This is a genomic window from Streptomyces tardus, assembly GCF_018101125.2.
Taxonomy (GTDB): domain Bacteria; phylum Actinomycetota; class Actinomycetes; order Streptomycetales; family Streptomycetaceae; genus Streptomyces; species Streptomyces tardus.
This window is the reverse complement of sequence record NZ_JAELVF020000001.1, coordinates 2,546,147-2,653,096: the sequence shown is the minus strand read 5'-3', so window position 1 is coordinate 2,653,096 and position 106,950 is coordinate 2,546,147. Positions and strand designations below refer to the sequence as shown.

Below are 106,950 nucleotides of genomic sequence, written 5' to 3'. Positions count from 1 at the left end.
CCTCCGGAACCGTCCCGGTCCGGACCCCCGTCCCCGGAATTCCCCCCCACCTCTCAGGGAGACCTCCATGAGCTCAGGCTTCAACCGCAGAGCCCTGATCCGCGGCGGCATCGGCGCCACCGCCGCCGCCGGTGTCGGCCTCGGCATCCCGCACCTCGCCTCGGCAGGCCAGTCCGACAAGGCGCCGACGCCGGCGAGGAAGGCGGCGGGCGCCAAGGCGGCACCCGAGCCGCGCATCCACAGCACCGCCGAGTGGGGCGCACGGCCGCCGAACGGCCAGATCGACATCCTGGACCGGACGCCGCTCCAGATCGTCGTCCACCACACCGCGGAGCCCGGCAACAGCGAGGACTACTCGCTGGAGCACGCGAAGAAGATCTGCCGCGACATCCAGAACTTCCACATGGACGGCAGAGGTTGGGGCGACAGCGGCCAGCAGTTCACCAACAGCCGCGGCGGCCACATCCTGGAAGGCCGCCACCACAGCCTCGATTCGGTGCGGGCCGGCAACAAGCACGTGGTGGGCGCCAACGTCGGCGGCCACAACAGCGATGTGATCGGCATCGAGAACGAGGGCATCTACGTCGACGTCGACGTGCCGCAGGCGCTCTGGGACTCGCTGGTCGACCTGGTCGCCTGGATCGCCGTGCGCTACAGCCGCCCGGTCAGCGACATCATGGGCCACCGCGACTTCAACTCCACCGAGTGCCCGGGCACCGTCCTCTACGGCAGGCTCCAGGAGCTGCGCGACGCCGTCGCGGGTGCGATCGGCGTGGCACGGGTGACCGCCCCCGACGTCTGGCCGCTGCTGCGCCCGGACGCCGTCAACGCCCAGGTGCGCGCGGCCCAGCACCTGCTGCGTGCCAAGGGGTTCAACGACGTCGGGACCACCGGTGTCTTCGACGCGGCGACCAAGCGGGCGGTCGTACGGCTGACCGAGACGCACAGCATTGAGCAGCACACCTGCTCCGCGGCGTACCACTCCACGACCGACGAGACGGGTTACCTCGGCTCGGACATCTGGCCGTTGATCACTCCGAAGGTCGCGCCCGGCGACAACAAGGACGTGGCCGCGGCGGTGGACACGATGCGCCGTGCCGGTTCGAAGCACACGCTCAGCGGCCGGGAGGCGCTCGGCAGCACGGACTGGAAGCGGCTGCTGGCCTGAGGCGAGCGGACGCCGGGGCCGGTGAACCGGCTTCTGTGAACGGCTGATCGGGGCCTGTGGTCAAGAACTGACCACAGGCCCCGACGCCTGTGCGGCAAGCGCCCGAACCGTCCACACGCTGTGGTCAACCCTTGACCACACGCGCCCGACTTCCCGCCGCTGAGCGGTCGTTGTCCACAGACGGGCGGTCCGCCCTCCGCAGCCGCCGCCCGCCGCCCACCGAGTCGCCGTCCGCCGTCCGGTCCACAGCTCCCGGCCGCTCGAAGAGGGGCCCGACAGCGGCAACACCCCGAACGGAAATCCGTTTCCGGACGTCAGCCTGCGTCCTCTCCCGGCCCTTCGTACGAGGGGTTCCGGTCGGACACTCACTGTGATGGGGTGGCGTCATCGGGCTTGCTCACGACGATGTGAGGGTGTGTCCATGACTGTCAGCAGCAGTGTCAACAGCGGTGTGACGGCGGAGTTCCGCGAGGCGCGGGACTTCCTGCTCCGGCATCGTGAGGACAGCGCGAGGGCCGCCGAGGAGTTCGCCTGGCCCCGCCCCGCGCACTTCAACTGGGCACTGGACTGGTTCGACCGGATCGCCGAGGGAAACGCGCGCACGGCGCTGCACCTCGTCGAGGAGGACGGCGCCGAGACCCGGATCAGCTTCGCAGCGATGTCCGCCCGCTCCGACCAGGTCGCGAACTGGCTGCGCGGGCGGGGAGTGGGACCGGGCGACCGCGTGCTCGTCATGCTGGGCAACCAGCTGGAGCTCTGGGAGACGATGCTCGCCGCGATCAAGCTGCGAGCCGTGCTGATCCCCTGTACTCCGCTGCTCGGCGCCCCCGACCTCACCGACCGGGTGCAGCGCGGCGAGGTGCGGCACGTGGTGGTGCGCGCCGCGGACACCGTCAAGTTCGACGAGGTACAGGGCAGTTACCAGCGCATCGTGGTCGGCGGCGCCCGGCCCGGCTGGGTCAACTACGCCAACTCCTACGCGGCGCCCACCGACTTCGCCCCGGAAGGCCCGACCCTGGCCGACGACACCCTGCTGCTCTACTTCACCTCCGGCACCACCGCACGCCCCAAGCTCGTCGAGCACACCCACGTCTCGTACCCGATCGGGCATCTGAGCACGATGTACGGGCTCGGCCTCCAGCCGGGCGACACCCACCTGAACATCTCCTCGCCGGGCTGGGCGAAGCACGCGTGGTCGAGCTTCTTCGCCCCGTGGAACGCCGAGGCGACGATCTTCGTGTACAACTACCACCGCTTCGTACCCGCCGCCCTGATGGCGCAGATGGACCGCTGCGGTGTCACCACCTTCTGCGCGCCGCCGACGGTCTGGCGCATGCTGATCCAGTCCGACCTCGGCCGGCTGCGCAAACCGCCGCGCGAGGCGATCGCGGCGGGCGAGCCGCTGAACCCGGAGGTCATCGAGACCGTCCGGGACGCCTGGGGAGTGACCGTCCGGGACGGGTTCGGCCAGACCGAGACGACGCTCCAGGTCGCCAACTGCCCCGCGCAGCCGCTCAAGAGCGGATCGATGGGGCGGCCGGTGCCGGGATACGCCGTCGAGCTCGTCGACCCGGTCAGCGGCAAGGCCGGGGTGGAGGAGGGCGAGATCTGCCTCGATCTCGCCCAGCGCCCGCTCGGCCTGATGACCGGCTACCACGGCGAACCGGCCCGCACCGAGGAGTCGATGCACGACGGCTACTACCACACCGGCGACATCGCCTCCCGCGACGCCGAGGGCTATCTGACCTACGTCGGAAGAGCCGACGACGTCTTCAAGTCCTCCGACTACAAGATCTCACCGTTCGAGCTGGAGAGCGCCCTGCTGGAGCACGAGGCGGTGGCCGAGGCGGCGGTCGTGCCCGCGCCCGACCCGCTGCGGCTGTCGGTGCCCAAGGCGTACGTCGTGCTCGCCGACGGCTGGCAGCCGGGGCCCGAGGCGGCGAGAGCGATCTTCGCGCACTCCCGGGAGCGGCTCGCGCCCTACAAGCGGGTACGGCGGCTGGAGTTCGCGCCGCTGCCGAAGACGGTCAGCGGCAAGATTCGCCGGGTGGAGCTGCGCGAGGCGACCGCGAACGGCGCGGCGGCGGAGTACGCGGAAGCCGACTTCCGCTGACCGCGCGAGTCCGGCACAGGCACGGGCACGGCGCTCAACGCCGCGGCACGGGCACGGGCACTCGCAGTGCAGACCCGACGGATCCCGGCCGCCTCTGCCCGCAAGCCGGACAGTGCCGTCACCTCCGCGCGGGACGACCCGCCCTGTCGTCTCTGCGCGGGACGATCGGCGCTCCGATCCGGTCGTCTCTGTGCGGGACGGTCGGGGGACGACCGGCAGTTCCGCGGGCCCTGCGTCGCCCAGCCGGTCCTCACGGGCCCGGATCACGCGGACCCAGGCGTCGCGCAAGCCGCTCGTCCCGCGGCGCCGGCGTCACGCGGGCCGGGCGTCACGGCGCCGGCGTCACGCGGGCCGGGCGGCACGCGGGCCGGGCGGCAAGTCGCCCCTGGGCCGCACGAGCCCGGCGGGCAGGTCAGCTCTCCGGCTGCGTCAGGTGGGAGAAGGCGTCCAGGTTGCGGGTGGACTCGCCGCGCGAGATCCGCCACTCGTACTCCTTGCGGATCGCCGATGCGAAGCCGAGCTCGAGGAGTGTGTTGAAGGGGGCGTCCGCGTTCTCCAGCACCGTGCCCAGGATGCGGTCGATCTCCTCGGCGGTGACCGCCGGGAGCGGCAGCCGCCCGACGAGGTAGATGTCGCCGAGCTTGTCGATGGCGTAACTCACGCCGTACAGCCGGGTGTTGTGCTCCAGGAGCCAGCGGTGGACAGCCGCGTGGTTCTCGTCGGGGCGCCGGATCACGAAGGCGTTCACCGACAGGGAGTGCCGGCCCACGATCAGGGAGCAGGTGGTGGAGAGCTTGCGGGTGCCGGGCAGCTTCGCGACGTAGTTCCCGGGCGACGGGGTCTCCCAGTCCAGCTCGGAGTCGTTCAGCGTCTCCTCGATGACAGCGGACGCCTTGGCAAGTGGGGTCTGCTCGGATACCTCAGACATGTACCGATCGTAGGTGACCGCCCCGCTCGGCGATGACGTCGGCGTACACGTCGAGGGTGCGGCGTGCCGCGGCGTCCCAGCCGAAGCCGCGGGCGTGCAGCGCGGCGGCGACGCCCATCCGTGCTGCCAGCTCGGGGTGGTCGTCGAAGCGCCGGAGCGCCCGCGCGTAGTCGGCCGGGTCGTGGCCGGATATCAGGAAGCCGCTCTCGCCCTGCCGCACCGCGACGGGCAGCCCGCCGACCTCCGCGGCGATCACCGGAGTGCCGGCCGCCTGCGCCTCTATCGCGACCAGGCCGAACGACTCGCTGTAGGAGGGCATCACCAACACGCTCGCCGCGCGGTACCAGTCGGCCAACTCCTCCTGGCCCACCGGCGGCCGGAAGCGCACCACATCGCAGATGCCGAGCCGGGCGGCGAGCTTGTGCAGCTCCTCGGGCTTCGCCAGCCCCGAACCGGAGGGGCCGCCGACCACGGGCACCACCAGACGCTCACGGAGCGCGGGCCGCTCGTCGAGCAGGATGCGCACCGCGTGCAGCAGCACGTCGGGGGCCTTCAACGGCTGGATACGACCGGCGAACAGCGGGATCAGGGCGTCCTGCGGAAGTCCCAGGCGGGCGCGGGCGGCGGCGGTGCCGTCGGCGGGACGGAAGCGGTCGAGGTTCACGCCCGGGTGGACGACGGCGGTGAGCGCCGGGTCGGCGTCGTAGTGGTGGACCAACTGGGCCGCTTCCTCGGCCGTGTTGGCGATCAGCCGGTCGGCGGCGTCGACGATCTGCGTCTCGCCGATGACCCGTGCCGCGGGCTCCGGGCGGTCACCGGCGGCGAGCGCGGCGTTCTTCACCTTCGCCATCGTGTGCATGGCGTGCACCAGCGGCACGCCCCAGCGCTGCGCGGCCAGCCAGCCGACGTGGCCGGAAAGCCAGTAGTGGGAGTGCACCAGGTCGTAGTGGCCGGGGCGGTGGCCGGCCCACGCCTGCATCACTCCGTGGGTGAAGGCGCAGAGCTGGGCGGGCAGCTCCTCCTTGGCCAGCCCTTCGTACGGGCCGGCGTCCACATGGCGCACGAGCACTCCGGGCGCGAGCTCCACGGTGGGCGGGAGCGCGCCGGTGGTCGCCCGGGTGAAGATCTCCACCTCGGTGCCCACGGCGGCCAGCTGCCGCGCCAGCTCGACGATGTAGACGTTCATACCGCCGGCATCGCCGGTGCCCGGCTGGTGCAGCGGCGAGGTGTGGACACTGAGCATCGCTATCCGGCGCACCCTGCTGGGCAGACCGAAGTGACGGCCGATCCGCGCTGCATACGAGCTCAAGCCCGGCACCTCCCCTTTCTCCGACCCGACCAACACGCCACACGCCGGCAATCTTCCCGATACAGCCATCGCGTTATCGAATCGTGACCATCACCCGGTCGGGCAGAGCGGCCCCACCGGAGTCCGGGCCGGGCGCGTACCGCCCGTCCGACCGCGGCCAGCGGTACACCCGGGCCGACGGGCGCGCCGTACGCTGGCCGGGTGACGGTACGGCGGGACGGGCGGGCGGGACGTCCCGAGGGGACGGCGACCCGGGGCACCACCAACCCCAACCGGCTGCGGCGGATGGACCGCTGGATCGCCGCCGTGCACGGCCCGGCCCTGCTGCGCGCCGCCGCGCCGCCGGTGGCCGTCGACCTCGGGTACGGCGCCGCCCCCTGGACCGCTGTCGAGCTGCGCGACCGGCTCCGGCGGGTGCGCGCGGACGTGCGGGTGGTCGGTGTGGAGATCGATCCGGCGCGCGTCGCCGCCGCGCAGCCGTACGCGGGCCGGGGGCTGGACTTCGTGCGCGGAGGCTTCGAGGTGCCGGTCGCCGGCGCACCCGCCCTCATCAGAGCGGCGAACGTGTTGCGGCAGTACGACGAGGAACAGGTCGGGCCGGTGTGGCGGCGGCTGTGCGACCGCCTCGCACCCGGCGGTCTGCTGGTCGAGGGCACCTGCGACGAGATCGGCCGCCGGCACGTGTGGGTCGCGCTTGACCGGTCCGGGCCGCGCACCGTGACCTTCGCCGCGCGCCTCGCCGAACTGGACCGCCCCTCCGACCTGGCCGAACGCCTCCCCAAGGCGCTCATCCACCGCAACGTGCCCGGCGAACCGGTGCACGCCTTCCTGCGGGACTTCGACCGCGCCTGGCTGGCCGCCGCCCCGTACGGCGCGCTCGGCGCCCGCCAGCGGTGGCTGCGCGCGGTCGGCGAGCTGGCCCGGACCTGGCCGATCACCGACCGTCCGAACAGATGGCGCCAGGGCGAGGCCACCGTCCGCTGGGACGCACTGTCCCCCCGCACCCCCGGCGACTGACCGCCGGGTGCTCGGGGGTGGCCGGCCCGACCGCCCGGCGGTCAGTCGCCGGGGGTGCGGGGGGACAGTGCGTCCCAGCGGACGGTGGCCTCGCCCTGGCGCCATCTGTTCGGACGGTCGGTGATCGGCCAGGTCCGGGCCAGCTCGCCGACCGCGCGCAGCCACCGCTGGCGGGCGCCGAGCGCGCCGCCGGGCTCGTACGTGCCGCCGGCTGTGTGCTGTGGCGTCGCACCGCGGGCGGGTTGGGTGTCGCGGACGGGCAGAGGGCCGGGTCGCGGACAGCCAGCCTCGCGAGCGGGTGGAGGGTTGGAGTCGCGGGGCCGCGAACGGTCGGGGCGAGGGCGGTCGGTCGGTTCGGCCTCGCGGGCGGCGTCCGGCGCGAGCCAACTCACCGCGTCCACCTCGTCGTTGGGTTCGAAGTGGCCTGACCTGAGGGATTGTCGTGAGGGCCTCGGCGAGCACGTCCGCGTCGCGGGCGCGGGTGAGCAGTGCGCGGGCGGCGTCCGGCGCGAGCCAACTCACCGCGTCCACCTCGTCGTTGGGTTCGAAGTGGCCTGACCGGGCCTCGGCCGCCCAGTAGTCGACCTGCTTGCGCCCACCGCCCGACGGGTAGCGGACGGTGGTGAGGGCGGCGCCCGGAACGCAGACCATGCCGGTCTCCTCGCGCACCTCGCGGATCGCCGCGTCCCGCGGTCGCTCGCCGCGTTCGAGCTTGCCCTTCGGGTGCGACCAGTCGTCCCACCTGGACCGGTGGACGAGGGCGATCTCCACTCCCCCGCCCGCGGTGCGACGCCACAGCACACAGCCGGCGGCACGTACGAGCCCGGCGGCGCGCTCGACCGCTGGTGCCGCGGAAGACGCCGTTTCAGCGGAAGACGACGGCCCGGCGGCAGGCATCGAACTCGCGGAAGGCGTCGGTGAGATCTCGGCCCGTTCCGGCATGGGCTGCACCTCCCTCTCTCACGTCGGCGGCCCGCCCGCGGAGCGGCCCGACCGCGCCCCGGCAGCCGCACCACACGCCCCTCGGGCCCGTACGGCTGCCGCCGGCACCGGCCCGCGAACCGCCGGACGCCTCCGACGGTTCACCGGTCGCCGGCGGGCGGCCAGGTGCGGCAGAAGGCCAGTCTGGCCGCTTCCACCTCGTGCCGCTGGTCGGCGTGGAGCACACCGAGCGCGTACGCGGTCGCCGGGGCGATCCGCGGGGTGCGCCCGGCCGCCGAGGCGGCGGCGGCGGCCTCGGCGGCGTCCCGGTGCCGGGTGAGGTGCCGGCCGACGAGTACGAGCGCGGCGTGCAGCGGAGTCGTGGAACCGGTGTCCGCGCCCGGTCCGGGGGCCGTCGGCCGGGGGCCCTCCAGCACTTCCAGCGCGTAACGGGTCTGGCGCGCGAGGTGCCGTACGTGGTGCCAGCCGGCGTCGTGACGGCCCTCGGTTCCGGTGAGGGTGTGCGCGAGGGCTTCCGGGCCGTGCGGCAGGGCGTCCACGGCCTCCGCGAAACGGCGGTGGGTGAGTTCGGCGAGCGGTCGCAGGGTCAGCGCGGCCGGCCGGTCGGCGGACTGCTCGTCCAGCGGGGCCTCCGAGGCGAGTACGGCGATCTCGTCGGCGACCGCGTGGAAGCGGCCCGAGCCGAGGGCCCGCAGCGCGGCGGAGTGGGCGCGGGTACGGGCGAGGGTGAGTTGGCGCTCCAGCAGCGCGCCGGCCTTCGCGGCGCCGACGCCCGGGCGGCCCGTACGCGCCTCGACGGAACCCGCGCTCTCGCCGTCCGGTCCGGCGGCCGGCGCGGAGAGCCGGTGGAGGGCCGTGAGCAACCGGTCCAGCCGGGCGGCGTACTCGTGCTCCTTGGCCAACACCTCCGCGAGCCAGCGCAGTTCGGCGCCGACGCGGTCGGACCAACCGGTGTCCAGCAGCGGCCGGAAGGTCTGGAGGGTGCCGCAGATCCTGCGGGCGGAGCGGCGCAGCAGCCGTACCGCCTCGGCGGCCTCCGCCGCGGTCTCGGCGCTGCCCGCCGCCTCGTCGTGCGCGCGCAGCCCGCGCAGCAACTCGCCCGCCCGCTCGTGCAGGTACCCGGCGAGCACCTCCCGGGTCGGCTGGGCCTCCCGGGTCGGCCGGACATCCGCGGCGGGATCGGCGCCCGCCCGTTGGAGCGGTGGGGCCGCCGGTGGACCTGTCGGGCGCTGTCCGGTGGCGGCGGGGGCGCGCGCCGCCCGCCGCTGGTCCGTCAGGTCATGTCGTGGGACCACGTCGGCGCCTCCGGGCGTCGATGAGCATTTCCTGGACGTTCTGAAGCGGCCGGCCCTCGGCGTCGTGGGCGTGCCTGGTCCAGTCGCCGTCCGGGCCCAGGTGCCAGGAGGCGGTGGAGTCGGCGACGCCGGTTTCCAGCAGCCGGTCGATTGCGGCGCGGTGCCCGGGGTCGGTGACCCGGACCAGCGCTTCGATCCTGCGGTCGAGATTGCGGTGCATCAGATCGGCGCTGCCGATCCAGATCTCCGGGTCGCCGCCCCCGCCGAAGGCGAATATCCGGGAGTGCTCCAGGAAGCGGCCGAGGATGCTGCGCACCCTGATGTTCTCGCTCAGGCCCGGGAGTTGGGGCCGTACCGCGCAGATGCCGCGCACCCAGATGTCGATCGGGACGCCTGCCTGCGAGGCGCGGTAGAGCGCGTCCACCACGGTCTCGTCGACGATCGAGTTGACCTTGAGGCGGATGTACGCCGGGTGGCCGGCCTGGTGGTGGGTGATCTCCTTGTGGATACGGGTCACCAGCCCGTCGCGCAGCGAGGTCGGGGCGACGAGCAGCCTGCGGTAGGTCTCGCGGCGGCTGTAGCCGGAGAGCCGGTTGAACAGGTCGGAGAGGTCGGCGCCGACCTGCTGGTCGGCGGTGAGCAGCCCCAGGTCCTCGTAGAGCCGGGCGGTCTTGGGGTGGTAGTTGCCGGTACCGACGTGGGCGTAACGGCGCAGCCCCTCGCCCTCCTGGCGGACCACCAGGGAGAGCTTGCAGTGCGTCTTCAGCCCCACGATTCCGTACACCACGTGGCAGCCGGACTCCTCCAGCTTGCGGGCCCACTTGATGTTGGCCTGCTCGTCGAAACGCGCCTTGATCTCCACCAGTACGAGGACCTGTTTGCCGGACTCGGCGGCGTCTATGAGGGCGTCGACGATCGGGGAGTCGCCGGAGGTGCGGTAGAGGGTCTGCTTGATGGCGAGCACGTCGGGATCGGCCGCCGCCTGCTCCAGGAAGGTCTGCACGGAGGTGGAGAAGGAGTCGTAGGGGTGGTGGAGGAGCACGTCGCGCTCCCGCAGCGCCGCGAAGATGTCGGGCGCCGAGGCCGACTCGACCTCGGCCAGATCGCGGTGGGTGCCGGCGATGAACCGCGGGTACCTGAGCTCCGGCAGCTCGATGGCTCGGACGATGCCCGAGAGGCCGGTGAGGTCCAGCGGCCCGGGCAGCGGATAGACCTCCGCCTCGGAGATCTTCAACTCCCGCACCAGCAGGTCGAGTACGTACGGGTCGATGGTCTCCTCGACCTCCAGGCGCACCGGCGGCCCGAAGCGGCGGCGCATCAGCTCCTTCTCCAGTGCCTGGAGCAGGTTCTCCGCGTCGTCCTCCTCGACTTCGAGGTCCTCGTTGCGGGTGACCCGGAACATGTGGTGCGCCAGCATCTCCATGCCGGGGAAGAGCTCTTCCAGATGCGCCGCGATCACGTCCTCCAGCGGCACGTACCGCTGCGGGGAGGCCTCCAGGAAGCGGGAGAGCAGCGGCGGCACCTTGACCCGGGCGAAGTGCTGGTGGCCGCTGAGCGGATTGCGGACGACGACGGCGAGGTTCAGCGAGAGCCCGGAGATGTAGGGGAAGGGGTGCGCCGGGTCGACCGCCAGCGGGGTGAGCACCGGGTAGATGCGCTGGCGGAAGAGGGTGAACAGGCGGGCCTGCTCCTTCTCCGTGAGGTCGTCCCAGCGGATCAGGTGGATGCCCTCCTCGCCGAGCGCGGGGGCGACGTCCTGCTGGTAGCAGGCGGCGTGCCGGGCCATCAGTTCGCGGGAGCGGGTCCAGATCAGCTCCAGCACCTCGCGCGGCTGGAGCCCGGAGGCGGACCGGGTGGCGACACCGGTGGCGATCCTGCGCTTGAGTCCGGCGACGCGGACCATGAAGAACTCGTCGAGGTTGCTGGCGAAGATGGCCAGGAAGTTCGCTCGTTCGAGCAGCGGTGTGGCGGGGTCCTCGGCCAGCTCCAGAACCCGCTCGTTGAAGGCGAGCCAGCTGCGTTCGCGGTCCAGGAAGCGGCCCGCCGGAAGCTGGTCGTCGCCCTCGCCGGTGTAGCTGTCGGGGTCGGAGTCCAGTCCCGCGTCCAGGTCGGCGACCAGCTCGGGTTCGGCGGCCACCGTCCTCGGTCGGGCCGCGGCGATCGAACCGACCGAGGGCTGACCCCTGCGATCACCTCCGGGCACCTCGACGGGCCGGACGCCGTCCGTATCAGCGGGCGAGGGCGTGCCCGTCCGGCTCCGACCGCTCTCGGCCTGCTTCTCGGACGGGTCCGGCGCTGAGGGCTGTGCGGGCTGCTGGCTCATACCGCCATTCTTCCGCGCGCGCCGCGAACCGGCCTCCCCCGCGGGAACGGGGGAGAGCTCGGCGCGGGAGGCGTCGGACGGCTGCATTCCGTGATGGTCGCAACCGAGTCTGAATCGGTGGTTACGTCGACATGGCCGTCAGGGGATGCGCGCGGGGCCGCTCGGGCGGCCGGGGTACGCGGTGCGGGCGGGCGGCCGGCGGCGCGCACCGCGGGCCCGCGTGTGCGTACGAGCGGGCCCGCGTGTGCGTACGAGCGGCGGTGCGTACGAGCGGCGGTGCGCCGGGGCGGGGTCAGCTCTCGGTGCGGTACATCAGGTCCACCTCGTGGGTGCGGAACCCGAGCCGCTCGTACACTCTCACCGCCGCGGCGTTGTCCGCGTCGACGTAGAGCATGGCGGTCGGCAGTCCGCGCGCGGCGAGGTGCCGCAGTCCGCTCAGGGTCAGCGCCCGGCCGAGGCCGCCGCCCTGTGCGCCCGGCACCACGCCGACCACGTAGACCTCGCCGAGCCCCTCGGCCGCGTGTTCCTTGGTCCAGTGGAAGCCGACGATCTCCCCCCGGCGCTCGGCGAGGAAGAAACCGGCCGGATCGAACCAGGGCTCCTCCTTGCGGGCGTCCAGATCGCGCCGGCCCAGCGAGCCCTGCTCGGGGTGGTGGGCGAAGGCGGCGGCGTTGGCGGCGAGCCATGCGGCGTCGTCCTTGCCGGGCACGAAGGTGCGGACGGTGACGTCCTCGGGGTACGACGGTTCGGCGAGCGAAGCGGAGTCCAACGGCATCCGCAGCTGCCGCAGTTCACGGAAGAGAGTGAGGCCGAGCGTCTGCGTCAGATGCCGGGCGGCGGCGTGGCCGCCGTGCGCCCAGATGCGCAGCCGGCGTCCGGAACTCTCCAGCAGCGCCTTGCCGAGCGCTCTGCCGAAGCCCTGTCCGCGGTGCTCGGGATGGACGACGAACTCGCCCACGGGTGCCTCCACCGGGTCCGCGTCCTCGAGCTGGCCGTACCCCACGAGTCGTCCGCCCGAGCGCAGCAGATGGTGCGAGACGCCCTCCCTCGGCCCGCCCCGCAGCTGGAGCCTGCCCTGCTCGGAGACGGCGGGCTGGCCGTCGACTCGCGCGGCCCCGTCGATGAGGGCCAGTGCCTCGTCGACGATGCTCTCGGACACCTGGTCCACCACCACAACGTCACTCATGGAGACGAGCCTACGGCGCACCGTCCCGATACCCAGTGGTTACCGCGAGCCCCCTGACGCGCTACGCGCGTTGACCGTAGGCTCGGTCCGCCCGACCACGGTCCGGGCTGCCCAACTCCCACTCCCACAAGGGGTAAAGACGACATGCCCACTCCTACCGACCGTCGGCGGAGAGTCAGGATCGGCGTCGCGGCGACCGGCATCGTGACGGTGGCCGCGCTGGGCGCCGCCGCCCTGCCCGCGTACGCCGGCTCCGACGAGGCCTCCGGCGGCAAGCCGGGCCACGGCCGCACCGTCGACCTCCAGATGCTCGCCATCAACGATTTCCACGGCGCGCTCGAACCGCCGGAGGGCTCCGGCGGGCAGGTGACGCACGAGCACGAGGACGGCACCACCGAGCAGATCGACGCCGGCGGGGTGGAGTACCTGGCGACCGCGCTGCGCAAGGCCCGCAAGGGGCAGGACCGTTCGGTGACGGTGGCGGCGGGTGACATGGTCGGCGCCAGCCCCATGCTGTCGGGCATCTTCCACGACGAGCCGACCATCGAGGCGCTCAACAAGCTCAAGCTGGACGTCGCGGGAGTGGGCAACCACGAGTTCGACGAGGGCGCCGAGGAGCTCAAGCGCAAGCAGAACGGCGGCTGCCACGAGGAGGACGGCTGCTACAACGACGGCAGCGAGTTCGGCGGTGCCGACTTCCCCTTCCTCGCCGCCAACGTGGTCGACGAGAAGACCAAGAAGCCGCTGCTGCGCCCGTACACCGTCCGCAAGATGAAGGGCGCCAAGGTCGGCTTCATCGGGGTGACGCTCAAGGGCACCGCGGGCATCGTCGCGCCGGACGGCATCAAGGGACTGGAGTTCCTCGACGAGGCGGAGACCCTCAGCAAGTACACCGAGGAGCTGCGCCGCAAGGGCGTCAAGGCGGTCGTCGCGCTGGTGCACGAGGGCGGATTCCCCTCCTCCCCCGCGTACAACCACGACTGCGACTCCGGCGGCGACGGGCTCAGCGGGCCGATCGTCGACATCGCGAAGAAGACCGACGCCGGCGTGGACGCGCTGGTCACCGGCCACACCCACGAGGCGTACGTCTGCTCGGTGCCCGACCCGGAGGGCAACGACCGGATGGTCACCTCCGCGGCCTCCAACGGCCGGCTCTTCACCGAGCTGAACATGGAGTACGACCGCAAGACCCGCGACATCGTGCGCACTTCGGTCGAGGGCGTGAACAAGGTCGTCGACCGCGAGCAGAGCAGGGCCGAGGACCTGAGCCGGCTCATCAAGAGCTGGGACAAGCTGGCCGCGCCCATCGCCAACCGTCCGATCGGGCACATCTCCGAGGACATCACCCAGGACCGCACCGCGCCCGAGTCGCCGCTGGGCGACCTGATCGCCGACTCGCAGCTGGCGTACGCCAAGACCGAGGACGACAGCGCGGAGCTGGCCCTGATGAACCCGGGCGGTATCCGCACCGACCTGGTGCACAAGGCGTCCGGCGACGAGGGCGACGGAGTGGTGACGTACGGCGAGGCCTTCGAGGTGCAGCCGTTCGCCAACACCGTGGACCTGGTGGACCTCACCGGTGAGCAGCTGCTGAAGGTGCTGCGCGAGCAGGTCGGCGGGGACAACGCGGAGGTGCCGAAGATCCTTCAGGTCTCGGACGGCGTGACGTACACCCTGGACCTCACCAGGTCCGGCGAGGACCGGATCGTCGCCGACACCGTGAAGATCAACGGCGAGGCGCTGGAGGCGGACCGCACCTACCGGGTCGCCGTCAACTCGTTCCTGGCCTCCGGCGGTGACGGCTTCCCGACCCTCGCCGAGGGCGGCAACCACCACGTCGGATCCGTCGACCGGGACACCCTGGAGACGTATCTGACGGAGAACTCCTCCGAGGCGGAGCCGCTGGCCGCGCCCGCCGCGGACCGCATCACCGTGGTGGAGTAGCCGCCCGTCGCCGACGGCCGATCGGTACGCCGACGGCCGATCGGTACCTGCGCCGAGGTCCGGCTCTCCCCCGCGGAGAGCCGGACCTCGGCGCGTCCGGGCGGGTGTGCGCGGGGCGCCGCGCACGGGGCCGGCGTGCGCGCCCGCGGGGTACGGGCCGCGTGCGGGCCGGCGTGCGCGGGCTGCGGCGTACCAGCCGGGCCGGGTCCGGCGGGGCGTCAGGCCGGGTAGGGGCGGGAGGCGCGGGCGTCGCGCAGCGCCGAGCCCCACCAGTCGAGTTGCGCCAGCAGCCCCTTGGCGGCAGCGGCACTGCCCTCGGAGTCCACGGGTTCGCCGTCCTCGCCGAAGACCTCCCAGACGTTGTGGAAACTGACGGCGTCCCGGACCGTGGTCGCGTGCATCTCCGGGAAGATCTGGCGCAGTTGCTCGGCGGCGCGGATGCCGCCGCTCTGACCGCCGTAGGAGACCAGCCCGACGGGCTTGGCCCGCCACTCCTCCCGGAACCAGTCGACGGTGTTCTTCAGCGCGGCCGGGAAGCTGTGGTTGTACTCGGGCGTGACGACCACGAACGCGTCGGCGGCGCCGAGGTGTTCGGCGAGCGCCCTGCGGTTCCGGCCGGACTGCGGGTCGACGGCGCCGCCCGGGCCGGGCATGACCAGCGGCAGCGCGTTCTCGGCGAGGTCGACCGTCTCCACCTCGAAGCGTCCGTGCCGCTCGGCCTCGCGTGCGAACCAGCGCGAGACGGTCGCCCCGAAACGCCCCTCCCGCACGCTGCCGATGATCACTGCGAGGCGCAGTCTGTCGTCCTTCATGGCTGTCTCCCGAGGTCGTCGTTTGCCGGCGAGGATGTGCCGGAGCGGGCGTGCCCGGCACCGATGTGCCGACGACAACGAGGCTCGTACTTCAAGTTAAGTTGAAGTCAAGTTATGCTGGGAGGCATGACCCCCGTCTCCTGGAAAACCCGCGAACTCACGGTCGGCCAGGTCGCCGAACGCAGTGGGGTCGCCACCTCCGCGCTGCGCTTCTACGAGAAGAACGGCCTGATCCACAGCACCCGCACCTCCGGCAACCAGCGCCGCTACCACCGCGACACCCTGCGCCGGGTCGCCTTCATCCGGGCCTCCCAGCGGGTGGGCATCACGCTGGAGAAGATCCGCGGCGCGCTGGAGCTGCTGCCGGAGAACCGCACCCCCACCCCGTCGGACTGGCAACGCCTCTCCGAGTGCTGGCGCGAGGACCTGAACGCCCGCATCAGGGAGCTGGAGGAGCTGCGGGACGATCTGACGGACTGCATCGGCTGCGGTTGTCTCTCGCTCTCCGCCTGCGCGCTCGCCAACCCGCACGACGTGGCGGCCGAGCAGGGCCCCGGGCCCGCCCGCCACCTCACCGGCGACGGCTGCTGCCCCTGAGCCGAACACGCGCACCGCACGCCGCACCGCCCTACGCCGCCCTACGCCGCCGTACGCCGCCGTACGCCGCCGGGCGGCCGGTTCAGCTCCCCGGTGCGCCGTCCGGCGCCTCCTCGGGCGGCGGGGCGGGGGCGCCGGGCAGGCTGAGCAGCGCCCTGGTGCCGCCGCTGTCGGCGCCGCGAAGCTCCACCGTGCCGCCCGCCCGCCGTGCCGCCCGCGCCACGATCGACAGCCCGAGCCCCGAGCCGGGCAGACCGCGCGCGGACGGCGAACGCCAGAACCGGTCGAAGACGTACGGCAGTTCCTCGGCCGGGACGCCCGGCCCGTGGTCGCGCACCTCCAGCGTGCCACCGGCCAGCGACACCGCGACCGCACCGCCGGCCGGGCTGAACTTCACCGCGTTGTCCAGCAGGTTGACCACCGCACGCTCCAGCGTGGCCGGTTCGGCGCGTACGTACCAGGGGGCCAGCTCGCTGGTCAGGGTGATGCCGGTGCCGCGCAACCGGGCGCGCTCCACGGCGCGTTCGGCCGCCTCGTGCAGGGCGATGACTTCCAGCGCGCCCTGCGCGGGCATCGCCTCGGGACGGCTCAGTTCCTGCAAGTCCTTGATGAGCAACGAGAGTTCGGCCATCTGCGCCTTCACGGAGCCGAGCAGCTCCGCGCGTTCGCCGTCCGGCAGACGCCGCCCGGACTCCTCGCTGCGGACCAGCAGATCGATGTTCATCCGCATCGAGGTCAGCGGGGTGCGCAGCTCGTGGCCCGCGTCGGCGATCAGCTGCTGCTGAAGCTCCCGGGACGAAGCCAGCGCCGCGGTCAGTGAGTTGAACGAGCGGGAGAGCCGGGCGATCTCGTCGTCGCCCTCGACCGGGATGCGCACCGCCAGGTCCTCGGTGCGCGCCACGTGTTCGACGGTCTGCGCCAGCCGGTCCACCGGACGCAACCCGGCGGCGGCGAGCGCCACTCCGCAGGCGGCGGCGCCCAACACCCCGGCTGCGGCGACCAGTCCGAGCACCAGCGCGAGCCGGTCCAGCGACTCCTCGACCTCGGTGAGCGGGCGGGCCACCGTCATGGCCGCGTCCGTGCCCTCCAGCGGGAGGGTGAGCACCCGGTGCTCGATCCCGTTCTTCCCCCTCGCATTGTGCAGCGACTCGGCCAACTCGCCGCGGGCGACCGCGACATCGTCCTCGGAGACCGCCACCTGGTCCCGGCCGAAGACGATGCAGTCGGTGCCGTTGCGGTCGACGATCTGCACGGTGGAGTCGAAGGGGTTCGGCACCGCGGCGCGCTCCTCGGACGGCACCGCCGTACAACCGCCCGCCTTGACCTGCTCGACCACCAGTGCGGGCGGCACCCGGTTGTCGCGGAGCGCGTCGTCCAGCGAGCCGTAGAGCTGGCCGCGCACCAGCAGCCAGGCCGAGAGCGCACAGGCCGCCACCGCGCAGGCCACCACCACCGCCGTGAGCAGCGCCAGCCGCGAACGCAGCGGCATCGCGGCGAGCCGGCCCCTCACCGCGCCCGTCCCGGCGGCTCACGCAGTACGTAGCCGACGCCGCGCACGGTGTGCACCAGCCGCGGCTCGCCGGCCGCTTCGGTCTTGCGGCGCAGGTACATCACGTACACATCCAGGGAGTTGGAGCTGGGCTCGTAGTCGAAGCCCCACACGTCGTGCAGGATCTGCTCACGGGTGAGCACCTGCCGGGGGTGGCCGAGGAGCAGTTCGAGCAGGGTGTGCTCGGTGCGGGTCAGCTGCACCGGCCGGTCGCCCCGGTGGACTTCCCGGGTGGCCAGGTTCATGCGCAGATCGTCGAAGGCGAGCACCGGTTCCGGCGGCGCGGCCGGGCCCTGTCCGCGCTCGGGCTCACCGCCCGGGTACGCCCCCCGCCGCAGCAGGGCGCGCACCCGGGCGAGCAGCTCGTCCAGCTCGAAGGGCTTGACGAGGTAGTCGTCGGCGCCCGCGTCCAGGCCGCTGACCCGGTCCCCGACGGTGTCGCGCGCGGTGAGCATCAGGATCGGTACGCGTTCGCCGCGCGCCCGCAGCCGGCGGGCGACGGTGAGTCCGTCCATCCGGGGCATCTGCACGTCCAGCACGATCAGTTCGGGCGGCTCGGAGGCGCTGTCGAGGACGTCCAGGGCGTCGAGCCCGTCGACGGCCGTCTGCGTCCGGTACCCCTCGAAGCCGAGGCTGCGGCGCAGCGCGTCCCGTACGGCGGGCTCGTCGTCGACGATCAGGACTGTCATGGTCGTCGAGTCTGCCATCGCGACCGCGGGGGAGCGGCGCGGTGACGGTTCACAGCCCGATGCGGTCGAAGCGGTCGAGGCCGCTGCCGTCCTGGCCGCCGCTGTCGCTGCCCTTGTCCTCGGCGCCCTTGCCCGCGCGCAGCTCGGGGAGGATCTTCTTGATGTCGTTGATCGGGATGGCGAAGCCCAGGCCGACGCTGCCGGGCTTGCCGGAGGCCGAACTGTTGTCGTAGATCGCCGTGTTGATGCCGATCACCGCGCCGCCGAGATCGGCGAGCGCACCGCCGGAGTTGCCCGGGTTGATCGAGGCGTCGGTCTGGATGGCCTTGTACGTGGTGGTGTCCCCGTCGCCCTGACCGCCCTGGCCTCGCTGCCCCTGGCCTCCTTGGCCCTGACCGTCCCGGCCCGGACCGCCCTCCCCCGGGCCGAGGCCGAACGGCCAGTCCGGGCCGCCCTGTTCCTGCTCCTGCTCCTGCTCCTGCTGCCGGCGCTGCTCGCCGCCGCTCTTCGGAGTGGTCACCTCGCGTTCGAGGGCCGAGACGATGCCGCTGGTCACCGAGCCGGTGAGGCCGTTGGGCGAACCGATCGCCACCACCTGGTCGCCGACGCCCACCGCGTCGGAGTCGCCGAGCTGCGCGGGCTTCAGCCCGCTGACGCCCTCGACCTTCAGCAGTGCGGTGTCCAGATCGGCGTCCGTGCCCACCACTTCGGCGGTCGCCTTCTCGCCGTCGCTGAAACGCACCCGGATCTCGTCGGCCCCGTCGACGACGTGGTTGTTGGTCAGGATCTCGCCGTCCTTGGAGATCACCACACCGGAACCGGTCGAGCTGCCCGCCTTGATCTCCACCGCGCTGGGCGCGAGTAGTTTGGCCGCGCTCGCCACGGTGCCCTCGGAGGAAGCGTTGCGTGCGTGGGCCGCGCCGGCGGCGGAGTCGCCCCGCTCGCCGCCCCACTGCTGGCCCACCAGCGCGCCCGCGCCGCCACCGACGACCGCCGCGACCAGCGCCGCGGCGGCGACCAGCGCCACCGGCCTACGTACGCGCCGCCGGTCCCCCGCCCCCGTCGTCCGCTGCGCGCCCGGCTCCGCAGACGCGCCCGCCTCGGGGTACGCGCCCGCCTCGGGGTACGCAACCGCCTCCGGCTGCCCGGCCGTGTCGGCGAACGGCGGACCGGCGGGACGCGGCGGTACACCCGGACGGTTGTGGCTCTGCCCCTGCTGCTCACCCTGGAATTCGCTCATGAACCAGACTGTCCCCGGCCCGGATGAGAATCTCCTGAGACGGTCCTTAAGCCTCCACTGCAATTCCGGGAGCCGTCCAACTCCCGTTGCTCTCAAGCGGGTTGACGGGGCGTTCGGCAGCACACGGGTGAAGGCGCGCTGTTCTCGCGCCTCCGCCCGGGGACCGGCTCGACTCCCGGCCGAACGGGCCTACTTGAAGAAGGCGATGCCGTCGTCCGGCAGGTCCGCGATGTCCTTGGCCCAGGTCGACGGGTCAACCGTCTTCTTCAGGTGCGCGGACATGTACGGGCGCATCGGCACCTCGGGGGTGGCCTTCTCGCCGACCCACATCAGGTCGCTCTTCACATAGCCGTAGAGCCGCTTGCCGCCGCTGTACTCGCCGGCGGAGGCGAGCCGTGCGACGGCGTCCGTGGCGAGGTCGATCTGCGGCTTGCCCTCGGCGAGCTGCCCGTACCAGACCTCGACGACGCCCCGGTCGCGGACCATCACGATCTCGATCTGACGGTTCTCGCGCACGTGCCAGAAGCCGGACTCCGACTCCAGCGGGCGGACCTTCTCGCCCTTCTCGTCAAGCACCCAGCTGTGCGAGACGTACTCCAGGAAGGGGCGGCCGTCGTGACTGAAGGTGACCTCCTGCCCGAAGTTGCACTTCTCCTCACCGGGGAAGTCGGCAACGCCCGCACCCGTCCAGTCACCGAGCAGGAAGACGAGGGGTACGAGGTCGGGGTGCAGGTCGGACGGAATCTCGATCATGGAGAATCAGGCGCTCTGTCTGTGCGGGGACGGCGGTCTGTACGGGTGCTGCGGTCGCTGGTGCTGCCGGGTGCCGGGAGGGCTCCCGGTCAGCGCTGGCCCTGGTAGAGCTTCTTGACGGTCAGGGCGGTGAAGGCGAGGGTGCCGACGGCTACCAGGACCATCAGGAAAATGAAGAATGCCTCTAGCACGGCTGCGCTCCTTGCGAGGTTGGCACGCCCCGGGCGATCGGGACGCCACGGGACGGACGGGCACGTCGATTCTAGTCGGCGCGCCCCGCGGCGGCGCTGAGAGGTCCGGCACGGTGCCCCGCACCGGCGTACGACCGCGCACTACGGTGGTTGCCCATGACAGACAGCGCGCAGAATCAGAGACTCGTGATCAAGGTGACGGCCGGAACGGACGCGCCCGAACGCTGCTCGCAGGCGTTCACCGTGGCGGCGGTGGCCGCGGCGAGCGGAGTGGAGGTCTCGCTCTGGCTGACCGGCGAGTCGGCCTGGTTCGCCCTGCCCGGCGGGGCGGCGGAGTTCGAGCTCCCGCACGCCGCACCGCTGGCCGACCTGATCGACGCGGTCCTCGCCGGCGGGCGGATCACCCTGTGCACCCAGTGTGCGGCCCGCCGGGACATCGAGGAGAAGGACCTGCTGGAGGGCGTGCGGATCGCCGGCGCCCAGGTGCTCGTCAGCGAGATCATGGAGCCGGGCACCCAGGCCCTCGTCTACTGAGCAGCACGCCCCCGCGTACGCGTGCAGCACCGCGGGGCGCGCACACGGGTGCGCGAGATTCGTGCACGGGCGTGCGAGAAGGGCCGCACCCCCTGGCGTCCAACCCGGGGATGCGGCCCTTCTCCGTGCAGCCTCACCGCGCGTGCGTCACACGGCGATGGCGACCTCCGTCAGCCCACCGGTCTCGGCGACGACCTCGCGGTCGGCCGTACCGCCGGGGACCAGGGCACGCAGTGTCCAGGTGCCCTCGGCCGCGTAGAAGCGGAACTGGCCGGTCGCGGAGGTCGGGACCTCGGCGGTGAACTCGCCGGTCGAGTCCAGGAGGCGTACGTAACCGGTGACGGGCTCGCCGCCCTTGGTCACGCTGCCCTGGATCGTGGTCTCGCCGGGCTTGATGGTGGAGGCGTCGGGGCCGCCTGCCTGTGCTCCGCACATGGGGATGTTTCCTTTCGAACCGTCAGGTCTCGACTACCCTGGGGCCAGGGCTGGTTGACGCACTCAATCGTTGGCGCCGAGCTCGATCGGCACCCCGATGAGGGAGCCGTACTCGGTCCAGGAACCGTCGTAGTTCTTGACGTTCTCCTGGCCCAGCAGCTCGTGCAGGACGAACCAGGAGTGGGCCGAGCGCTCGCCGATGCGGCAGTACGCGATGGTGTCCTTGCCCAGGTCGACGCCCTCGGCCTCGTACAGCTCCTTGAGCTGCTCGTCGGTCTTGAAGGTGCCGTCGTCGTTGGCCGACTTCGACCACGGGATGTTGCGCGCGGTCGGCACGTGGCCGGGGCGCTGCGACTGCTCCTGCGGCAGGTGGGCCGGGGCGAGCAGCTTGCCGCTGAACTCGTCGGGCGACCGCACGTCGACCAGGTTCTGCTCGCCGATCGCCTTGACGACGTCGTCGCGGAAGGCGCGGATGGCGAGGTTCTGCGGCTTGGCGCTGTACTGGGTGGCCGCACGCTCCGGCACCTCGGTCACCAGGTCGCGGGAGTCCAGCTCCCACTTCTTGCGACCGCCGTCGAGGAGCTTGACGTCCTCGTGGCCGTAGAGCTTGAAGTACCAGTAGGCGTACGAGGCGAACCAGTTGTTGTTGCCGCCGTACAGGACGACCGTGTGGTCGTTCCCGATGCCTTTGGCGGAGAGCAGCTTCTCGAAGCCCTCCTGGTCCACGAAGTCGCGCCGGACCGGGTCCTGGAGGTCATCGCGCCAGTCGATGCGAACGGCGTTCCTGATGTGGTTCTTCTCGTAGGCCGAGGTGTCCTCGTCGACCTCGACGAGCACCACCTTCGGGTCGTCGATGCGGGCCTCGACCCAGTCGGCGTCCACCAGGACGTCACTGCGGCTCATGGGATCTCCTCCGGAGCGGGGTGCGGTGGATGGTGTGCGTACGTCGGATCACCGCTCGTGTTCGGCGGCGCCCACGGAACGCACGGCGCTGTGCGGCGCGGAAGTCGATGGGTTTCGGGGCGGCACACCGGTGCCCGGTGCGCGCGGAGCGTCCGGCAGCCGAACTCCCCCGCTGACGGCCGGCGGGGCCGTCAGACGGTGGGGCGACAGAGCATGGCGGCGATACGGCACAGATCAACTGCCCGTCGCTTCGTGAGGTCCGCCTGTCGCTTCATGCCCTCGATCGTAAGGATGGCTGCGCCATGTGTCACCGACGTTCCGCATGTCGAGACGCGATTGCCTGGAATATGGGACAGGGACCCGTTTCCGGAGTCCCCCGCGCGGGCCCCGACCGGGCGTTCGGAGGCGTACGCCCGGCCCGTGATCGGGGGATTCCAGATTCTGGACACCGTCTCACAGACAGAGCGGCGGGCAGAGGCCCGACGGGCAAGGGCACCGATGACAAGGACCGGGTCGGCTGCACCGAGAAGGGCAAGCAGGGCAACCTCGCCGGGACCTGCAAGGTGCGCTCGCACAAGTGGCTCACCAAGTGCTGTCCGGCTGAGCGCGAGGGCCCCGGCACGACCGGCCGGGGCCCGCACGCGTTTCCGGGCGGCTGACCGCGACGGCCGTCCGGTGGCGGCGGCCCGGACCGGGGCGGGGCGCCAACTGCCGTGCTACTCCGTGACGTTGACCTTCTCGCCGGAGAAGGTGATCTCCACGCCCTGCTTGGTGGCCCGTACGCCGTTCAACTCGACCCCGGCAGGGAGGCCGTTGATCTTCCTCGTGTAGTCGATCTTCTTGCGCACGATGTCCTCGATGCCGGGCAGGTCGGAGCCCGGAATGGCGTCCGCGTGCAGGCGTACGGTGTCGCCGTTCTCCACGCTGACGGTGCTGGTCGTGGACCGCTCCACCTCCCGCCCCACCAGCGGCAGTTCGATGCTGCCGGTCACCTTGACCTTGGCCTCGCCCTCCTCGGCCGCGCCGCCCCAGCTCACGGTGACGCCCTCCTCGGCGGCGGCCGAGAGGTCCTCGTACGTCAGGTACGCGGTGCCCTCCGCGGTGCGGGCGACGCCACTGGAGAAGTTCCCGCCCACCTCGATGTTCCGGGCCCGAAGCTCGAACTCGCTGACCCGCAGGGCCTTCTCGCCGTCGCTGGTGGTCACCCCGGTGAGCTTGGCCTCCACATCGTCCAGCTCCTTGGTGGCGACCTGTGTGAGGAACGGGAAGCCGTTGATGCTCACCTGCGCCTCCGACGCCCCCTGCGAGGCCTTCAGCTTCTCCGCGAGCCGGTCCTCGACGAGGCCGACGGAGATCCGGTCCGCGCCGACGAACAGCCCGCCGAACACCAGCAGCACGATCAGTGTGATCCGCAGCGCTCGCATTGCCGTCTTCCCATCCCCCAGCCACAGCGGGCCGTGATCATCGACATCGGCCGGCGTTCGCCGACCTCGTTCCTCCCCCGGGGTGTCAGCCGACGACCCGCCCGAGCAGGTAGACGACCGGACCCGCCAGCGCCAGCGGCAGAGCGACTCCCGCAGTCAGGTGCACGAACCGCGACGGCCAGTCGTAACTCGCCGCCCGCAGGCCGATCAGCGCCCCGCCGCCGGCCCCGAGGCCCAGCAGCGCGCCCGCGCCGGCGCCCAGGTCCGTCCACGTGCCCGCGGCAGCCCCCGCACCGGCGGCAACGGCCGGCGCCGCCGCCAGAGTCAGCAACCCCGGCAACGGCAGCGCACGTACGCACACCGCGACGGCCACCGCGACACCGCCGACGACCACCGCGTCCGCGCTGACCGCCTGGGCGGCCAGATGCGCGGCAGCGAGAACGGTCAGCACCGTGGCTCCGACCGCGACCGTCAGCCCGTAGAGACGCTCGTCCGGTGCTCCGTGGTTGCGCAGCTGAAACAGGAGCACCAGCAGAACCCAGATGCCCAGCACGCCCGCCACCGCCGTCGCGGCGTTGCGGTCGCTGGAGAGGAACAGCGCGGCGACCGCGCTCAGTCCGGCGAGGAAGCCGAGCGCGATGCCCTGGCGGGCCGGCCACATACCGTTCAGCCGGTACCAGCCGGCCGCCGTGACCGCCTGGAGGAGCACCACCACGACCGCCACCGCGGGCCGGCCGATGGCCGCGGCCGCGGCGAGGGCGAGGGCGAGGGCGGCGGTGAGCGCGGCGCTCTGACCGCCCGGCGGGATGATCGGGTCACCGGTGCGGTGCTCCGGATGGCCCGGCACCCCTCGGTTCGGCGGGCCGCCCTTCTTGCGGCGCCTGCCCCCACGGCCGCCCGGCTGTGCGGCGGCACCGGCCGTACCCGGCGCTTCCCCCGGAGTCCCATCCGTACGCGGTGCGTTGCCCGTGCTCGGCACGTCGTCCCCTCCCGTGCCGGGCACACGGCCCGGTCCTCTGCCCGATGCGCGACCCGTGGCCGTGCCCGATGCGTCGTCCCTGCTTGCGGCGGCGCTGCTTCCCGGCCGGTTCATCGTGCGCCTCCGGCGAAGGGCGGGAGGACCTCGACCGTGCCGCCGTCACTCAGCCGTACGGTCTCCGGGTCCCGGGCGCCGGCCGGCCGTTCGTCGACGAGGTAGGAGCAGCGCACCAACACCCGGGCGAAGTCCGGACGTTCGGCGTGCCGCTCCCTGGCGTCGGCCAGCGCCTCGGCGAGCGTCGCGGCCTCATAGGTCTCCTCCGCCACACCGGCCGCGGCTCGCGCCGCCGCCCAGTAGCGGATGGTCCCCTTCACGGGCATCTGTTTCTCCCCAGCGGTGTGATGTACCGCTCCCATCATCGCCTGTCCGTATGGCGGACCGCGCACCCGTGCGCCCGCTCTCCGCGATGACAGGGAAACCTCCTGGTCACACTGTGTTCGGCGGATTATGCGCAAACAATCGTGAGGTTTCTCGCTCGTGTCGAAAACGCCTTGTTGAGCTATCGTGCTGCGCAGAAGGACTCGGGCGACGACGCCTCCGAGTCCTTTCGCGCTTTCACGGCACGGTCGCAACGACGCGTCACGCCGAAGCACACGCCACGCCTCCCCGGGAGGCGTCACGTCCTCGAAAGGGACTGAGGAAGGAACTCACGATGAGCTCGCTACTCCTCCTGACCAACGCGCTCCAACCCTCCACCGAGGTGCTGCCCTCCCTCGGACTGCTGCTCCACAACGTCCGGGTCGCCCCCGCCGAGGGCTCCGCGCTCGTGAACACCCCGGGCGCCGACGTGGTTCTCATCGACGGCCGCCGCGATCTGCCGCAGGCGAGGGCGCTGTGCCGGCTGCTGCGTTCGACCGGCCCCGGCAGTCCGCTGGTACTGGTCGTCACCGAGGGCGGGATGGCCGCGGTGACCGCCGACTGGGGCGTGGACGACGTCGTCCTGGACACCGCGGGACCGGCCGAGTTGGAGGGCCGGCTGCGGCTGGCCACCGGGCGCCGGCAGGTAGTCAACGACGACGCCCCCACCGAGATCCGCAACGGCGACCTCTGCATCGACGAGGCAACGTACAGCGCCAGGCTCAAGGGCCGCGTGCTCGACCTGACCTTCAAGGAGTTCGAGCTGATCAAGTTCCTGGCGCAGCACCCGGGCCGGGTCTTCACCCGCGCCCAGCTGCTCCAGGAGGTCTGGGGCTACGACTACTTCGGCGGCACCCGCACCGTGGACGTGCACGTACGGCGACTGCGCGCCAAGCTCGGCCCCGAGCACGAGTCGCTGATCGGCACCGTGCGCAACGTGGGCTACCGCTTCGTCTCGCCGGAGAAGCCGGAGAAGACGGCGGAGCAGCGCAGGGCCGAGGCCGAGGCCAAGGCGGTGACCGAGGCCGCCGAGCAGCTGGCGCAGGAGGCCGTGGAGGGCACGTCCCGCTCGCACAGCACCCGCTCCTGACCGACCCGGCCGCGACTGACCGCGACGGCCACGCGCCCGCGCCCGACCGGACCGCCGTGCCCGCTCGGCGCCGGGCCGACCGGGAGCGCCCGCAGCCGCACCCGCGCGGGCCGCCCTCGGCCGCCGCCCGTGCGCCGGGACGCAGGTCCGCGGGTGCGTCGAGCCCCGCACCCGCGTGTACGGCACACGGGCCGCCGCGCGGGCCTCGCGCGAACGCTGTCCGAGTGCCGCGTCCGGCCTGCCCGAATCCGGTCCGAGGCGCCTCTCGGCGGGCGTTCCCGGGCCCGACGCGGGGCAGCCGTGAAAGGTCACCCCGCGTAGACTGCCCGGCGTGGCGAAGGTGACGCGAGACGACGTGGCAAGGCTGGCGGGTACCTCCACCGCGGTGGTGAGCTATGTGATCAACGACGGGCCCCGCCCGGTCGCCCCGGCGACCAAGGAGCGCGTGCTCGCCGCGATCAACGAGCTCGGCTACCGGCCGGACCGCGTGGCCCAGGCGATGGCCTCCCGGCGCACGGACCTGATCGGCATGATCCTCCCCGACGCCCGCCAGCCCTTCTTCGGCGAGATGGCGCACGCCGTCGAACAGGCCGCCGCCGAGCGCGGAAAGATGGTCCTGGTCGGCAACTCCGACTACCTCGACGAGCGCGAGGTGCACTACCTCCGGGCCTTCCTCGGCATGCGGGTCGCCGGGCTCATCCTGGTCAGCCAGGGACTGAGCGAGCGGGCCGCCGTCGAGATCGACGCCTGGGACGCCCGGGTGGTGCTGCTGCACCGCAGGCCGGACGCGATCGACGACGTCGCCGTCGTCACCGACGACGTGGTGGGCGCCCAGCGCGCCACCGAGCACCTGCTGGACCACGGCGCCGCGTACGTCGCCTGCCTCGGCGGCGTCGAGTCCACCCCCGCCATCGGCGACCCGGTCACCGACCACGTCGAGGGCTGGCGGCTCGCGATGAGCGCCTACGGCCGCGAGACCGAGGGCCGGCTCTTCCAGGCCCCGTACAACCGCTACGACGCCTACCGGGTCGCGCTCGATCTGTTGGGCGGCGATGGCCGGCCGCCGGCCATCGTGTGCGCCACCGACGACCAGGCCATCGGCGTGCTGCGCGCCGCCCGCGAGCTGCGGATCGACGTGCCCGGGGAGCTGCTGGTCGCGGGCTTCGACGACGTGAAGGAGGCGGCGCTCACCGACCCGCCGCTCACGACCGTCGCCTCCGACCGCCCGGCCATGGCGCGCGCAGCCGTCGACCTGCTGCTCGACGACGGGGTGCGCACCAGTGGCAGCGGCCGGGACCGGCTGCGGCAGCTGCCGTCCACCCTGGTCCGGCGGCGCTCCTGCGGCTGCGGCTGAGGGCCGGGCCGGCCCTCGACAGGCACAGCTCCGGCGGCTGAACGACGACCCCGTACCCGCCCGCCGATTCGACGGCGGGTATGGGTACAGGTACGGGGCGCAACCGACCGCCCGCGCCCGTCCTCGGCCGCTCCAGGAGGATCGGCCTCGGCTCAGCCGAGCTTGCTGACGTCGCGGACCGCGCCCTTGTCCGCGGACAGGGCCATGGCGGCGTACGCCCGCAGCGCCTGCGAGACCTTGCGCTCGCGTGCGACCGGCGCGTACCGGCTGCCCAACTCCTCGCGGCGGGCAGCGAGTTCGGCGTCCGAGACCTTGAGCTCGATGGTGCGGTTCGGGATGTCGATGGCGATCGGGTCGCCGTCCCGGACCAGCGCGATGACACCACCGGCCGCCGCCTCCGGGGAGACGTGGCCGATCGAGAGTCCGGAGGTGCCGCCGGAGAAGCGCCCGTCGGTGATCAGGGCGCACTTCGCGCCCAGCCCGCGGCCCTTGAGGAACGCGGTGGGGTAGAGCATCTCCTGCATCCCCGGGCCGCCCTTGGGGCCCTCGTAGCGGACGACCACGACGTCGCCCTCCTTGACGCGCTTCTTGAGGATCGCGTCGACCGCGTCCTCCTGGGACTCCACGACCACGGCCGGGCCCTCGAAGGTCCAGATCGACTCGTCGACACCGGCGGTCTTCACCACACAGCCGTCGACTGCCAGGTTGCCGCTGAGCACGGCGAGGCCGCCGTCGGCGGAGTAGGCGTGTTCGGCGTCCCGGATGCAGCCGTTCTCGGCGTCGGTGTCCAGGGTGTCCCAGCGCTCGCTCTGCGAGAAGGCGGTGGCCGAACGCACACAACCGGGCGCCGCGTAGAACATCTCCAGCGCCTCCGGCGCGGGCGAACCGCCGCGGATGTCCCACTGCTTGAGCCAGTCCGGGAGCGAGGACGCGTGCACGGCGTGGACGTCCTCGTGCAGATAGCCGCCGCGGTGCAGCTCGCCCAGGATCGCCGGGATTCCGCCCGCGCGGTGGACGTCCTCCATGTGGTAGGCCCCGTTGGGCGCGACCTTGCAGACACAGGGCACCCGGCGCGAGACCTCGTCGATGTCGTCCATCTCGAAGTCGAGCTCCGCCTCCTGCGCGGCGGCCAGCAGGTGGAGCACGGTGTTGGTGGAGCCGCCCATCGCGACGTCCAGCGCCATGGCGTTCTCGAACGCGGCGCGGGTGGCGATGCTGCGCGGGAGGACGGAGTGGTCGTCCTGCTCGTAGTGGCGCAGCGCGATGTCGACGACGGTGCGGCCCGCGGCCTCGTACAGCTCCTTGCGGGCGGTGTGGGTGGCGAGCACCGAGCCGTTGCCGGGCAGTCCAAGGCCTAGCACCTCGACGAGGCAGTTCATGGAGTTGGCGGTGAACATGCCCGAACAGGAGCCGCAGGTCGGGCAGGCGGCCTCCTCGATGCGCTGCAGGTCCTCGTCGGAGGTGGCGTCGCTGACCGCCTCGGACATGGCGTGCACCAGGTCCAGGTTGGAGCGGACGGTGCCGTCGACCAGCGTGGTCTTGCCGGCCTCCATCGGGCCGCCGGAGACGAAGACGGTCGGGATGTTGAGCCGCAGCGCGGCGTTCAGCATGCCGGGGGTGATCTTGTCGCAGTTGGAGATGCAGATCAGCGCGTCCGCGCAGTGCGCCTCGGTCATGTACTCGACGGAGTCCGCGATCAGGTCGCGGGAGGGCAGCGAGTAGAGCATCCCGCCGTGGCCCATCGCGATGCCGTCGTCGACCGCGATCGTGTTGAACTCCCGCGGGATGGCGCCGGCTTCCTTGATCGCCTCGGAGACGATCCGGCCGACCGGCTGGAGGTGGGTGTGGCCCGGCACGAACTCCGTGAAGCTGTTGGCCACGGCGATGATCGGCTTGCCGAAGTCCTCCCGCGCTACGCCGGCGGCGCGGAGCAGGGCTCGGGCGCCCGCCATGTTGCGGCCGCGGGTGACGGTGTTGGACCTCAGCTCGGGCATGGTGCTCCACTCCCTGGACGACGTTGTGCGCGTGCTTGGGGCTGTCCGACGCGCCTGTCGGCCCGGGCGTCGCCGCGACGGCAGTCGCGCCGGAGACCTACGAGCGTACGCCCGAAGATCCATGATCCGGACACGGCACCCACATCATGAGACACCCGGTCGGGGCCCGGTCGGCAACCGGTCGTCGAGCGACCGGAGCTGGGCCGGCGGTCGGTCGTCGGGGGTCAGAACCGATCGGTTCCTGCTCCGGGACTGTCAGCGGCGTCGGACAGCCCGGACGTGCCGGCTCCGGGCCCGTCGTCCGGCACGGACGTGCCGGACGCGCCGGACGCGCCGGGGGTACGGGCGGCGGGGCTCGCTGCGTCCTCCTCCGGTCCCAGCAGGTGGTGCTGGACCACCGGCGCCAGCCGCCGCACCAGCTCCCGCGGGTCCGCGTCCGCCAGCGGCTCGATCCGTATGACGTACCGCAGCAGCGCCGTACCGACCAGTTGCGCAACCGCCAGCTCGACCCGCAGCTCGCGCTCGGCCCGGTCGACCGCCCCGGCGATCCTCGGCAGCAGCAGCCTGGAGACCACTCCGCGGAAAATCCGCGCCGCGGTGTCGTTGTTCACCGCGGAACGCACCAGTGCGATCAGCGGCTCGCGGGTGTCCGGGTTCTCCCACACCCCCAGAAAGAAGCCGGTGACCTGCTCGCCCAGCTCCTCCGGCGGTACGGCACGCAGCCGGCCGAGCCGTTGGCGCAGCGGCGCCAACGCGGTCTCCACGGCGGCCTCGAAGACCCGCTCCTTGGTGCCGAAGTAGTGGTGCACCAGGGCCGGATCGACCTCCGCCCCGCGGGCGATCGCCCGTACCGAGGCCTTGTCGTAGCCGCGGTCGGCGAACTCGGTGCGCGCCGACCGCAGAATGGCCGACCTCCGGTCCGCCCCCACCGAGTCCTCGGCGCGCGGCCGTCCCCGGCGGCGCGGGCCCTCCGCGCCCGTCCGGTCGCTCACGAGTCCAGCCCGGGCGAGGAGAGGTGGAGCCGGGTGAAGGCCAGCGCCTCGGCGAGGTCGGCCTCGCGCTCGGCGGAGGTCATCGCCCTGCGGGTGTTGACCTCGACCACGACGTGGCCGTCGAAGCCGCCGGCGGCCAGCCGGGCGAGCACCTCGGCGCAGGGCTGCTTTCCCCGGCCCGGCACCAGGTGCTCGTCCTTTGCCGAGCCGTTGCCGTCGGCGATGTGGAGGTGGCCGAGACGGTCGCCCATGGTCTCCACCATCGCGAGGGTGTCGCTGCGCGAGGTGGCGGTGTGCGACAGGTCCAGGGTGAAGTGGCGGTAGTCGTCGGTGGTCGGGTCCCAGTCGGGCGCGTACGCCTGGAGCTCGCGGTCCCGGTAGCGCCACGGGTACATGTTCTCCACCGCGAACCTGACGTCCGTCTCCCCCGCCATGCGCCAGATCCCGGCCACGAACTCCCGCGCGTAGGAACGCTGCCAGCGGAACGGCGGGTGGACCACCACGGTCGAGGCGCCGAGGGTCTCCGCCGCGCTGCGGGCGCGCTTGAGCTTCGTCCACGGGTCGGTCGACCAGACCCGCTGAGTGATCAGGAGGCAGGGCGCGTGCACCGCGAGCACGGGCACGCCGTGCTGGTCGGAGAGCCGTCGGAGCGCGTCGACGTCCTGGCTGACCGGATCGGTCCACACCATGACCTCGACCCCGTCGTACCCCAGACGCGCGGCGATCTCGAAGGCCGCCGAGGTCGACTCGGGGTACACCGACGCCGTGGACAGGGCGACCTTCGGCTCCGGGGCCCGTGCCGCACCTGTGAAGTCCTCTGCCACCCGCTCAGCCTACGGCGAAGCGGGCCGCGGCCCGTACCTGGGTCGCGCGCCGGGGCGCCCCGCACCCGGCTCTGCCCGGGCACCCGGCTCTGCCCGGGCACCCGGCGCTGCCCGGCCCCGGGCGGCCGACCGCCCGGGACGCCCGACCATCTGGCCGCCCGCAGCGTGGAGGGCGGACGCAGCACCGCCGGAGGCGCGCGCCGCCGGGCTCACACGCCCTCGACGGCCCGGCGCGCACAGCCGGGGTCCGGGGCGGGGTCCGGGGCGGTCAGCCGTTGCGCAGCCGGTCCAGTCGGCGCAGGATCACGCCCTCTCGCAGCGCCCACGGGCACACCTCCAGCATCTCGATGCCGAACAGGTCCATCGCGCCCTCGGCGACCAGCGCGCCGGCCAGCAGCTGACGCGCCCGGCCCTCGGAGACGCCCGGAAGCTCGGCACGTTCGGCGGCCGTCATCCCGGCCAGCCTCGGCACCCACTCCTCCAGCGTCTTGCGGTCCAGGTCCCGCTGGACGTACAGGCCCTCGGCGGAGCGCGCCGCGCCGCCGAGCCGGGCGAGCTGCTTGAACGTCTTGGACGTCGCCACCACGTGGTCCGGCGCCCCCAGCCGGCTGAACTCGCCGACCACCCGCGCGATCTCGGCCCGCACATGCCGCCGCAGGGCGCGTACGTCGTCCTGGTCGGGCGGGTCTCCCGGCAGCCAGCCGCCGGTCAGCCGCCCCGCGCCCAGCGGCAGCGACACGGCCGCGTCCGGCTCCTCGTCCAGTCCGTACGCGATCTCCAGCGAACCGCCGCCGATGTCCAGCACCAGCAGCCGACCGGCCGACCAGCCGAACCACCGGCGCGCCGCCAGGAACGTCAGCCGCGCCTCGTCCGGTCCGGAGAGCACCCGCAGCCGCACCCCGGTGTCGGCGGTGACCCGCTCCAGCACGTGGTCGGCGTTGCTGGCCTCTCGGACGGCGGAGGTGGCGAACGGCAGTACGTCCTCGACCCCCTTGTCCTCGGCGACCTCCAGCGCTTCCTTGACCGTGTTCGCGAGCCGGTCGACGCCTTCGGGGCTGATCGCACCTCGCTCGTCGAGGAGTTCGGCCAGGCGCAGTTCCGCCTTGTGGGAGTAGGCGGGCAGGGGGCGTGCGCCGGGGTGCGCGTCCACCACCAGAAGGTGAACGGTGTTGGAACCCACGTCGAGGACACCAAGTCTCATGGGACAGCACGCTAACGCGGTCGGCGCGTCGCAGGGGCAGTCACCCGTACTCTGGGGCACGTGGGCAAGACGAAGCACTCGAAGCCGGGAGAAATCCGCAACCTCGGTGGTAAGAAGCAGCGGCGCCGCGGCGAGGAAGTGGACCTCGACCACGCACGGGCGTGGGTGGAGTTCCCCGATCCCGCCGACGACGAGCAGGTCTTCCGCTGCGATCTCACGTGGCTGACGTCGCGCTGGTCGTGCATCTTCGGCCAGGGCTGCCAGGGCATCCAGGCCGGCCGTGCCGCGGACGGCTGCTGCACGCTCGGCGCGCACTTCTCCGACGAGGACGACGAACGCCGGGTGGCCGCGCACGCCGCGCGTCTCACCCCCGAGCAGTGGCAGTTCCACCGCGAGGGCAACGAGACCGGCTGGGTCGAGACCGATGACGAGGGCGAGCGCAAGACCCGACGATGGGAGGGCGCCTGCATCTTCAACAACCGCGCCGGCTTCCCCGGCGGCGCGGGCTGCGCCCTGCACCTCCAGGCGCTCCAGGCCGGGCGCGAGCCGCTGGAGACGAAACCGGACGTCTGCTGGCAGCTCCCTGTTCGGCGCACCTTCGAATGGGTCGAACTCCCGGACGGAGAGCAGAAGTTGTACGTCTCCATCGGAGAGTACGACCGCCGCGGCTGGGGCTCGGGCGGGCACGACCTGCACTGGTGGTGCACCGGCGCGACCAGCGCGCACGGCGCCGGCGACCCGGTCTACGTCTCCTACCGCCCGGAGCTGATCGAGCTGATGGGCAAGGACGGCTACGACAGGCTCACCGAGCTCTGCGAGCAGCGGCTGGCCGCGGCCCTCCCGCTGGTGGCCCCGCACCCCGCCGACCCGGCACCGAACCGAACCGACTGACCACCACCGGACACGCCGCCCCGGCCCGCGCCAGCTGACGCCGGCCGGGCCGGTCCGTCCGCCCGAGCCCGGACCGCCGCGCCGGGAAGCCCGCCTTCACGCCGCGCCGAACACCCCCTGCGAACGAGGCCCGGCCCGCGTCCACGACGGGCAATCCCCGCACGGGCGGCCCGGTTCACGTTCGCCGTCACAGCGCCCGTACGGCCAGATCCCGGTTCGCGCGCGACGGCGAACTCTCGTACGTCGGCGCGCGGTTCGCGAGTACGCAGGCCAACTCCCGCGTGCACACGTCCGGTTCGCGCACACGACGCAACTCCCGTACTCAGCCCGGCGGTTCGCGCCGCGAACGCCGCACACACGGCGGTACGCGGCGGTACGACGGCTCAGGCGGAGGGGACCGGTTCGGAGGGTTCGGGGTCCGGCGCGGGCTCGGAGGGCTCCGGCTCGGAGGGTTCCGGGGCGGGCTCCCGGCCCTGGCCCTGGATGGTGATGACGGTGCCCGAGGGGGCGAAGTGCACCCGTGCCGTCCACGGGCCCTCCGGCTCCCAGCGGCGTACGTCGACCCGCACCGTGTACGACTCCCCCGGGGACAGCTGACCCGAGAGCCGGCTGACCCGCAGCCATCTGGCGTCGGTGGCCGCCGACCAGTCGAGCTTGGTCCCGCCGGTGTTGGTCAGCGTGATCAGCGTGACGTCGCCCGCGGGCCTGGCCTGGACGGAGAGCCGGCCCGGCGAGGCGCTGGGGCTCTCGTCGGGGCTCTCGGCCCCCTCGTCCGGGGAACTGTCGGGGTCGTCCGAGCCGCCGGGGAGCTTCGTGCTCCCGCCCGGCTTCCCGTCGTCCTTCTCGCCGTCCCGGTCGTCCCCGGTGCGGCCGTTGGGGCTCTTGCGATCGCCGTCGGCACGGTCGGCGTTGCCCGCGTTCTCGTACGGGTAGCTCTCCTCCGCCGCCGGGTCGTCGGCATCGCTGGTCGCCACCGAGCTGCCGTCCCGGCCCTCGCCGACCAGCGGCGCACCCCGGTACGCCGCCCACAGCGCCAGCACGGGCGCCGCCACCACCGCGGCGGCCACCGTCGTCGTCACCGCCCGGGCGCGCAACCTGCCCATCCGCGCGGCGCGTTCCTTCGCCTCTGCCGGAAAGCCGTGCCGGTCGAAGCGCGGCGCGGGCTGCGCGCGGGCCCGGAGCGCGGCCACCAGCGCCGCGTGCACCACCGGCCGGGACGCCTTCAGCACCGCCAGCTGTCGGGAGCGACCCGGCGCCGTACCGGGCCACGGCTCGCCCGCCATGTGCTTCTCGGCGGAGAGCCGGCACTCGCCGCACTCGTCGACGTGCCGCACCAGTTCACGGCGGAGCGCAGCGCTGAGCACCACCTCGGTGTCGCCACCCAGCCTGCTCACCGTTCCGCAGCCACCGCTGTTCACGACGGACAGCGCCGCCCGCGTCCGCTCCACCTCGCAGGCCGCGCCGGACAGCAGCATCCGGGTGGCGGCGGACTCCATGGAGAGCACCAACGCGACCTCGTCGACCGGGAGTTGGTGGCGCACTGCGAGCTCCAGGGCCTCGCGCTGCTCCGGCGTCGTACCCGCCGCCTCGGGCCAGCCGAGAGTGGCGAGCTCCTGCCTGCGGCGGGTGGCGAGCGGACCGTCGAGCTTGACGGGCTCACGGGGGCGGGCGGCCTCGCGCAGGGTGGCCAGACGCCGCAGGCAGGCCCAGCGGGCGAGGGCGTACAGCCAGGGACGCCGGTGCGCGGGGTCCTGCGGCGCACGGTCGCGCTCCCGCTGCCGTTCGGCGACGGAGAGCGCGAGGCCGAGCGCGGAGACGGCCTCGTCGTGCTCGCACATGATCGACAGGCAGTAGGTGAACAGTCCGTCGAGGTACGGGTCGTCGCCCGCGCCGTGGACGTCCTGGACGGCGGCAGCGGCGCCGGAGAGGGCCGCGAGGGCCGGCCCGTTCTCGGTACGCCGCGCGCCACGGCGTACTTGGCGTACGCCGGTGGAGTTCGTGGGGTGCTCGCGCCTGCTGCTCATCACCCCGTGACGCTAGGCGGCGCGAGGGGGCGGACCGGGACCGGTGACGAAGGTTTAACCCTAATGAGTGACGATCTCACTCGAAAGGGGACAGCTCCGACCAGCCGGAACGTCCCGCCCCGGCACCACGCCCGGCGCGCGCCGCGCTCGTGCGTCCGCCCTTCGCCCACCGGAGGAGTCCGCACTGTCGGTGGGCACGGATACGGTGATCGACATGGCTGCCCGCAAGTCGTCCGCCAAGGACCGTCCCTCGTACCGCTGCACCGAATGTGGCTGGAGCACGGCCAAATGGCTGGGCCGCTGCCCGGAGTGCCAGGCCTGGGGCACCGTCGAGGAGGTCGGAGCCGCCCCGGGAGTGCGCACCACCGCCGCCGGCCGGGTCTCCACGCCCGCGCTGCCCATCGGCCAGGTCGACGCCCGGCAGGCCCAGGCCCGCAGCACCGGGGTGGACGAGCTCGACCGGGTGCTGGGCGGCGGCCTGGTCCCCGGCGCGGTGGTGCTGCTGGCCGGCGAGCCGGGTGTGGGCAAGTCGACGCTGCTGCTGGACGTCGCGGCCAAGGCGGCGGCGCCTGCGCACCGCACGCTGTACGTCACCGGCGAGGAGTCGGCGAGTCAGGTGCGGATGCGCGCGGATCGGATCGGCGCGCTGGACGACGACCTCTTTCTCGCCGCCGAGACGGACCTGTCGGCCGTGCTCGGCCATCTCGACGCCGTACAGCCCTCCCTGCTGGTGATGGACTCGGTGCAGACCGTCGCCTCTCCCGAGATTGACGGCGCGCCCGGTGGTGTCTCCCAGGTCCGGGAGGTGGCCGGTGCGCTCATCCGGGCCTCCAAGGAGCGCGGGATGGCGACGCTGCTCGTCGGCCACGTCACCAAGGACGGCACGATCGCCGGGCCCCGGCTGCTGGAGCACCTGGTCGACGTGGTCCTGCACTTCGAGGGCGACCGGCACGCCCGGCTCCGGCTCGTCCGCGGCGTGAAGAACAGATACGGCACCACCGACGAGGTCGGCTGCTTCGAGCTGCACGACGAGGGCATCGTCGGGCTGGCCGACCCCTCCGGGCTCTTCCTGACCCGCAGGGACGAGCCCGTCCCCGGCACCTGTCTGACCGTGACCCTGGAGGGGCGCCGCCCGCTGGTGGCCGAGGTGCAGGCGCTCACCGTCGACTCCCAGATCCCCTCGCCCCGCCGTACGACCTCCGGTCTGGAGACCTCCCGGGTGTCGATGATGCTGGCCGTGCTGGAGCAGCGGGGCCGGATCAGCGCGCTGGGCAAGCGGGACATCTACAGCGCCACGGTGGGCGGGGTCAAGCTCACCGAGCCGGCCGCGGACCTCGCGGTGGCGCTGGCGCTGGCGAGCGCCGCGAGCGACACCCCGCTGCCGCAGAACCTGGTCGCGATAGGCGAGGTCGGTCTCGCCGGCGAGGTCCGGCGGGTCACCGGGGTGCAGCGGCGGCTCGCGGAAGCGGCGCGGCTCGGCTTCACCCACGCGCTGGTGCCCACCGACCCCGGGCGGGTGCCGGCCGGGATGCGGGTCAAGGAGGTCGCCGACGTGGGCGAGGCGCTGCGCACCCTGCCGCGACTCTCCGGCGGCGGCCGGCGGAGCGACGGCGGGCGCGAGGAGCGGCCCGGGCGCGCCGAGCGGGAGGAGCCGGTGCGGGGCGGTCGCTGAGGCGGGCGGGCGGGGTGTCGGAGCGCGCCGTCGCAGGTGAGTCGCGGGTGAAGGGAAGGCGTATTCGGGCCGTCGGGCGGGTGAGTCGCCCCCGTCGGCGCGGAGCGGACCGTCGGGCGCGTACGGACGCCGGTAGACTTTGGCGCGGTCACGCCCGTCCACCAGTACGCCGAACGTACGTCGAGGGGCACCCGCACTCACGACCGAAGGAGCGCCGTGGCAGCCAATGAACGGGCAGGAACCGCGGACGGCCTGCTGCGGGCTTCACTCAGCGCCGTCGCACCCGGTACCGCACTGCGGGACGGGCTGGAGCGGGTCCTGCGTGGCAACACCGGCGGCCTCATCGTGCTCGGCTTCGACAAGACGGTGGAAGCGCTCTGCTCGGGCGGCTTCGTGCTGGACGTCGAGTTCAGCGCGACGCGGCTGCGGGAGCTGTGCAAGCTCGACGGCTCGCTGATCATCGACCGGGACGTCACCAAGATCGTGCGGGCGGGCGTGCAGCTCGTGCCGGACGCCTCCATCCCCACCGAGGAGACCGGCACCCGGCACCGCACCGCGCAGCGGGTGTCGATCCAGACCGGTTTCCCGGTCGTCTCGGTCAGCCAGTCGATGCATCTGATCGCGCTCTACGTCGAGGGTCAGCGGCGCGTGCTGGAGGACTCGGCGGCCATCCTCTCCCGTGCCAACCAGGCGCTCGCCACTCTGGAGCGCTACAAGCTCCGGCTGGACGAGGTGGCGGGCACGCTCTCCGCGCTGGAGATCGAGGACCTGGTCACGGTCCGGGACGTGGCGGCCGTCTCGCAGCGCCTGGAGATGGTGCGCCGCATCGCCACCGAGATCGCCGAGTACGTGGTCGAGCTCGGCACGGACGGACGGCTGCTGGCCCTCCAGCTGGACGAGCTGATCGCCGGTGTCGAGCCGGAGCGCCAGCTCGTCGCCCGCGACTACGTGCCGGAGCCGAGCGGCAAGCGGACCAGGACGGTCGGCGGCGCGCTCGGCGAGCTGGACCGGCTGAGCCACACCGAGCTGCTCGAGCTCCCCACCGTGGCACGGTCCCTGGGCTACAGCGGCGCGCCGGAGACGCTGGACTCCGCGGTGTCGCCGCGCGGTTTCCGGCTGCTGGCGAAGGTGCCGCGACTGCCGAACACCGTGATCGAGCGGCTGGTCGACCACTTCGGCGGGCTCCAGAAGCTGCTCGCGGCGAGCGTGGACGACCTCCAGGCCGTCGACGGCGTCGGCGAGACCCGGGCCCGTTCGGTCCGCGAGGGGCTGTCGAGGCTCGCCGAGTCTTCGATCCTGGAGCGCTACGTCTGACCCCTCCGGGCGGCGGAAGCCCGTGCAGGCGGCGCAAGCAGCGGAAAGGCCGTGACCCCGGGTGGGTTCACGGCCTCTCCGCTGCCGCCGTCCGTGCATCGACGGCCTGTGGGCGGCACCTCGCGGGCGAACGGGCCGGTGCGGCACCCGCGTGCGACGGGCCCCCGGTACGGCGCCCGCGGGCCCGCTCAGTCCTTGGCGAGGACGAAGGAGGTCTGGGCGGTGCCGAGGCCGGGGATCGCGACCTCGACCAGGTAGGTCCCGGCCTTCGGCGCTCCGGCCGACGGTGTGGCGCAGGAGGCCGCGCTGCGGTCGCGCTTCCAGGTGAGCGTGTGGGTCGTCTTCTCCCGCGCGGCGACGCGCAGTTCGTCGCTGCCGTCCGCCGCGCAGTGCTCGCTGGACCAGATCGTCTTGTCGTCGGTGTCGAAGATGGTGAAGACCGCGCGGTCGCCGTTGACGTCCACCTTGCAGGGCGTTCCGCTGGTGTTCTCCACCGTCAGGCGCAGCTTCGGCCGCTCGCCGGGCGCGTACTCGTTCCTCGCCGCGACCAGGCTGACCTTCGCCTGGCCGGAGCGGCAGGCGTCGAGTCCGTCGACGTCCCCGCCGCCGCCCGAGCCGGCGTCGGAGCCCGACTCCTCCGACTCCCCCGACTCGTCCGAACCCCCGGAGCCGGAGCCGCCGGAGCCACCCGTGCCCTCGTCCTCGTCGTCGTCGGCACCGCCGGAGCCCTCTTCGTCCTCGTCCCGTCCGCCGGGGCGGTTGTCGGGTACGGACTCGGAGCTGGTGGGTCCGGGCGTGATGGAGCTCGCCGCGCCCTCACCACGATCGTCCTGACCCGATTTGCCCGCCTGATTGCCGCCGCCACCGCCCATGCTGAGCGCCCATACGACGAGCACGACCAGCACCGCGACAAGCGCGAGAGCCACCGCCCTCCGACGCCAGTAGATGGAGGAGGGAAGAGGCCCGACCGGATTGCGCATAGATCCCACGCGGAAACCTTACGAGACATCAGCCCTCGGACAGGGCCGTACCCGCCGCCGAAGCGGGCAAGTTGTGAACCTTTTCGAACTTTCGCCTTGTCTCGTTGTCCTACGAAGCTCTGCGGGCGTCCGGTTCGTCCCATTGCGGCACCCGGGGAGCGGGCGTTGTCCGGCTGCGGCGCGGAGTTTTCACCACCGCTGCGCTCCGTGCCAGGATCGGAAGGCCATGACTGCTACCTCTGAATGCCACGCGACCGACGACCACCGCGCCGCCCTGCGGCTGCACGCTCCCGTCAACGAATGGTTCACCGAACATGCCAGGGAGCTGCCCTGGCGACGCCCCGAGGCCGGAGCCTGGGGCGTGATGGTCAGCGAGTTCATGCTTCAACAGACGCCCGTGTCACGGGTGTTGCCCGTCTACGAACAGTGGCTGGCCCGCTGGCCGCGCCCCGCGGACCTCGCCGCCGAGGAACCCGGAGAGGCCGTACGCGCCTGGGGTCGGCTGGGCTACCCGCGCCGCGCCCTGCGGCTGCACGGAGCCGCCGCGGCCATAGCGGAACGCCACGGCGGCGATGTGCCCACCGGGCACGCGCAGTTGCTGGCGCTGCCCGGCGTCGGTGAGTACACGGCGTCGGCGGTGGCGTCCTTCGCGTACGGCCAGCGCCACCCGGTGCTGGACACCAATGTGCGCAGGGTCTTCACCCGGCTCTTCCGCGGCCGTGAGTTCCCGCCGAACGCCACCACCGCCGCCGAGCGCAAGCTCGCCCGCGCGGTCCTGCCCGAGGAGGAGGCGACCGCGGCCCGCTGGGCGGCGGCCACGATGGAGCTGGGCGCGCTGGTCTGCACGGCCCGCAAACCCGACTGCCGCGCCTGCCCCGTCGCCACCGAGTGCGCCTGGAAGATCGCCGGTTCGCCGCCGCACGAAGGGCCGCCGCGGCGCACCCAGACGTATGCCGGCACCGATCGCCAGGTGCGCGGACGGCTGCTCGCGGTGCTCCGGGAGACCTCGGCGCCGGTGCCGAAGGAGCGCCTGGACGAGGTGTGGCACGAACCGGTCCAGCGCGCGCGGGCGTTGGACGGGCTGGTCGCGGACGGGCTGGTGGAGCCGCTCGCGGGCGGCGTCTACCGACTGCCGCGGAGCCGGCCGCACAGCACCGCCCGCTGAGGCACCGGCACACCGCGCCCGCCCGGGCAGGCGAGCCGGCCGAGCGTGGGCTCCGGGGAATCGACCGAGCAGGAACGACCGAGAAAAGGGTGTGGAGCGGGACGTAACACCGGTTTCCGTCCCGCTGTTACACAACCGATGGGTGCCCGTGCGGCGGCCGTGCGCTGTCGAGCGAAACCCCGCAACACCGCCTCCCTACTGTCCTGTCCGTACCGCCCGTACCGGGCAGGGGGACGTGACAGGGGAGGCGAAGATGACGGCGACGGCACAGGTGCTCGACTTCGAGGAGTACGTACGAACGCGGCAGGCCGCACTGCTGCGCAGCGCGCGCCGTCTGGTCTCCGACCCCCTGGACGCGCAGGACCTGCTCCAGACCGCCCTCGCCCGCACCTGCGACAAGTGGGACAGGATCGCGGACAAGTCGCTGGCCGACGCCTATCTGCGCCGCGTGATGATCAACACGCGTACGGAGTGGTGGCGTTCGAGGAGACTGGAGGAAGTGCCGACGGACGTGCTGCCCGAGGTGATCGGCGTCGAGGACGGCATCGAGCAGTGCGCCGATCGCGAGCTGCTGCTGGAGCTCCTCTGGGCGCTGCCGCCCAAGCAGCGCAGCGTGGTCGTCCTTCGTCACTGGGAGCAGTTGAGCACCGAGGAGACCGCTTCCGCTCTCGGAATGTCCGTGGGTACGGTGAAGAGCACGCTGCACCGGGCACTCGCCCGGCTGCGCTCGGAGCTGTTGAGCAGGGAGCAGCAGTGGCAGCAGGACACACACGAGGAGCCGATGAGTCGGCCGACCGGTCTCGCCTGCCTGCCGTCCGCGTGCGCGCGGCCCGTCGCACCACCGACCGTGTGCGCCGCCTGAGGCCTCTGCGCGCGGGCGTCCTCGGCGGCGCCTCCGCAGGTTTCGCCGCGCTGCTGGTCGTCGCGGTGGCCGGCTGCGGCGCGACGGGCGAGGGCGTACGGGTCGAGCAGCCCGCCGCCGCCGACGCGGGCCCCGAGGGCCGGGCCTCGCCGCTGCCGGCCGCCACCGTCACGCCGAGCGAGACGCAGCCGTCCCCGTCGGGCTCGAAGAGCCCCGGAGGCAAGCCGGACAAGTCCGAGAGCCCCAGCGCGGTGCAGCCGAGCACCAGCTTCTCGGCGCCCGAGGTCTCGCCGCCCGGCGCACAACGGCAGCTGGACGTGATCACGCTCGTACGGCAGGACCCCCGGGTCGGCGCGGAGGTCAAGGAGAGCCTCGCGCCCTGCTCGGGGCAGTGGCCGGTCGACGTGGCCTACGGTCGGCTCACCGGCGCGGGCGCCTCCGACGTGATCGTGAACGTCACCAGCTGCGCCGACGGCAAGGGGCTCGGCAGTTACGTGTACCGCGAGACCCGGGACGGGCGCTATGTGAACGTCTTCGCCGAGGAGGAGGTCGCGGTCTACGCCCAGGTCGACAACAGCGCCCTCCGCGTCGACCAGCAGATCTATCTGGACGGCGACGCCATGTGCTGCCCCACGGGCCAGGATGTGGTGACGTACATGTGGCGCGGTGGCAAGTTCGCCGAGATGGACCGCGTCTACAAGGACTATCCGAAGCCGACCGACGAGGGCCGGGACGACGGGGAGGGCTGAGCGCGCGGTGGCCGACACACATGTGCTGTTCGTGGAGGACGACGACGTCATCCGGGAGGCGCTGCAACTGACGCTGGAGCGCGACGGGTTCCGTGTCACGGCGGTCCCGGACGGGCTCGCCGGCCTCGACGCGTTCCGCGCCGACCGTCCCGACGTGGCGCTGCTGGACGTGATGGTCCCCGGGCTGGACGGTGTGAGCCTGTGCCGGCGGATCAGGGACGACTCGACGGTGCCGGTCATCATGCTCTCCGCGCGGGCCGACTCCATCGACGTGGTCCTCGGCCTGGAGGCGGGCGCCGACGACTACGTCACCAAGCCGTTCGACGGCGCCGTGCTCGTCGCCCGCATCCGCGCGGTGCTGCGCCGCTTTCAGCACTCCCGGCAGGACCCGGACCCCGATCGGGGCGCCGCGGAGGACGCGGGAAGCGGCGAGAGCGTACTCAGCTTCGGGGACCTCGAGGTCGACACGGAGGGCATGGAGGTGCGCCGGGACGGCGCCCCCGTACCGCTCACCCCGACCGAGATGCGACTGCTGCTGGAGTTCTCCACCGCGCCCGGCACCGTGCTCTCCCGCGACCAACTCCTCGAACGCGTCTGGGACTACGGCTGGGGCGGCGACACCCGCGTCGTGGACGTCCACGTACAGCGGCTGCGCGCCAAGATCGGCCAGCAGCGCATCGAGACCGTCCGTGGCTTCGGCTACAAACTGAAGGGCTGAACCGGTGCGGGTGAGACTGCGGCCCTCCCGCACCGCGCTGCGGGTGGGGCTGCGCTGGAAGGTCAGTACGGCGATCGCGGCGGTGAGCGCGCTCGTCGCACTGCTGCTGAGCCTGATCATCTACAACGCCACCCAGGTCTCCATGCTCAGCAGCAGCCGGGACGTGCAGGACGAGCGGCTCCAGTCCGCGCTGCGCATCTACGAGTCCACCGAACGCGTCGCGCTCGGCTCCGCCCTCAACGACCCCGACCTGCCCGGCCCGCTGCGCCGCGCGGTCCTGCGGGGCGAACGCGCCACCTACGTCAGCAACGGCAACTCCGAGGTGCCCGACGTCTGGGCCGCCACCCCGCTGCCCGACGGCGGCATACTCTCGCTGCACTCCCGCTTCACCGACCGCTACTCCGTCCTGGACGACCTGACCAGAACGCTGATCCTCGGCTCGCTCTCCGTCGTCGCGGGCTCCACCGCGCTCGGCGTGCTCATCGGCAGCCGCCTCTCCCGCCGCCTGCGCCGGGCGGCCACCGCCGCCGTACGCGTCGCCGAGGGCGACTCCGACGCCCGCGTACGGGAGTACATCGGCGAACGGCCGCGCGACGAGATCGCCGAACTGGCCCGCGCCGTCGACGAGATGGCCGACGCACTCCAGGCACGGCTGGAGGCGGAACGGCGGGTGACCGCCGATATCGCGCACGAGCTGCGCACCCCCGTCACCGGGCTGCTCACCGCAGCACAGCTGCTGCCCGCGGGCCGCCCCGCCGAGCTGGTGCGCGACCGTGCGGAGGTGCTGCGGACCCTGGTGGAGGACGTGCTGGAGGTGGCGCGGCTCGACGGCGCCGCGGAGCGCGCGGAGCTCCAGGAGATCGCGCTCGGCGAGTTCGTGACGCGGCGGGTACGGGCGCTGGCACCCGACGCCGAGGTGCGCGTCGAGCAGGACGCGCACGTCACCACCGACCCGCGTCGGCTGGAGCGCATCCTGGGCAATCTGATCGCCAACGCCGTCCGGCACGGTTTCCCGCCGCTGCGGATCGAGGTGGCCGAACGCGTACTGCGGGTGCGCGACCACGGGCCGGGCTTCCCCGAGGAGCTGCTGGCAGAAGGACCGAGCCGGTTCCGCACCGGCACCAGCGACCGGGCGGGGCAGGGGCACGGCCTCGGCCTGACCATCGCCGCGGGTCAGGCCCGGGTGCTCGGCGCCCGCCTCGTCTTCCGCAACCTCACACCGGGCGCACTCGCCACCCTCCGGCTCCCCGCCACCCCGCACGGCAGCGCCCCGCACGGCAGCGCCGCCCTGCCGGACGTCCAGGCTCCCCCGCAGCATCCGTGAACGGCCTCGCACGGGCCGTACGCGCACCCCGTACGCGCACCTCGTACGCGCACCCCGTACGCGCACCCCGTACGCGCACCTCGTACGCGCACACCTCGTACGCGCACACCTCGTACGCGCACACCTCGTACGCACGGCCGGGGCGACGGGCTCGCGCGTGCCGGAGCTCGCCCAAGTCCGGCTCTCCGTCGGAGGTCGCCCGAGTCGGCGGGTATCGCTGTCGTCGACAGAGATCGCCTCGGCGCCGTACGGGCGCTTCCGCGGCTCCTGACGGAACTCCGCCCCGGCCGCCTTCAGCCGCGCGCTCCGGCCTACTGCTCGGGCTCGTCCGGAAGTTGATGAAGCTCCACAGGCGTGTTGTACGGCTCTCCGCCCGGCCCGGGGCAGGCCGAGACACAGGCGGCCAGCTCCACCGCCCGCTCCCGGCTCGCCAGATCGACGATCCAGTAGCCGGAAAGGATCATGCCGGTGGACTTCTGCGGCCCCTCCGCCACCCGGGGCGCGCCACCGGGCGTCGCGGAGACGCTGAGCACGGCGCTCGGGCCGCCCAGCCCCCGGGCCTCCACCCATTCGCCGTTGGCCTTCAACTCGTCGTTGACCGATTCCATGTGGGCGAACATCCGCCCCATGTCGTCACCGCTGAGCCGGGACATCTCCGCTTCCCAGGTCTCGGTGTCGTCGAGCAGCTGGATCATGTACAGCATGGCCGCCTCCTGAAGTCTCGCGGGCGCCTGCGGGGCGTCCACACAGGCAGACCCCGCACCCGCCGGAAACTCATCGCCCGACCCCCGCCCCGCTCGCCACCGCACGCTCCCGGCCCCGAAGGCACCGGCCCCGCGCCACCGGTGACGCCTCGGTCCGCGCCGCTCGCGCTCGCTCACCCGTGGCGGGACGCCGCCCGCGCCGCTCGCGCGCACGACGAAGGCCGGCCCGGACACGCGGTGCGCGTCCGGGCCGGCCTGTCGGCTGTGCGTCGGCTCAGCTGTCCTTGGTCAGGTTGGGACCGCCACCGGCCGCCTCGATGGGCGGTACGTCCGGCAGGGCCGCCTTCTCCTCACCGCGGAAGGTGAACTTGGCCTGCTCGCCCTCGCCCTCGACCTCCACGACCACGATGTGGCCGGGACGCAGCTCGCCGAAGAGGATCTTCTCCGAGAGCGTGTCCTCGATCTCGCGCTGGATCGTGCGGCGCAGCGGACGGGCGCCCATGACCGGGTCGTACCCGCGCTTGGCGAGCAGCTGCTTGGCCTCACCGCTGAGCTCCAGGCCCATGTCCCGGTCCTTCAGCCGCTCGTCCACCTGCGCGATCATCAGGTCGACGATCTGGATGATGTCGGCCTGCGTCAGCTGGTGGAAGACGACGGTGTCGTCGACACGGTTGAGGAACTCCGGCCGGAAGTGCTGCTTCAGCTCCTCGTTGACCTTGGCCTTCATCCGGTCGTAGCCGGCCTTGACGTCGCTCTGTGCGGCGAAGCCGAGGTTGAAGCCCTTGGAGATGTCCCGGGTGCCGAGGTTCGTCGTCATGATGATGACGGTGTTCTTGAAGTCCACGACCCGGCCCTGGGAGTCGGTCAGCCGACCGTCCTCCAGGATCTGCAGCAGCGAGTTGAAGATGTCCGGGTGGGCCTTCTCGACCTCGTCGAAGAGCACGACGGAGAACGGCTTGCGGCGGACCTTCTCGGTCAGCTGGCCGCCCTCCTCGTATCCGACGTAGCCGGGAGGCGAACCGAACAGCCGCGAGACGGTGTGCTTCTCGCTGAACTCGGACATGTCGAGCGAGATCAGCGCGTCCTCGTCGCCGAAGAGGAACTCGGCGAGCGTCTTGGACAGCTCCGTCTTACCCACACCGGACGGGCCGGCGAAGATGAACGAACCGCCGGGCCGCTTCGGGTCCTTGAGACCGGCACGCGTACGCCGAATCGCCTGCGAGAGCGCCTTGATGGCGTCCTGCTGGCCGATGACGCGCTTGTGCAGCTCGTCCTCCATGCGCAGCAGCCGGGAGGACTCCTCCTCGGTCAGCTTGAAGACCGGGATGCCGGTGGAGGCGGCGAGGACCTCGGCGATCAGCTCCTCGTCCACCTCGGCGACGACGTCCATGTCGCCGGCCTTCCACTCCTTCTCCCGGGTGGCCTTCTGGCCGAGGAGCTGCTTCTCGGTGTCGCGCAGGGACGCGGCCTTCTCGAAGTCCTGCGCATCGATCGCGGACTCCTTCTCCCGACGCACGTTCGCGATCTTCTCGTCGAACTCGCGCAGGTCCGGCGGCGCGGTCATCCGGCGGATGCGCATCCGGGAGCCGGCCTCGTCGATCAGGTCGATCGCCTTGTCCGGCAGGAAGCGGTCCGAGATGTACCGGTCGGCCAGCGTCGCGGCGCCGACGAGGGCGGAGTCGGTGATGGAGACCCGGTGGTGGGCCTCGTACCGGTCGCGCAGGCCCTTGAGGATCTCGATGGTGTGCGAGAGCGAGGGCTCGGCGACCTGGATGGGCTGGAAACGACGCTCCAGCGCCGCGTCCTTCTCGAGGTACTTGCGGTACTCGTCGAGCGTGGTGGCACCGATGGTCTGGAGCTCACCGCGGGCCAGCATCGGCTTGAGGATGCTGGCGGCGTCGATCGCGCCCTCGGCGGCACCCGCACCGACCAGCGTGTGCAGCTCGTCGATGAACAGGATGATGTCGCCGCGGGTGCGGATCTCCTTGAGCACCTTCTTCAGGCGCTCCTCGAAGTCACCGCGGTAGCGGGAACCGGCCACCAGCGCACCGAGGTCGAGGGTGTAGAGGTGCTTGTCCTTGAGGGTCTCGGGCACCTCGCCCTTGACGATGGACTGGGCCAGGCCCTCGACGACCGCCGTCTTGCCGACGCCGGGCTCGCCGATGAGCACCGGGTTGTTCTTCGTGCGGCGCGACAGCACCTGCATGACCCGCTCGATTTCCTTCTCGCGCCCGATGACCGGGTCGAGCTTGGATTCGCGGGCGGCCTGGGTGAGGTTGCGGCCGAACTGGTCGAGCACGAGGGAGGTGGAGGGCGTGCCCTCCGCGGGACCACCGGCGGCGGCTGTCTCCTTGCCGCCCGAGTACCCGGAGAGCAGCTGGATGACCTGCTGCCGCACCCTGTTCAGATCGGCGCCCAGCTTCACCAGGACCTGGGCCGCGACGCCCTCGCCCTCGCGAATCAGGCCGAGCAGGATGTGCTCGGTGCCGATGTAGTTGTGGCCGAGCTGAAGGGCCTCGCGGAGCGAGAGCTCCAGGACCTTCTTGGCACGGGGGGTGAAGGGGATGTGGCCGGACGGGGCCTGCTGGCCCTGGCCGATGATCTCCTCCACCTGCTGGCGGACAGCCTCAAGCGAGATCCCGAGGCTCTCCAGGGCCTTAGCGGCGACACCCTCACCCTCGTGGATCAGGCCCAGGAGGATGTGCTCGGTGCCGATGTAGTTGTGGTTGAGCATCCGGGCTTCTTCCTGAGCCAGGACGACAACCCGCCGCGCGCGGTCGGTGAACCTCTCGAACATCGTTAATCGCTCCTCAGAGCGGTCAGTCAGCTAGGGGACGCTCCCCTCTCTGTCCTTCCGCAGCTTAGTCCCGCAAGCGGGGACCGCTCATTCCAACTGCCGACACCCGTCCGGATACCGCCGTCTCCGCCGGAGGGCTTGCGAACCCTTCCTCGCACGAGCCGACGTCCACCGGTTCTGAACCGCTGTCCCGAACGGACGACAACAGTTCCAACCCGATGGTGCGAGACGATGTTCCCGCAGGCCAGGCGGATCAGACTCCTTTGAGTACGCCGAGCGCGAACGTCGGCCTCCGCACCGGTCGTTCGCGCCGCGGCACCACTGCCCCCGGCACCGCCCTCACGAGCAGCTTTCCCCCCGGCGCGCGGGATGTGCACACAGGACCGGACCCGAGGGCCTCCGCTCCTGGCGAACAAGGCCTGCACCGACCCGGGAGATTCAGCATCACGCTCAGTCACAAAAGCAGGGAGAGCAGAAACCCTGGGTGAACGACCGGGAATGCGGCCCGGGAACCCCGAGAAGCCGCCAATATTCACATATCGGACATCAAGTGCTTCGAGTCCGCCGACGTCGCGCCGGGCGGCACCCGACTGCGTCCCTCACCGGGCGGCGCGAGAGAAATCCGGCCCCCGGGAAGCCGGCCGATTCGCCCCGTCCACTGCGAACAGTGCCGAATCGGCTTCCCGGAGTCGGATAAGCGGGAGCCCCACCCTCACGGAGGTGGCGGATTTTCCTGCGAGAAGACCGGTAGTGCTTCGGTAGCACAATGCCACCGCAGCCGGTCCCGAGGCGTACCGAAGTCAGCCGTTGGCCTTCCGGTAGGCCTCCTGGATGTTCGTGGGAATACGGCCGCGCTCATTGACGTCGTAGCCGTTCTCCTTGGCCCATGCGCGAATCTTCGGGGTATCGCCGCCCGCGGAAGCGGCAGCGGTACGACCGGACTTACCGCGGCCCCCGGACGAGCGGCCGGTACGACGACCCGCCTTCACGAAGTCTTCGAGCGCATCCCGCAGCTTGCTCGCGTTGTCGGCGTTGAGGTCGATCTCATAGGACTTGCCGTCCAGTGCGAACGTGACCGTCTCATCGGCTTCGCCACCGTCGATGTCGTCAACGAGAAGAACCTGAACCTTCTGTGCCACCGGCTTACTCCCATTCGCTGCGTCGCCGCCCCGTTCTGGATGACAGGCCGACATAACCGATTACCGATATTGACGACGACAGCAAACCCCTTTTCTCGTGGAAATTCAAACCCTCGGGAGGGCTTGACCCGATCCGGGGCTGGGCAGCGAGTGGACCTTTCGGACATAGTCCACGGCGATCCGGGGAGTGGCAATGCCCGTATCAAAGGTGCAGAAGCATCCTGCTGTTGCCCAGGGTGTTGGGCTTCACCCGCTCCAGGCCGAGGAACTCGGCGACCCCTTCGTCGTACGATCGCAGCAGCTCGCTGTACACGTCGACGTCCACCGGAGCGTCACCGATCTCGGTGAAACCGTGCTTCGCGAAGAAGGGGACCTCGAACGTCAGACAGAAAATTCGGCTGACTCCGAGCCCCCGTGCGGTCTCGACCAGCTTCCCCAGAAGCCGGTGACCCACTCCTGTTCCTTTGAGTGCCGGATCCACGGCCAGGGTGCGCACCTCGGCGAGGTCTTCCCACATCACATGGAGTGCGCCGCAACCGACCACTTCACCGTCGCTGTCCCGCTCCGCGACCCAGAACTCCTGGATGTCCTCGTAAAGCGTCACCGTCGCTTTGTCCATCAGGATGCGATCACCGGCGTAGACATCGATGAGGCGGCGTACGGCGCGCACGTCGGTCGTACGGGCCCTGCGGACATGGAGCGCGGTTATGGCTTCTGGCATGGGGGAACGCTATCGCTCACCCGGTTCGGTCAGACGTTCGCCATTGAGTTGCACGACGCGCAGGGCATCTCGCAGGGCTTCGGTCTGTCGCGGCGACATCATGCCGAAGAAGGCGACCAGTGCGGCGGCCGGGTTGTCGCTCTCCGACCATGCCTCGTTCATCAGCGCGGCCGCATAAGCGGCGCGGGTGGAGACGGCCTCATATCGATAGGCGCGCCCCTCCTGCTCCCGTCTGAGCCATCCCTTCTGGTGAAGGTTGTCCATGACGGTCATCACGGTCGTGTAGGCGATCTGCCGCCCCTGCTGGAGATCCTCCAGGACTTCTCGGACGGTGACCGGGCGGTTCCACTCCCACACCCGCGTCATCACGGTGTCTTCGAGGTCACCCAGTGGTCGCGGCACAGCAGAAGGATATGGCCGCGGGCAACACGCGGCACGGCCGCGGACGCCGTACGTGCGGCAACCGGCGAGGGGACGGCTCAGGCCGCGGGGCCGCCACCGGCCGCGCTCTCGCGGCGGTTCGCCTCGGCGCGCGCGAAGGCGGCGTCGACGGCGGCGTCCTCCTTGGACTTGTTCGGCCCGCCCTGCGTCTTGACGATCGTCACGATCAGCGCGATGAAGGCGATGGCCATCACCACGGAGGGGGTCAGTGCGGCGATGTAGTCCATTGCTCCGGCCTCCTGCTGCGGTACCTGCTGTCTGCGGACCTGCCGCGCACAACGCACCGGGGGTCCGGGCTCCAGAGTAGGCCAGCACCGGAACGCCGCCGCGCGGGCCCCTGACGAGCGGGCCCGCGCGGCGGCGCGTACGGCTTGCGAGTGTGCGGTCGGGCCGATCCTCGGCCGCGGTGCGGGGCGCTCAGGCGGACAGGGCGTCCGCCCGGGCCCGCTCCTCGGGCGGGAGCGCCCGGTCGCCGGGCGGGGGCTTGGGCCGGCGGCGGGGCGGGAAGACCTCGCCCGGCGTCGGTACCGGCCTCGTCGGCCGCGGGCCGGAGGGCCCGGGGGACTTGGGGCCCGGGCCGGGCGCGGGGCGCGGGGTGCGCTCGCGGTCGTCGCTTTCCTTGGCAGCCATGTGTTCCCCACCGTCCTTGTCTGTGTCGTCGCGGAGATCGGCGATGTGGTCGGTTTCGGCTTCGCGGGCGGCGCGGCCGGGGCCCGGGGTGCGGTCGGACGCGGGGCTGCCCGCAGGACCGGGACGGGGCCCGTCGAGGGCCGCCGGACGGGAACCGGGTACGGCCCTCCCCCTGCCGTAGAGGCAGGGGGAGGGCACGCCCCCGGCGAGGCCGCTCGGGACGACGAGGAGGTGGCGGGCGCTCCCCTCGCGGCGTCCGGGCACGGCTGCGCGCCCGGTGGAGAGCCGCCCGAGCAGGCGACGGGCCTGTTCCCGGCCTCCGGTGCGACCTGCCGCACCGGAGGCGATGCGACGCAGGCTCGCGATGTCGTCGGGGGCGGGCGTGCAACCGGCGCTCAGCGCCTCGTCGAGGCGTTCCAGATAGCCGCGGGCGGAGCCGGGGAGGGCGGCACGGTAGCGGCCCAGATCAGCGACGAGGAAAGCACGTTCGCGGGCGGCCTCGGCGGCCGCCCGGTCCACCGCCCGGGCGAGGCGGTGGCAGGCGCGGACCTCGCGATCCGGTACGAGCGCGGGCCGCACCACTGCTTCCAGGGCACGCCGCAGTACGCGCAGCTCGTCCGCGCTGAAGGCCATACCGCCTCGGGAGCCATGTGGAATGGGCATAGGCCGACGATAGGCGCTAATCGGACGAAATGGCTCGAACCACGCGCTCGCTGTCCACTCCGCACAGCCCGGCCGGGCGCCCTGGACGGCCGGGGAGCCGGGGCGTCCCCGGGCGGCGGCCCGGCCGTACGGGTGTCCGCGGGCCGGGCCGGGCCTGCCGGGCGCGCGCGACGGGCGGCAGCCGCCAGCGCCCTCGGCCTCGGCCTCGGCCGACAACAGCGGGCGGGCCGGAGCAGCGGGCGGGGCAAGGGCCGGGCAGCGGGCGGGCCGGGGCCGGGCAGCCAGGGCAGCTTCGGGCGGGACGGTCAGCGGCGGCCGAGGTTGCGTTCGTAGACCAGGCGGAGCCCGATCAGGGTGAGCCACGGCTCGTGCTCGTCGATCAGCTCCGCCTCCCCCAGCACCATCGGGCTGAGCCCGCCGGTGGCGATCACGGTGACGTCGTCGACGTCGCCGTCCGGACCGACCAGCTCCGCCGCCATCCGGCGGACGACGCCGTCCACCTGTCCGGCGAAGCCGTAGAGGATGCCGGACTGCATGGCCTCCACGGTGTTCTTGCCGATGACCCCGCGGGGCTTGGCAAGTTCGATCTTGCGCAGCTGTGCGCCGCGCACCCCGAGGGCCTCGACGGAGATCTCAATGCCGGGCGCGATCACACCTCCGGTGTACTCGCCGCGGGCGGAGATCGCGTCGAAGGTGGTGGCGGTGCCGAAGTCGACCACGATGCTCGGCCCGCCGTACAGCTCGGTGGCCGCCACCGCGTTGACGATGCGGTCGGCGCCGACCTCCTTGGGGTTGTCCATCAGGATCGGTACACCGGTCTTGACCCCGGGCTCGACCAGCACGGCCGGGATGTCGCCGTAGTAGCGGCGGGTGACCTCGCGCAGCTCGTGCAGCACCGAGGGGACGGTGGAGCAGATCGCGATTCCCCCGATGCCCGCTCCGAGCTCCACACCGAGCAGCGGGTGCATGCCCATCAAGCCCTGGAGGAGTACGGCGAGTTCGTCGGCGGTGCGGCGCGGATCGGTGGAGATGCGCCAGTGCTCGACGATCTCCTCGCCGTCGAAGAGGCCGAGGACCGTGTGGGTGTTACCGACGTCGATGGTCAGCAACATGGTCAGTTCCCCCCGTCGGCGGACTCGCGCAGGTCCAGGCCGATGTCCAGGATCGGCGCGGAGTGGGTCAGCGCCCCGACCGCGATGTGGTCGACACCGGTGCGGCCGTACTCCTGGGCGTTGGCCAGCGTGAGACCGCCCGAGGACTCCAGCCGCGCCCGTCCGGCGACCAGCGCGACGGCCTCGGCGGTGCGGGCGGGGGTGAAGTTGTCCAGCAGGATCAGGTCGGCGCCCTCGGCGAGCACCGGCTCGATCTGGTCCAGCCGGTCCACCTCCACCTCGACGGGCAGGTCGGGGTAGGCGGTCCGTACGGCCTTGAAGGCTGCGGTCACCCCGCCGGCCGCGACGACGTGGTTGTCCTTGATCAGCGCGGCGTCGGAGAGCGACATCCGGTGGTTCTCGCCACCTCCGCAGCGGACCGCGAACTTCTCCAGGGCTCGCAGCCCGGGGGTGGTCTTGCGGGTGTCCCGCACGGTCGCCCCGGTGCCCTCCAGCGCGTCGACCCAGGCGCGGGTGGCGGTGGCGACGCCGGAGAGGCGGCACAGCAGGTTGAGCGCGGGACGCTCACCGACGAGCAGATCGCGGGTACGGGTGCGTACGGTCAGCAGCCGCTGCCCCGCCTCCACCCGGTCCCCGTCGGCCACGTGCCGTTCGACCTCCAGATCCGCGGTCGCGGCGACAGACAGCACCGCCTCGGCGATGTGCAGACCGGCTACCGTGCCGGCCTGACGGGCCGTGAAATCGCCGACGGACACCGCGTCCTCGGCGATGGTGGCGAGCGTGGTGACGTCGCCGGTGCCGTGCTCGTCCTGGTCCTCCGCGAGGGCGACCAGCGCGATGTCCTCCACCAGCAGCGGGTCGAGTCCGTCGGCGTACAGCACCTCCACGAGCGCCGGGTCGAGGCCGCTCTCCTCGTCCACCTCGCCGTCCGCGCAGCCGCAGCCCTCGCCGCAGCCGGGCTGCCGGTCCGACTCCGCGTCGAGCAGGGGCAGTCGGTCCGGGGACGGGTCGCCGGCGTCGGCGGGGGCGGGCTGGTCGTTGGGGGTCACTGCTACTCCTGGGCGGCTGCGTGGTCGGCGGCTCGGGCGTCGGTGGAACGGCCCGGGGCGGAACGGGTGTCGGTGGCGCTGTGCTGCTCGGTGCCGAGCGGTTCGGTGCCGAGCGGTTCGGTGCCGGTCTGCTCGGTGGCGGGCTGCTCGGTGGCGGCCGGGTGCGTGGTGCGCACCGGCGGGAAGGCGGTCGACCCGGTGGTTCGCAGCACCGGGCGCGCGGAGCCGGTTCGATCCGCACTGTGATCGAGGGTAGCGACGAGATGGCGGCGCCACTGCCCGTCGTCCCGATCCGGGAAATCCTCCCGCCAGTGGCAGCCGCGGGTCTCCTCGCGCTCGGTGGCCGCCCGTACGAGAACCTCGGCGACGAGCAGCAGGTTCGCGGTCTCCCAAGTCTGCGTTCCCGGCTCGGCGGGCCCGCACCCGGCGCCGTCGGCACTTCGGGGCCCGGCCGGCACAACGGGCACGGCCGACCCGGCCGACCCGGCCGGCGGGCGGAGGGCGGCGAGGCGGCGGGCGGCGGCGGCGAGGCTGGCGGCGGAGCGCAGTACGCCGGCGCCCTCGGTCATGGTGCGCTGGATCGCGGTGCGCAGCTCAGCCGCAGGCAGCTGCACCACCGCCCGGTCGGTGACCGGCGCACCCGCTCGCAGCCGTCCGGCACGGAAATCGGCGGTGAGGTCGGCGGCGATGCGTTCGGCGAAGACCAGGCCCTCCAGCAGCGAGTTGGAGGCCAGCCGGTTGGCGCCGTGCACGCCGGTGCAGGCGACCTCGCCACAGGCGTACAGGCCCGGCACGGTGGTGCGGCCGTCGAGGTCGGTACGGACGCCGCCGGAGGCGTAGTGCGCGGCGGGTGCGACCGGGATCGGCTCGGTCACCGGATCGAATCCGTGGGTGCGGCAGGCGGCCAGGATGGTGGGGAAGCGCTCCTGCCACATCCGGGCGCCGAAGTGCCTGCCGTCGAGGTACATGTGCTCGGCGCCCTGCTCCTGGCAGCGGCGCATGATGCCCTTGGCGACGATGTCGCGCGGGGCCAGTTCGGCCAGCTCGTGCCGGCCGACCATGAAGCGTTCGCCGTCTGCGTCGACCAGCTTCGCGCCCTCGCCGCGCACCGCCTCGGAGATCAGCGGCTGCTGGCCCTCGGCGTCCGGCCCGAGATAGAGCACCGTCGGGTGGAACTGGACGAACTCCAGATCGCTGATCTGCGCGCCGGCCCGCAGCGCGAGGGCGACGCCGTCCCCGGTGGAGACGGCCGGGTTGGTGGTGGCGGAGAAGATCTGCCCCATGCCGCCGGTGGCGAGGACGACCGCGGGTGCGTGCACCGCGCCGACCCCGTCGTGCCTGCCCTCGCCCATGACGTGCAGCGAGACCCCGGCGGTGTTGCCCCCGGCGTCCTTCAACAGGTCGAGCACCAGGGCGTGTTCGATCGTCTCGATGGTGCCGCCGGCGGCGGTGCCCTCGCGCTGCACGGTCCGTACGGCCTCGACCAGGGCCCGGGAGATCTCGGCTCCGGTCGCGTCGCCCCCGGCGTGCGCGATGCGGCGGCGGTGGTGTCCGCCCTCGCGGGTCAGCGCGATCCCGTCGCCGTCCTCGTCCGGGTCGAAGACGGCGCCGGAGGCGATCAACCGGCGTACCGCGTCCGGCCCTTCCGTCACCAGGGTGTGGACGGCGTTCTCGTCGCAGAGGCCGGCGCCGGCGACCAGGGTGTCGTCCCGGTGCTGCTCCGGGGTGTCGCCCTCGCCGAGCGCGGCGGCGATCCCGCCCTGCGCCCAGCGGGTGGACCCGTCGTCCAGCAGCGCTTTGGTGACGATGACGGTGCGCAGCCCGGCCGCGGCGCAGCGCAGGGCGGCGGTGAGGCCGGCGACGCCGGAGCCGACGAGTGCGACCTCGGCGTCGATCGCCCAGCTGGGCTCGGGCGCGTCGAGCCGTACGGCGGAGCCGGGGCGTACCGCCGGGTCGGGGCGTACGGCGGAGTCGGTTCCGGGGGGTATGTCGCCGCTGGTCATGCCGGACCGCCGAAGGTGAGCCGGACGTTGTCGATCAGGCGCGTGGCGCCCACCCGGGCGGCGACCGCGAGCACGGCCTCGCCCCGGTGGTCGGCAGCGGCATCGGCGAAGGTGGCGGGATCGACGAGCGCGACGTAGTCGATTTCCAGCCCCGATGCCCCGGCCAACTCCCGCTGGGCACGGGCCAGTACGGCGTCGGGCTCCGACTCGCCACGAGCGGCGAACAGTGCGCGGGAAAGCGCCGCGGCGTGCCGGCGCTCCTCCTCGGAGAGGTAGCGGTTGCGGCTGGAGAGCGCGAGGCCGTCCGGCTCCCGCACGGTCGGTACGCCCAGCACCTCCACCGGGAAGTCGAGGTCGCGCACCATCCGCGCGATCAGCGCCAGCTGCTGGGCGTCCTTCTCGCCGTACAGCGCGACATCGGGGGCGGTCAGGTGCAGCAGCTTGGCCACGACAGTGAGCACGCCGTCGAAGTGGCCCGGTCGCGAAGCGCCTTCCAGCCGGTCGCCCATCGGCCCGGCGCTGACCCGCACCTGCGGTTCGCCGCCCGGGTAGACCTCCTCGGCGGCCGGTGCCACCACCAGGTCCGCGCCGGCAGCCGCGGCGAGGGCGAGGTCGGCGTCCAGGGTGCGCGGGTAGCGGTCCAGATCCTCGCCCGCCCCGAACTGGAGCGGGTTGACGAAGACGGTGACCACGACCCGGCCCCGGGCTCCGACGTGTTCGCGGGCGGCGCGGATCAGCGCGGCGTGGCCCTCGTGCAACGCGCCCATCGTCATCACCGCGGCGAGGCGGCCGGCGGGCCGGGGCTGCTCGCGGAGCTCGGCGAACCCCTTCAGCAGCACGGCCCCGGCGGCGGGTCCGTGGCCCGAAGCCCCGGCGGACGCGACGACAGCGGACGCGTCGACGTCAGGTGCCTCGGCGGCGGGTGCTCCGGCGGCGGGATCGGTCATCGTGCGGACTCCTCGTCTGCGAGGACATCCAGCAGGTCCTCGGCCAGCTCCGGCTTCAACAGCCCCTGTGCAAGGGCCCGGTCGGCGGTCGTACGGGCCATCGCGAGATAGCCGGCCACCATGCCGGGCGCGTGCTGCCGCAGCTCGGCGACGTGCGCCGCGACCGTACCGGCGTCGCCGCGGGCGACCGGGCCGGTGAGCGCGGCGTCGCCGGAACGCAGCGAGTTGTCCAGCGCGGCACCGAGCAGCGGGGCCAGCATCAGATCAGGCGACTGGACGCCGGCGGCGGTCAGCAGCTCCTTGGCCTGGGCGACCAGGGTGACCAGATAGTTCGCGCCGAGTGACAGTGCCGCGTGGTAGAGCGGTCGCACCTCCTCGGGCACCCACTCGGGCTCGCCGCCCATCTCGATGACCAGCGCCTGCGCGGCCAGCCGCAGTTCCTCCGGAGCGGTGACGCCGAAGGCGCAGCCGCCCAACCGCTGCACGTCGACGGAGGTGCCGGTGAACGTCATCACCGGGTGCAGCGCCAGAGGCAGCCCGCCGGCCCGCAGTACGGGATCGAGGACGCCGACGCCGTACCGTCCGGAGGTGTGCGCGACCAGCTGCCCGGGACGCACCGCGCCGGTCTCCGCGAGGCCGCGGACCAGGTCGGGGAGCGCGTCGTCGGGCACGGTCAGCAGTACGAGCTCGGCGCGGGCGAGCACCTCGGCGGGCTCCACCAGCGGTACGTCCGGCAGGAGTTCGGCGGCGCGGGCGCGGGACGCCTCCGAGACGCCGGAGGCGGCGACCGGACGGTGCCCGGCACGGGCGAGCGCCGCGGCCAGCGCCGCACCCACCCGGCCGACGCCGACGACTCCGACGCGGAGCCTGGCGGGGCGGTCCTGCGGATGTGCTGCTTCGTTCACGATGCGCTGCGCCTTCCGTTCCAGTCCGCGCTGATGGGTCGGTACCGGACGTTCGCAGCCATGCTACGTCGTGGGAGTCGGGCCCGTTTCCGGGGTCGTGGGCCGCTCCCGGAAGGGCCCGCACACGCCGCACGCACCGCCTCCCGCACCGCCGCACGCACCGCCTCCCGAGCCGCCAGCCGCACCGCCGCCGCTCCGGCTGCCGTACCGCCCCCTGCGCGCACCGGAGTCCGTCGCGCCCCTGCGGAACCGGGGCCAGCCGCACCCGGCTCGCGCCCCGGCGGACGCACCGCTCAGCCGCCGCCGCCGGCGCGCACCAGACCGCTCTCGTACGCCAGCACCACGGCCTGCACGCGGTCGCGCACCTCCAGCTTGGTGAGGATCCGCCCGACGTGGGTCTTGACGGTCGCCTCCGAGAGCACCAGCTTCGCGGCGATCTCGCCGTTCGACAGGCCCTGGGAGATCAGCACCAGCACCTCGCGCTCCCGCCCGGTCAGCCGCTGGATCTCCTTGGACGTCGGCTCGGGGCCGGAGGACGGAAGCATCGGCGAGAACTGGTCGATCAACCGCTTCGTCGTCGAGGGCGCCACCACTGCGTCGCCGCTGTGCACCGAGCGGATCGCGGCGAGCAGTTCGCCGGGCGGTACGTCCTTGAGCAGGAAGCCGCTGGCGCCGGCCTTGAGCGCGGCGAAGGCGTACTCGTCGAGGTCGAAGGTGGTCAGGATCAGGACCTTGGGATCGCCCGGGCCACCCTGCCCCTCCTCGCAGATGCGGCGGGTGGCCTCGACCCCGTCGACGTTCGGCATCCGGATGTCCATCAGCACCACGTCGACGGTGGTGGTGCGCAACCGCTCCAGCGCCTCGGCTCCGTCTGCCGCCTCCGCCACCACGTCCATGTCCTGCTGGGCGGCGAGCACCATGCGGAAGCCGGTGCGCAGCAGGACCTGATCGTCGACGAGCATGATGCGGACGGTCATGTGGCGTTCTCCCGGGTCTGCGGTCGGTCGGGTCTGCGGTCGGTCGGCCGCCGCCGGCGGTGACCGTCTCTCTTCGTTCGTCAACGTGCGCCGCGCGTCCTGCGGTTCCGGTCCGCGCCGATCCCGGCCGAGCGACGGCCTGCGCCGGCGCGTTCCGCGGGTGCGGGTCAGGCCGCGCCCCGGAACGGCAGCTCGGCACAGACCCGGAAGCCGCCGCCCGCACGCGGGCCCGCCTCCAGTCTGCCGCCGACCATGCCGATCCTCTCGCGCATACCGATCAGGCCGTGCCCCATCCCGTCGGCCCCGCCGCCCTCGTACAGCTCCTCCGGCGAACCGCGGCCGTCGTCCTCGGCCAGCAGCGTCAGCGCGCCCTCGCCGTAGGTCAGCCTCACGGTCGCGCCGACGTGCGGCCCGCCGTGCTTGCGGGTGTTGGTGAGCGCCTCCTGGACGATCCGGTACGCGGTCAGCTCGACCCCGCTGGGCAGCGGCCTCGGGGTGCCCTCGACGGTGAAGTCGACCATCATCCCCGTCCCGCGCACCTGCTCCACCAGATCGCTGAGCTGCTCGACGCTCGGCTGCGGCACGTACTCGCTCGCCGGCGCGTCCTCGCTGCGCAGCACCCCGAGCAGTCTGCGCATCTCGGTGAGCGCCTGTCGGCCTGTGGTGGAGATGGTCTCCAGCGCCTGCCGGGACTGGTCCGGCGCGGTGTCCAGCACGTACGCGGCGCCGTCGGCCTGGACGACCATGACCGAGACGTTGTGCGCCACCACGTCGTGGAGTTCGCGGGCGATGCGGGCGCGCTCGGCGGCTATCGTCGCCTGCGACTGGGCGGCCCGCTCGCGCTCCAACCGGGACGCGCGCGCCTCCAGTTCCGCGTAGTAGGCGCGGCGGGTGCGCAACGAGTCCCCGAGCAGCCAGGCGAATCCGAAGCAGACGGTGTAGAACGCCGCCTCCGCGAAGGTGCTGAGGAGACTGCTCCCGTCCGAGGGCCAGCGGATCACCGCCAGCAGCGGGGCGAGCAGCGCGCAGACCAGCGCGTATCGCGAGGCCCACACGACGGTGCGGGCGGCGACGGTGTAGACGATCACCAGCAGAGCGAAGTCGGCGGGCAGCACAAAGGCGTCGGTGGCCAGCTGCGCGAGCCCGGCGACCGTCGCCAGCAGCAGCATTCGCTCCGGGTGGCGACGGCGCAGGGCCACCACCAGCGCGAGCGCACCGGCGATCACGGCGCCGGCGACCCGCTGCCAGGTGGCGGGGCCGATGACGCCGGCCGGCGGGTTCGCGATCCAGGGCACGCAGATCACGAGGATGGCCAGAGCCCACGAGCCGTCCACCCATGTGGGGTGCCTGCGCAGCAACTCATAGACCCGGTTCACGTCACCCAGCGTAGGCGTCCCTTCCGGGCTCCCGGGTCCGTCGAGGGGTCGATCCGTGGTGGCTCCGCCTACTCCCCAGGGTGGATGCGGCACAAGACCGTGAACGGACAACCCCGCGACTCGTTCCCGGTCCGGCCCCTCCACCCGCGTCCCGAGCCCGTCCGGGGGGGGGCCCGGGGCGCGGGGCGGCGTGCTCCTAGGGTCGGCCCGTGACCGACGACAACAGCGTGCCCCGCCTCCTCGGCTGGCGCGAAGCCACCGAGCGGGCGCTGTACGGACCGGACGGCTTCTTCGTACGGGAGGCGCCGTCGTCCCACTTCCGCACCTCCGTTCACGCCTCGCCGCGGTACGCGCAGGCGGTCGCGGAGCTGCTGCGCCGAGTGGACGCGGCGCTCTGCGAACCGCCCGAACTGGACATGGTCGACGTCGGAGCCGGTCGCGGCGAGCTGCTGACCGGCGTGTTGGCGGCGGTACCGGAGGCACTGCGCCGCCGGCTGCGCCCCCTCGCGGTGGAGCGCGCTCCACCGCGAGGGGGCGCAGCCGGCGGCGCAGTGCCTCCGGTACCGCCGCCAACACGCCGGTCAGCAGCTCGCCGCGACCGGCTCCGACGTCGACCATGTCCAGTTCGGGCGGTTCGCAGAGCGCCGCGTCCACTCGGCGCAGCAGCTCCGCGACCGCCTGCGCGTACCGCGGCGAGGCGTGAACGGAGGTGCGGAAGTGGGACGACGGCGCCTCCCGTACGAAGAAGCCGTCCGGTCCGTACAGCGCCCGCTCGGTGGCTTCGCGCCAGCCGAGGAGGCGGGGCACGCTGTTGTCGTCGGTCCCGGGCCGAGGCGCAGGGCTGAGTACACCTAGGGTCGGCCCGTGACCGACGACAACAGCGTGCCCCGCCTCCTCGGCTGGCGCGAAGCCACCGAGCGGGCGCTGTACGGACCGGACGGCTTCTTCGTACGGGAGGCGCCGTCGTCCCACTTCCGCACCTCCGTTCACGCCTCGCCGCGGTACGCGCAGGCGGTCGCGGAGCTGCTGCGCCGAGTGGACGCGGCGCTCTGCGAACCGCCCGAACTGGACATGGTCGACGTCGGAGCCGGTCGCGGCGAGCTGCTGACCGGCGTGTTGGCGGCGGTACCGGAGGCACTGCGCCGCCGGCTGCGCCCCCTCGCGGTGGAGCGCGCTCCCCGACCGCCGGGACTCGACCCCCGCATCGTCTGGTCCTCGCTCCCGCCGAGCGGGACGACCGGGCTGCTGTTCGCCAACGAGTGGCTGGACAACGTGGCGTGCGAGGTCGTCGAGACCGACGGGGAGGGCGTGTGGCGCCGGGTGGGCGTCGATCCCGCCGACGGTCGCGAGGAGCTGGGCGCCCCGGTCAACGGCGACGACGCCCGGTGGCTGAGGCGCTGGTGGCCGACCGGCGAACCGCCCGAACCCGGGCTGCGCGCCGAGATCGGCCGCCCCCGCGACGAAGCGTGGCGTACGGCCGTCGGCAGTCTGGCGGCAGGCCTCGCCGTGGCCGTCGACTACGGGCACACCCGGGACGACCGCCCGCTCTTCGGCACGCTCACCGGCTACCGGGACGGCCGCGAGGTGCGCCCCGTACCCGACGGAAGCTGCGATCTGACCGCTCATGTCGCCATGGACGCCTGCGCCTCGGCGCCGGAGGCGAGCCCCGCCGAGGAGGCGCGGGGCAGTCGCGCGGACGAGACGCGAGGCATCTCCGCGGCTCGCGCGCACGCGGTACGGGCGGCGGACGGGCCAGGCGGGGCGGACAGGGCAGGCAGGGCGGACAGGGCGGCAGGCAGTGGCCGCGGGACCGGTGGCAGCGGACGGTTGCTGCCGCAGCGGGAGGCGCTGCGTGCGCTCGGCCTGGACGGTCGACGTCCGCCGATGGACCTGGCACGCACCGATCCGGCCGGATACCTGCGGGCGCTGAGCGCCTCCGGCGAGGCCGCCGAACTTCTCGACCCGGCAGGCCTGGGCGGACACCTGTGGCTCGCCCACCCCGTCGGCATCGACAGCCCCCTGAGTCACCGAGCCCCCGCAGCGTCGACGCGCTGACGCGCTGAGCCCGGTGCTCCGGCCCGGGCGGTCAGGTCAGCCAGCGCTCCGGGCCAGCGGTGCGGCGGCCGGTGCGGGAGCGTTCCGCCTGTGCGGAGACCACGGCGTGCGCCTCCGCGACGTCCCGCAGTCCGGCCTTCGTCGAGCCGTTCGCCCCGTGGTCGGCGTACACGTCGGCCAGCCGCAGCCGGCGGGCCCACGGCCCCTGCTTCAGCCGTACGCTCTGCACCTTCGCGTGCGGCACCAGGATCCACTCGCGACGCAGCAGCCCGCGGCGGGTCACCAGCACCGCGCCCGTCACGCCGAGCCCGTAACCGCGCCACCACAGCGGAACGGCCCAGCGCGCACGACCGGGCACCGGCTGCACCCCGGCCACAGCCTCCGACAGCCGTACGCCGGGCAGCACCCTGGCCAGCACCTCCTCGGCCGTGGCCCGGTCGGCGACCGGCAGCAGGACCGACTTGCCGTCCGAACCGGCCACGCTCAACTCCATCCGCAGCCAGTCGCGCGACCGCCACAGCCGCGGTTGCAGGACCCGTACGGCCTGGACCCGGCCCGGCGGCACCGTGGCGTGCTCCCGGTCCAGCAGTCCGTGGTCGATCCGCAGCCCGTCCGGGGACTCGGCGACCTTCCAGTCGTACTCGGTGAGATAGCGGCCCAGGGTCGAGACCCAGGCGCCGCCGAGCATCGGCACCCCGGTCGCGATCGCGGCACCCGGGCTGCCGGTGAACCACCACATGCCCCACGGCACCAGCAGCGTCGCGGCGACGAAGCTCCATCCGGTGCCGACGAGCAGCAGCGCCACCGTCAGCATCCGGGTCGGCACCCGCGCCAGCAGCCGCTCCGGCGCCTCGCCCGCACTCGGTGCGACCTCGGGAGCGATACCGGCGGCACGGGCGAGCAGTTCGGCGCGGAGCGCGACGGCGTCGGCCTCGCCGAGGAATGCCAGCTCGTCCTTGGCCTCGGTGCCGACGACATCGAGCTTGAGCTTGGCTACACCGGCGACTCTGGCCAGGAGCGGTCTGGTCACGTCGACCGCCTGGATGCGGTCCAGCCTGATGTGCGCCACCCGCCGGAAGAACAGCCCGCTGCGGATGCGCAGTTCGGTGTCGGTGACCTGGTAGCTCGTCACCCACCAGGACAGGAAGCCGTACGCGGCGGCGAACGGCAGCAGCACCACCATCGCCAGCAGCACCCAGCCCAGGGTGAGTTGGGTGATCCACTCCCGGGCGCGGTTGAGGTCCTGCACGGCGAAGACGGCGAGCGCCGCGATCGGCGCCCAGGTGCGCCGCCAGGGCGTGATGGGGTGCAGCCGGGTGCCCTCGGGCCGGTTCGGCAGCCACCGGAACGGACCCGGCTCCCGCCGGTCCTCGCCGCACTGCCCGTGGGCGTCGGGCCGTTCGCCGGGTTCGGGGGGTTCGGGGGGTTCGCGTTCGCCGGGCTGCTCGTGTTCACCGGGCTGCTCGTGTTCGCCGCTCATCGGGACCGTCACCGCTTCACAGCCCGGCCGAACGGGCTTCGCCGAGTTCGGTCAACCGGTCCCGCAGCCGTTCCGCCTCCGCCGGTACGAGCCCGGGGATCTGCGCGTCGGTCGCGGCGGCGGCGGTGTGCAGCTGGAGGCGGGCCAGCCCGTACCTGCGCTCCAGCGGGCCGGAGGTGACCTCGACCAACTGCATCCGGCCGTACGGCACCACGGTCAGCTCCCGCCACATCACCCCACGACTGATCAGCAGGTCGTCGGCGCGTTCCGCGTACCGCCACGAACGCCAGTTGCGGGCGAGCGCGTACCAGCCGAAGGCCGCCGGAGCCAGCGGCAGCAGCACCAGCAGCGCCCAGTACGGTCCGGCAAGCCAGCCCAGCAGCACCGCCGCCGGCAGGAGCACCGTCGGCAGGATCATCAGCAGCACCGCACGTCGCATCCGCAGCAGTGCCCGCTCCACCCCGCGCCAGGCGTAGTCGCTCCCGTCCGGGGTGCGGTCCGCGACGTGCTCCCCCGCGTCAGTACGGGCCGGTCCCGGATCGGCGGGATCCGTGCGGTCGTGGTGGGGGGCGTCCTGGAGCCGCGGTGTCCCGGAGGGGCCCTCGGGGGCGGCGGGCACCGGATCGTGCTCGGGCCCTCGTACCGCTCGCGGCGACGACGGACCGACATCTGCGCTGTGTCCGGGCTCCATGGCCCAAGAGTAGGCGCAGCTTCCGACCGCGCGTGCCCACCGGGCGAACGGGTGAGGCCCGAGGGTGCCGGGCTCCGGAGGGCGGCCCGGGACGAGCTGACAGACTGGCCCCATGACGGAGACGACTGTCGGCATCGGAGGCGCGGCCGAGAGCACCGACATGGTGCTCAACATCGGCCCGCAGCATCCCTCCACACACGGTGTACTGCGGCTGCGGCTCGTGGTGGACGGCGAGCGCATCAGCTCCGCCGAACCGGTCGTCGGCTATATGCACCGCGGCGCCGAGAAGCTCTTCGAGGCGCGCGACTACCGGCAGATCATCGTGCTCGCCAACCGGCACGACTGGCTCTCCGCCTTCTCCAACGAGCTCGGGGTCGTCCTCGCCGTCGAGCGGATGCTCGGTATGGAGGTGCCCGAGCGCGCGGTGTGGACACGCACGCTCCTCGCCGAGCTCAACCGGGTCCTCAACCACCTGATGTTCCTCGGCTCCTATCCGTTGGAACTGGGCGGCATCACGCCGATGTTCTACGCGTTCCGGGAGCGCGAGGACCTCCAGCACGTGATGGAGGAGCTCTCCGGCGGCCGGATGCACTACATGTTCAACCGCGTCGGCGGGCTGAAGGAGGACCTTCCGGCCGGCTGGACGCAGCGCGCCAGGTCGACGGTCGCGGCGCTGCGTTCCCGCATGGACGTCTTCGACGATCTGGTGCTCGGCAACGAGATCTTCCGCGCCCGCACCGAGCACGTCGGCGTGCTCTCCCCCGAGACCGTGCACGCGTACGGGGTCAGCGGCCCCATCGCGCGCGCCTCCGGGGTCGATTTCGACCTGCGCCGGGACGAGCCGTATCTGGCCTACGGCGAGCTGGCCGACACCCTGAAGGTGCACACCCGTCAGGCCGGCGACTGCTGCGCCCGCTTCGAAGTGCTGCTCGCCCAGACCCACAACGCCCTCGACCTCGCCGACGCCTGCCTGGACAGGCTCGCAGAGCTGCCCCCCGGGCCCATCAATCAGCGGCTGCCCAAGGTGCTGAAGGCGCCCGAGGGCGAGACGTACGCCTGGACGGAGAACCCGCTCGGGCTCAACGGCTACTACCTGGTCTCCAAGGGCGAGAAGACCCCGTACCGCCTGAAATTGCGGTCGGCCTCGTACAACAACATCCAGGCGCTGACCGGACTGCTGCCGGGGACACTGGTGGCCGACATGGTGGCGATTCTGGGGTCGTTCTTCTTCGTGGTCGGCGACATCGACAAGTAGCGGGCCCCGGCGGGGAGTTCCGGCACGCTGCCGCCTGCCGAGCCGGTGGCGGTTTCCTTGCGTCGGAGCGGACCGGCGGTTCGGTCCGCGTCGGCGGGGCCACGAGCCGCTCCTCCGGCCTCGGCAGGGCTGCGTCTCAGTCGGCGACGTCGATGACCTTGCCGGCGACCTGCTGCCACAAATCGCGCGACTCGGACTCGGGGGGCGCGGTCTGCCCGCTCCCCGGCCCGCCCTTCCGCCGCGCGGAACTCTGGTTCGACTGCACCGACGACGGCCCGGACGACGGCCCAACCGGCGGCCCGGACGACGGCGGTGCGGAGGCCGAAGTCGGCGGCTGCGTACGGGAGTCGGGGGCCGGGTGCGCCTCGTCGGTCGGGGACGCGTCCTGCCCGCTGCCGAAGAAGTCGAAGCCGCCGACGGGGCGTCCCGGCGCGGCGCCGCCGATCTGCCGACGACCCTCCCGGCCCGGCTCCCGCACCGGCAACCGATGCCGCCTCGCGTCGTACTTCTGCCCGCGCTGCCCGTTCTGCGCGCGCTGCTCCTGCTGCTCGCGCTGATCGATCTGCCCTGCGTCCCACCGGGCCGGCGGCTCGGCGCGGTGGCCGGATGCGGGCGCCGCGTCCCGCTCGGAGGGCCGAGGCCGGGTGGTGCCGGCCGCCGACCCGTCCGCCGAAGCCTGTCGCGGTGCGGCCGGACGTACGGCTTCGCCGCGGCCGGCTTCCGCCGTCTGCTGCTGCCGCGCTCCCGACCTGCGCAGGTTCGCCAGCGCCTGGTCCGCCTGAAGATAGGTCAGCCGGCTCGGGGCGCCGGAGGCAGCGCGGTGGTCGGCGGCTCCCGTCGTCAGCGCCTTCACCGGCTCCGACGCCGCGATGGCCAGCTGCCTGCGGCCTTCCAGTGCGCTGGCACGCTGGGTCTCCGCGTTCGCGTACCGCCTCAGCAGGGCGGCGTGTTCGGTGCGCAGGGCGGCCAGTTGGGCGCGCTTGGCACGCAGGCGCTTCTCCAACTTGGTGCGCAGCTCCCGCGCCCTGCGCAGTTCGGCAGCCGACTCGGCCGCCCGCTCGTCGGCGAGCAGCGCGGTGTTGGCCCGCTCCGCGTGCGCCTCGGCGGCCCGGCGGCCGGCGGCGCTGTCCCAGCTCCGCAGCAGCACCGCACCGACGACCGCGGCGACGGCGGCTGCCGCGGTGAGCACCCGCAGCACGGCGTCGTCGCCGACGAACAGTGCGCCGACCGCGCACAGCAGGGCGAACGCCGCGACGCCCGCAGGGACGAGCAGCCGGTGCAGCGGCAGCTCTTGGCGGTGACGTCCTCGGGGCATGGCCCGAAACTTACCGTGCGTGGCGATGCGTTGGGAGAGCGCCAGGAAAACTGTTTTCCGGTGGTTACGGTGCACGCGCACGTCGTATGCACCGCACACGCACCGCGTCCGCCCAACGCCTCCACCACCGCGGCGCTCGCGGCACGCTCAGCGGCACCCGCGCGCGAGGGCAGCACCGCGCCCACCGACCGACTGCTGCACGACGGTGGTTGGCTGTGCGCACCGGCGAACACGGCGCGGCAGACGCCCGAATCACCAGCACGGGCGCCGAACTACCCGACCAGACCCTTGGACTTGAGGTACTCCTCGGCCACATCGTCGGGCTTCTGCCGCTCGGAGTCGACCTTGCGGTTCAGCTCGATCAGGTCCTCGGTCGTCAGCACCCGGGTCAGCTTGTCCAGCGTGTCGGTGATCCGGCGGTCGCCGGCGTCCTTGGTGTTGACCACCGGCAGTACGTTGTCGGCGTTCTGCAGGTCCTTGTCGTCCTCCAGCAGCACCAGGTCGAACTCCTCCATGGAGGCGTCCGTGGTCGTCGTCAGCACCATGTTGTTGTTGCCGTTCTGCACCGACTGCTTGGCCTGCACGCTGCCCACGCCCTTGGGATCGAGCCGCGTCACGTCGATGTCGTAGCGGCTCTCCAACCCCGGCTGGCAGAAGGGCCGTTCCGCGCACTCGTCGCCCGCGGCCAGTTTGATCTTCAGGCCCTTCTCGCCGACGTCGGTGAGCGTCTTCAGGCCGTGCTTCTTCGCGAAGTCCTCGGTGACCGCGAACGCGTTCTGGTTCACCGCGTCGCCGGCGGCGAGCACGCTGATGCCGCGCGGCTCGGCCAGCTTGGCCAGCGCCTTGACCGTGGCGTCCGGATCGGCGGAGGCGACCGGCTTCTTCTCGGCCGCCTCGGCGCCGTTCACCTTGGCGTTGAGGAACTCGGCGAGGGTCGCCGCGTACTCCGGCACGACATCGATCTCGCCCTTCTCCAGGGCGGGCTCGTACAACTCCCGGTTGGCCAGGCGCTGTACGCGGGTGCTGTAGCCGGCGTCCGAGAGCAGCTGGGCGTAGAGCTGCGCCATGATCTCCGACTCGGAGAAGCCGGCGGAGCCGACCACCAGGCTGCCCTCGCCGCCACCGCCCGACTCCTCCAGGCTCTGGCCCGCACACCCGCCGAGCACCACGACGAGGGCGACGACCGCGGCCGGCGCGGCTCGGCGCCCGCCACCGCGCGTGAACTGCTCGAACACTGCTGCTCCTTGGGGACGAACCGCACGGGGCGGTGGGGCTCCGAGCGCACCGGCAGCTCCGGTGCGCGATCGTAGACGGCGAGTACGGGGGCGGACGGTGCCGCGGGGCTCCGGCTGCGAACGGCGGCCGGCCTGTCGGACTGATCTCCGCGGACAGGTCTGCCGCCGCGGGCCGCCGCGAGGGGCTTCGCCCGAGGCGGGGAGTCGCGCACAGCGGGAGGGTCAGGAAGTGGCGGACACCGGCACTCCCCTGCCCGCCGCCGCGTCCGCGTCGGCAGCGCCGCTCGCGGGACCGCCGGCCGTACGCCGCCGCATCGGGTCGAGCCACCGGCTGAGCAGCACCAGAGCGCCCTCGACCAGCAGCGCCAGCACCGCGACCAGCACCGCGCCGGCCACCACCTGCGGTGTCCGGTAGGTGTTGAAGCCCTCGGTGATGATCCGACCCAGCCCGCCGCCGCCCGCGATCGCCGCCAGGGTGGCGGTGGCGACGACCTGCACGGTCGCCGTCCGCACACCGGTCATGATCAGCGGGTACGCCAGCGGCAGCTCGACCCGGGCCAGCAACTGGCCGCCGGACATGCCCATTCCGCGCGCAGCCTCCACGACGTCGCGGTCCGCCTCGCGCATCCCGACGTAGGCGTTGGTCAGCAGCGGCGGAATCGCGAAGAGGACGAGAGCGATCACCGTGGGCCACAGCTCGGATCGGCCGAGCGGGCTGATCGTCAGCAGCACCAGCACGGCGAGGGTGGGCACCGCGCGGCCCACGTTGGAGATGTTGATCGCCAGCGCCCCGCCGCGCCCGATGTGCCCCAGCCACAGCGCGATCGGCAGCGCGACGGCGCAGGCGATCACCATGCAGACGAGGGTGAGGAAGAGGTGCTCGCCGAGCCGGTCCCACACCCCGCCCGTACCGCTCCAGTTCTCGCCGGTGGTGAGCCAGCTCCAGGTGTCGGCGACGACTCCCACGGTCAGACCGCCTTTCCGGCGAGCGGGGTGGCACCGGCCGGTGCCTCGGCCTCGGCCGAATCACTCGGCGCGTCATCGGCCCGGGCCCGGACCGGCTTGCGGGAACGCGATCTCGCCCACGGAGTGAGAAGCCACTGGAGCCCCAGCAGCAACAGGTCGGCGACGATCGCGAGCACCACGCAGATCACCGAGGCGGTCAGCACCTGGGCCTTGAAGACACTGTCGAGGCCGGAGAAGAGCAGATTCCCCAGACCGCCGAAGTCGATGATGCCGCCCACGGTCGTCATCGCCACGGTGGAGACCGTCGCGATCCGCACTCCGGCCATCAACGCCGGCAGCGACAGCGGGAGTTCGACCGTCAGCAGCATCCGCAGCGGCCCGTACCCCATGCCCCGCGCGGACTCGCGCACCTCCTCCGGCACGGATTCGAGGCCGGCGAGGATATTCCGAAGGAGGATAGTGAGCGAGTACAGCACCAGCGCCGTGACCACCACCGAGACCGAGATGCCCAGCATCGGCACCAGCAGCGCCAGCATCGCGAGCGAGGGCACGGTGTAGAGGATCGTGGTCAGCGCGAGCAGCGGGGAGGCGGCGACCCGGTACCGCCGGGCGAGAAACGCCAGCGGCAGGGCGATGAGCAGCCCGATCCCCACGGAGGCGACGGTGATCCCGATGTGCTGAAGCGTCGCGTCCGTCAGCTCCTCCTGGCGGGAGCGGACGTACTCGCCACAGATCCATTCGTTGGCGGCGAGACAACCTTTTGACATCACGTTCGCGACCCTAACCGCTGACGCTGACAGAATCGGGAGCATGTCGCAGCCCACAGAGCACCGCAACGAGAACTTCATCAAGTTCGACCAGGTGACCAAGCGTTACGCCGATGGCACGGTCGCCGTGGACAACCTCACCTTCGACGTCGCCGAAGGTGAACTGGTCACTCTTGTCGGTCCGTCGGGCTGTGGCAAGACCACCACCATGAAGATGGTCAACCGCCTGATCGAGCCGACCGAGGGCAGGATTCTGCTGGACGGCGAGGACATCGCGACCGTCGACCCCGTCGTGCTGCGCCGCCGCATCGGCTACGTGATCCAGCAGGTCGGACTCTTCCCGCACAAGACGATCCTGGAGAACACCGCCACCGTCCCCCGGCTGCTCGGCTGGCAGAAGGCCAAGGGCCGGTCGCGCGCGGCCGAGTTGCTGGAGCTGGTCGGACTCGATCCGTCGGTGCACGGCGACCGCTACCCCGACCAGCTCTCCGGCGGGCAGCGCCAACGCGTCGGCGTGGCACGGGCGTTGGCCGCCGACCCGCCCGTGCTGCTGATGGACGAGCCGTTCGGCGCGGTCGACCCGGTGGTGCGCGAGCACCTCCAGAACGAGTTCCTCCGGCTCCAGGCCGAGGTGCGCAAGACCGTCCTCTTCGTCACGCACGACATAGAGGAGGCGGTGCGTCTCGGCGACCGCATCGCGGTCTACGGCTCCGGCCGCATCGAGCAGTTCGACCCGCCGGCCAAGGTGCTCGGCGCGCCTGCCACTCCGTACGTCGCGGACTTCGTCGGCGCGGACCGCGGACTCAAGCGGCTCTCGGTCACGCCCATCGAGCTCGACGATCTGGAGCAGCCGCCGCTGGTGCGCCTGGACGACACGCTCGCCCGCGCCGCCGAAAAGATGGCCGCCGACGAGGCCCGCTGGGCCGTGGTGCTCGACGACCGCGGCGCACTGCACGGCTGGGTCTCCGCCGACTCCGTGAACACGGCGGGCGACGGCACGGTGCGCGACCGGGCCCGCAGAATGGACGCCTGGCTGCCGCTCGGCGCCCCGCTGAAGCAGGCCTTCAGCACCATGCTCCAGTACGACGCCGGCTGGGTGGCGGTCGAGGAGGGCGAGCGATTCCTCGGCGTGCTCACCCCGGCCAAACTCCACGAGGCGCTGCGGCGCTCCATCGACGCGGAGGAGCGCGCGATCCCCCGTTCCGCCGTCGAGTTGGAGACGGTCACCGACATCTGAGCGCGCCCGCCGCCGGAGGCCGACAGCCCCGAGGCCGACAGCCCCGAGGCCGACAGCTCCGAGGCCGACGCGATCCGGGGCCGACGCGAGATCCGGGGACGGCGTACTCCGAGACCCGGCCCCGAGGCCGCCGGTGTCCGAGGCCGGAGGCTCCGGGGCCGCGGGTGTCCTGCACCGAGGGCCCCGCGCGGGCGCGGCCCCGCACGGGCGCCGGCGCGCACGGGGGTGCGTCCTCCTCGGTGTCGCATTTCCGCCAGCGCAGCCCTGCGTGAGCGCCATACTCGACGTATGAGCACCACAGCCGCACCCGCCTCGACCGCCGCCGCAACCGCCGGCACCGCACGTCGTACGCACACCGTCGTGGAGAGCCCGATCGGGCCACTGACCCTGGTCGCCACGGACGGTGTGCTCTGCGGCGTCTACATGGAGGACCAGCGCCACCTCCCCGCCCGGGAGACCTTCGGCGCACCGGATCCGGACGGCTTCGGCCCGGCGGCGCAGCAGCTCGCCGAGTACTTCGCGGGCGAACGCACCGGCTTCACCGTGCCGTTGGCGATGGAGGGCACCGAGTTCCAGCGCACCGTCTGGAGCGCGCTGCAGGACATCCCGTACGGCCGCACCGAGTCCTACGGCGAACTGGCGGCCCGGATCGGCCGCCCCTCGGCCTCCCGCGCGGTCGGCATGGCCAACGGCAGGAACCCGATCAGCATCATCGTCCCCTGCCACCGCGTCATCGCCGGCAACGGCAACCTCACCGGCTACGGCGGCGGGCTCCCCCGCAAGCGCCATCTGCTCGCCCTGGAGTCCGACCGGACCGCCGCCCGCTGAACAGGCCCCGGGCTGCGGCCCGGACAGCCCCGGCCAGACCCGACCAGCCCCGGCCAGACCCGGAGTTGCGGCCCTGACAACCCGGCCGGCTCCGGCAGGGCGTCCGTACGCGCCCCACGGTTGAGCTCCCCCGACGGCACCGCGCCGTACGCGCCACCGGGCGGTGCCGCCCGTACGCGCCTTCGGGCGGTGTTACGCCGCCGCGCCCTCCGGGCCGGACTCCTCGTCCTCCGGAAGCCGGCAGATCCGCTCCAGCCACACCGCCACCGCCATCAGCGCGACCGCGGCGACCACCGACAGCGCGGCGTACAGCGCCTGTTCGCGCCGGGCCGGCACATCCGCCAGATGCGAAGTGACCACGAAGAGCCCCGCTCCGCCGTACACGCCGCCGATCAGCGCCGCCACCAGCGCACTCGCCTGCCCGAACACCACCGCTCGCGCCGCCATCATCGGCTCCACCGGCTTGCCCACCGGGCGGCGCTCGCGCTGCGCCCGCAGCCGCGACCGCAGCGAGACGGCCGTCGCCAGCAGCACCGCGGCGATCAGCGTCAGCACCACCGGCGCCAGCAGCGGAACCGCGGGCAGGGTGCCCAGCTGGTCCCACAGCCGGGATCCGGACCAGCACAGCACGCCGCTGACGGCGAAGATGCCCGCAAGTGTCCCGATACGCAGCTGCTTCACGATGCCCTCAGTGTCCTGTGCCCTGCCGGCGCTCACCGGGCCGCGCGACACCTGCCGCGCGCACCCTCTCGGCAGACCGCCCTTTCGTCCTGCCCAGCCATGCCATGCCCCACTGCCAACGACTAGTCGGGCAGCACGAGTTCCAGGTCCTCGCGCACCACGACCTCGCCCTGGTTGTCCTCGTCGATCTCGGCGAGCAGCTCGACGATCGAGCCGCGCCCCGGCACCGTCCCGGACGGGTCCACATCGTGCCACGGGATCAGTACGAAGGCCCGCTCGTGCGCGCGCGGGTGCGGAAGCTCCAGACCCGGGTCGGACTGGACGACGTCCTGGTACGAGACGATGTCCACATCGATCGTGCGCGGGCCCCAGCGCTCGTCCCGCACCCGCTCGAACGCCTCTTCGATGGCATGCCCCCGCTCCAGCAGCGAGGCGGGCGGCAGAGTGGTTTTGATCAGCACCACCGCGTTGAAGTACGAGGGCTGGGTGTCCGGTTCGACGCCCCACGGCTCGGTCTCGTAGACCGGCGAGACCGCCTTCACCCGCAGACCCGGCGTGTCCTCCAGCGCGTCGACCGCGCCCTGCAGGGTCTCCAGGCGGTTGCCGAGATTGCTGCCGATGGAGATCACGGCGTACTTGGGGTTGTGCAGGGTGCTGTCGGCGGCATCGACCTGGTGGACCACCGAAGCGGGCACCGGCTGCACGGTCGGGTCACTGTTCGGTGTCATCATCGGCTCCGCTTGATCGTGAGGGTCACATCGTCGAAAGGCACGGTGATCGGGGCGTGGGGCTTGTGCACGACGACCTCGACCTCCTGTACCGCCCGATGCGTCAGGCACTGGTCGGCGATCCGCTGCGCCAGGGTCTCGATGAGGTCGACGGGCTCGCCCGTCACCACGGCGACGACCTCCTCGGCCACCTCCCCGTAGTGGACGGTGAGCGCCAGATCGTCGTCGGCCGCCGCGGCCCGGGTGTCCACACCCAGCTCCACGTCCACGACGAACACCTGGCCCTCCTCGCGCTCGTGGGCGAAGACACCGTGATGCCCCGTGGCTCTCAGGCCGCGCACCGCGACTCGGTCCATCGCGCATCACTCCCTGTCGTCAGTTGTGGATCCGTGCGGGCGCCGGCGCGCGCGAGCCGCGCGCCCGAATCTACCCACGCACGCTGAACGCGCTCGCTCTCGGGGGTGGCCACCGCCCGTACGTCCGGTACGGCGGCACCGACTCCATCAGCGAAACCCGCTTACCCAGCAGCAGTTGGGGACACTCATCCATTCCCCGCCACACACTCCGACGAGTGACCACATCGCGTCAAGACTGACGGGGAGTGCCGAATTCCACGCTTGCCCGGCCCGACAACGGCGCCCGGTCAGGACGGGCCGAACGCCGTGCCGCCCGCGGTGTCTTCGCCGTCCTCCGGCTCCTCGTCCACCTCGTCCGAGTCGTCCTGGTCGACGAGCACCGGAGAGCCGTGGTGTGCCCACAGCTTCCAAGTGCCGTCCCCGGCACGCCTGAAGACGTTCGTCGCCACCACCAGCCCGCCGACGAGCGGGCCCACCGAACCGTCCTCCTCGGCCGGCCCGCCACTGAGAATGTTCTCCGTGCAGGTGACCAGCGCGGTGTCGCCGAGGACCGAGATCTCGACATCCGTGAGGAAGAACTGGATGTACTCGGTGCTCGCCATGATCAACGCGTACGACCGGAGGACCTCGCCCCGGCCCGTCAGCACCGGCCACCCCGGGTGCACCACGCTGACGTCGGCGTCCGCGGTGTGCTCGCCCCCCTGCGCCTCGTCCAGCGCCGGGTCCAGCCAGCGCTCCTCCAGCGCCTCCAGATCCCCGCGCTCCAACGCTTCGTAGAGTCCGGTGTTGGCGGCCTCGACCGCCTCGATGTCCGTACCCGGCCCGCTGCTCACTGGGCTCCCTCTGCTGTCGCCCGGCGGACCTCGTGGGCCACCCGTACCGCGTCCGCGCTGGCCCGCACCTCGTGCACCCGTACCGCCCAGGCCCCGTCGCCGGCCGCCAGCGCGGTCACCGCCGCGGTGGCGGCGTCGCGCTCCCTGGCGGGGGGCGGGGCCGTGTCCGGGCGGCCGGCCAGCACCCGTCCCAGGAAACGTTTCCGGGAGGCGGCGACCAGCATCGGCAGATCGAGCTCGCGCCCCAACCGGCCGAGCGCGCCGACAAGTGCGAGATCGTGCGCGGCCTCCTTCGCGAAGCCGAGGCCGGGGTCGACAACCACTCGATCGAGCGCGATTCCGCCCTCGGCCGCGCGGTCCAGCGCGACCCGCAGCTCCTGGATCACCTCGGAGACCACATCGCCGTACACCGCACGGGAGTTCATCCCGGCGGACTGCCCGCGCCAGTGCATCACCACGTACGGCACACCGGCGTTGGCCACCACCGGGATCATGCGCTCGTCCGCCCAGCCGCCGCTGACGTCGTTGACCAGCCGGGCACCGGCCGCCACCGCCCGCTCCGCGACGACGGCGCGCATGGTGTCCACGCTGACGACGACGCCCTCCCCGACCAGCCCCCTGACCACCGGGAGCACCCGCCGCAGCTCCTCGTCCTCGTCCACCCTGCTCGCGCCGGGACGGGTCGACTCGCCGCCGACATCCACCAGATCCGCGCCCCGGCCGACCAGGTCCATTCCGTGCTTGACCGCCGCCGCGGTGTCGAAGAAACGGCCACCGTCCGAGAAGGAGTCGGGCGTCACGTTGACGACACCCATCACCGCGCACCGGCCCCACGAGGGCAGGCCGCTCACTTCACGCCGTGGTCGCCGTTCAACGCTCATACGCCCACCCTAGGCGGCCGGACGACCGCCCCCTTGCACGGAGCTGCCGCAATTTCCCGACGCTCAGCGGGCCATGATGAGGCTCATCGCCTCCGAGCGCGTCGCCGCGTCCCTCAACTGCCCGCGGACCGCGGAGGTCAGCGTCTTCGCCCCGGGCTTGCGCACCCCGCGCATCGTCATGCACATGTGCTCGCACTCGATGACGACGATCACTCCGCGCGGCTCCAGGATCCGCATCAGCGAGTCGGCGATCTGCGTGGTCAGCCGCTCCTGCACCTGCGGGCGCCGCGCGAAGACGTCCACCAGCCGGGCCAGCTTGGACAGGCCGGTGATCTTGCCGCTGGCGGACGGAATGTACCCGACGTGGGCCGTGCCGACGAAGGGCACCAGGTGGTGCTCGCAGGAGCTCATCACCTCGATGTCCTTGACCAGCACCATCTCGTCGTGGCCGAGGTCGAAGGTGGTGGTCAGCACGTCCTCGGGCCGCTGCCGCAGCCCGGCAAATATCTCCTGGTACGCGCGGGCCACCCGGGCGGGCGTCTCGCGCAGCCCCTCGCGGTCCGGGTCCTCCCCCACCGCGATCAGCAGCTCGCGGATCGCGTCGGCGGCACGCTTCTCGTCGAACTCGCCGATCGTCGATTCACCGTCGAGCGTCACCGGGTCGGTCATGGGGGCCTCGTTCCTCGTACCTGGCGTGATCATGGCTTGCTCGCCACGCAAAAGCCGCGCCCCTCAGCGTAGACCTGAGGGACGCGGCGATGCTCTGCCGGACCGTTGTGACCTGCGACTCGTCCGCTGCTGTCGACCGCGGCGCGACCGGCCCGCCCGAAAGGGAGGCCGGTCAGCCGCACACGGTCGGACTCAGCGCTCCTCGCGCGGCTCGTCGTACGGGCGCGGGGTGGAGAAGTCACTCTCCGGCGGCCGGACCTCGCCGCCCGCGGGCGTCGAACCGGTGGCGCCGCCGCCGTGCGCACCCTGGTCGGCGGGCGCCTTCGTCAGCGAGGGCGTGCCGTTGGCCAGCGAGATCTCCTTCGGTGAGGAGACCGGCGGCCTGGTCGAGGGCGTACGGCGGGCGGAGCCGGTCCACGCGGGGCGGGCCGGACGCTTCACGATGGAGCGGAAGACCACTTCCAGCTCCTCCTTGTTGAGCGTCTCCCTCTCCAGGAGCTCCAACACGAGGTTGTCCAGGACGTCGCGGTTCTCGACCAGGATCTCCCAGGCCTCGTTGTGCGCGGTCTCGATCAGCTTCTTGACCTCTTCGTCCACCAGCCCCGCGACCTCTTCCGAGTAGTCGCGCTGGTGGGACATCTCCTTGCCCAGGAAGGGCTCGGACTGGTCGGTGCCGAACTTGATCGCGCCCAGGCGCTCGGTCATTCCGTACTGCGTGACCATCGCGCGGGCGGTCGAGGTCGCCTTGTCGATGTCGTCCGCCGCGCCCGTGGTCGGGTCGTGGAAGACGAGCTCCTCGGCGGCGCGGCCACCGAGCATGTACGCCAGGCGGTCGAGCATCTCGTTCCGCGTGGTGGAGTACTTGTCCTCCTCGGGCAGCACCATGGTGTAGCCCAGGGCCCTGCCGCGGGACAGGATGGTGATCTTGTGCACCGGGTCGGAGTTGGGAGAGGCCGCCGCGACCAGGGCGTGTCCGCCCTCGTGGTACGCGGTGATCTTCTTCTCCTTCTCGCTCATGATCCGGGTCCGCTTCTGCGGTCCGGCCACGACCCGGTCGATCGCCTCGTCCAGGAACTTGTTGTCGATGAGCTTGGCGTTCCCGCGGGCGGCCAGCAGCGCCGCCTCGTTCAGCACGTTGTTGAGGTCCGCGCCGGTGAAGCCGGGGGTACGCCGCGCGACGGCGCCGAGGTCGACGTCCTGCGTGACCGGCTTGCCCTTCTGGTGAACCTTCAGGATCTCCAGACGGCCCTGCATGTCCGGGCGGTCGACCGCGATCTGACGGTCGAAGCGACCGGGACGCAGCAGCGCCGGGTCCAGGATGTCGGGCCGGTTGGTCGCGGCGATCAGAATGACGCCGCCCTTGACGTCGAAGCCGTCCATCTCGACGAGCAGCTGGTTCAGCGTCTGCTCGCGCTCGTCGTGGCCGCCGCCCATACCGGCACCGCGGTGCCGGCCGACGGCGTCGATCTCGTCGACGAAGACGATGGCCGGGGCGTTCGCCTTGGCCTGCTCGAAGAGGTCGCGGACCCGGCTGGCGCCGACACCCACGAACATCTCGACGAAGTCCGAGCCGGAGATGGAGTAGAACGGCACGCCCGCCTCGCCGGCGACGGCCCTGGCCAGCAGCGTCTTGCCGGTGCCGGGCGGGCCGTAGAGCAGCACGCCCTTGGGGATCTTGGCGCCGACGGCCTGGAACTTCGCGGGCTCCTGGAGGAACTCCTTGATCTCGTGGAGCTCCTCGACCGCCTCGTCCGAACCCGCCACGTCGGCGAAGGTCGTCTTGGGGGTGTCCTTGGTGATGAGCTTCGCCTTGGACTTGCCGAAGTTCATCACCCGGGAACCGCCGCCCTGCATCTGGTTCATCAGAAACAGGAAGACGATGATGATCAGCAGGAACGGAAGCAGCGAGAGCAGCATCCCGACGAACGGGTTCTGCTTCTTCGGGGAGACCGTGTAGCCGTCCGCGAGCTGCTTGTCCTGGTACTTGGTCTGCAGGGTCTGGGCGAGCTCGACGCCCTGCTGGTCGATGTAGCTCGCCTTGATCTGCTCGCTGTCCTCGACCTTGGTGCCGTCCTTGAGCTGCACCTCGATGATCTGCTCGTCACCGGTGGTGAGCTTGGCGGACTTCACCTTGTTCTCGTTGATCGCCTGAACGACCTGACCCGTGTCGACCGTCTTGGCACCCTCGGAAGAGCTGACGACCTGCATCAACACGACCACGGCAAGGACGGCCAGCACGATCCACATGACTGGCCCACGGAAGTATCGCTTCACGTCCATCCACACGAGGCGTGTACGCCCCGTCCCTCCTGCCATAGTGAGTTGAAAAACCGACCCTCGGACGGTACCCCAGCATTGTCACCCGGCGTCGCCGGGCACGGTGAACCGGCCTCCCCCTGCTCCAACGGCGGGGATCGGCCCGGTGTTCCCGGGCCGCGGACGGTGCGCGGCAGGGGCGGCCGGTGTCCGAATGCCGGTCAGCCCCCGTAGACGTGCGGCGCGAGAGTGCCGACGAAGGGCAGGTTGCGGTACTTCTCGGCGTAGTCGAGGCCGTACCCGACGACGAACTCGTTCGGGATGTCGAAGCCGACCCACGTGACCTCGAGTTCGACCTTCGCGGCGTCCGGCTTGCGCAGCAGGGTGCAGACGTTCAGCGACGCCGGCTCCCTCGAACCGAGGTTGGACAGCAGCCAGGACAGGGTCAGGCCCGAGTCGATGATGTCCTCGACGATCAGGACGTCCCGGCCCTGGATGTCGGTGTCCAGGTCCTTGAGGATCCGCACCACACCGGAGGACTGGGTCCCGGCGCCGTAGGAGGACACCGCCATCCAGTCCATGGTGACGTTGCCGGACAGGGCCCTGGCGAGGTCGGCCATCACCATCACCGCGCCCTTGAGGACACCGACGATCAGCAGGTCCCGGCCCGCGTACTCCGCGTCGATCTTCGCGGCCAGCTCGGCCAGCTTCGCGTCGATCTCTTCCTTGGTGATCAGGACCGACTTGAGGTCGGTGCCCATGTCCTTCTCATTCACGCTCTGCAGCTGCTCTCGCTCGATCGCCGGTGCGCGCTCACACGTCGCTCTGCCGAAGGAACAGTGTGCCACCCGTACGCCCGGCCTCGACGCGCCCGGGCAGGTTGATGGCCCGCTGCCCGCGCCAGGCGGTGATCAGCCGGTCGGCCTCCTCGAGGTGCCGGGCGAACAACGACCCGGCGGGAGCGCCCGCTTCGACGGCGGCGCGGCGCAGCACCCTGCGGCGCACCGCGGGCGGCAGCACCGCGAGACGGCCGACGTCCAGACCGATCCGGGGCCGTGCGCCGGCCGGAAGGCCGCCCTGCTCCGGCACCCGCACGGAGCGCTCCGCCTCGGCGGCCCAGGCGTCCAGGGCGTCGGCGTCGTCGCGGGCGAGCTGCGCGGTACGGGCGAGCGCCTCGACGACACCCTTGCCGAGCGCCTTCTCCAGCACCGGCAGCGCCTCGTGCCGGACCCGTGAACGGGTGTACGCGGGATCGGAGTTGTGCGGGTCGTCCCAGACCGGCAGGGCCTGCTCCATGCAGGACGTGCGCGTCGTCTGGCGGTCGATGCCGAGGAAGGGCCTGCGGTAGCGGCTCAGCACCTCGGCCGGATCGGCGGGGGCGGCGGCCGGGCCGGAGAGGGTGCCGGGCCCCGGCACCGCGACGATCGAACCGGTACAGGCCGCCATCCCGGACAGCGAGCGGGTGCCGGAGCCGCGGGCGAGCCCGAGGAGCACGGTCTCCGCCTGGTCGTCGCGGGTGTGGCCGAGCAGTACGGCGCTGGCGCCGAGTCTGCCGGCCACCTCGTCGAGCGCGGTGTAGCGGGCGGTGCGGGCGGCTGCCTCGGGCCCGCCGTCGCCCCCGACGCGCACCCGTACGCACTCCACCGGGTCGAGCCCCAACTCCCGCAGCCGGGCGCTCACTTCCTCGGCACGGCCGGCGGAGCCCTCCTGGAGGCCGTGGTCGACGGTCACCCCGCCCGCGCGCACTCCGCTGCGGGACGCCTCGAAGGCGAGCGCGGAGGCGAGCGCCATCGAGTCCGCGCCGCCGGAGCAGGCGGCGAGCACGAGGGGCGGCCGGTCGTGGGCCGAGCGCCGCGGGCCCGGGCGGCGGGTGCCGGGCTCGTTCAGGGCGGCGTTGCCGGCGTGCCCGGTGCTCGGGCTGACGGTGCCCGGCTCGGTGCCGGCGTCGGCGAGGACGTCACGCAGTGCGCGGCGGACCGCCAGACGTATCGCGGCGACCGCGGGGTGAGGACCCATGTCCGTTCCACTTCCTCAGAGTTGCTGGGTCGAGAGGCCCGGCCGGCTGCTCGGCTGAGCAACGGCGCTCCCGCGGCGGCTGCCAGGGCTGCCCGCCGGGCTCTCTGCTGTGTGCGATGTCGGCTCGGCGCGACGCGGACGTCGCGGCAGAACCCGACAACTCCGTCACACTGAGTGCGATGATGGTGACAGAGGTCGAAGGCTGCTCAGAGCATCGCATGCGCCCTGCACGGACCACGGTCCCTCGGAAGAGTGATTCCCGGGGCGTACCGGCTCAGGAATCAGCCGTACGGTGCACTCTGGCGACCCACTCGCGCGGATCGGCGATCTCCGTCTGGGTCGGCAGGGTGTTGGGCGAGGTCCACACTTTGTTGAAACCGTCCATGCCGACCTCCCCGACCACGGCGCTGACGAACCGCTCGCCCTCCTTGTACTGCCGCAACTTGGCGTCCAGGCCCAGGAGTTTGCGCAACGCCTGGTCGAGTCGGCCCGCGCCCGCCTGGCGCCGCTTCTGGAACTTCTCCCTGATCTCCGCCACCGAGGGCACCACCTCGGGCCCGACGCCGTCCATCACGTAGTCCGCGTGCCCCTCCAGGAGCGACATCACCGCGGTGAGGCGGTCGAGGATCTCGCGCTGGGCGGGTGTCTGCAGCAGCTCGGCGATGCCCCGGCCGCTGTCGCCACCCGTGGTGTTCCCGCCGTTCTCCCCGCGCTCGGAGTCGGGCCGCGCGCCGGTGACGCTCTGGGCGACCTCCCGCAGCCGCTCCAGCAGCATCGAGGGGTCGACGTCCGTCTCGCCGAGGAACGACTGGATCTCGCCCTCCAGATGGTCCTTCAGCCACGGCACGGCGGTGAACTGGGTGCGGTGCGTCTCCTCGTGCAGGCTCACCCAGAGCCTGAAGTCGTGCGGATCCACGTCGAGTTCGCGCTCCACATGGACGATGTTGGGTGCGACGAGCAGCAGCCGGCCGCCGCGCGAACCCGGCAGGTCGCCCGAGGAGGGGGCGAAGGTCTCGTACTGGCCGAGCACCCGGGAGGCCATGAAGGAGAGCAGCATGCCCACCTCCACGCCGGTGATCTTCCCGCCGAGCGAGCCGATGAGCGCCCCGCCCGGCACCGCGGTGCGCTTGGCCCGCATCTTCTCCAGCATCGGGGTCAGCAGCTCGCGGAAGCTGGCCACGTTGGCCTTGATCCAGCCGGCCCGGTCGACCACCAGCACCGGGGTGTCCCCGGCGGTGCCGACCGGTACGAGCCCGGTGAAGCCGCGCACGTGGGCCTCGGAGGACTTGGCGTGCCGACGGAGCTCGGCGACGACGGCACGCGCCTCGGTCCGGTCGACCTCGGGGCCGGACTTCACCAGACGCGTCGCGGTCGCGACCGCGAGGTCCCAGTCGACGAGGTCCGCACCCTTCCCCGCGCCCTTCCCCCGGGAGGAACTGCTCTCGAAGTCGCCACGGTCCGTACCGTCTGAACGCCCCATGCTCGTCATGGCTTCACGGTACGGCTTCCGCTGCGTACGGCACAGCGGTGCGAGCGGCGCGGGGGAGGCCCCGGGCGCGGGGCTGCGCACGTGCGCGGATACGGACCGGTCGCGGATACGGACCGGACCGGCGCGCGGCGGGGCGGGTCAGCGGCAGCCGCAGTCCGCGAGCCTGCCGGCCAGCGCGTCGAGGGCGTTCTGGGCTGCCCGGGAGTCCTTGGCGCCAGTGGTGACGAGCGCGAACGTCAGCAGCCGGCCGTCGGCGTCGACGACCGTGCCCGCAAGGGAGTTGACCCCGGTCAGGGTGCCGGTCTTGGCGCGTACCAGACCTGCGCCGCGTTGGGTGTCGGGGGTGCCGTAGCGCCCGCCCAGCGTGCCGTTGAAACCGGCCACCGGCAGACCGGTCAGCAGCGGCCGGAGCGCGGCACGGTCGGGCTCGGCGGCGCGGGCGAGCAGCTCGGTGAGGAAGGAGGCGGAGACCCGGTCGGCGCGGCTGAGGCCGCTGCCGTCGGCGAAGCGGGTGCCCTTCATCGGCAGGTCGAGCTTCTTCAACTGACTCCGCACAGCCTGCTCCGCGCCGCCGAAGTCGGCGGTGCGGCCGGTGGCCAGCGCGGTCTGGCGGGCGAGCGCCTCGGCGATGTCGTTGTCGCTGTTCACCAGCATCCGCTCGACCAGCGAGGACATCGGCGCGGAGCGGTGGACGCCCAGTTCGGTGCCCGGCCTGCCGTCATCGCCGCCGCCACCGTCGTTTCCGCCGCTCCCGGGGAGGTCCTTCTCCCGGCCGTCGATCGACTGGGTCCAGCCCTTGGCAGCCTTCGCCGCGACCGTGCGGTCGGTGTCCACACCACGGTCGCGCAGCAGCCCGGCGAAGCGCTCGGCCGCGTCGGCGGACGGGTCCAGCGCACGGGGCGCGGGGCCTTTGGAGGAGTCGTCGGTGCGGCCGGAGTTGACCATCAGGGGAGTCAGCGGGGCGATGTTGTCGTTGATCCCGATGGGGTGGCGGTCCGGCCCGGAGTAGCGGGAGGTGTCGTAGCCGAGCGCGGTCGGTTTCAGGCCACGCTTCTTCAGGCTGCGGGCAGTGGCGGTCGCGAGGGAGGCGAACTGCTTCTCGGTGACCGTGGGGTCCCCGCCGCCGACGAGGACGACGCGCTTCTTCTTCGCGTCCCACACCGTCCGGGTGGGGATGCGGTGTTCGGGGCCGAGCGCGGTCAGTACGGCGGCCCCGGTGGCGATCTTGATCGTCGAAGCGGGCACCACCGCGTCGCCGCCGCCGCTGGCGTACAGCTCCTCGCCGGTGAGCGCGTCCCCGACCGAGAGCGTCGTGCGGTTGCCCAGCGCAGGGTCCTTCAACAGCTTCTTGAACGCCTTGCCGAGGCCCTTGCCACTGGGCGGGCTGCTCTCGCTGCCGAGCGCGCCGAGCACGGGCGGGGCGCCCGGCCGGGGCGCGGTGCCGTCGTCGGGGCGACCGTCGTCGGTGTGGCCCTGGCCACTGTCGGGCTCCCGGTCGGCTGCCCAGCCGCGTTCGGCCGTACGCTGACCCGAGTCCCAGGGGCCGGTGGTGGCCACCGCGGTCACCGCGACGGTCAGGCCGACAACAGCGGAACCGGCCACCGCCTGCCAGTCACGACGCCGCGGAAGCGGGGTCGCGTACCAGCGTCGGCGGACGGCACGCACCCCCGTGTCCACCGCGTCCAGTGAACGGACCCACCGGTTCATGGGCGTACCCCGCACCTAGGACCAGCCCCTTTCGCGAGCAGACACCAGCGTGAGGGACACTTAATCACCAGACATGTGTGTTGATCACGGAGGAGCCTCCCAGTGGAGTTCGACGTCACCATCGAGATCCCGAAGGGGTCGCGGAACAAGTACGAGGTGGACCACGAGACCGGTCGCATTCGACTGGACCGCCACCTCTTCACTTCGACCGTGTACCCGGCCGACTACGGTTTCGTGGACGGCACCCTCGGCGAGGACGGCGACCCGTTGGACGCCCTTGTGCTGCTGGACGAGCCGACCTTCCCCGGCTGCATCATCAAGTGCCGGGCGATCGGCATGTTCCGGATGACCGACGAGGCGGGCGGCGACGACAAGCTGCTCTGCGTACCGGCATCCGACCCGCGCATGGAGCACCTGCGGGACATCCACCACGTTTCGGAGTTCGACCGGCTGGAGATCCAGCACTTCTTCGAGGTGTACAAGGACCTGGAGCCCGGCAAGTCCGTCGAGGGCGCCAACTGGGTGGGCCGCACCGAGGCCGAGGCCGAGGTAGAGGCGAGCGTGAAGCGCCTGGAGGCCAACGGCGGCCACTGAGCCCCGAAAGGCAGCAGACGAGTAGGGCGCGTCCCCGCGGGGACGCGCCCTACTCGTCTGCGCGGACGCAGCGCCGCCGTCGGGGTTGGACCGCCCCGCGTGTGCGGGGAGCAGAGTTGCTGACGTGGGGTTTTAGGTGGCGGGGAGGGCGGATTGAGCAGCCATTGGAGATTCGGGTATTTCCCCTCCTCGTTACGGCCGTTGGCGTCTCGGTACGCGCAGCGCCCAGGCTTCGGGGGCGGACTGCTGACGTGCGGTTGATCGCCGCCGAGGACGCGAACACGTACCCGGACAACGAGCACGGGGACGCGAGACGCGCGCCGGGGCCGGGCGTCGCGTGTCGGGCGGCGGGCGAGTCCGGGCGGGGTCAGAAGCCGCGGGTGCGCTTGGCGGCGCGGCGGCCGGGCAGCGGAGTCTCCAGGCCGGGCGTCTTGATGAACAGCCGGGCCAGCTCGCCGCCCAGATTGACGCCGATGGCGATGGCGAGCGCCAGCGCCGCCGCCGTGGCGAGGTACTGGAAGCCCTTGTCCGTGTTGCCCTGAGCGATGCCGAGCAGCCCGAAGTAGGTGGCGCTACCGGGCAGCAGCGGGCCGATCGCCGCGGTGATGTACGGCATCGCGGAGGCGAACTGGTACCGGGAGAGCAGCTGCCCGAAGAGTCCGACCAGTCCGGCGGCGGCGACCGTCGCCGGCACCGGGTCGATCTCCACCGTGTGCGCGAGGGTCGCGAAAATCAGCCAGGCGACACCGCCGTTCAGGGTGGCCCACAGCACCGTGCGCAGCTCCTGCTGGAGCAGTACGCAGAAGGCGAACGCGAGCAGCATCGCGGCGAACAGCTGGGTGACGGGGCGCTCGATCGAGTAGACGGTGTCGGGGTCGAACCCGGGTCCGAACTGCTCACCGAGGTAGAGCACCAGCAGCACGCCGCAGACGATGCCGACGATCAGGTACATGACCTCCAGAAGTCGGGCGGAGGCGGTGATGTAGTAACCCGTCAGGCCGTCGTGCACGGCCGCGACCAGCGCCCTTCCCGGGATCAGGGCGAAGAGCCCACCGGTGATCACCGCGGAGGCGCGCACGCCGTCGAAGACCTCGTGGAGGCCCATGGTCACCGTGACGCCGATGGCGGCGGGCGGCATCGCCGCGGCCACGAACTGGTAGAACTCGGGCAGTCCGCGGCTTGAGCACAGCCAGGCGAGGCGGTCGCCGGCCATGGCGCCGAGCGCGGCCAGTACGAACACCAGCGGGCCGCCGCCGACCAGGGTGGCCGCGGCACCGGCGAGCAGGCCGGTGGCCATGGTCAGCTCGTTCTTGCTGAACGGGTGCCGGTTGCGTCGGATCTCCGCCAGCGTCCGGTACGCCTCCTCCAGCGTGACCTCGGTGGAGGTGATGTCGTCCACCAGCCGGAACACGGCGGCCAGCCGGGTGTAGTCGGTGCCGCGGCGGCGCACCGTACGGCTGAGGCTCACCGGATCGTCGACCAGCGAGGGCTGGTAGGTGACCGAGAGCAGCGTGAAGGTGACGGTGGGTTCGCAGCGGTCGAGTCCGTAGGCGTGCGCCACGGCGAACATGGAGGTCTCCACGTCCTCCGCGCCCTCACCGCCCGCCAGCAACAGCTCGCCGATACGGAGCGTGAGGTCGAGCACGCGCGGCGCGGCCGGGCCGCTCTCGTCCTCGCCGCGGGGCGAGGGTTCGGGTGCGGGCCGTTCGGCCAGCGGCATCCGGACCATCGTGCGCATCCGGTCCTGCCAGGGCGCCGCCCGCCTCGCCATCGGTCCACGGCCCGCGGTCGTCGGCACGCCGCCGGCGGGGGTGAACTGGAAGGTGCTGCCCGGCTGTTCGCGCTCCGGCAACCGGAAGCCCTCAGGTACGGCGAACTCCGACGTCGGGTGTTCGTCCACCGGTTCCGGCTCCCGCGCCAGCAGGCCCTTGGGGACGGCGAACTCGGAGGTGGGGTGCTCGTCCTGCGGCAGCGGCGGCATCGGCACCCCGAAGGGCGGGGTGAAGGTGCTGTGGCCGTCGTCGTAGTCGTCGTAGTCGTAGAGGGAGTCGGCGTCGTCGACGGGGCTGTCCGGCCACTCCTCGTCGAAGTCCGCGGCCAACGCCCGCGGGGGGACGCCGACAGGCAGCTCGACGTCGTCGTCCGGCTCGTCGTCACCCGGTCCGTGTGCGTCCGGTCCGGCGGCGTCCGGCTCGTGTGCGTCCGGTCCGGCGGTGACAGGCGCAGCACCGTCGGCGGCGGAAGGCCCGGTGGCGGAAGTCCGATGGGCTGCGTCGTCGGCGGTGTCCGGGCCGTCGGCGGCGGCGACCTCGGCCGCGATGGCCTCCTCGACCGCGGCCTCCTCGGCCTCCGCAGCTCTCTCCGCGCTCTCGGCGTCCTCCACCGACGGGACGTCGGGCGACGTGTCCGTTCCACGCCCGTGCTCCCGCTCGGCCTCCGGACGCCCGGCGGCGTCCGGTCCGGCGGCCGGCCTGCGGCTCGTCGCGGGGGTCGCGCCCCTGGACCCCGGACGCTTCCCGCGTTTGTCCCCGACCACGTCCTGCCACTCCTCCGTCACGCGAGACCCGTCGGCTTCGGACTTTCCCAACCGTCCCTGTTTCACCAGGTGGCGAGAGGTGCCTCTCCCCTGCTGGGTGCCCACGAGGCGCAGCATAGGATGTAGCCCGTTCAACCGCCTGTGGAGCCCGTACGAAAACAGGAGATCATGGCGCCGAGCAACAGCAACTCCCTCGGGACACGCGCGTTCAATGTGTTCAGGGGCGGCCTGATCGGCGTTGTCGAGGTCGTACCGGGGGTGAGCGGCGGAACAGTGGCGCTGATCATCGGTGCCTACGAGACGCTCATCAACACCGCCGGGCACATCACCAGCGCCGCGCGGCTCGCGATCTCCGACCTGCCGCGCGGCAGGGGCGGCGCACGGGCCAAGGAGGAGCTGCGCCGGGCGGACTGGCCGATGATGCTGCCGATGATGATCGGCATGGTGTGCGCACTGGCGCTCGGCGCGAAACTGGTCGCCCCGTTGGTGGAGGACCACCAGCAGTACGCGTTCGCGCTCTTCTTCGGGCTGGTCCTGGCGTCGCTGTACATCCCGTACTCGCACTCCGGACAGCACTGGAAGCCGCTGAACTACCTGGTGGCGGCGGCGATGGGGCTGGGCGCCTTCTTCCTGACGGGGCTGGCCCCGGCAGAGGTGACGGCGAACCCGCTGACCGTCTTCCTCGGCGGCTCCATCGCGATCTGCGCCCTCGTCCTGCCCGGTCTCTCCGGCTCCTTCCTGCTGCTGACCATGGGCCTCTACCAGCCGGTCATCGACGCCGCCAACAACCGTGATCTGGCACTGCTCGGCTCCTTCGGGCTCGGCTGCGTGCTCGGGCTCGGGCTCTTCGTGAAGGTGCTGAAGTGGTTGCTGGAGCACCACCACCACCTCACGATCGTCGTCATGACCGGTCTGATGGCCGGTTCGCTGCGCGCGCTGTGGCCCTGGCAGGACGACGACCGGAACATGTACGCGCCGGGTGACGGCACCCCCGCGACCTTTACCCTGATGGCTTTCGGCTTCGCGCTGGTCGTCACCGTGATCGTCGCCGAGCACCGTATCCAGCGGTCCAAGAAGCGCCGGGCGACCCTGCCCGAGCGCGGCCGCCGCAAGCACGCCAGGGTCTGATCCCGCCCGTCCGGGACCGTACGCCCCCGGGCGATGACGGCCGGTCGCGCACGGCCCGCTCGGGCAGCACCGGGACAGCGCGTCGCAGTGCCGCCGACGCCCCGGACGCACACCCGCGTACGGACCCGGCCGGTACGGGCGGCCAGGAGCGTCGCCGGCGCACCGGCAGCGCGGTCAGGAGCGGCGGTTGGCGTTGGCGTGCACCGCTTCCCGCAGATACGCCGCGAGGCCCGGCCCGAAGGCGTCGTACGTCGCGGTGAACCGCTCGTCGGCGACGTACATGTCGGCCAGCCCGCGGTGCATCTCGTAGCCGCACTCGTAGTGGTGGCCGATCCAGGCCCGGTGCTCCTCCGCCAGGTCCGTCGCCCGTACCGAGCCGGCGGGTTCGCCGGACTCCCGCAGCGCGGCGAGGCGGCGGCACAGGCCGTCGTGCTCGGCCATGATCCGCTGCCAGTCCTCCTTGGTGTACGAAGCGGCCCGGCGCCGCGACTGCCGGTACGCCTCGGCGCCGCCCCAGCGTTCCTCGGCCTCGGCCTCGTGGAGGTCCGGGTCGTGGTCGCCGAAGACCTCGAACTTCTCCTCAGGGGTCAGATTGACGCCCATCGTCTGTGCCTCCAGGGTGCGTTGAACGGCGGCGGCCATCTTCCGCAGCTGCTCGATCCGCCCGGTGAGCGCGCGGTGCTGACGCCGCAGATGTTCGAGCGGGTCGGTCCTCGGATCGTCGAGGAGCAGTGCGACCTCTTCGAGCGGGAAGCCGAGCTCCCGGTAGAAGAGGATGCGCTGCAACCGGTCGAGATCCGCGTCGCTGTACCGGCGGTGTCCCGCACGGGTGCGTTCGCCGGGTGTGAGCAGGCCGAGTTCGTCGTAGTGGTGCAGCGTGCGCACGGTGACCCCGGCGAGGCTCGCGACCCTGCCGACGGAGTGACCCATGTCCGCCTCCTTGGTGAGTGGAACGGGACCACTGTCCGTCCTCACGTCGCGTGAGGTGCAAGCCCTCAGCCCGCAGCCCGCCTCCCGCCCGCCCCGCCCGCCTGTCCGGATGGCAAAACGTCGTTTTGGTCCTTACCCGGCGCGTGCCAGGCTACGACCCATGCTGGGTATCACCGACCTTCCCACCTACCTCGTGGGTCTCGCCCTCATCGTGCTGCTCCCCGGGCCGAACTCGCTCTACGTCGTCTCGGTCGCGGCCCGCCGTGGGGTGCGTCCGGGGTACCAGGCGGCGTGCGGGGTCTTCTGCGGGGACGCGGTGCTGATGACGCTCTCGGCGGGCGGTGTGGCCTCGCTGCTGCAGGCGAGCCCGTTGGCGTTCTCGGTGGTGAAGTACCTCGGCGCGGGCTATCTGAGCTGGCTGGCGGTCGGGCTGCTGCGGGGCACGTGGCAGCTGTGGCGGCGCCGCACGGAGCCGCCGGAGCCCGGCGCGGACACCGGGCCGGACACCGGGCGCACCGAACCGGCCGCGGCAGGTACGAGGGCCCGCGGCCCGGCGCGTGAACTCCCGTTCCGCCGGGCGCTGTTGGCCAGTCTGCTGAATCCGAAGGCGATCCTCTTCTTCGTCTCCTTCTTCGTCCAGTTCGTCGACCCGGCCTACCCGTACCCGGCGCTCACGTTCGTGGTGCTCGGGCTGTGGGCGCAGCTGTTCAGCTTCGCCTATCTGTCGCTGCTGATCTTCGGCGGTACGCGGCTGGCGGCGGCCTTCCGCAGCCGGCGGCGTCTCCAGGCGGGCGCCTCGGCGGCGGCCGGTACGGCGTTCCTCGGCTTCGCGGCGAAGCTCTCGCTCACCAGCGGCTAGCAGGGTCGGCCGGAGCCCATACGCTGGGAGCATGGCCCGACCCCGGAAGTTCGACGAAGACCGCGTACTGCTCGCCGTCCGCGACGAGTTCTGGGACAAGGGCTATGCGGCGACGTCGCTGGAGGACCTGCTGCGCGTCAGCGGGCTCGGCAGGGGCAGCCTCTACGGCGCCTTCGGGGACAAGCAGCATCTGTTCCTGCGGGTGCTGCGCGAGTACGACGACGCAAACCTGGTGAGCCTGCGCGAGCGGCTGGAGTCCGCGACGCGGGAGATCGACGCGGTGCACGAGTTCGTACTCGGCCCGGCCGCCGATCCGACCGGGGCGGCTGCGCGCCGTGGGTGCCTGCTCGCCAACAGCAACGCCGAACTCGCCGCCGCCAGCCCGGAAGTGGCCGCCGAGGCCCGCCGCAGCTACCGGGCGATCACCGCCCTCCTCACCGAAGCGCTGGAGCGCGCCCAGCGCGAAGGCGACCTCGCCCCGGAGGCGGACCCCGCCGAGACCGCCCGCACCGTGCTCGTGGCCCAGCTCGGCCTCCTCGCCCTGGGCCGCACCGGCACGGACGTCGACACCCTGACCTCGGCGGCCCGGTCGACTCTGGCGCGCATCCTGCCCGCCCCCACTCGGTAGCGCGACCACTCCCCGCGCACCTCCGGGGCAGCCGGCCCGTACGCCACCAGCCCGTTGACCCCGAGCCCGGTCGCTCCGAGCCCGGTCGCTCCGAGGCCGATCGCTCCGAGGCCGGTCGCCGCGGGAGCGCGGCTCGCGCACGGCCCTCGTCCGGCGCCCCGCCCGCCCGGGGCCGGCAGCCTGCTCGACTCCGACCGCGGGAGCCGCCCACCCTCATTCTTGACCGATCGGTCCATATCGAGGAGAGTTATTGACGCAACGGTCCACAACTCTTGAGGAGGACGGCATGGCCGTCTTGGCAGACAAGGTCGCGGTGATCACCGGAGGCAGTACCGGCATCGGTTTCGCCACCGCACGCGCGTTTCGCGACGAGGGCGCGCAGGTGTTCATCACCGGCCGCCGCAAGGAGGCGCTGGAGGCCGCGGTCGCCGAACTCGGCGACAGGGTCACCGGGTTGGTGTGCGACGCCTCGGTGCCCTCGGAGCTCGACGCGCTCTACCGGGCCGTGCGCGAGCGGGCCGGCCGTATCGACGTACTGGTCGCCAACGCCGGCATCGGCACCGTGGCACCGCTCGGCGAGGTGACGGAGGAGGTGGTCGACTCCCTGTTCGCCACCAACGTCAAGGGCACGATCTTCACGTTCCAGCAGGCGCTGCCGCATCTGAACGCCGGTGCGTCGGTGGTCCTCACCGGCTCGACCGCCCCGACCCGGCCCGATGCGGGGCTGGAGGTCTACGCCGCGTCCAAGGCCGCGGTGCGCACCCTCGCCCGCGGCTGGGCCCTGAGTTCGCGTGCGTACGACTTCCGCGTCAACGTGGTGTCGCCGGGCGCCACGCACACCCCGGGCCTGCTGGAACTGCTCCCGGCCGAAGCGCTGAAACAGGCCGAGGGCGACATCCCCCTGGGCCGGCTCGCCGAGCCTGCGGAGATCGCCGCGGTGACCGTGTTCCTCGCCTCGGATGCGGCGAGCTACGTCAACGGTGCCGAGTTCTTCGCCGACGGCGGCTACGCGCAGGTGTGAGCGCCGCACACCGTACGGCCGGCGCTCCCGCCGCGCTCCGACCCCGACGGGGCCCGGAACCGTGGCGACCGCGAGCCCCGAAGTGCCGTACGGGACGGCTTAGTTCGGGGACGCTCAGTACGGGACGGCTCAGCTCGGGAGGGCTGAGTTCGGGCACGCCCAGTACGGGACGGCTCAGCACGGGACGGCTCAGTTCGGGAGGATCTCGATCCGTACGTCGTCGCTCTCACAGAAGCAGAGGTGGTCGCGGACCGCGGCCACCAGCGGTTTGGGGCTCGGGTAGCTCCAGGCGATCTCGTGGTCCGGCGTCCCTCGCGGCGCCCAGTAGCGGGCGTCGCCCTTGAACGGGCAGTGGGTGCGCCGCTCGCTCTCCACCAGCTCCGCGGTGCGGACGTCCTCGGGCGGCAGGTAGTAGCGGTCCGGGTAACCGGTCTCGGTGAGCAGCAACGGCCGCGCGCTGTCGGCGATCTCGGTCCCGCGCAGGGTCACCCGCACCCTGCGGACCCCGGCCGGTTCGGCGATCACCTCGATGCGGTGGCTGTGCCCGTCGGCGTACGGATTCGCCGTGCCCTCGGGCAGGACGTCCGCCTCGCGCTCTCCCTCACCGGCCATCACGTATCTGCCTTCCTCGAGTCGGGTGATGAGCCCTTCGGTCCATGCGGCGGCGCTGTCGGAGGTGTGCACCCACAGGTCCATGATCTCGCCGATGTGCCCCAGCTCCGGAGCCGTCGGCCCGCCGGGACTCCAGTGTGCGTCGACCTCCGCGCGCCAGGCACGCAGCGCGGCCACTCGGGCGCGCAGCAGCGCGATCGCCTCGGCGCGCGGCAGGTCGACGATGAAGCCGACGGCCGAGGTGAGCACGTCCGGCTTCTCGTCGATCGCGGTGAGCGCGTGCCGCAGCAGCCGCAGGAACTCCTCCTCGCCGGTCCCGGTCAGCTCGTACTCGGTGCGGGGCGGGCCGCCGTCGGGGCTCGGAGAGGTGGTGTGCGCGGTCAACAGCTCCTGCTTGGCCAGCTGTTTGAGCGCGTGGTAGATCGAACCGGGTTTGGCGTTCGACCACTCGTGGGCGCCCCAGAACTCCAGGTCGTTGCGGACCATGTAGCCGTGTGCCCGGCCGTGTTGGCGCACGGCGCCGAGCACCAGCAGACGGATCGCGGACATCCCCGGGGCACTCCCTGCGCTCGGACGGCTCGCCGCGAGGCACAACCGCGACAGGCACACACCCTAGTCGGGACGATCACGGGGGGGGCCGGGACGCCCGCCGCACCCGTCGGTGCGGCAGGGGCGCGCCGGGGCACGTCCGAGCGGTCGCTCAGCGCCACTCCTCGGGGAGGGTGAAGTCACCGTTGGCGATCATGAGGTCCACGGCGGTCCGGCCGTCCAGGGTCTCCCGTACGAGGTCGGCGTGGCCGCTGTGCCGTGCGACCTCCTCGATCAGGTGCAGCAGCGCCCAGCGCCAGCTGCGGGTGCCGCCCGCGTCCCAGGGCGCCGGCGGCACCTCGAACGTCTCGTCCAGGGACGGAAGTTGGCGGACCGTGCGCTCCGTCTCGGCCGCGATCGCCTCGTACGCGGCGAGGAGTGCCTCCAGGCTCTCCGCCTCGCCTTCGGCGGTGAAGGACTTCTCCTGCTGGGCGAGGACCTCCGGGTCGCTGTAGTCGACGGTGTCCGTGCCGCTCATCAGCCGCACCCAGTCCGCCTCGCCCTGGCTGACGTGCTTGAGGATGCCGGCGAGCGAGAGGGTGCTCGCGCTCGGCGTGCTGCGGGCCTGTTCGTCGGTGAGCCCGTGCACGGAGCGTCGGACCGACTGCCGCTGTGCGTCGAGGTAGCCGAGCAGCGCGCCGGCCTCGTCTCCGCGGGCCTCGGGCTTGGTGGGGATGGCGCTCATGGGATCGACCTTTCGCGTGGGCGTCGTGGCGACGTGGGCGTCGGGGGCCGGTCCGGCCCTCACCACTGACCAGCACGCTACGGACCCTTGCGGTCGACTTCTGTCCGCAAGGGTCCGGGGTCGGGAACCTGCTCCGCTGCCGCGAGCGGAGCGCCGCACCCGCCGCGGCCGGAGCGCCGAGCGGGTGCCGCGGGAACGCGGCGTCAGAACGGGAAGCCGCTGCGGCCGTGCTGGATCGCGATCCACTTGGTCGTGGTGAACGCCTCCACGAACTGGTCGCCGTTGAGGCGGCCGAGGCCGGAGTGCTTCTCCCCGCCGAACGGGACGATCGGCTCGTCCGCCACGGTCGAGTCGTTGACGTGCATCATTCCGCTGCGCACCCGGCGGGCGAACGCGACGCCGCGCTCGACGCTCGCGGTGTGGACGGCGCCGCCGAGTCCGTAGGGCGTGTCGTTGGTCACCCGCAGGGCGTCCTCCTCGCCGTCGACCGCGATGATCAGCGCCACCGGCCCGAATATCTCCTCGCGGCGCAGCGCGGAGTCCTCGGGGATGTCGGTGAGGACGCTCGGCCAGACGAGGTTGCCGTCGGACTCCCCGCGCAGCAGCGCGGTGGCGCCTTCGTCGACGCCCTGCTGCACGGCCGCGGCGACCCGCTCGGCCTGGCCGGAGTTGATCAGCGGACCGATCAGGGTGTCCGGGTCGCCGGGGTCGCCGACCTTGAGGCCGCGCACCTTGGCGACGAACTTCTCGGTGAACTCCTCGGCCAGCGAACGGTCCACGACGATGCGGTTCGCGGCCATGCAGACCTGGCCCTGGTGGACGTACCGGCTGAAGACCGCGGCGTCGACCGCGTAGTCGACGTCCGCGTCGTCCAGCACGACCAGGGCACTGTTGCCGCCGAGTTCGAGCACCGTCTGCTTGAAGTGGCTCGCGGCGACCGTCGCGACGTGCCGGCCGACCCGGTCGGAGCCGGTGAAGGAGATGACCTTGGGCACCGGGTGCGCGATGAACGCGTCCCCGACCTCGGCGATGTCGGTCACGACCACGTTCAGCAGGCCGCCCGGCAGTCCGGCCTCCTCCAGGACCTTGGCGACCAGCGTGCCGCCGCAGATCGGTGTGTTCTGGTGCGGCTTGAGGACCACGGCATTGCCCAGGGCGAGCGCGGGGGCAACGGTCTTGAGGGAGAGCAGAAAGGGGAAGTTGAAGGGCGAGATGACGCCGATGACGCCGACGGGCTCGCGGTAGACGCGGTTCTCCTTGCCGTCCACCGGCGAGGGCATGATGCGACCCTCGGGGCTCAGTGCCAGGTGCACCGCCTGCCGCAGGAACTCCTTGGCGAGTTGCAGCTCGAAGGCCGCCTTCAGCCTGGTCCCGCCGAGCTCGGCGATGATCGCGTCGGTGATCTCCTGCTCACGGTCCTCGATGACGCGCAGCGCCTTCTCGAAGACGAGCCTGCGCGTGTACGGACTGGTCTCGGCCCAGACGACCTGCCGGCGTTCGGCCGCCCGGTACGCCTCGTCGATCTCCTCGACGGTGGCGACGGTGATCGAGCAGAGCTTGTCCCCGTTGTACGGGTTGAAGTCGATGATGTCCCAGGAGCCGCTCCCCTGACGCCATTCGCCGTCTATGTACTGCGAGGCCAGATCCGTGAAGTAGGGCATGCCGGTCCTTCGAAGAGTCACGTGGTCAGCAGTCAATGGTGCGTCATCGTAGCCACGGGTCAGGCGAGTTGACGCAGCTTGTGGAGGTAGACGCGGGTCTCCTCGGGCGAGAGGCAGTTGTCGGTGAGGCGGCGCATGACTCCCGCGTACTGACCGACCTCGTCGGGCTTGTCGAGATAGAGCGAGCCGGTGAGCTGCTCCAGGTAGACGACGTCGGGGATCTCCGGCTCGGGGAAGCTCAGAACGGTGAACGCACCGCTCTCCGCGGGGTGTCCGCCGAGATCGAAGGAGGTGATCTGGAGCGTGATGTTGGGAAGCTCGGACAGCTCCGCGAGGTGGGCGAGCTGAGCCTCCAGAATGGCGTGGCTGCCGAACGGTCTGCGCAGGGTGGCCTCGTCCAGCACGCAGCGCAGCTGGGCCGGGTTCTCCTGGTGGAGGAGCTTCTGGCGGGCCATCCGCAGCGCCACCCGGCGCTCGACCTCGCTCTGCGGCACCTGCTCGCGGTGGCCGCTGGAGACGACGGCGTGGGCGTAGTCCTCGGTCTGCAACAGGCCGTGCACGAACTGGACTTCATAGGTGTCGATGGCGCAGGCGGCGCCCTCCAGGCCCACGTACGTCTGGAACCAGGAGGGCAGTACGTCGCTGTAGCTGTGCCACCAGCCGGCGATGCTGGACTCGCGCGCGAGGTTGAGCAACGGCTCGCGCTCCACGTCCTCCACCACGCCGTAGAGCGTGAGCAGGTCCGCCACGTCCCGCGCCTTGAAACTCACCCGTCCCAGCTCCATCCGGCTGATCTTGGATTCGGAGGCGCGGATCGCGTAGCCCGCCGCCTCCCGGGTCACCCCCCGCGTCTCCCTGAGACGGCGCAACTGGGAGCCGAGCAGGATGCGGCGGACCATCGAACCGCCTGTCCCGCTCGGGGCGTTCACTCCACTTGCCCCAGTTGATCCGATCACTCCACCTGTCACCGGATTTGCTCCTATACAGATAAGACGCCCGCCCAGATTCAGCTTGCAGTCTGCCATCTTTGCGCTTCGTTGAGTGCCCGGACGATTACACACGATCGAAAGTTACGCGTGCACGTGCATCTGCCCTTGCATCCGCCGACTGCATTGGCAACCATGGAGTCAGCCCAAGTGCACCTTGTGCGCGACCAATTGGGCTCCCGAGCGATCGGGAGTGCGCCGTCATCGGATCCGCAGAGGATCTGCGCCGCCGTCCAGCCAGGGGGACCAACGTCATGGCGACCAAAGGACAGACCGTGCTCGAGCCCTTATGGCGAGGGCATTCGTCATCCAGCCACGACCCGCTCTCCGGTTCCGCCACCTGCATCCTCTCCTCACACTACGAAGCGGTCGGCACCGCGCGGGAGTTCACCCACACCACACTGTCGAGCTGGCAGCTCCCGCGGTACTGCGACGACGTCACCCTCGTCGCCTCCGAGCTGGTGACCAACGCGCTGCGGCACGCGGTTCCCGGTCGGTGCCGCACCCGGTCCGCCCCGTCCGACGAGCCCTTGGTGCGGCTGCATCTCATGCGCTGGGCCTCGCGGTTGGTGTGCGCGGTCCGCGACCCGAGCCTGCACGCACCCATCACCGAGGACGGCAGCGCGTACGGGACCGAGCGGCTCGCCGACTACGCGGACGACGACGCGGAGTCGGGCCGCGGCCTCTTCCTCGTCGAGGCGTTCAGCGACAGCTGGGGCTGGGAGACCGTCGAGGGAAACCCCTCGGGCAAGGTCGTGTGGGCACTCTTCCGACTGCCCGGAGCGGGAAACGCCGGGATGTCCGCCTGAGGGCGGACCGCACAGCAGGTGTGGCGCACGGAAGGGGGCTGTGCCACGGGGGCCGGCGCCACACCTCACACCCCGCGCGCCCTGCGCCCGGTGCGCTCCGCGCGCAGGCCGGCTTGCGCACGCGTGACGAGCAGGACGTACGCGCCGCGCGGGCGCGATGCGTACGTGACGAGCACGACGCGCCTGCCCGACCGGGCCTGCGGGGCGCGGGCGTTGAGCCGGGCGCGCCCACCGCGGACCGTCGACGCGCACCGCGACGGCGATCCGCGCGCACCGCCGGGCGAGGGCCAACCCCCGTCCGTACGAGCTCAATCGGCGATCAGATGGTCGAACTCCCCGTCCTTGACGCCCAGCAGCAGCGCCTCGACCTCGGCCGGCGTGTAGACGAGCGCGGGACCGTCGGGGAAGCGGGAGTTGCGCATGGCGACGTCCCCTCCGGGCAACTTGGCGAACTCCACACAGGTTCCCTGGGAGTTGCTGTGCCGACTCTTCTGCCACACGACCCCGTGGAGATCCTTGGACGCCATGCCGTTGTGTGCGTGGTGCATCGGACACTCCCAGGTAGTTCAGGACCCAACTTCCGGGGATGATAGCTGCGTTCACGTGCCAATGCATTTGCCAATGCACGTGCACGACAGCCTGTCGTGACGCCATCACCCCCGGTCAGAGGCATGGAAGCCGAACCAACCCCTGTGTCGTCCGATGACGAACTCCGGGTAACCATCAGCACCCCGCCCACTACTGACACTTGCTTAGACGCGCGAGGCGGCCAACAGGTTCACCCCGCGGCGCCGCGCACTGCGGACGGGTCTCCGTCCGGACGAGGCGCCGCGGGGCGGCAGGTGCGCAAACCCCGCGCGAGCAGGGCAGGTTCAGCGGGACACGTACGGCAGCAGCGCCATCTCGCGGGCGTTCTTGATCGCCCGTGCCAGCTGTCGCTGCTGGCGCCGCGTCACCCCGGTCACACGGCGGGCACGGATCTTCCCCCGATCGGACACGAACCTCCGCAGCAGATCGGTGTCCTTGTAGTCGATGTATGTGATGCCGGCCGCGTACTCGGCTTCGGTGAGCAGACAGGACTCCAGCAGCGCCGCGAGGTTCTCCCGGTCCAGGTCCGGCGAGACGAAGACCAGATGCTGTACGCGGTCGCCGTGTTCGGGGTCCCAGTCCAGGGCCGCGGCGGCGCGGCGCACGGCCGGGGCCAGGTCCCAGGCGGCGTCCGGAAGCGAGGCGAGCCAGGGGCCGACGCTCTCGACACACAGCGCGCCGCCAGCGCAGTCCCAGTGCAGCAGGGTGTCGGGGCGGTCGGCGAGCCAGAATCGGCCACGGCTGCGGGCAGCGGCGCAGCACAGCTCCTCCAGCGCCGCGTACAACCGCCCCGGATGGAAGGGGCGGCGACTGCGCCAGACCAGGGTGCCGACGCCGTCGGCGGATCCGTCCTGGGGCAGCAACGCGCAGGCAGGGTGCTGCCGTTCGGCGGCTTCGGCGACACCGAAGCCCGCGGTGGCGGCGGAGGGGAAGTCGGGATGCGCCACCGGCAGTCGGCGCGCGGTGGGGTGAAGTTGGGCGAGCAGCGCCCGGTCGGTCTCGTCCGGCACCTCCTCGCCCTCGACGAGCGCCAGCACGTTCGGGTACTCCAGCTGCCTGGCGAAGGTGTCGGCGACGGTGCGCTGGTCGGAGGGTGCGGCGGCGAGCCCGGCCTCGGCGAGATCGTCGCCGTTGGCGAGAGCGGGGAGCACCAGGGCCGGGTCCACGGCCACGACGACTCCGGCCAGGCGCAGTTCGTCTCCGGCGTGCGCGGCGATGATCTCCGCCATCGCCTTGGGCTCGACCGAGTCCCACAGCTCGACGACCGCCAGCCGACAGGCCCCGACCCCGGCGAGCCGCAGCAGCTCGGGCACCAGATCCTCGCGGAGCGCGCAGCAGGCACAGTCGTTGGAGAGCGGGACGTGCCCGGTGTCCAGCAGCCCGCCCCGCTCGCGGACGGTACGGCGCACCGAACCCGCGGTGGCGTCCGAGAGGTCGTGGTGCAGCGCCACACTGCCGGGCACCGCGGTGAGCAGCCGCTCCACGGCGGCGTTACGGGCGTCCCGGTGCAGCCCGCCGACCACGACGACCGGCAGCGCCCCGCCGCGATCGGACGGGCCGGGCCGCCGGCCGTGTGCGGTCGGGTCCGGCGGCGTCATCGGCCGGCCTCGCCGCGGGCGTAACGGCGCTGGAAGCGCTCGACGCGTCCGGCGGTGTCCATGACCTTGGCCCGGCCGGTGTAGAAGGGGTGGCTCGCCGAGGAGACCTCCACGTCGATGACGGGGTAGGTGCGGCCGTCCTCCCACTCGACGGTGCGCTCACTGGTGGCCGTCGAACGCGTGAGGATCGCGAAGTCGGCGGACCGGTCCCGGAAGACGACGTGCCGGTACGGCGGGTGGATGTCGGGTTTCACAAGCGGACTCATTCCTGGTCTCGGCCCCCGGGTGCGGGCCTGCGGGGTCGGTACGGCTGCGATGCGACTGCGATGCGGTGGTGCGGGTCGGCGGGAGCCGGGTGCCCGGTCGCCCGCCGCCGCCCGCCTCAGCGCTGCTCGCGGAAGAGGACGTGGCGGCGGGCCACCGGGTCGTACTTGCGCAGCTCCAGCCGATCGGGGCTGGTGCGGCGGTTCTTGCGGGTCACGTACGTGTAGCCGGTTCCTGCGGTGGACCGCAGGCGGATGACCGGACGGAGGTCGTTGCGTGGCATGGGGGTACTATACACAAACGACAATCGTTTTCATTAAGGAAGAGAGGTGGCCCGATGTCCGCCCACTGCCAACTCACCGGCCGCGCACCGACGTTCGGCAAACAGATCTCGCACTCGCACCGGCGCAGCTCACGCCGCTTCGACCCCAACATCCAGCGCAAGCGCTACTGGCTGCCCTCCGAGGGTCGGCACGTGCGGCTGACGCTCAGCACCAAGGGCATCAGGACGGTCGACACCATCGGCATCGAGCGGGCGGTCGCCCGTATCCGCGCACGCGGCGGGAGGGTCTGATGGCCAAGCGCAGCAAGATCGCGAAGAACGAGCAGCGCAGGGCCGTCGTCGAGCGGTACGCCGCCCGCAGGTCCGAGCTGAAGCGGATCATCCGCGACCCGGCGTCCGAGGAGGGCGCACGGGCCGCTGCCCAACGGGAGTTGCGGCGCCAGCCGCGGGACGCCTGCGCGGCCCGGGTGCGCAACCGGGACAGCGTGGACGGCCGTCCGCGCGGGCATCTGCGGGCGTTCGGGCTCTCGCGCATCACGATGCGCGAGCTTGCGCACGCCGGGAAGCTGCCCGGCGTGCGCAAGTCGAGCTGGTAGCCGCCGCCCTGTCGCCGACGGCGCGGAGCCCGGAACCGACGGGACCCACGGGACCGACGGCGGTGGCCGGATCCGGTCGGCCACGTTTACGGACGGGGCAGGGCGCCGTCGTACGTTCCCTGCCCCGCCCGGTGCGGTCGGCGGCCGATCGCGGTCAGCGGCGGTCGGGGTGTACCATCATCGCCGAGCCGCCCCCGCCGCGCGTCTTCTCCGCCGCCGCCAGCCACTTGCCGCCGGGCAGCCGCTGGATACCGGTGGCCCGGCCGATCGAGGCGCTGCGGCTGAACTCGTGCCCCAGCGCCTCCAGTTCGACGCGTACCGGGCTGTCCCACAGTTCCGGTTCGAGGTCGGTGCGGGGGGTGTCGCGCTGGCTCGCCCGCGGGGCGTTGATCGCCTCGGGGAGCGACTGCCCGCGGTCGAGCACGCCGGTCAGCAGCTGGAGCACGGTGGTGATGATGGTCGCGCCGCCCGGGCTGCCGACGGCGAGCACCGGACTGCCGCGCTCCAGCACGATCGTCGGCGCCATCGAGGACCGCGGACGTTTGCCGGGGCCGGGGAGGTTGGGGTCGTGCACCTCGGGGTTGACCGGTTCGAAGTTGAAGTCCGTCAGCTCGTTGTTGAGCAGGAAGCCGCGGCCCGGGACGGTCATCGCGCTGCCGCCGGTGGACTCGATGGTCAGGGTGTAGGCGACCACATTGCCCCAGCGGTCCGAAGTCGTCAGATGCGTCGTGCTGACGCCCTCCGGGCCGGAGGGCACCGGCGTGCCCGTACCGCGGTCGCAGTCCTGGGGGTCGTACGGGTTGCCGGGCGCCAGCGGACTGGTCAGCGCGGCGTCGTCGTCGAGGAGACAGGCGCGGGAGTCCGCGAAACGCTGGGAGAGCAACTGCCGGGTGGGCACCCGCTCGTGAGCCGGGTCGCCGACCCATCGGCCGCGGTCGGCGAAGGCGATCCGGGATGCCTCGATCGAGCGGTGGCGGTAGGCCGTCTCGTCGGAGGACGACAGCTCGCCGGTCGACTCCAGAATGTTGAGCGCCTCCCCGACCGTCGTACCGCCGGAGGAGGAGGGCGCCATCGAGTGGATGTCCAGACCGCGGTAGCGGGTGTGGCTGGGGCGCTGCTGCTTGGTCGCGTACCGCCGCAGGTCGCGCAGCGACAGCTCGCCCGGCCGTACGGTCCGGTCGGCGTCGGGGTCCACGCGCGGCGCGTTCACGGTGCGCACGATGTCCCGGGCCACCGGGCCGCGGTAGAAGTCCCGTACGCCCTTGTCGGCCATGCGCCGGTAGGTGTCGGCGAGGTCGGGGTTCTTCAGGGTGCTGCCGACGACGGGAAGTTCGCCGTCGGGCAGGAAGAGTTCCGCGGTGTCGGGGAAGTCGGCGAACCGCTCCTCGTTGGAGGCGGTCTGGTCCCGGAAGTTGTCGTCGACGGTGAAGCCCTCGCGGGCGAGCTTCTCGGCGGGCTCGAGCAGATCGGCCAGTGGCCTGCTGCCCCAGGCGCGCAACGCCGCGTCCCAGGTGGCGGGCGTACCGGGAGTGCCGACGCTCAGGCCGCTGTTGACGGCCTCGTCGAACGACAGCGGTTCACCGTCCTCCAGGAACAGGTCGCGGTCGGCGGCCAGCGGCGCGGTCTCCCGCCCGTCGACCGTCCGCACCTGACCGGACCGGGCGTCGTAGTGGACGAAGTAGCCACCGCCGCCGATTCCGGAGGAGTACGGCTCGGTGACCCCGAGTGCGGCTGCGGTGGCGACGGCGGCGTCGGCCGCGTTGCCGCCCCTGCGCAGCACTTCGAGCCCGGCGGCGGAGGCGTCCCGGTCGACACTGGCGACGGCGCCGCCGTGACCGGTCGCGACGGACTCCTTGGGCGGTACGGGCGGTACGGCCTGCCCCGGCGGTCCGGGGGACGCCCCGTGCGGAGGGGGCGCGGCGGCGGCGACCGTGGCGACCACGGCCGCCACCGCGACCAACGAACAGCTTCGGGCGAACGAACGACGCATCCGTACCTCCGTTGTGACGACCCGTGGGCGCATACCGGCCGAGCGCGGGGACCAATGTTCCTCCCTTTCGCAGCGGACATGCCATACATGGGAAGGAATTGGGCCGGGTGGACGCGTTGACGACACGAACCTCCCCAATCGGCCCACCCGCCCGATCGGCCGACTCGTTGTCGCTGGTCAGTGCAGCTACCGACCAACCGGTGCGATGGTCTTGACGATTGCCGCGAACCGCTGTGGGGTGTCCCTCTGCCGCCCGCATCCCCACACCGGAAGGCTTGCCATGTCGCGCACCACTCCCCCCACCTCCGCAGAGCCCCGCCGGACCGGCGGCCGAGTCTCCCGCAGGCGGCTGGTCCTGGCACTGGCCGCCACCGGCACGCTGCTCGCCGGCACCGCCGCCACGTCCTACGCCGGCGAGGACACCGCCACCCCCGCCGAGCAGACCTCCCCGTTCACCGGCCTGCCGGCCGAGCCCGCGCCCGTGCTCGCCGTGAAGATCGACAACGCCTCGGGCGCCCGCCCGCACACCAACGTCGAGGACGCGGACATGGTGTACGTGGAGAAGGTCGAAGGCGGAATGAGCCGGCTGATCGGCATCTACTCCAGCCAACTCCCCGACACCATCGGGCCGGTGCGCAGCGCCCGCGAGTACAACGCGGAGCAGCTCCAGACCTTCGACCGCCCGGCGCTCGCCTACTCCGGCGCGCAGAAGGGCGTCGACGAGATCCTCGACAAGTCGCCGATCTTCAACCTCTCCAACGACAACTTCCCCAGCGCCTTCCGCCGTGCCGACGACCGCCCGGCGCCGCACAACCTCTACGTCGACCCGCAGGCCATCCTGGACGAGGCCGGCGAGGCGAGCCTGAGCGCGGACATCGGACTGCGCTTCGGCGACAGGCCCGAGGGGGGCGAACCGACCGAGGAGCGCACGGTCAACTACGGGACCGCCGAGATCGGCGTCAAGTGGTCGGCGGAGGAGGAGCGCTGGCTCGCCTCCTTCGACGGCGAGCCGGCCATGAGCACCGACGGCGAGCAGCTCGGCGGCAAGACGGTCGTGGTCCAGAAGGTGGACATGCCGCCGTCCGACTTCCAGGACCCGACCAACACGACACCGTTCATCGAGACCGTCGGCGAGGGCGAGGCCACGGTGCTGCGCGACGGCGAGGCGTTCGAGACGACCTGGAAGCGCGACAACGAGAAGGACGGCACCACGTACACCCTGCCGAACGGCGAGCCGATGCCCTTCGACCCGGGCCAGACCTGGGTGGTCTACGAGGAGCGCTGACCCCGCCCCGGTGCCCCGTGCGCAGCCGCCCCGCCCGGTGGCTGCGCACGGGACGCCGCGACGGTCGGGCCCGGTCGGCGCGCGACCGTGCGCACGCCGTGCACCGTTCCGCGGCGTGCACCGTTCCGCGGCGTGCACCGGCCTCTGGCGGGCCGTGCACCGGCCTGCGGGCCGGGCGGTCAACTGCGAGCGCGAATCCAGGAGTTGGCGGCGGGACGGAACATCAGCGGGACGGCCGCCAGCACCGCGAGCAGATGCAGTGTGCGGCTCGCCCCGAAGAGCAGGTCGACGGCTCCGGCCGAGGCCAGCGCGTCGCCGACGCTGCCGCCGTCCAGGAGGTGTCCGAGCGGTCCGGCCACCAGGGAGAGCGTGCCGAGGATGCCGAGCCCGAACGCCAGCAGCAGCCGCGCCCGGTTGCTGCCCGCGCGCAGCCGCAGGACGAGCCACACCGCCGCGCCGCAGACCGCACCGCGAACGAGCAGACCGAGCGCCGGCTCGGCGCCGGAGGAATCCGCGTCGGCGAGCAACTGGCCCGCACCCAGCAGCGTTTCGAAAACTTCGGCACCAACGGCCGGCAGCCACAGGGCGCTTGAAGAGCGGATCGAGGCCGGTACGGGGCCGGCCGGCGTGCGCCGCGACCCGCCGCGGCCGTCCAGGTCCGGGCCCCAACCACCGTACGCATCGCGGCTGTTCGGGGCGGAGTGAGCACCCCGAAGTCCGCCGCGCGGCCGGTGGGCACGCGGGCTCGGTTCGGGCCGGGGGGCGGTCGAGCGGGGCTGCGGCATGGCGGGCCTCCCGTGGTCGGAGTCCGGGACGTCGGAGTCCGGGACGTCGGCGGTCCGACACCGGCACCCGGCGCGTGCCCTGCCATGCTCCGGTCCGCTCCGTGCCCGGCACACGCCGGTGGGCCCCCGATCACGTACGGGTGCCGGCCACAGTTACGGCGGCGAAGGGTTGCGCCCACCGCCGCCGTAACTGCGCCTGCCGCTGTCAACTGCCGTCGGGGACCAGGCAGTTGAGCGCCCCTGGACGGATGGTGACCTCGGCCGGAAGCGTGGTGACCTCGTCGCCGTCCACACAGACCGGGACCGGGCGGTCGGCGTCGATGGTGACGGTCCGCACCCGGCCCACGGTCACTTCGGGCCGGTCGACGTGGGTGCCGTCCTTGACCTTGTTCATGAACCGCACCACCTGGTGGCGGGGGCCGTCGCCGACCGTCAGCAGGTCCAGTTCCCCGTCGTCGGGGACCGCGGAGGGGACGATCCGCAGACCGTGGCCGTACGCACCGGAGTTGGCGACGATCACGGTGTGCCCGGTGAGGCGGCGGGGTTCTCCGTCGACCACCAACTCGTAGCGCACCGCACGCCACTTCATGATGGCGCGCACCGGAGCGAGCCGGTAGAGCAGCAGCCCGGGCATCCAGCGGTTGTCGTTGATGATGCGGGTGGCCATCGAGTCGATGCCGACGTACACGTTGCCGGGCGCGATCACGCCGTTGACCTCGGCCACGTCCAGCGCCCTGGGCGCGGCACGCAGCAGCAGCTCGGCGAGGGCTGCCGTCTCCCGGGGCACCCCGAGCGTCTTCGCCAGGTCGTTTCCGCGTCCGGCGGGGGCGATGGCCAGGACGCCGGCCGAGGCGACCACGCCCTCGGCCACGTCGCGCACCAGCCCGTCCCCGCCGACCGCGACGACGATGTGCCCCTGCGCCGCGGCCCGTTCGGCGCGCTCCACGGCGTCCTCGCGTCCGGTGGTGCGCACCGAGTGGACGGTGGCGCCGGCGGCGGTCAGGCGTTCGGCGACGGGCTGCCAGAACTGCCACGCGGTACCGCCGCCGGAGATCGGGTTGACGAGCGCGGTGAACGTGCGCGCCGTACCCGCGCCTCCGCCGGCACCCGCGCCCGCGCCCGTACCGCCGCCCGCTTCCGGGCCCGCGTCCGTGTCCGGGCCCGCGTCCGCGCCGCCCGCGTCCGTACCGCCCTGGCCGGTCGGGCCGGTGTCGGCCGGGCTCATGCGCCGGCCTCCGGGCGCTCCGGGGCGATCAGCACGCCGGGGTTGAGGATGCCGGTCGGGTCCAGCGCCTGCTTGGCCGCACGCAGCGTCTCCACCGCCAGCGGACCGATCTCCTGGCGGTAGGTGTCCCGGTGGTCGGTGCCCACGCCGTGGTGGTGGGTGATCGCCGCGCCGGCCGCGCGGATCGCGTCGTTGGCGGCGGTCTTGGCGGTGCGCCACTGCCCGAACGGGTCCTCCGCCTGGGCGCAGGCCACGGTGAAGTAGAGCGAGGCGCCCGTCTCGTAGACGTGCGAGATGTGGCAGAGCACCAGCGGCGGAGTGCCCTGGTCGGTGAGCGCCGTGGTCAGCGCCTGAGTGACGGCGGCGCGCAGCGCGTGCAGGTTCGACCAGAAGGTGACGGTCTCCAGTGTCTCGATCAGGACGCCGGCCTCCAGCAGCGGGTCGCGGTAGTACGGCGCGCGGAAACGTCCCGTGCGCCACGCCTCACCGCCGTCGGTGCCCTCCGGCGCGCCGCCCGCGGCGCTGAGCACCGCGGTGGCGCCGGCTCGGCGGGACTCGACCTCCGCCGCGGCGCCCTCGTAACCGGTGACGGCCAGGCAGCCGCCGGCACCGCCGCCGTTGAGCGCGGAGGGGTCGGCGAGGTTGATGGAGGTCTCCGCCTCGTCGGACAGGCGCAGCACGGTGGGCACCGGACCGTCCTGGACGAGCCTGCGCAGCGCCTCGGCGCCGGCCTCGAAGGTCTCGAACCGCCAGGTCTCGAAGACGCGGACCGCGGGCGCGGGACGCACCCGCACCGTCACCGAGGTGATGACGCCGAGCGCCCCCTCGGAGCCGAGCACCAGCTGCCGGAGGTCGGGCCCGGCGGCGGACTTGGGGGCGGTGCCCAGCTCGACGGTTCCGCGCGGGGTGGCCAGCGTGAGGCCGACCACCATGTCGTCGAAGCGTCCGTAGCCGGCCGAGGACTGGCCGGCCGAACGGGCCGCCGCGTAACCGCCGATGCTCGCGCCCTCGTAGGACTGCGGAAAGTGACCCAGCGTCAGGTTCCGCTCGCGCAGGGCCTTTTCGGCCGTCACACCGCGCATGCCCGCCTGGAACGTGGCGGTGCGGGAGATCTCGTCGACGGCCACCACCGCGTCCAACCGGCCCATGTCCAGGGCGACTACGCCGTGGAAGCCGTCGCGCGCGGGGGCGAGCCCGCCGACGACGGAGGTGCCGCCGGAGTACGGGACGACGGCGACGTGATGCTCGGCACACGCGCCGAGGAGAGCGACGACCTCCTCGTGGCTGCCGGGCAGCGCGACCGCGTCCGGGGCGTCCGAGGCGTCGCCGGAACGCAGCCGCAGCAGGTCGGGGGTGGACCAGCCGCGGGTGTGGCCCACTCGCGCCTCGCGGTCGTAGCGCACGTACTCGGCGCCGACCGCCACCTCCAGCGCGGCCCGCGCCCCGTCGGTGAGCACGATGTCCGGCAGCGCGGCGTCGGCCGGCTCGACCGGCCCGCACGCGGGTGCTCGCACGCCGAAGGCGGCCAGCGCCTCGTGCACCGCGCCGGACAGCTCCGCGGGGCGGTCCGGGTCGCCCCAGCGGTACGGGTGGAAGTCCACGACGGGGAGATCTGACTCAGTCATCTGGCGGTCCCTGGTTTCCTGCTCGGCGGGCACGCGGCCTGCTCGGTGCGGTGGCGGTACGGGCGTACGGGTGTACGGGCGGATACGGGCGCTCTGCGGCTTCGCGGGTGCGGCGCCCGAGCACCTGCGGCAACCCCCGCGGCCGGGGCCGGAGGCCCGGCACCCCGCGAACGTCGCTGATACACTTCTACATGTGATGTCGCAGCGAAGCAACGGGGCAGACGCATCGCCCACCCATCCCAAGCCTGCCAACGCCATCCCCGAGGAGCAGATCCTCGACGCGGCGTACGAGCTGCTGCTCGCGATCGGCATGCAGCGGATGACCATGGCCGACATCGCCCGGTACGCGGGCGTCTCCCGGGCCACGCTGTACCGGCGCTGGGGCGGTGTCCGCGAGGTGGTCGGCGCGCTGATCACCCGCGAGTGGGCCGCACTGAGCCAGGACGTCACGAGCCGGATCGAGGCGCAGCCGCCGGTCGCCGCGAACGGCGCCAGGAGCCTCCTGGTCGCCACCGTGGTGGAGATGGCGCGGCGGATCAGGACGCACCCGATCCTGCGCAAGATCGTCGACCTGGATCCGGACTTCCTGCTCCCCTATCTCCTCCGCCGTCGGGGAACGAGCACCAACGAGCAGCTGGAACTCCTGGAGGGCGGGGTGCGGGCCGGGATGGAGGACGGTTCGGTGCGCACCGGCGCCCCGGGGCTGCTCGCGCGCTCCGTACTCCTGGCCACCTGGTCCTTCACCCTCACCGCTCCCGCCCTGGTCGACGCCCCGGACGGGGCCGGAGCCGAACTGGACCGGCTCGACGCCGAGTTGACGCTGATGCTGGACCGCTACCTCTCCCCCACGGCCCCGCCCACAG

At 72.3% G+C, this 106,950-nt stretch carries 94 protein-coding genes and 6 pseudogenes; 30 read left to right on the top strand and 70 right to left on the bottom strand.

The genetic code is table 11. The features are described 5' to 3' along the window. Positions 1-67: 67 nt before the first annotated feature. Positions 68-1,168: a peptidoglycan recognition protein family protein gene (locus tag JGS22_RS11355; RefSeq protein ID WP_211040004.1), complete on the top strand. Its 1,101-nt coding sequence runs from the start codon at positions 68-70 to the stop codon at positions 1,166-1,168. A gap of 421 nt (positions 1,169-1,589) precedes the next feature. Then, positions 1,590-3,281: an AMP-binding protein gene (locus tag JGS22_RS11350; RefSeq protein WP_211040003.1), complete on the top strand. Its 1,692-nt coding sequence runs from the start codon at positions 1,590-1,592 to the stop codon at positions 3,279-3,281. A 412-nt stretch (positions 3,282-3,693) separates the two neighbouring features. On the opposite strand, the gene JGS22_RS11345 is transcribed toward JGS22_RS11350, so the two are convergent. After that, positions 3,694-4,209: a type III secretion system chaperone family protein gene (locus tag JGS22_RS11345; RefSeq protein WP_211040002.1), complete on the bottom strand. Its 516-nt coding sequence runs from the start codon at positions 4,207-4,209 to the stop codon at positions 3,694-3,696. Then, entirely contained in the window at positions 4,202-5,518 is a 1,317-nt protein-coding gene (mshA, locus tag JGS22_RS11340; RefSeq protein WP_236073123.1) for a D-inositol-3-phosphate glycosyltransferase, read from the bottom strand. Before mshA ends, JGS22_RS11345 begins: the two co-directional genes overlap by 8 nt. 285 nt (positions 5,519-5,803) lie before the next feature. Between mshA and JGS22_RS11335 the strand changes: the two genes are divergently transcribed. Continuing rightward, on the top strand, positions 5,804-6,535 hold the full coding sequence (locus tag JGS22_RS11335; RefSeq protein WP_211043832.1) for a class I SAM-dependent methyltransferase: 732 nt from the start codon (positions 5,804-5,806) through the stop codon (positions 6,533-6,535). Positions 6,536-6,576: 41 nt separating this feature from the next. Here the strand turns inward: JGS22_RS11335 and JGS22_RS26260 are convergent. The 5 genes and pseudogenes from JGS22_RS26260 to mshD all read right to left on the bottom strand — a co-directional run. Then, a pseudogene (locus tag JGS22_RS26260) lies at positions 6,577-6,729 on the bottom strand (class I SAM-dependent methyltransferase); the annotation flags it as partial. Positions 6,730-6,970: 241 nt separating this feature from the next. Continuing rightward, positions 6,971-7,432 (bottom strand): annotated as a pseudogene (locus tag JGS22_RS11325) (NUDIX hydrolase); the annotation flags it as partial. Between the two features lie 185 nt (positions 7,433-7,617). Then, positions 7,618-8,772, bottom strand: a complete 1,155-nt coding sequence (locus tag JGS22_RS11320) for a CHAD domain-containing protein (RefSeq protein WP_308405617.1) — start codon at positions 8,770-8,772, stop codon at positions 7,618-7,620. Further along, positions 8,756-11,095, bottom strand: a complete 2,340-nt coding sequence (locus JGS22_RS11315) for an RNA degradosome polyphosphate kinase (protein ID WP_211040319.1) — start codon at positions 11,093-11,095, stop codon at positions 8,756-8,758. Before JGS22_RS11315 ends, JGS22_RS11320 begins: the two co-directional genes overlap by 17 nt. Positions 11,096-11,414: 319 nt before the next feature. Beyond that, positions 11,415-12,281 (bottom strand): annotated as a pseudogene (mshD, locus tag JGS22_RS11310) (mycothiol synthase); the annotation flags it as partial. 144 nt (positions 12,282-12,425) lie between these two features. On the opposite strand from mshD, the gene JGS22_RS11305 reads away from it, so the two are divergent. Next, the gene (locus JGS22_RS11305) at positions 12,426-14,225 is read left to right on the top strand and encodes a bifunctional metallophosphatase/5'-nucleotidase (RefSeq protein ID WP_211040317.1); all 1,800 of its coding nucleotides are present in this window, start codon (positions 12,426-12,428) and stop codon (positions 14,223-14,225) included. Between the two features lie 218 nt (positions 14,226-14,443). On the opposite strand, the gene JGS22_RS11300 is transcribed toward JGS22_RS11305, so the two are convergent. Further along, on the bottom strand, positions 14,444-15,037 hold the full coding sequence (locus tag JGS22_RS11300) for an NADPH-dependent FMN reductase (protein WP_211040316.1): 594 nt from the start codon (positions 15,035-15,037) through the stop codon (positions 14,444-14,446). 126 nt (positions 15,038-15,163) lie between these two features. Between JGS22_RS11300 and soxR the strand changes: the two genes are divergently transcribed. Then, positions 15,164-15,634: a redox-sensitive transcriptional activator SoxR gene (gene soxR, locus JGS22_RS11295; RefSeq protein WP_211040315.1), complete on the top strand. Its 471-nt coding sequence runs from the start codon at positions 15,164-15,166 to the stop codon at positions 15,632-15,634. Between the two features lie 82 nt (positions 15,635-15,716). Here the strand turns inward: soxR and JGS22_RS11290 are convergent, their stop codons facing one another. The 4 genes from JGS22_RS11290 to JGS22_RS11275 all read right to left on the bottom strand — a co-directional run bounded on the left by JGS22_RS11290 (position 15,717) and on the right by JGS22_RS11275 (position 19,865). Further along, entirely contained in the window at positions 15,717-17,144 is a 1,428-nt protein-coding gene (locus JGS22_RS11290; protein ID WP_372454231.1) for a HAMP domain-containing sensor histidine kinase, read from the bottom strand. Further along, positions 17,141-17,872 carry a response regulator transcription factor gene (locus JGS22_RS11285; protein WP_308405616.1) on the bottom strand — a complete coding sequence of 244 codons (732 nt, stop codon included), beginning with the start codon at positions 17,870-17,872 and terminating at the stop codon, positions 17,141-17,143. Before JGS22_RS11285 ends, JGS22_RS11290 begins: the two co-directional genes overlap by 4 nt. Before the next feature lie 49 nt (positions 17,873-17,921). Next, complete coding sequence (locus JGS22_RS11280) at positions 17,922-19,112, bottom strand: S1C family serine protease (RefSeq protein WP_211040313.1); 1,191 nt, start codon at positions 19,110-19,112, stop codon at positions 17,922-17,924. A gap of 189 nt (positions 19,113-19,301) precedes the next feature. After that, positions 19,302-19,865, bottom strand: coding sequence for a heme-binding beta-barrel domain-containing protein (locus JGS22_RS11275; protein WP_211040312.1), 564 nt, complete (start codon positions 19,863-19,865; stop codon positions 19,302-19,304). 347 nt (positions 19,866-20,212) lie between these two features. Here JGS22_RS11275 and JGS22_RS11270 point away from each other — a divergent pair, with 347 nt between their 5' ends. Next, complete coding sequence (locus tag JGS22_RS11270) at positions 20,213-20,590, top strand: DsrE family protein (RefSeq protein WP_211040311.1); 378 nt, start codon at positions 20,213-20,215, stop codon at positions 20,588-20,590. Between the two features lie 147 nt (positions 20,591-20,737). Here the strand turns inward: JGS22_RS11270 and JGS22_RS11265 are convergent, their stop codons facing one another. The 5 genes from JGS22_RS11265 to JGS22_RS11245 all read right to left on the bottom strand — a co-directional run bounded on the left by JGS22_RS11265 (position 20,738) and on the right by JGS22_RS11245 (position 24,711). Next, positions 20,738-21,025, bottom strand: a complete 288-nt coding sequence (locus JGS22_RS11265) for a DUF1416 domain-containing protein (protein WP_211040310.1) — start codon at positions 21,023-21,025, stop codon at positions 20,738-20,740. Positions 21,026-21,088: 63 nt separating this feature from the next. After that, the gene (locus JGS22_RS11260) at positions 21,089-21,928 is read right to left on the bottom strand and encodes a sulfurtransferase (RefSeq protein WP_211040309.1); all 840 of its coding nucleotides are present in this window, start codon (positions 21,926-21,928) and stop codon (positions 21,089-21,091) included. Between the two features lie 716 nt (positions 21,929-22,644). Beyond that, positions 22,645-23,352 carry an LmeA family phospholipid-binding protein gene (locus tag JGS22_RS11255; RefSeq protein ID WP_211040308.1) on the bottom strand — a complete coding sequence of 236 codons (708 nt, stop codon included), beginning with the start codon at positions 23,350-23,352 and terminating at the stop codon, positions 22,645-22,647. 85 nt (positions 23,353-23,437) lie between these two features. Continuing rightward, a complete protein-coding gene (locus JGS22_RS11250) occupies positions 23,438-24,355 on the bottom strand; it encodes a hypothetical protein (protein WP_211040307.1) in 918 nt (305 codons plus the stop codon). 86 nt (positions 24,356-24,441) lie between these two features. After that, positions 24,442-24,711, bottom strand: a complete 270-nt coding sequence (locus JGS22_RS11245; protein ID WP_211040306.1) for a MoaD/ThiS family protein — start codon at positions 24,709-24,711, stop codon at positions 24,442-24,444. A 332-nt stretch (positions 24,712-25,043) separates the two neighbouring features. On the opposite strand from JGS22_RS11245, the gene JGS22_RS11240 reads away from it, so the two are divergent. Together JGS22_RS11240 and JGS22_RS11235 are read left to right on the top strand one after the other, a co-directional pair. Then, positions 25,044-25,838, top strand: a complete 795-nt coding sequence (locus tag JGS22_RS11240) for a winged helix-turn-helix transcriptional regulator (RefSeq protein WP_211040305.1) — start codon at positions 25,044-25,046, stop codon at positions 25,836-25,838. 331 nt (positions 25,839-26,169) lie between these two features. Continuing rightward, positions 26,170-27,192 carry a LacI family DNA-binding transcriptional regulator gene (locus JGS22_RS11235; RefSeq protein WP_211040304.1) on the top strand — a complete coding sequence of 341 codons (1,023 nt, stop codon included), beginning with the start codon at positions 26,170-26,172 and terminating at the stop codon, positions 27,190-27,192. A 152-nt stretch (positions 27,193-27,344) separates the two neighbouring features. Here JGS22_RS11235 and ilvD read toward each other — a convergent pair whose 3' ends face one another. The 4 genes from ilvD to JGS22_RS11215 form a co-directional block, all read right to left on the bottom strand. Further along, positions 27,345-29,186, bottom strand: coding sequence for a dihydroxy-acid dehydratase (gene ilvD, locus JGS22_RS11230; RefSeq protein WP_211040303.1), 1,842 nt, complete (start codon positions 29,184-29,186; stop codon positions 27,345-27,347). A gap of 224 nt (positions 29,187-29,410) precedes the next feature. Beyond that, a complete protein-coding gene (locus JGS22_RS11225; protein WP_216814946.1) occupies positions 29,411-30,178 on the bottom strand; it encodes a TetR/AcrR family transcriptional regulator in 768 nt (255 codons plus the stop codon). After that, on the bottom strand, positions 30,175-31,002 hold the full coding sequence (locus JGS22_RS11220) for a sugar phosphate isomerase/epimerase family protein (protein WP_211040302.1): 828 nt from the start codon (positions 31,000-31,002) through the stop codon (positions 30,175-30,177). The genes JGS22_RS11225 and JGS22_RS11220 overlap by 4 nt, the downstream gene beginning before the upstream one ends. 268 nt (positions 31,003-31,270) lie before the next feature. Beyond that, on the bottom strand, positions 31,271-32,203 hold the full coding sequence (locus JGS22_RS11215) for a Ppx/GppA family phosphatase (protein WP_211040301.1): 933 nt from the start codon (positions 32,201-32,203) through the stop codon (positions 31,271-31,273). Between the two features lie 60 nt (positions 32,204-32,263). Here JGS22_RS11215 and JGS22_RS11210 point away from each other — a divergent pair, with 60 nt between their 5' ends. Beyond that, positions 32,264-33,094: a DUF3109 family protein gene (locus JGS22_RS11210; RefSeq protein ID WP_372454230.1), complete on the top strand. Its 831-nt coding sequence runs from the start codon at positions 32,264-32,266 to the stop codon at positions 33,092-33,094. A gap of 383 nt (positions 33,095-33,477) precedes the next feature. Here the strand turns inward: JGS22_RS11210 and JGS22_RS11205 are convergent, their stop codons facing one another. After that, positions 33,478-35,118, bottom strand: a complete 1,641-nt coding sequence (locus tag JGS22_RS11205) for a BACON domain-containing protein (protein WP_211040300.1) — start codon at positions 35,116-35,118, stop codon at positions 33,478-33,480. 214 nt (positions 35,119-35,332) lie between these two features. On the opposite strand from JGS22_RS11205, the gene radA reads away from it, so the two are divergent. Next, positions 35,333-36,790, top strand: a complete 1,458-nt coding sequence (radA, locus tag JGS22_RS11200) for a DNA repair protein RadA (RefSeq protein WP_211040299.1) — start codon at positions 35,333-35,335, stop codon at positions 36,788-36,790. A gap of 255 nt (positions 36,791-37,045) precedes the next feature. Then, entirely contained in the window at positions 37,046-38,104 is a 1,059-nt protein-coding gene (gene disA, locus JGS22_RS11195; protein WP_236073766.1) for a DNA integrity scanning diadenylate cyclase DisA, read from the top strand. A 188-nt stretch (positions 38,105-38,292) separates the two neighbouring features. On the opposite strand, the gene JGS22_RS11190 is transcribed toward disA, so the two are convergent. Beyond that, positions 38,293-39,084 carry a hypothetical protein gene (locus JGS22_RS11190; protein ID WP_236073764.1) on the bottom strand — a complete coding sequence of 264 codons (792 nt, stop codon included), beginning with the start codon at positions 39,082-39,084 and terminating at the stop codon, positions 38,293-38,295. A gap of 226 nt (positions 39,085-39,310) precedes the next feature. On the opposite strand from JGS22_RS11190, the gene JGS22_RS11185 reads away from it, so the two are divergent. The 5 genes from JGS22_RS11185 to JGS22_RS11165 all read left to right on the top strand — a co-directional run bounded on the left by JGS22_RS11185 (position 39,311) and on the right by JGS22_RS11165 (position 43,902). Continuing rightward, a complete protein-coding gene (locus tag JGS22_RS11185) occupies positions 39,311-40,249 on the top strand; it encodes an HhH-GPD family protein (protein ID WP_211040296.1) in 939 nt (312 codons plus the stop codon). Between the two features lie 253 nt (positions 40,250-40,502). Continuing rightward, a complete protein-coding gene (locus JGS22_RS11180) occupies positions 40,503-41,111 on the top strand; it encodes a SigE family RNA polymerase sigma factor (protein ID WP_211040295.1) in 609 nt (202 codons plus the stop codon). Next, a complete protein-coding gene (locus JGS22_RS11175) occupies positions 41,099-41,860 on the top strand; it encodes a hypothetical protein (RefSeq protein WP_211040294.1) in 762 nt (253 codons plus the stop codon). The genes JGS22_RS11180 and JGS22_RS11175 overlap by 13 nt, the downstream gene beginning before the upstream one ends. Before the next feature lie 7 nt (positions 41,861-41,867). Continuing rightward, complete coding sequence (gene cseB / locus JGS22_RS11170) at positions 41,868-42,578, top strand: two-component system response regulator CseB (RefSeq protein ID WP_211040293.1); 711 nt, start codon at positions 41,868-41,870, stop codon at positions 42,576-42,578. Positions 42,579-42,588: 10 nt separating this feature from the next. Further along, positions 42,589-43,902, top strand: coding sequence for a sensor histidine kinase (locus JGS22_RS11165; protein ID WP_308405615.1), 1,314 nt, complete (start codon positions 42,589-42,591; stop codon positions 43,900-43,902). A gap of 311 nt (positions 43,903-44,213) precedes the next feature. Here JGS22_RS11165 and JGS22_RS11160 read toward each other — a convergent pair whose 3' ends face one another. The 15 genes and pseudogenes from JGS22_RS11160 to JGS22_RS27595 form a co-directional block, all read right to left on the bottom strand. Next, positions 44,214-44,606 carry a YciI family protein gene (locus JGS22_RS11160; RefSeq protein ID WP_236073122.1) on the bottom strand — a complete coding sequence of 131 codons (393 nt, stop codon included), beginning with the start codon at positions 44,604-44,606 and terminating at the stop codon, positions 44,214-44,216. Between the two features lie 274 nt (positions 44,607-44,880). Beyond that, the gene (locus JGS22_RS11155; RefSeq protein ID WP_211040292.1) at positions 44,881-47,403 is read right to left on the bottom strand and encodes an ATP-dependent Clp protease ATP-binding subunit; all 2,523 of its coding nucleotides are present in this window, start codon (positions 47,401-47,403) and stop codon (positions 44,881-44,883) included. An 800-nt stretch (positions 47,404-48,203) separates the two neighbouring features. Beyond that, complete coding sequence (locus tag JGS22_RS11150; RefSeq protein WP_211040291.1) at positions 48,204-48,542, bottom strand: histone-like nucleoid-structuring protein Lsr2; 339 nt, start codon at positions 48,540-48,542, stop codon at positions 48,204-48,206. A 202-nt stretch (positions 48,543-48,744) separates the two neighbouring features. Continuing rightward, on the bottom strand, positions 48,745-49,263 hold the full coding sequence (locus tag JGS22_RS11145; RefSeq protein ID WP_211040290.1) for an amino-acid N-acetyltransferase: 519 nt from the start codon (positions 49,261-49,263) through the stop codon (positions 48,745-48,747). A gap of 9 nt (positions 49,264-49,272) precedes the next feature. Then, the gene (locus JGS22_RS11140) at positions 49,273-49,665 is read right to left on the bottom strand and encodes a BlaI/MecI/CopY family transcriptional regulator (protein ID WP_211040289.1); all 393 of its coding nucleotides are present in this window, start codon (positions 49,663-49,665) and stop codon (positions 49,273-49,275) included. 77 nt (positions 49,666-49,742) lie between these two features. Beyond that, the gene (locus JGS22_RS11135; protein WP_211040288.1) at positions 49,743-49,931 is read right to left on the bottom strand and encodes a hypothetical protein; all 189 of its coding nucleotides are present in this window, start codon (positions 49,929-49,931) and stop codon (positions 49,743-49,745) included. Positions 49,932-50,121: 190 nt separating this feature from the next. Continuing rightward, positions 50,122-50,997, bottom strand: a complete 876-nt coding sequence (locus JGS22_RS11130) for a hypothetical protein (protein WP_236073120.1) — start codon at positions 50,995-50,997, stop codon at positions 50,122-50,124. A 305-nt stretch (positions 50,998-51,302) separates the two neighbouring features. Beyond that, positions 51,303-52,109, bottom strand: a complete 807-nt coding sequence (locus JGS22_RS11125; RefSeq protein WP_211042532.1) for a type III pantothenate kinase — start codon at positions 52,107-52,109, stop codon at positions 51,303-51,305. Positions 52,110-52,111: 2 nt separating this feature from the next. After that, positions 52,112-53,158 carry a carboxylating nicotinate-nucleotide diphosphorylase gene (nadC, locus tag JGS22_RS11120; RefSeq protein WP_372454229.1) on the bottom strand — a complete coding sequence of 349 codons (1,047 nt, stop codon included), beginning with the start codon at positions 53,156-53,158 and terminating at the stop codon, positions 52,112-52,114. A 2-nt stretch (positions 53,159-53,160) separates the two neighbouring features. Continuing rightward, complete coding sequence (locus JGS22_RS11115; protein WP_216814945.1) at positions 53,161-55,161, bottom strand: L-aspartate oxidase; 2,001 nt, start codon at positions 55,159-55,161, stop codon at positions 53,161-53,163. Next, on the bottom strand, positions 55,158-56,108 hold the full coding sequence (gene panC, locus JGS22_RS11110; RefSeq protein ID WP_211042534.1) for a pantoate--beta-alanine ligase: 951 nt from the start codon (positions 56,106-56,108) through the stop codon (positions 55,158-55,160). The genes JGS22_RS11115 and panC overlap by 4 nt, the downstream gene beginning before the upstream one ends. Next, entirely contained in the window at positions 56,105-57,013 is a 909-nt protein-coding gene (locus JGS22_RS11105) for a Rossmann-like and DUF2520 domain-containing protein (protein WP_308405613.1), read from the bottom strand. The genes panC and JGS22_RS11105 overlap by 4 nt, the downstream gene beginning before the upstream one ends. Before the next feature lie 293 nt (positions 57,014-57,306). Then, on the bottom strand, positions 57,307-57,990 hold the full coding sequence (locus JGS22_RS11100; protein ID WP_211042535.1) for a response regulator: 684 nt from the start codon (positions 57,988-57,990) through the stop codon (positions 57,307-57,309). A 167-nt stretch (positions 57,991-58,157) separates the two neighbouring features. Continuing rightward, entirely contained in the window at positions 58,158-59,366 is a 1,209-nt protein-coding gene (locus tag JGS22_RS11095) for a sensor histidine kinase (RefSeq protein ID WP_216814944.1), read from the bottom strand. 504 nt (positions 59,367-59,870) lie between these two features. Further along, positions 59,871-60,173: pseudogene (locus tag JGS22_RS27595) on the bottom strand (SAM-dependent methyltransferase); the annotation flags it as partial. A gap of 57 nt (positions 60,174-60,230) precedes the next feature. On the opposite strand from JGS22_RS27595, the gene JGS22_RS11090 reads away from it, so the two are divergent. Beyond that, positions 60,231-61,421, top strand: a complete 1,191-nt coding sequence (locus JGS22_RS11090) for an SAM-dependent methyltransferase (protein WP_216814943.1) — start codon at positions 60,231-60,233, stop codon at positions 61,419-61,421. A 31-nt stretch (positions 61,422-61,452) separates the two neighbouring features. Here the strand turns inward: JGS22_RS11090 and JGS22_RS11085 are convergent, their stop codons facing one another. Further along, positions 61,453-62,901 (bottom strand): PH domain-containing protein, encoded by a 1,449-nt coding sequence (locus JGS22_RS11085; protein ID WP_211040344.1) that lies wholly within the window; start codon positions 62,899-62,901, stop codon positions 61,453-61,455. A gap of 16 nt (positions 62,902-62,917) precedes the next feature. Next, positions 62,918-63,361, bottom strand: a complete 444-nt coding sequence (locus tag JGS22_RS26250) for a PH domain-containing protein (protein WP_308405810.1) — start codon at positions 63,359-63,361, stop codon at positions 62,918-62,920. 343 nt (positions 63,362-63,704) lie between these two features. Here JGS22_RS26250 and JGS22_RS11075 point away from each other — a divergent pair, with 343 nt between their 5' ends. Next, entirely contained in the window at positions 63,705-64,847 is a 1,143-nt protein-coding gene (locus JGS22_RS11075) for an NADH-quinone oxidoreductase subunit D (protein ID WP_211040343.1), read from the top strand. A gap of 136 nt (positions 64,848-64,983) precedes the next feature. Here JGS22_RS11075 and JGS22_RS11070 read toward each other — a convergent pair whose 3' ends face one another. The 4 genes from JGS22_RS11070 to JGS22_RS11055 form a co-directional block, all read right to left on the bottom strand. Then, on the bottom strand, positions 64,984-66,162 hold the full coding sequence (locus tag JGS22_RS11070; RefSeq protein ID WP_211040342.1) for a hypothetical protein: 1,179 nt from the start codon (positions 66,160-66,162) through the stop codon (positions 64,984-64,986). 272 nt (positions 66,163-66,434) lie between these two features. Next, entirely contained in the window at positions 66,435-67,397 is a 963-nt protein-coding gene (locus JGS22_RS11065) for an ABC transporter substrate-binding protein (RefSeq protein WP_211040341.1), read from the bottom strand. A gap of 222 nt (positions 67,398-67,619) precedes the next feature. Continuing rightward, entirely contained in the window at positions 67,620-68,363 is a 744-nt protein-coding gene (locus JGS22_RS11060) for an ABC transporter permease (protein ID WP_211040340.1), read from the bottom strand. Between the two features lie 2 nt (positions 68,364-68,365). Next, positions 68,366-69,133: an ABC transporter permease gene (locus JGS22_RS11055; RefSeq protein ID WP_211040339.1), complete on the bottom strand. Its 768-nt coding sequence runs from the start codon at positions 69,131-69,133 to the stop codon at positions 68,366-68,368. Between the two features lie 40 nt (positions 69,134-69,173). On the opposite strand from JGS22_RS11055, the gene JGS22_RS11050 reads away from it, so the two are divergent. Together JGS22_RS11050 and JGS22_RS11045 are read left to right on the top strand one after the other, a co-directional pair. Then, positions 69,174-70,367, top strand: coding sequence for a betaine/proline/choline family ABC transporter ATP-binding protein (locus JGS22_RS11050; protein ID WP_211040338.1), 1,194 nt, complete (start codon positions 69,174-69,176; stop codon positions 70,365-70,367). A gap of 288 nt (positions 70,368-70,655) precedes the next feature. Further along, positions 70,656-71,195, top strand: coding sequence for a methylated-DNA--[protein]-cysteine S-methyltransferase (locus JGS22_RS11045; RefSeq protein WP_211040337.1), 540 nt, complete (start codon positions 70,656-70,658; stop codon positions 71,193-71,195). Positions 71,196-71,387: 192 nt separating this feature from the next. Here the strand turns inward: JGS22_RS11045 and JGS22_RS11040 are convergent, their stop codons facing one another. The 11 genes from JGS22_RS11040 to dacB all read right to left on the bottom strand — a co-directional run bounded on the left by JGS22_RS11040 (position 71,388) and on the right by dacB (position 82,811). Then, positions 71,388-71,876 (bottom strand): DUF3180 domain-containing protein, encoded by a 489-nt coding sequence (locus JGS22_RS11040; RefSeq protein ID WP_211040336.1) that lies wholly within the window; start codon positions 71,874-71,876, stop codon positions 71,388-71,390. 122 nt (positions 71,877-71,998) lie between these two features. Then, on the bottom strand, positions 71,999-72,604 hold the full coding sequence (gene folK, locus JGS22_RS11035) for a 2-amino-4-hydroxy-6-hydroxymethyldihydropteridine diphosphokinase (RefSeq protein WP_211040335.1): 606 nt from the start codon (positions 72,602-72,604) through the stop codon (positions 71,999-72,001). Next, the gene (gene folB, locus JGS22_RS11030) at positions 72,604-72,960 is read right to left on the bottom strand and encodes a dihydroneopterin aldolase (protein ID WP_211040334.1); all 357 of its coding nucleotides are present in this window, start codon (positions 72,958-72,960) and stop codon (positions 72,604-72,606) included. Before folB ends, folK begins: the two co-directional genes overlap by 1 nt. A gap of 287 nt (positions 72,961-73,247) precedes the next feature. Beyond that, the gene (locus tag JGS22_RS11025; protein ID WP_211040333.1) at positions 73,248-73,793 is read right to left on the bottom strand and encodes a nuclear transport factor 2 family protein; all 546 of its coding nucleotides are present in this window, start codon (positions 73,791-73,793) and stop codon (positions 73,248-73,250) included. Beyond that, positions 73,790-74,674, bottom strand: a complete 885-nt coding sequence (gene folP, locus JGS22_RS11020) for a dihydropteroate synthase (RefSeq protein ID WP_211040332.1) — start codon at positions 74,672-74,674, stop codon at positions 73,790-73,792. The genes JGS22_RS11025 and folP overlap by 4 nt, the downstream gene beginning before the upstream one ends. 63 nt (positions 74,675-74,737) lie before the next feature. Further along, positions 74,738-75,343, bottom strand: coding sequence for a GTP cyclohydrolase I FolE (gene folE / locus JGS22_RS11015; protein ID WP_211040331.1), 606 nt, complete (start codon positions 75,341-75,343; stop codon positions 74,738-74,740). Between the two features lie 192 nt (positions 75,344-75,535). Next, positions 75,536-77,623, bottom strand: coding sequence for an ATP-dependent zinc metalloprotease FtsH (gene ftsH, locus JGS22_RS11010; RefSeq protein ID WP_236073118.1), 2,088 nt, complete (start codon positions 77,621-77,623; stop codon positions 75,536-75,538). Positions 77,624-77,820: 197 nt separating this feature from the next. After that, positions 77,821-78,375, bottom strand: coding sequence for a hypoxanthine phosphoribosyltransferase (hpt, locus tag JGS22_RS11005; RefSeq protein ID WP_308405612.1), 555 nt, complete (start codon positions 78,373-78,375; stop codon positions 77,821-77,823). 37 nt (positions 78,376-78,412) lie between these two features. After that, positions 78,413-79,615, bottom strand: coding sequence for a tRNA lysidine(34) synthetase TilS (tilS, locus tag JGS22_RS11000; protein WP_211040330.1), 1,203 nt, complete (start codon positions 79,613-79,615; stop codon positions 78,413-78,415). 274 nt (positions 79,616-79,889) lie between these two features. Then, the gene (locus JGS22_RS10995; protein ID WP_236073117.1) at positions 79,890-81,104 is read right to left on the bottom strand and encodes an Rv3626c family coenzyme F420 biosynthesis-associated protein; all 1,215 of its coding nucleotides are present in this window, start codon (positions 81,102-81,104) and stop codon (positions 79,890-79,892) included. Positions 81,105-81,242: 138 nt separating this feature from the next. Beyond that, positions 81,243-82,811: a D-alanyl-D-alanine carboxypeptidase/D-alanyl-D-alanine endopeptidase gene (gene dacB / locus JGS22_RS10990; protein WP_211040329.1), complete on the bottom strand. Its 1,569-nt coding sequence runs from the start codon at positions 82,809-82,811 to the stop codon at positions 81,243-81,245. Positions 82,812-82,913: 102 nt separating this feature from the next. On the opposite strand from dacB, the gene JGS22_RS10985 reads away from it, so the two are divergent. Continuing rightward, positions 82,914-83,405, top strand: a complete 492-nt coding sequence (locus JGS22_RS10985) for an inorganic diphosphatase (protein ID WP_211040328.1) — start codon at positions 82,914-82,916, stop codon at positions 83,403-83,405. A 367-nt stretch (positions 83,406-83,772) separates the two neighbouring features. On the opposite strand, the gene JGS22_RS10980 is transcribed toward JGS22_RS10985, so the two are convergent. Next, positions 83,773-85,506 carry a threonine/serine exporter family protein gene (locus JGS22_RS10980; RefSeq protein WP_372454304.1) on the bottom strand — a complete coding sequence of 578 codons (1,734 nt, stop codon included), beginning with the start codon at positions 85,504-85,506 and terminating at the stop codon, positions 83,773-83,775. A 603-nt stretch (positions 85,507-86,109) separates the two neighbouring features. Between JGS22_RS10980 and JGS22_RS10975 the strand changes: the two genes are divergently transcribed. Then, a complete protein-coding gene (locus JGS22_RS10975) occupies positions 86,110-87,069 on the top strand; it encodes a DUF368 domain-containing protein (protein ID WP_211040327.1) in 960 nt (319 codons plus the stop codon). 174 nt (positions 87,070-87,243) lie between these two features. On the opposite strand, the gene JGS22_RS10970 is transcribed toward JGS22_RS10975, so the two are convergent. Further along, positions 87,244-87,999, bottom strand: a complete 756-nt coding sequence (locus JGS22_RS10970; RefSeq protein ID WP_211040326.1) for a MerR family transcriptional regulator — start codon at positions 87,997-87,999, stop codon at positions 87,244-87,246. A 160-nt stretch (positions 88,000-88,159) separates the two neighbouring features. Here JGS22_RS10970 and leuE point away from each other — a divergent pair, with 160 nt between their 5' ends. The 3 genes from leuE (at position 88,160) to JGS22_RS10955 (ending at position 90,507) form a co-directional block, all read left to right on the top strand. Further along, entirely contained in the window at positions 88,160-88,858 is a 699-nt protein-coding gene (leuE, locus tag JGS22_RS10965; RefSeq protein WP_211042401.1) for a leucine efflux protein LeuE, read from the top strand. Positions 88,859-88,889: 31 nt separating this feature from the next. Further along, the gene (locus JGS22_RS10960; RefSeq protein ID WP_211042400.1) at positions 88,890-89,486 is read left to right on the top strand and encodes a TetR/AcrR family transcriptional regulator; all 597 of its coding nucleotides are present in this window, start codon (positions 88,890-88,892) and stop codon (positions 89,484-89,486) included. Between the two features lie 286 nt (positions 89,487-89,772). Next, a complete protein-coding gene (locus tag JGS22_RS10955; protein ID WP_211042399.1) occupies positions 89,773-90,507 on the top strand; it encodes an SDR family NAD(P)-dependent oxidoreductase in 735 nt (244 codons plus the stop codon). Between the two features lie 189 nt (positions 90,508-90,696). Here the strand turns inward: JGS22_RS10955 and JGS22_RS26245 are convergent. From JGS22_RS26245 to JGS22_RS10935, 5 genes and pseudogenes are all read right to left on the bottom strand, one after another. Then, a pseudogene (locus JGS22_RS26245) lies at positions 90,697-90,996 on the bottom strand (DUF427 domain-containing protein); the annotation flags it as partial. Positions 90,997-91,041: 45 nt separating this feature from the next. Continuing rightward, positions 91,042-91,668, bottom strand: a pseudogene (locus JGS22_RS26240) (PadR family transcriptional regulator); the annotation flags it as partial. Between the two features lie 151 nt (positions 91,669-91,819). Beyond that, entirely contained in the window at positions 91,820-92,392 is a 573-nt protein-coding gene (locus JGS22_RS10945) for a DinB family protein (RefSeq protein WP_211042397.1), read from the bottom strand. Between the two features lie 203 nt (positions 92,393-92,595). Next, positions 92,596-94,053 carry an aldehyde dehydrogenase family protein gene (locus tag JGS22_RS10940; protein ID WP_211042396.1) on the bottom strand — a complete coding sequence of 486 codons (1,458 nt, stop codon included), beginning with the start codon at positions 94,051-94,053 and terminating at the stop codon, positions 92,596-92,598. Between the two features lie 59 nt (positions 94,054-94,112). Continuing rightward, positions 94,113-94,952 (bottom strand): Sco1979 family transcriptional regulator, encoded by an 840-nt coding sequence (locus tag JGS22_RS10935; RefSeq protein WP_211042395.1) that lies wholly within the window; start codon positions 94,950-94,952, stop codon positions 94,113-94,115. Between the two features lie 341 nt (positions 94,953-95,293). Here JGS22_RS10935 and JGS22_RS10930 point away from each other — a divergent pair, with 341 nt between their 5' ends. Then, complete coding sequence (locus JGS22_RS10930) at positions 95,294-95,848, top strand: ATP-binding protein (RefSeq protein WP_211042394.1); 555 nt, start codon at positions 95,294-95,296, stop codon at positions 95,846-95,848. 308 nt (positions 95,849-96,156) lie between these two features. Here the strand turns inward: JGS22_RS10930 and JGS22_RS10925 are convergent, their stop codons facing one another. From JGS22_RS10925 to rpmG, 4 genes are all read right to left on the bottom strand, one after another. Then, positions 96,157-96,396 carry a DUF397 domain-containing protein gene (locus JGS22_RS10925; protein WP_211042393.1) on the bottom strand — a complete coding sequence of 80 codons (240 nt, stop codon included), beginning with the start codon at positions 96,394-96,396 and terminating at the stop codon, positions 96,157-96,159. 324 nt (positions 96,397-96,720) lie between these two features. Next, the gene (gene rpsR / locus JGS22_RS10920) at positions 96,721-98,034 is read right to left on the bottom strand and encodes a 30S ribosomal protein S18 (protein WP_216814942.1); all 1,314 of its coding nucleotides are present in this window, start codon (positions 98,032-98,034) and stop codon (positions 96,721-96,723) included. Continuing rightward, positions 98,031-98,288, bottom strand: a complete 258-nt coding sequence (locus JGS22_RS10915) for a type B 50S ribosomal protein L31 (RefSeq protein ID WP_211042232.1) — start codon at positions 98,286-98,288, stop codon at positions 98,031-98,033. Before JGS22_RS10915 ends, rpsR begins: the two co-directional genes overlap by 4 nt. Before the next feature lie 128 nt (positions 98,289-98,416). After that, on the bottom strand, positions 98,417-98,581 hold the full coding sequence (gene rpmG, locus JGS22_RS10910) for a 50S ribosomal protein L33 (protein WP_211042231.1): 165 nt from the start codon (positions 98,579-98,581) through the stop codon (positions 98,417-98,419). Between the two features lie 54 nt (positions 98,582-98,635). Between rpmG and rpmB the strand changes: the two genes are divergently transcribed. Both rpmB and rpsN read left to right on the top strand, forming a co-directional pair. Continuing rightward, the gene (gene rpmB / locus JGS22_RS10905; RefSeq protein ID WP_211042230.1) at positions 98,636-98,872 is read left to right on the top strand and encodes a 50S ribosomal protein L28; all 237 of its coding nucleotides are present in this window, start codon (positions 98,636-98,638) and stop codon (positions 98,870-98,872) included. Then, positions 98,872-99,177, top strand: a complete 306-nt coding sequence (rpsN, locus tag JGS22_RS10900; protein WP_211042229.1) for a 30S ribosomal protein S14 — start codon at positions 98,872-98,874, stop codon at positions 99,175-99,177. The genes rpmB and rpsN overlap by 1 nt, the downstream gene beginning before the upstream one ends. A gap of 154 nt (positions 99,178-99,331) precedes the next feature. Here the strand turns inward: rpsN and ggt are convergent, their stop codons facing one another. Continuing rightward, positions 99,332-101,167: a gamma-glutamyltransferase gene (ggt, locus tag JGS22_RS10895; protein ID WP_211042228.1), complete on the bottom strand. Its 1,836-nt coding sequence runs from the start codon at positions 101,165-101,167 to the stop codon at positions 99,332-99,334. A 280-nt stretch (positions 101,168-101,447) separates the two neighbouring features. Here ggt and JGS22_RS10890 point away from each other — a divergent pair, with 280 nt between their 5' ends. Further along, the gene (locus JGS22_RS10890; RefSeq protein WP_211042227.1) at positions 101,448-102,452 is read left to right on the top strand and encodes a DUF3048 domain-containing protein; all 1,005 of its coding nucleotides are present in this window, start codon (positions 101,448-101,450) and stop codon (positions 102,450-102,452) included. 179 nt (positions 102,453-102,631) lie between these two features. On the opposite strand, the gene JGS22_RS10885 is transcribed toward JGS22_RS10890, so the two are convergent. From JGS22_RS10885 to JGS22_RS10875, 3 genes are all read right to left on the bottom strand, one after another. Then, on the bottom strand, positions 102,632-102,979 hold the full coding sequence (locus JGS22_RS10885; RefSeq protein WP_211042226.1) for a hypothetical protein: 348 nt from the start codon (positions 102,977-102,979) through the stop codon (positions 102,632-102,634). Between the two features lie 463 nt (positions 102,980-103,442). Next, positions 103,443-104,462 (bottom strand): diacylglycerol/lipid kinase family protein, encoded by a 1,020-nt coding sequence (locus JGS22_RS10880; RefSeq protein ID WP_211042225.1) that lies wholly within the window; start codon positions 104,460-104,462, stop codon positions 103,443-103,445. Continuing rightward, positions 104,459-106,087 carry an FAD-binding oxidoreductase gene (locus JGS22_RS10875; protein WP_211042224.1) on the bottom strand — a complete coding sequence of 543 codons (1,629 nt, stop codon included), beginning with the start codon at positions 106,085-106,087 and terminating at the stop codon, positions 104,459-104,461. The genes JGS22_RS10880 and JGS22_RS10875 overlap by 4 nt, the downstream gene beginning before the upstream one ends. Before the next feature lie 196 nt (positions 106,088-106,283). On the opposite strand from JGS22_RS10875, the gene JGS22_RS10870 reads away from it, so the two are divergent. Continuing rightward, positions 106,284-106,950: TetR/AcrR family transcriptional regulator (locus tag JGS22_RS10870; RefSeq protein WP_216814941.1), on the top strand; the 667-nt coding region annotated here is incomplete at its 3' end.

What these genes read in the sequence shown, in the direction of transcription:
- JGS22_RS11285 (WP_308405616.1), bottom strand. Translation starts at nt 17,872, where the DNA reads ATGACAGTCCTGATCGTCGACGACGAGCCCGCCGTACGGGACGCGCTG.
- JGS22_RS10880 (WP_211042225.1), bottom strand. Translation starts at nt 104,462, where the DNA reads ATGAGCCCGGCCGACACCGGCCCGACCGGCCAGGGCGGTACGGACGCG.
- JGS22_RS10955 (WP_211042399.1), top strand. Translation starts at nt 89,773, where the DNA reads ATGGCCGTCTTGGCAGACAAGGTCGCGGTGATCACCGGAGGCAGTACC.
- JGS22_RS10960 (WP_211042400.1), top strand. Translation starts at nt 88,890, where the DNA reads ATGGCCCGACCCCGGAAGTTCGACGAAGACCGCGTACTGCTCGCCGTC.
- JGS22_RS11100 (WP_211042535.1), bottom strand. Translation starts at nt 57,990, where the DNA reads ATGACCGTCCGCATCATGCTCGTCGACGATCAGGTCCTGCTGCGCACC.
- JGS22_RS11130 (WP_236073120.1), bottom strand. Translation starts at nt 50,997, where the DNA reads ATGCCCATTCCACATGGCTCCCGAGGCGGTATGGCCTTCAGCGCGGAC.
- folP (WP_211040332.1), bottom strand. Translation starts at nt 74,674, where the DNA reads ATGAGCGTTGAACGGCGACCACGGCGTGAAGTGAGCGGCCTGCCCTCG.
- JGS22_RS10875 (WP_211042224.1), bottom strand. Translation starts at nt 106,087, where the DNA reads ATGACTGAGTCAGATCTCCCCGTCGTGGACTTCCACCCGTACCGCTGG.
- panC (WP_211042534.1), bottom strand. Translation starts at nt 56,108, where the DNA reads ATGACCGATCCCGCCGCCGGAGCACCCGCCGCCGAGGCACCTGACGTC.
- JGS22_RS11085 (WP_211040344.1), bottom strand. Translation starts at nt 62,901, where the DNA reads ATGAGCGGCGAACACGAGCAGCCCGGTGAACACGAGCAGCCCGGCGAA.
- JGS22_RS11160 (WP_236073122.1), bottom strand. Translation starts at nt 44,606, where the DNA reads ATGCTGTACATGATCCAGCTGCTCGACGACACCGAGACCTGGGAAGCG.
- tilS (WP_211040330.1), bottom strand. Translation starts at nt 79,615, where the DNA reads ATGGGTCCTCACCCCGCGGTCGCCGCGATACGTCTGGCGGTCCGCCGC.
- folB (WP_211040334.1), bottom strand. Translation starts at nt 72,960, where the DNA reads ATGGACCGAGTCGCGGTGCGCGGCCTGAGAGCCACGGGGCATCACGGT.
- JGS22_RS11045 (WP_211040337.1), top strand. Translation starts at nt 70,656, where the DNA reads ATGAGCACCACAGCCGCACCCGCCTCGACCGCCGCCGCAACCGCCGGC.
- JGS22_RS11205 (WP_211040300.1), bottom strand. Translation starts at nt 35,118, where the DNA reads ATGAGCAGCAGGCGCGAGCACCCCACGAACTCCACCGGCGTACGCCAA.
- JGS22_RS11240 (WP_211040305.1), top strand. Translation starts at nt 25,044, where the DNA reads ATGAGCTCGCTACTCCTCCTGACCAACGCGCTCCAACCCTCCACCGAG.
- JGS22_RS11180 (WP_211040295.1), top strand. Translation starts at nt 40,503, where the DNA reads ATGACGGCGACGGCACAGGTGCTCGACTTCGAGGAGTACGTACGAACG.
- JGS22_RS11260 (WP_211040309.1), bottom strand. Translation starts at nt 21,928, where the DNA reads ATGAGCCGCAGTGACGTCCTGGTGGACGCCGACTGGGTCGAGGCCCGC.
- JGS22_RS10945 (WP_211042397.1), bottom strand. Translation starts at nt 92,392, where the DNA reads ATGAGCGCCATCCCCACCAAGCCCGAGGCCCGCGGAGACGAGGCCGGC.
- ilvD (WP_211040303.1), bottom strand. Translation starts at nt 29,186, where the DNA reads ATGCCCGAGCTGAGGTCCAACACCGTCACCCGCGGCCGCAACATGGCG.
- ggt (WP_211042228.1), bottom strand. Translation starts at nt 101,167, where the DNA reads ATGCGTCGTTCGTTCGCCCGAAGCTGTTCGTTGGTCGCGGTGGCGGCC.
- rpmG (WP_211042231.1), bottom strand. Translation starts at nt 98,581, where the DNA reads ATGCCACGCAACGACCTCCGTCCGGTCATCCGCCTGCGGTCCACCGCA.
- JGS22_RS11075 (WP_211040343.1), top strand. Translation starts at nt 63,705, where the DNA reads ATGACGGAGACGACTGTCGGCATCGGAGGCGCGGCCGAGAGCACCGAC.
- JGS22_RS11070 (WP_211040342.1), bottom strand. Translation starts at nt 66,162, where the DNA reads ATGCCCCGAGGACGTCACCGCCAAGAGCTGCCGCTGCACCGGCTGCTC.
- JGS22_RS11305 (WP_211040317.1), top strand. Translation starts at nt 12,426, where the DNA reads ATGCCCACTCCTACCGACCGTCGGCGGAGAGTCAGGATCGGCGTCGCG.
- JGS22_RS11190 (WP_236073764.1), bottom strand. Translation starts at nt 39,084, where the DNA reads ATGCGCAATCCGGTCGGGCCTCTTCCCTCCTCCATCTACTGGCGTCGG.
- JGS22_RS11255 (WP_211040308.1), bottom strand. Translation starts at nt 23,352, where the DNA reads ATGCGAGCGCTGCGGATCACACTGATCGTGCTGCTGGTGTTCGGCGGG.
- JGS22_RS10995 (WP_236073117.1), bottom strand. Translation starts at nt 81,104, where the DNA reads ATGACGAGCATGGGGCGTTCAGACGGTACGGACCGTGGCGACTTCGAG.
- JGS22_RS10890 (WP_211042227.1), top strand. Translation starts at nt 101,448, where the DNA reads ATGTCGCGCACCACTCCCCCCACCTCCGCAGAGCCCCGCCGGACCGGC.
- JGS22_RS11050 (WP_211040338.1), top strand. Translation starts at nt 69,174, where the DNA reads ATGTCGCAGCCCACAGAGCACCGCAACGAGAACTTCATCAAGTTCGAC.
- JGS22_RS11125 (WP_211042532.1), bottom strand. Translation starts at nt 52,109, where the DNA reads ATGTTGCTGACCATCGACGTCGGTAACACCCACACGGTCCTCGGCCTC.
- JGS22_RS11355 (WP_211040004.1), top strand. Translation starts at nt 68, where the DNA reads ATGAGCTCAGGCTTCAACCGCAGAGCCCTGATCCGCGGCGGCATCGGC.
- JGS22_RS10930 (WP_211042394.1), top strand. Translation starts at nt 95,294, where the DNA reads ATGGCGACCAAAGGACAGACCGTGCTCGAGCCCTTATGGCGAGGGCAT.
- JGS22_RS11215 (WP_211040301.1), bottom strand. Translation starts at nt 32,203, where the DNA reads ATGAGACTTGGTGTCCTCGACGTGGGTTCCAACACCGTTCACCTTCTG.
- rpsR (WP_216814942.1), bottom strand. Translation starts at nt 98,034, where the DNA reads ATGACGCCGCCGGACCCGACCGCACACGGCCGGCGGCCCGGCCCGTCC.
- JGS22_RS11265 (WP_211040310.1), bottom strand. Translation starts at nt 21,025, where the DNA reads ATGTGCGGAGCACAGGCAGGCGGCCCCGACGCCTCCACCATCAAGCCC.
- JGS22_RS11185 (WP_211040296.1), top strand. Translation starts at nt 39,311, where the DNA reads ATGACTGCTACCTCTGAATGCCACGCGACCGACGACCACCGCGCCGCC.
- rpmB (WP_211042230.1), top strand. Translation starts at nt 98,636, where the DNA reads ATGTCCGCCCACTGCCAACTCACCGGCCGCGCACCGACGTTCGGCAAA.
- folK (WP_211040335.1), bottom strand. Translation starts at nt 72,604, where the DNA reads ATGACACCGAACAGTGACCCGACCGTGCAGCCGGTGCCCGCTTCGGTG.
- leuE (WP_211042401.1), top strand. Translation starts at nt 88,160, where the DNA reads ATGCTGGGTATCACCGACCTTCCCACCTACCTCGTGGGTCTCGCCCTC.
- folE (WP_211040331.1), bottom strand. Translation starts at nt 75,343, where the DNA reads ATGACCGACCCGGTGACGCTCGACGGTGAATCGACGATCGGCGAGTTC.
- dacB (WP_211040329.1), bottom strand. Translation starts at nt 82,811, where the DNA reads ATGAACCGGTGGGTCCGTTCACTGGACGCGGTGGACACGGGGGTGCGT.
- JGS22_RS11280 (WP_211040313.1), bottom strand. Translation starts at nt 19,112, where the DNA reads ATGAGCGAATTCCAGGGTGAGCAGCAGGGGCAGAGCCACAACCGTCCG.
- JGS22_RS10975 (WP_211040327.1), top strand. Translation starts at nt 86,110, where the DNA reads ATGGCGCCGAGCAACAGCAACTCCCTCGGGACACGCGCGTTCAATGTG.
- JGS22_RS11115 (WP_216814945.1), bottom strand. Translation starts at nt 55,161, where the DNA reads ATGACCAGCGGCGACATACCCCCCGGAACCGACTCCGCCGTACGCCCC.
- JGS22_RS11300 (WP_211040316.1), bottom strand. Translation starts at nt 15,037, where the DNA reads ATGAAGGACGACAGACTGCGCCTCGCAGTGATCATCGGCAGCGTGCGG.
- soxR (WP_211040315.1), top strand. Translation starts at nt 15,164, where the DNA reads ATGACCCCCGTCTCCTGGAAAACCCGCGAACTCACGGTCGGCCAGGTC.
- JGS22_RS11270 (WP_211040311.1), top strand. Translation starts at nt 20,213, where the DNA reads ATGACAGACAGCGCGCAGAATCAGAGACTCGTGATCAAGGTGACGGCC.
- rpsN (WP_211042229.1), top strand. Translation starts at nt 98,872, where the DNA reads ATGGCCAAGCGCAGCAAGATCGCGAAGAACGAGCAGCGCAGGGCCGTC.
- JGS22_RS11350 (WP_211040003.1), top strand. Translation starts at nt 1,590, where the DNA reads ATGACTGTCAGCAGCAGTGTCAACAGCGGTGTGACGGCGGAGTTCCGC.
- JGS22_RS11155 (WP_211040292.1), bottom strand. Translation starts at nt 47,403, where the DNA reads ATGTTCGAGAGGTTCACCGACCGCGCGCGGCGGGTTGTCGTCCTGGCT.
- JGS22_RS11345 (WP_211040002.1), bottom strand. Translation starts at nt 4,209, where the DNA reads ATGTCTGAGGTATCCGAGCAGACCCCACTTGCCAAGGCGTCCGCTGTC.
- JGS22_RS11135 (WP_211040288.1), bottom strand. Translation starts at nt 49,931, where the DNA reads ATGGACTACATCGCCGCACTGACCCCCTCCGTGGTGATGGCCATCGCC.
- JGS22_RS10925 (WP_211042393.1), bottom strand. Translation starts at nt 96,396, where the DNA reads ATGCACCACGCACACAACGGCATGGCGTCCAAGGATCTCCACGGGGTC.
- JGS22_RS10970 (WP_211040326.1), bottom strand. Translation starts at nt 87,999, where the DNA reads ATGGGTCACTCCGTCGGCAGGGTCGCGAGCCTCGCCGGGGTCACCGTG.
- JGS22_RS10935 (WP_211042395.1), bottom strand. Translation starts at nt 94,952, where the DNA reads ATGGTCCGCCGCATCCTGCTCGGCTCCCAGTTGCGCCGTCTCAGGGAG.
- JGS22_RS10940 (WP_211042396.1), bottom strand. Translation starts at nt 94,053, where the DNA reads ATGCCCTACTTCACGGATCTGGCCTCGCAGTACATAGACGGCGAATGG.
- JGS22_RS11335 (WP_211043832.1), top strand. Translation starts at nt 5,804, where the DNA reads ATGGACCGCTGGATCGCCGCCGTGCACGGCCCGGCCCTGCTGCGCGCC.
- JGS22_RS11145 (WP_211040290.1), bottom strand. Translation starts at nt 49,263, where the DNA reads ATGCCAGAAGCCATAACCGCGCTCCATGTCCGCAGGGCCCGTACGACC.
- JGS22_RS11275 (WP_211040312.1), bottom strand. Translation starts at nt 19,865, where the DNA reads ATGATCGAGATTCCGTCCGACCTGCACCCCGACCTCGTACCCCTCGTC.
- JGS22_RS11315 (WP_211040319.1), bottom strand. Translation starts at nt 11,095, where the DNA reads ATGAGCCAGCAGCCCGCACAGCCCTCAGCGCCGGACCCGTCCGAGAAG.
- JGS22_RS11245 (WP_211040306.1), bottom strand. Translation starts at nt 24,711, where the DNA reads ATGCCCGTGAAGGGGACCATCCGCTACTGGGCGGCGGCGCGAGCCGCG.
- radA (WP_211040299.1), top strand. Translation starts at nt 35,333, where the DNA reads ATGGCTGCCCGCAAGTCGTCCGCCAAGGACCGTCCCTCGTACCGCTGC.
- ftsH (WP_236073118.1), bottom strand. Translation starts at nt 77,623, where the DNA reads ATGGACGTGAAGCGATACTTCCGTGGGCCAGTCATGTGGATCGTGCTG.